This is a genomic window from Larsenimonas rhizosphaerae, assembly GCF_026240105.1.
GTDB lineage: Bacteria > Pseudomonadota > Gammaproteobacteria > Pseudomonadales > Halomonadaceae > Larsenimonas > Larsenimonas rhizosphaerae.
In genome coordinates, this window is sequence record NZ_JAPIVE010000001.1 from 57,672 (window position 1) to 173,014 (window position 115,343).

Sequence of the window (115,343 nt, forward strand, 5' to 3'; positions counted from 1 at the left end):
CTGCCATGGTGACCTCGGTGGCGTCCTGGCCTGCATCTTCCAGAGCGCATCGCCAGCCATACGGCGTGCCGGCTTCATCGGCCAGCAGAAAGGCCGTGCCGCACTGTGCACCGTCAGCGCCGTGCTGTCGCGCACGGCGAACATCCAGCGCGCTCATCAGGCCGCCGGCAGCAATCAGAGGTTGGGTGATGTGCGGACGGCAGGCCCGCAACAGGGCGTTCAGGGGCTGACCCTGGCCATGAGGGTTATGGCTGCCGCAGTGGCCTCCGGCTTCCTCGCCCTGCAGGACAATGGCATCGACGCCGCTGTGTGCCAGGCCATTGGCTTCAAACACGCTGGTGGCCGTGCCGACAAGCGCGATGTTTCGAGCCCGACACGCCTTTATATGACGCTGATCGAGAATGCCGAAGGTAAAGGAGAATATGGCCGGCTGTACGGCCAGCATGGCCTCGAACTGGTCTTCAAACGCAGGCAGGTCGTCGAGCTGCTCCGGCATGGGTACGCCGGCGGCAGCGTAGCACGGTTTAAGCGCCAGGCGAGCCCTGTCCATGTCGCAGCCATGTTGCGCGTCCCGTGGGGGAATGAACAAATTCAGTGCGAACGGCGCCGAGGTGCAGGCGCGAACGTGCTGTGTCTGTTCGATAATGTCGGCAGGGGTCATGTAGCCTGCGGCAAGACTGCCGACGGCCCCCTGGCGGGCAATGGCCGCCACCAGTTCCGGAGTGGTTATCCCTTCGGACATGGGCGCCTGAATGATGGCGTGTCTGAATTCGAGATCGGCTATGAAAAGCGGTGCGGCCATGCAGACCTCCCTGACAGCGTGAAGACGCCCTGTGAGGGGCCGTGCCCCGAACAGTTCATAGCAGTGTAGAAAACAGGTGGGAAGTTGCCAGCCCATCAAGCATGGGCTGGCAACAGGCAGGGTCAGATGAACAGGGTCAGAATCAGCGCCATGATGATACCTACAACGCCAATGATGGTTTCCATCACTGTCCAGCTCTTCAGGGTCTGTGCTTCTGTCAGCCCGAAATAGCGGTTGACCAGCCAGAACCCCGAGTCGTTGACATGACTCAGTACCGTTGCACCGGAGGCGATGGCAATGACGATCAGCCCCAGAATCGGCCCGCTCAGATCAAGCTGGGTAATGACCGGTGCCATCAAACCGGCAGCGGTAATCATGGCCACCGTGGCGGAGCCCTGAATGACGCGTACCCCGGTGGCGATGATAAAGGCCAGCAGTACCGGTGGCAGGGAGCTGTCTGCCATGTAATGGCCGATGACGTCACCCACGCCTGAATCGATCAGGGTCTGTTTGAACACGCCACCGGCGCCGGTGACCAGAATGATGATCCCGGCAGGTTCGAGTGACTTGGTAGCTACCCCCATGACTTCTTCGCGGGACAGGCCGCGTTTGGTGCCCAGCAGGGTAAAGGCCAGCAGGGTCGTGATCAGAAGCGCCACGATCGGGCTGCCGAAAAAGCCCAGTACCTGATAGACCATGCTGCTTTCATCCAGCATGACGCCGCTGACGGTATTGGCCAGGATCAATACCAGTGGCAGCATGATGATCGAGGCAATCATCCTGAAGCCGGGCAGGTCATCATAGTTTTCACGCACCTCGCCGGCTTCCTGTTGCATGTAGTCCGGCACGGTAGCGTGGATACGCTTGCCGATATAGGTACCGAATACCGGGCCGGCCAGAATCATGGCCGGCAGGCCGCAGATGGCACCGAACAGGATAACGTAACCCAGATCGGCATTGATCAGGTTGGCAACGGCAATCGGGCCGGGCGTCGGCGGCATGAAGGAGTGCGTGACGGCCAGGCCGGCCAGCAGCGGAATTCCGTAATGCAGGAGCGATCGACCGGTACGTTTGCCCAGGGCATAGATCAGCGGCACCAGAATTATGAAGCCGACGTCCAGAAAGACCGGAATGGCGATCATGAAACCGGCGATGGCCATGGCCCACTGGGAGCGGCCTTCACCAAAGCGCTTTAACAGCGTATTGGCGAGCCGGTCTACACCGCCGGATACCTCGAGCATCTTGCCGAACATGGCGCCAAGGCCAACGACCGTGGCCACGAACCCCAGCGTGCCGCCCATTCCCTTCTTGACGGTTTCGACGATATCGGTCAGTGGCATACCGGTTGCAACTCCCACCAGCAGGCTGACCAGCAGCAAGGCAACAAACGCATGAAGTCGCAGCTTCATTACAAAAAACAACAGCAGAACAATGCCGCCCAAGGCGGCGGCAATCAGAACACTGGCATGAGACATGATGCGGGTCCCTGTGAGATGGCGCGGCGGATACCGACGATAGTGGTGCTACACGTGCGGCCTAAAACATGCGATGTTATCGGTAACATTGCTACATAAACAACAGGAGTTAGACCATGGTTCAATCCCTTTCGGCACTGGTGTCCCGCCGTATTCTGGTCATGGGGGTCTCTGGGTCGGGCAAGTCAATGATCGGAGCGCGCCTGGCAAAAACACTGGGATGTGACTTCCATGACGGGGATGATTTTCATCCGCAGGCCAACATCGACAAGATGAGCCGCGGCGAAGCACTCAATGATGATGATCGTGCCGGGTGGCTCGACCGCCTCAGTGAGCTGCTGGCAGAGTACCGGGATCGCGATGACAGCGTGGTGATTGCCTGCTCGGCGCTCAAGGGGCGTTATCGGCAGCATTTGCGCGAGGGAGGTGATGACAAGTTGATTGCGCTGTACCTGGACGGCAGTTATGCCCTTATTCATGCGAGAATGAGCAGACGGTCCGATCACTTCTTTTCATCGAACATGCTGGCCAGCCAGTTCCAGACGCTTGAGCCGCCCATCGGCGGTGAGGCCTTCAATATCGACATCAGTCTTTCGCCGGAGGGCGTCATGGATCAATGCCTGCGGGTCGTCGATAACTCACGCCAGCCCGGGCGCTGAGTCATCAGCGCCTGGTACGTGTCGTACTGGCTCGCCAGGCGATCTCGAAGCCGACATCCAGGCTGGATGACAGGGAGGAATCACCCTCGAGCCTGGCCAGCAGACGGCGCGCCGCTTCCTGGCCAATGGTGCGGCGTGGTGTCATGACCGTGGTCAGTGCCGGCTCGGTCGAGGCGGTGATATCCATGCCATTGAAGCCTGCCAGCGCCAGATCATCCGGCAGCAGGATGCCGCGTCGCTGACATTCGAACAGCGCGCCGGCGGCCAGATCGTCATTGCACATGAACAGGGCATCCAGGGATGGCCAGCGTGTCATCATGTCGTTGAGCAGTGCACCGCCAAACCGAAAGCTGGAGGGGCGGGTGGTGGTCATGCAGATATCATCACGCCGCCCTGCCTCGCGCAGGGCACGTTGCCAGCCCTGGTGACGCTGCCGGGCGCGGTAGTCCATCCGGGCCCCGCCAAAACCGATCTGCTGAAACCCTGCCTCGATCAGTGCCTGTGTCATGCTGTAGCCGGCCTTTTCATGGTCGAGCCCGACCGACATGTCAATCGGGGTGTCTGAAAGCCCCATGATTTCCACGACCGGTAACCCGGAACGCGACAACAGGGAAAGTGTACGGTCAGTGTGTTGACCACTGGGAAGAATGAAGCCCTCCACGCCATACCCCAGATAGGTACTGACCAGATGTTCTTCTTCCTGCAGGGAATAGCCCGAGTGCCCCAGCAGTACCTGATAGCCGGTGTCCTGAACAATGTCATCGACGCCACGCAGCACGTCTGAAAAGACGCCGTTGGACAGGGACGGTACCAGAAGCGCTATCGCGTGGGTCCGGGCGCTGGCCAGGCTTCCGGCCTGTCGATTGGGGATGTAGCCCAGGGCGTCAACCGCATCGAGAATGCGCTGGCGCAGCGGGTCCGCGACCTTGTCCGGCTGGCGCAGGGCTCGTGATACGGTGATCTTGCTGACGCCGACATGTTCGGCTACATCGCCCAACGTAATGCGGCCCGAACCCGGGCGGTTGCGCCGGCTCATGGCCGCACGTCCCTGGCATGAAATGGCTTGCCGGCATCCGGCATCGACATGGCAATCATCCTGAGCATGAAGTTGAGAGGAAGCGGTGTGGTACATCGCAAGGTGTCATGGATGGTGATGCTCATCCAGCTGCCAGCCATAACACCATCATCGGCGGCGCAAGCAGAGACAGCAGGAAGCCGCTGACCAGCGCCAGCGGAACACAGGTTATGCCACCACTGCGGCTCAGCATCGGCAACGTGACATCCATGGCCGTTGCACCGCAGTAGCCTACCGCCAGTTCCGGCGTACGTCGGGCAATCAAGGGTACCAGCAGCAGGGCAATCAGTTCGCGACCCAGGTCGTTCAGCAGGGCCACGCCGCCCCACAGCGAGCCGAGCTGATCCGTCATCAGGATGCCGGACAGGGAGTACCAGCCAAAGCCCGAGGCCAGCGCCAGCCCCTGGGTTACTGGCAGGCCAAGCACCAATGCCGCGACGATTCCGGCCAGTTGTGATGTCACCAGCACGGTTACTGCAATCAGTACACCGCGTCGATTGAGAATCAGCTCCCGGAGGGACAGCCCTGCCTGTTTCAGCTGTGCTCCGATCAGGGCCAGCAGCACGTAGAGTGCCACTTCTGCCCACTGGCTGCCGTGCGTTGCCAGACTCGGCAACAGACGACCCAGCAGGCACCCCAGCCCAACCAGCCCGATCAGAAGCGCGCCATCAATCAACGAAGAGGCAATGGATACGGGGGGAGGGGGTGCAACATCGGCAGCCGGGCGGTTTATGGCGCGGGCGCGGTAGCACCGCGCCAGTCCCCACAGTCCGATACCGTTCAATAAACTCAACAGCCCGAGCAGCACCAGCGCATGGCCGGCCATCCGGGTCAGGTTGCGGCCCAGATCATCCAGCCCGGCAAGCCCAAGCCCCATCAACGCCAGCAGCAGGTAAATGGTGGGCGTTACCAGGCGGTCTACGCGCCGTTTGGCCTGCTGTCCTTGCCACGGCAGCAGGTAGCCGGCGAGCAGCGGCACAATCATCCACCAGAGTCCGGCCATGGTGTCTACATCCTTTCACGTCAAGGCGCCTGTTTGGCTCAAGGGGCGCATTGTAGGCAAAACCGCTTACGGTGTCCCGGGTCCGGATGTCAGGTGAGTCAGGCGCAGTCGCGCCTTCACTGTATCGTCTTTCAGGTAATCGAGACTCAGGATCAGGCCAGGCGTATCAGTGCTGAGCGCTGCGTTGATCACGCTGTCCGAATGACCCTCCCGCCAGGCGTGAATATGGCGCGCGGCCAGTGAGCCTGCCGGCGTGGTGACCGGTGCCGCTGACGTAACGCGGTAGAGGTAGTGGCGTGCCTTGCCCTTTTCATTCATGTAGTCGAACCGGCAGGGCGGTTGATCGTTGGTGCGACAGCGCGCTGCATCAAGTGACAGACCCAGCTGTACCAGCGCCGTCTGGCGGTCCGGCAGAGTGGCAAGATCCTGCCTGTCCAGGCGGTAATCGTGGCTGATGCCCAGCAGGTGGTATCCACCTCGATAGGCGATGGCTTCAAGCGGTGCGCCGGCTACGAAGCGTCCGGTTTCCTCGCCGGTCGCAATGCTGATCCTGGCCTTCATGTGACTTTGCCAGTCATCGCCATGCGCCTTGAGGGTGTGCGACACGGTAGCGTCAGGCCAGCCCTTCACACTCAGGTGATAGGTGGCCTCGAAGGGGGTGATGGCCGGGCTGCGGGTCGATGATGTGCTTGCATGTGCAGGCAGGGCTGTGGTCAGCATCAGCAGCCACGCCAGATGAAGTTGACGGATCAATAGCCTGCCTCCCTGCTGACGGCCTCTGAAAAATCCTTCCTGGCAATGGCCTGCAGGTACGACACCAGCTGGTCGATGGCGCCCTTGATCGGCGTTGGCCCGGAAATGTGTGGGGTAATCAGCACGTTGTCATACCCCCGGATGGGGTGATCCGCGTTCAGCGGTTCCTCGGGGAAGACATCCAGCACGGCGCCTCGCAGATGTCCCTCATCCAGTCGTGCCATCAGGTCCTCCAGCACGAGGGTGGTGCCACGACCGATGTTGATCACCACAGCGCCTTTCGGCAGACAGCCCAGTAACTGATGGTTGAGGTAGCCCCGGGTGAGAGGCGTATCGGGCAGCAGGTTGATGACCACACGGCTTTTGGACAGTAACGGGGCCAGCGCCTGCTCACCTGCGTGGGTCGTGACATGATCCAGATGTTTTTCATGACGACTCCAGCCATGAACCGGAAAGCCATCGGCAGCGATGGCCTGGGCGACATAACGGCCGATGGTGCCCAGACCGAGTACGCAGACAGGCCAGTCCTGCCTGTCTTCAAGCCCCCGAGGCTGCCAGACGCCCTTGCGCTGATCCCGGTGGTAATGATCCATGTTTCTGTAGAAATGCAGCAGCCCGTAGCGCACGTACTCGGTCATGAAGGGTTCCATGCCTGCGCCCCTCAGCTTGAAGACCGGTACGTCCGGCAGGGCAGCGCTGTTCAGGAGCGCATCCACGCCGGCGCCCAGGTTCAGGATGGCCTGCAGCCGCTGGTCCTGTGCGGCCAGCAGCGCGGTGGGCGGCTGCCAGACAATCAGTATCTCGGCCGGAACAGAGCCGACCTCGTCCGTCGTGTCGACCTGCGCGTCCGGAAAGGCATCCTGCAAGGCGCTCTGCCAGCAGGCAGCCTTCTGAAGGTCATGAATCAGGATGTGCACAAACGCCTCCATGAAATAGTGACAGTACAGCAGGCCATGCCCGCCCTGCAGGCACGTTAGCGCGAGCAATGGGGCCAGAGCCAGGGGAAAGTGCTGTTTTGGCAAGTGCTTATATTTTCTTTGACCCTGCATGAGTCTGAGGTGCAGACTCATGAACAGGTCGGCGAGAGATCGATCACGTGATGACCCCGCGCGCCAGAATGCATCGTCTAGAGTTTGCAGGGCTGAAGCAGACTCTGCTAGTGATTATAAAAACGTTGGGCGAGCAAGCGATGACGACACCAAAGAAGATTCCCTCGGTAACCCTGCCCTTCAGCCGTCAGGAGTATGCACAACGGCTTCGCAAGGTACGCGCTTCCATGGCTCGACGAGGCCTGGATGTGCTGATTATCTATGACCCGTCCAACATGGGGTGGCTGACCGGCTATGACGGCTGGTCGTTTTACGTGCATCAATGTGTACTGGTCGGTCTGGAGGGTGAGCCTGTCTGGTATGGCCGGCGCCAGGACAGTAATGGAGCAGTGCGAACCTGCTACATGAATCCCGATACGCATGTGCTGTACTACCCCGACTATTACGTCCAGAACCCGGACATGCATCCCATGGAGTTTCTGGCGCAGTCGGTGTTGCCCGAGTGGGGGTGGGACCGCTGTGTGATCGGCGTGGAAATGGATAACTACTATTTTTCCGCCAAGGCCTTTACGAGCCTGCAAAGGCATTTGCCACATGCACGGTTTGACGATGCCACCGCCCTGGTCAACTGGTGCCGGGCCATCAAGTCACCGACCGAAATTGACTACATGCGCTGCGCTGCACGCATTGTCGAGCACATGCATGCCTGCATTCTTGACATGATCGAGCCGGGGCTCCCCAAGAATCGGCTGGTGGCGGAAATCTATCGAGCCGGTATCGAAGGCGTCGATGGCCATGGTGGTGATTATCCGGCCATCGTGCCGCTGTTGCCGACCGGTCCGGACGCTGCCGCACCTCATTTGACCTGGGACGATACTCCGTTCAAGAAAGGTGAGGGCACCTTCTTCGAGATTGCCGGGTGCTACAAGCGCTACCATGCGCCACTGTCGCGTACCATTTTCCTTGGAAGGCCGACCCGGGACTTTATTCGAGGGGAGGCAGCGTTGCTGGAAGGCATCGATAACGGACTGGCCATCGCGCGGCCTGGCAATAGATGCAGTGACGTGGCAAAGGCGCTCGGCGCGGCGATGGACAAGTACGGGTTCGACCGGGGAGGCGCACGCTGTGGCTACCCCATCGGGATCAGTTATCCACCGGACTGGGGCGAGCGGACCATGAGCCTGCGCCCCATTGACAATACCGTGCTCGAACCTGGCATGACCTTTCACTTCATGCCAGGCATGTGGATGGCTGACTGGGGGCTGGAAATTACCGAGACGATTCTGATTACCGAACATGGGGCAGAGCCCTTGTGTTCCTTTCCGCGTCAGCTGTTTGTCAAATAATATCCGGGCCTGCTGACATCATCGTGTGCGGCGGCCCCCTGCTGGAGAACAATAATGCGCGAGAGTCCCATCTCTTCCACGGTTGATTTCGATGCCGACGGCGTACAGCACGGGTATTTGAAACTGCCGGTATCTCACGATGAGTCTGCCTGGGGCGCGATCATGATACCGATTACCGTGGTCAGGAACGGCGACGGACCGACCGCCCTGTTGACCGGAGGAAACCACGGTGACGAGTACGAGGGCATTACGGCCCTGTTGAAGTTGTCAAGCCGGCTGAAGGCCGCAGATATTCAGGGGCGGGTCATCATCGTACCGATGATGAATCCCCCAGCCGCCGAGGCCGGCCGCCGGACATCGCCCATGGACAAGGGCAACCTGAATCGCTCTTTCCCCGGCGACCCGGATGGCAGTCCGACCCGGCAGATTGCGGATTATTTTACCCGGTATCTGGTACCAATGTGTGATTACGCCCTCGATCTGCATTCCGGTGGACGGACGCTGGATATACTGCCCTTCGCGGCGGCGCACCGGCTGGATGATCTGGCACTGGAGCGCAAGAGCATGGAAGGCGCAATGGCCTTCGGCGCCCAGACGGCCATCATGATGTTTGAGCTTGATGCCTCGGCGCTTTATGACACGGTGGTAGAGCGTCAGGGCAAGGTGCTGGTGACGACCGAGCTGGGTGGTGGGGGGACATCGACACCCGGCAGTATCGAGTTGACCGAGCGCGGGGTGCGTAACTTCCTGATCTTTTCCGGGGTCATGGAGGGAGAGCTGACCCGCTCGGCCCATCAGCGTTATGTCGAAATGCCGGATGCCAGCTGCTACGTGCAAAGCGAGCATGCTGGTCTGCTCGAGATGACCTGTGCCCTGGGTGGCCTGGTTCGGCAGGGTGAGGTGGTGGCGCGTATCTACGACATTACCCGAACCGGTACCGACCCGGTGGAGTATCATGCCGGGCGCGATGGCATCGTGCTGGCACGCCGCTTCCCTGCCCGGGTAAACATGGGAGATACGCTGGTGGTCATCGGTGAGGAGGTAGCCACCCTTGAGCGCTAAGGGGAGCAGTGTGCGGCTGGATCGCTATGACGTGCAGATCCTGTCGATTCTGGCCCGGGAAGGGCGCATTACCAAGTCCAGGCTGGCCGAGGCAATCAATCTGTCGGTCAGTCCCTGCTGGGAGCGGGTCAGGCGGCTTGAGCAGGCTGGCATCATCACGGGATATGGTGCGTTCATCAATGCGGCTGTTCTGATGCCGCGCACTCCGGTATGGGTTCAGATCGAGCTTGAGCAGCACGATCTGGCGCATGCCGACCGTTTCGAGCAGCTGATCATGGCCACCCCGGAGGTCACGGAGTGCGTGGGCGTGGGGGGCGGCGTCGATTACCTGCTCAAGGTCGAGGCTGAAAGCATCGATCAGTATCAGCGGATGATCGACAACTGGCTGGTCGGCGACAGCGGTATCAAGCGCTACCATTCCTATATCGTGACCAAGTCGATCAAGCAGGTCGCGTCCCCCCTGGCTTTTGATACCGACGTACGCTGAAGGGGCGTGTGATTGTCCTGCCCATTGGCGGCGTTAAATTGAGCCTCGCATCCGACTCTGTTAGACTGACATCCCATCCTGGCCCGCGTATTTTTTCACTCTTTTCGGGCCTCCAGTTCCACGCTTCTGACAGGTTTTTCATGACACGATATATCTTCGTGACGGGCGGTGTTGTGTCCTCGCTCGGCAAAGGCATTGCTTCTGCTTCACTGGCTGCCATTCTGGAGTCCCGTGGTCTCAAGGTGACCATTCTTAAACTGGATCCTTACATCAACGTGGATCCCGGCACCATGAGTCCTTTTCAGCACGGAGAAGTGTTCGTCACGGAGGATGGGGCCGAGACGGATCTGGATCTGGGGCACTACGAGCGCTTCATTCGCTCGAAAATGACCCAGGCCAACAACTTCACTACCGGCCGTGTGTACGAGCACGTGCTGAAGAAGGAGCGTCGGGGAGATTACCTGGGTGGTACGGTGCAGGTCATTCCGCACATCACCGACGAAATCAAGCGCCGGGTCAAGGTCGGTGGCGAAGGCTATGACGTGGCACTGGTGGAAATCGGCGGCACCGTGGGTGACATCGAATCCCTGCCATTTCTTGAATCCATTCGCCAGCTGCGTTCCGAACTGGGCGGCCACCGCGCCATGTTCATGCACCTGACCCTGGTGCCCTATCTCAAGACGGCCGGCGAGACCAAGACCAAGCCGACCCAGCACAGCGTCAAGGAGCTTCGCTCGATCGGTATTCAGCCGGATGTACTGCTGTGCCGGAGCGAAGTGGAGCTGGAAGAGGGCGAGCGTCGCAAGATCGCCCTGTTTACCAACGTTGAAGAGCGTGCCGTTATCCCGATGCTGGATGCCGATACGATCTACCGCATTCCGCTGATGCTGCACGAGCACGGTCTGGACCAATTCGTCTGCGATCGCCTGCGTCTGGAGCCGGGCCCGGTCAACCTGGATGAATGGGTGCGGGTGCTGGACGCCAAGCTTAATCCGCTCAAGTCGATCAATATCGCCATGGTCGGCAAGTACATGGAATTGCTGGATGCCTACAAGTCGCTGAACGAGGCCCTGATTCACGCGGGTATTCAGACGCGGGTCAAGGTCAACATCGATTACATCGACTCCGAGGAAATCGAGCGCGACGGCCCCGGACGCCTTGAAGGCAAGGACGCGATTCTGGTGCCTGGCGGTTTCGGTTCCCGTGGTGTGGAGGGCAAGATTGCCACGGCCCGCTTTGCCCGCGAACGAAAGATCCCCTACCTCGGTATCTGTCTCGGAATGCAGGTGGCCATCATCGAGTTTGCTCGTCACGTGGTGGGCTGGGAAGATGCCACATCGACCGAGTTCAGCTTCGAGACCAAACACCCGGTCGTGGGTCTGATCACCGAGTGGATTACGCCGGAAGGCAATATTGAAACCCGTGATGCCTCTTCCGATCTGGGTGGCACCATGCGTCTGGGTGGCCAGAGCTGCAGCCTGACGCCCGGCAGTCGTGCCCGTGAGGTATATGGTGCTGACACCATTATCGAGCGTCATCGTCACCGCTACGAGGTCAACAACCAGTTCGTGAGCGAGCTTGAGCAGGCCGGCCTGATCTTCTCGGGCAAGAGCGTCGATAACTCCCTGGTTGAAATGATCGAGCTGGCTGATCACCCCTGGTACGTGGCCTGTCAGTTCCACCCGGAATTCACGTCCACACCGCGTGACGGTCACCCGTTGTTCACCGGCTTCGTCAATGCCGCGCTGGATCACAAGGCAGAGCGTGCCCGCCAGCAGCAGAGCGATCGGGAAGATCGCGACTGATGAACGAGTTCATGCCGACCTTCGGGTCGGCATTTTCTTGTCTGAACACTACAATGACGCAGCTCGCCACTGGAATAACGGCGGCCAGGCTGGCATGTTAGGCCAGCGACTTTAGTGAAATGACGCGATCATGGTGTTGTTCGCGGCGTTTTCGATCTAGAACTCAGGGATACCTGATCCCGAAAAGGAAGTTTCGACATGGCCAAGATTGCTGATATCCATTCGCTGGAAGTGCTGGATTCCCGCGGCAACCCGACTGTTTATGCGGAAGTGGTGCTTGAGGACGGATCGCGCGGCAACGCCTGTGCTCCATCCGGTGCCTCTACAGGTTCCCGTGAAGCACTGGAGCTTCGTGATGGTGACAAGTCACGCTATCTGGGCAAGGGTGTGCTGAAGGCTGTCGAGGCTGTCAACGGCAGGATCCGCGATGCGCTTCTGGGGATGGACAGCACCAATCAGCGTGAGCTGGACAACAAGATGCTGGCGCTGGACGGAACCGACAACAAGTCCGAGCTGGGGGCCAATGCCATTCTGGCCGTATCACTGGCTGCCGCAAAGGCCGCTGCCGTCAGCAAGGGCCAGCCGTTGTATGCTCACATCGCTGAACTTTACGGCCAGCCGGGCCAGTTCAGCATGCCGTTGCCGATGATGAACATCATCAACGGTGGCGAGCACGCCGACAACAACGTGGACATTCAGGAGTTCATGATTCAGCCGGTGGGCGCAAAATCGTTCAGTGAAGGGCTGCGCATGGGCGCCGAGATCTTCCACGCGCTCAAGAAGGTGCTGTCCGGCAAGGGGCTGGCAACCACAGTGGGCGACGAGGGTGGCTTTGCGCCGAACCTCGAATCCAATGCCGATGCGCTGGCTTCCATCAAGCAGGCAGTCAGTGACGCCGGCTACACCCTGGGCACCGACGTGACGCTGGCACTCGACTGCGCTGCCTCCGAGTTCTACAAGGATGGCAAGTACGTGCTGGGCGGTGAGAACAAGTCCTTTGACGCTGCCGGGTTCGTCGATTATCTGGCCGGCCTCAGCAACGATTACCCGATCGTATCCATCGAGGATGGTCTGGACGAATCTGACTGGGATGGCTGGAAAGTGCTGACCGAGAAGCTCGGCGACAAGTTGCAGCTGGTCGGTGATGACCTGTTCGTGACCAATACCCGTATTCTCAAGGAAGGCATCGACAGGAAGATCGGTAACTCGATTCTGATCAAGTTCAACCAGATCGGCTCACTGTCCGAAACGCTGGATGCCATTCGCATGGCGCAGGATGCCGGCTTCACGGCCGTTATCTCACACCGCAGTGGTGAAACCGAAGACTCCACCATCGCGGATCTGGCAGTAGGCACCTGTGCCGGTCAGATCAAGACCGGTTCGCTGTCGCGCAGCGACCGAGTGGCGAAATACAACCGTCTGCTGATCATTGAAAACGAACTGAAGGGCAAGGCTCCGTACCGTGGTCTCAGTGAGGTCAAGGGGCAGTAAGCGCTGAATCATTCGCGCTGCATGCCTCCGGGGCCGCCGTTTTTGCATGTCGGCCCCGAACTGTCTGCCATCTGATCGGCAGGCACTAAAAAGGCGCCTCATGGGCGCCTTTTTTTCATCCGTGCAGTAGCTGGTGTCTAGCGCTCCAGCTTGTCTGCCTTGCCTTCCTTGCCGTTCATCTCGTCAGCATCGTCAAGCGCATCCTTGCGTTCGCTGATGTTGGGCCAGACTTCGGCCAGCTCGGCATTGATTTCGATGAATTTCTCCTGGCCCTCGGGCAACTCGTCTTCCGAGAAGATGGCCTCGGCCGGACATTCCGGTTCGCACAGGGCACAGTCAATGCATTCGTCGGGATGAATGACGAGAAAGTTGGGGCCTTCATAGAAGCAGTCTACCGGGCAGACTTCCACGCAATCGGTGTACTTGCACTGAATGCAGTTTTCGGTGACGACGAACGTCATTGTGTTACTCCTCGGTCACGGATGGGCAGGGGCATCAAGGCCCGTTGCCTCAATTTATCGGTATTTTAGAGGGCGTGTGGCGCGGGCGGCAAGCACCGGGCCACACGCCGGGTATTGATAATGATGAACAGCCTGTACGGATCGGCAGGTGTAGACCGAACTTAAAGCTGCTGGCGCCAGGCATAGATCAGGGCCAGAGCGTCTCGGGGCGACAGTGTATCAGGATCGGTCTGACCAAGCGCCTCGATCACGGGATGAGGCAGTGCATCGAAGATATCGCCCTGATGGGGCATACCGGCGGGCTGCGTATCCTGCGTTGAGGCTCTGGCGGGTTGTTCGAGGCTGTCCAGCTTCTGTCGGGCCCGTTCGATCACCGGGCGTGGGACGCCGGCCAGCTGCGCTACCTGCAGGCCGTAGCTTTGACTGGCCGGACCGGGTTCCACCTTGTGCATAAAGACAATACTGTCCCCATGCTCTACGGCCGTAAGGTGTACGTTGCCAATGCCGTTGTGTTGATCTGCCAGCGCCGTCATCTCGAAATAATGGGTCGCAAAGAGGGTATAGGCGCGGGTGCGGGCCAGATGTTCTGCACTGGCCCAGGCTAGTGACAGGCCATCGAAGGTGCTGGTGCCGCGGCCGATCTCATCCATCAGCACCAGGCTTTCCTCAGTGGCGTTGTGCAGGATATTGGCGGTTTCGGTCATCTCGACCATGAAGGTTGACCTGCCACCGGCCAGATCATCCGAAGAACCGATACGGGTGAAAATACGATCCACCGGGCCAATGCTGGCACGATCTGCCGGGACGGGGCTGCCGGTATGGGCCAGCAGGGCAATCAGGGCGTTCTGTCGCATGAAGGTGGATTTACCACCCATGTTCGGGCCGGTAATCACCAGCATGCGGGCGTCGTCATTCAATGTCAGGTCATTGGGAACGAACGGGTGTGTGGACACGTGTTCGACGACCGGATGGCGGCCACCTTCTATCTCAAGCCCAGGGGTGCTGACCAGATTCGGGCGTGTAAGTGCCAGGGTGCGTGCCCGTTCGGCGAAGCAGGCCAGCACGTCCAGCATGGCGAGTGCCTGGGCGGTGGATTGCAGCGCGACCAGCTCATCGTTGAGCTGATCAATGAGCTGCTCGTAGAGCCATTTCTCACGTGCCAAGGCCCTGGTGCGGGCAGACAGGGCCTTGTCTTCGAATTGCTTGAGCTCCGGCAGGATGAAGCGTTCGGCATTTTTAAGCGTTTGTCGCCGGATGTATTCGGCCGGAGCCTGGGCTGCCTGAGCTCGGGAGATTTCGATGAAGTAGCCGTGCACCCGGTTATAACCGACCTTCAGGCTCGATAGCCCCGTGCGTTCCTTTTCCCGGCGCTCGAGCTCGACCAGGTATTCGCCGGCGTGTTCATGCAACCCACGGAGTTCATCCAGTTCGCTGTCAAAGCCGTCGGCGATTACACCGCCATCACGAACCACTACCGGCGGGTTATCGATGATGGCCCGGCTCAGGGTATCGTCAAGCGTCGGATAGGGAACGATATGAGTTTTGAGGCCGTCGAGGGCGGTACCGTCAGGCAGTGGCGCCAGCAGCGCCTGCACAGCGGGAAGCGCCGACAGGGCATCGCGCAGGCGGGCCAGATCGCGGGGGCGTGCGCTGCGCAGTGCAACGCGGGCCAGAATGCGCTCGATATCGCCGATCGGTGAGAGGTGGTCACGGAAGGTCTCGAACCGATACTCTTCCTGCAGCACGTCAACAGCATCCTGCCTTGCAATGATGCGTGACTGATCGCGCAGCGGACGATTCAGCCAGCGCCTCAGCAACCGTGCGCCCATGGCCGTTTGAGTCGTGTCCCAGATGCTGGCCAGGGTATTGTCGCCGGTGCCGGCCAGGTTGATGTCAATTTCAAGGTTCCGACGGCTGGCGGCATCGATCACGATGGCTTCATCACGCAGCTCGACGGACAGTGAGGTGATATGGGGCAGCTGGCTGCGCTGCGTGTCACGCACATAGTCAAGCAGCACCCCGGCTGCAGTAATGGCCCGATGCATATGAGCACACCCGAAGCCATTCAGGTCCTGCACGCCGAACTGGTCGCACAGCAGCCGCTGAGCGGTTTCGAGATCAAACTGCCAGGCATGCTGGCGGCGAAGCCCCGGATGGTCAGCCAGGGCGCCGGGCAGTGGCAACTCGTCGGCCACCATCAGTTCAGCCGGGGCCAGCCGATGCACTTCAGCCAGCAGGTCGTCGTCGCTGTCGGCTTCAAGCACTGCAAATCGGCCACTGGAAAGCTCCAGCCAGCTGATGCCCCAGCCACCGTGATGTGCATGCAGGGCCACCAGTAGATTGTCATGCTGAGCGTCCAGCAGGGCTTCGTCATACAGAGTGCCGGGCGTGACGATACGCACGACCTTGCGCTCAACCGGCCCCTTGCTGGTGGCCGGGTCGCCGATCTGCTCGCAGATCGCCACGGACTGTCCTGCCTTGACCAGTCTTGCCAGATAGCCCTCGGCACTGTGGTAGGGAACGCCGGCCATCGGGATCGGGCTGCCGGCCGATTGCCCGCGTGCCGTCAGGGTGATATCAAGCAGGGCCGCGGCGCGTTTGGCATCATCAAAGAAGAGCTCGTAGAAATCGCCCATGCGATAGAACAGCAATACGTCGGGGTGCTCCCGCTTGATACGTAAATACTGCACCATCATGGGGGTGTGCGGTGTGGCGGCGTCTTGAGTCACAATCCTGCTCTTTATCCGGGGGCATCGATATAATGGGGCGAAGGGTAGCATGCCCGCCGACACGGATGTAGTTGTTACCGGGCTGCCTGCCCTGTGCAGACAGGAGTATGTATGATGGATGAGCAATGTAGTTCACTGGCCCTGCGACTGGGAGAGGCGTGTCAGGCGACAGGGCACTGCGTGACGACGGCGGAGTCCTGTACCGGCGGCGGTATAGCGGCGGCCATTACCGAGATTGCCGGAAGTTCCGGCTGGTTTGAAACAGGGCTGGTGACGTATGCCAATCACAGCAAGACAGCCTTGCTGGGTGTGTCCGAAGCCCTTCTGAGCGCGCATGGCGCTGTCAGCGAGCCGGTGGTGCATGCGATGGTGCAGGGTGCATGTCGACTCAGCGGCGCGTCATTGGGTGTGTCGGTCAGCGGTGTGGCCGGGCCGGGCGGCGGTAGTCCTGACAAGCCCGTGGGTACGGTCTGGATTGCCTGGGGAACCGCCAGTGACAGTCGTGCACGCTGCTTTCTTTTCGAGGGAGATCGACACCAGGTGCGTCTTCAGGCTGTGCGTGCAGCACTCGAAGGGCTGATCGAAGAGGTCATGGCGCCGAATGACGGCCTGATGGGCGTTAAAAAATAACTGTATATGTGTACATGGTTTTGGCGATTCGGTACACTCTCGCTATTCTATTCGACAGCTGGCCTTTTGATATCGGGTACGTGTGATGTCGCAGCAGGGGCTGTTGTCTGATTCTTACGATGGAAGGAGGCCTTCATGGCAAAGGACGATAATCGCGGCAAGGCGTTGAGTGCAGCGCTGTCCCAGATCGAGCGACAGTTCGGCAAGGGAGCAGTCATGCGTCTGGGGGATACCCCGCGCGTCACCATGCCGTCGGTATCTACAGGGTCGCTGGGGCTGGATATTGCTCTGGGGATCGGCGGTCTGCCGTTCGGTCGTATTGTCGAGATCTTTGGTCCGGAATCCTCGGGCAAGACCACGATCACGCTGTCGGTCATTGCTCAGGCTCAGAAACAGGGCAAGGTATGCGCCTTCATCGATGCCGAGCATGCCCTGGACCCGAGCTACGCTGAAAAGCTTGGCGTTAACCTTGATGATCTGCTGGTATCCCAGCCCGACACTGGCGAGCAGGCACTTGAAATCTGCGACATGCTGGTACGCTCCGGCGGCGTGGACGTCATTGTCGTCGACTCCGTGGCCGCACTGACACCGCGTGCCGAGATCGAAGGCGAAATGGGGGATTCCCATGTGGGCCTTCAGGCGCGTCTGATGTCTCAGGCGCTTCGCAAGGTGACCGGCCATATCAAGAACGCCAACTGCATGGTCATGTTCGTCAACCAGATCCGCATGAAAATCGGGGTCATGTTCGGTAATCCCGAAACGACCACCGGCGGTAACGCGCTGAAGTTCTACTCGAGCGTACGTCTGGATATTCGTCGTACCGGTTCCGTCAAGCAGGGTGATGAGGTCACGGGCAACGAAACCCGCGTCAAGGTCGTCAAGAACAAGGTGGCGCCGCCGTTCCGCCAGGCCGAGTTCCAGATTCTTTACGGCAAGGGGATCTATCACGCCGGTGAGGTCGTTGATCTGGGTGTGCAGTGTGGTCTGGTCGACAAGGCCGGCGCCTGGTACAGCTACAAGGGCACCAAGATCGGGCAGGGCAAGGCCAATGCTGCTCAGCATCTGCAGGACAACCCCGAGATAATGGACGAAATCGAAACGCAGATTCGGGCGCAGCTTCTGAATATCTCTACCGCCGAGCCTGAAAAGGATGAAGGTGCGATCGAGGCTGATGCCGATACGGATGAGCTGATCTGATCGTATGCTACTTGAAGGGGCCCCGCTATTGCGGGGCCTTTTGCGTTGGGAGAAATGAAAATGACATCACCATGGCAGGACACGCCGAAGGAGCCCGGTCGCTCCGCACGTGACGACATCATCGCGCTGTTGGCGCGGCGAGAATACAGCGCCAGTGAGCTTGATGAGCGGCTGCGACGCAAGGGGCATGAGGAAGATGCCATCGACACGGCGCTGACAGCGCTTCAGGAAGAAGGTCTGCAGTCGGATGCCCGCTTTACCGAGCACTTTGTCAGAAGCCATGTGGCGCGAGGGCAGGGTGAAATCAAGATAGCATCAGCGCTTTATCAGCGAGGTATTGATGCAGCCATGGCGCGTCAGGCGCTGGCAGACAGTGGGACTGACTGGTTTTCCCTGGCCTGTGAGGTGCTGGCACGACGGTTTTCGGACCCTGGTAGTACGCCGGCCGAACAGGCGAAGCGCCTGAGATATCTGGCCTCGCGAGGGTTCAACGGCGAACAGTCCCGCCATGCGCTGGCCTGCGCCTTTGATCCTTCACGGGACTGATCCTGTTGCAGGTACGACTTGAAGAGGCCGGAAGGGAATGGATTGCCTCTTTAGTCGTTGCGTGAAGGCGTTATACTAGTTCGTTATACCATGTGGCGCGGGAAAACGATCGTGACCTCCCGGCCCGACAACGTCGACGAATGAGTGCATAACGCCTGCACCTTGTACGGGAGCATTATGAAAAGCGCAGCATTACGACAAGCGTTTCTGAACTTCTTTGAACGCGAAGGCCATACCCAGGTCCCCTCGGGGTCGCTGGTGCCTCAAAACGATACTTCCGTACTGTTTACCGTTGCCGGCATGGCGCCGTTCAAGGATGTCTTCCTCGGCCGCGAGCAACGCCCCTATACGCGTGCGACCACGGCTCAGCGCTGTGTCCGCGCAGGTGGCAAGCATAATGACCTGGATAACGTCGGCTATACGGCGCGCCACCATACCTTCTTTGAAATGATGGGCAACTTCAGCTTTGGCGATTACTTCAAGCGTGATGCCATCAAGTTTGCCTGGCGCTTTCTGACCGAAGAGCTTGGGCTTGCCAAGGAACGGCTGTGGGTTACCGTGCACGTCAGTGATGATGAGGCCGAGCGCATCTGGATTGACGAGATGGGCATCGACCCGGCACGTTTTTCCCGGCTGGATGAAGACAATTTCTGGCAAATGGGTGATGTGGGTCCCTGTGGTCCCAGCTCCGAGATCTTCTTTGATCACGGTCCGGATGTCGCGGGTGGCCCTCCCGGCAGCCCGGATGAAGACGGTGACCGCTACATCGAGATCTGGAATCTGGTCTTCATGCAGTACGACCGCGATAGCGAGGGTACGCTGCATCCGCTGCCCAAGCCCTCCATCGATACCGGCATGGGGCTGGAACGGATGGCGGCCGTCATGCAGGGCGTACACTCCAACTACGAGATCGATCTGTTTCAGAGCCTGCTGCAGGCTGCTGCCCGTGCTACCGGCCAGAGCGACATCAATCAGCCTTCGCTGCGCGTGATTGCCGACCACATCCGTTCCTGCTCGTTTCTGATTGCCGATGGTGTACTGCCTTCCAATGAAGGGCGTGGCTATGTGCTGCGGCGCATCATCCGCCGTGCTGTACGTCACGGGCACAAGCTGGGCCAGGAAAATACCTTCTTCCATACCCTGGTTTCTGCCCTGGATGAGGAAATGGGGGAAGCACATCCGGTACTTCGCGCCGCACGCGACCAGGTCGAGCAGGTGCTTTTGAAGGAAGAAGAGCAGTTTGCCCGGACACTTGATCATGGCATGAAGCTGCTTGATGACGCTCTGGCTTCCCTTGAGGGAGATACCCTGGATGGTGCCACTATCTTCAAACTGTATGACACGTACGGGTTCCCGTTTGACCTGACTGCCGATGTGGCTCGTGAGCGCGGCGTCACACTTGATGAGCTCGGCTTTCAGCGCGAGCTTCAGGCGCAGCGGGATCGGGCGCGTGCTGCCAGCCAGTTCAATGGGGATTATTCGGCAGATGTGGAGCTGGAGGGTGAAACCGATTTTACCGGGTACGAGCGCACCGACGAAGAGCAGGCTCGCATTGCCGGGCTGATCAACGCCGACGGTGCTACTTGCGAACACCTGGAACATGGTCAGTCCGCAGTCGTTGTACTGGAGCGCACGCCGTTTTACGCTGAATCCGGTGGTCAGGTAGGTGACACCGGGACCCTGACACTGGGCGACAGTTTGTTTCACGTGACAGATACCCGTCGTCAGGGCGCACATAACCTTCATTACGGGTATCTGGAAAGCGGTCGTCTGTCGTTGGGGGATACCGTTTCTGCCCAGGTGGACAGCACACGCCGCGAAGACATTCAGCGTAACCATTCGGCGACTCACCTGCTTCACGAAGCCTTGCGTCAGGTGCTGGGCGAGCACGTTCAGCAGAAGGGGTCGCTGGTCAACGATGAACGGCTGCGGTTCGATTTCAGCCACTTCGAAGCCGTTACGCCGGAGCAGCTGGCCCGGGTTGAAGCCATCGTCAACGAGCAGGTGCTGGCCAATACGCCGGTTCAGACCGAGCTGATGACGCTGGATGAGGCGCGCAACAAGGGCGCACGTGCCCTGTTTGAAGCCCGCTACGGCGAGGATGTGCGCGTGTTGACCATGGGCACGCAAGCGTTTTCGATCGAGCTGTGTGGTGGCATTCATGTCAGGCATACCGGCGATATCGGGACCTTCCATATTGCTTCCGAAAGTGGCGTGGCATCCGGTGTTCGGCGAATTGAAGCGCTGACCGGCCGAGGCGCACTGCGCTTCTATCGCGAGCAGGGGGCCACTCTCGAGCGCATGGCCGCAACCCTCAAGGCGCGCCCGGATCAGCTTGAAGCACGTCTTGATGCGATGCTTGGCCATCAGCGTGAGCTTGAAAAGGTGCTTGAATCACTCAAGGCACGTCTGGCCAGCAGTGCCGGCAATGACCTGCTGTCGCAGGCCCGCGATATCAACGGCGTCAGTGTGATTGCCTACCAGGTCGATGGTGTCAGTGGCAAGGACCTGCGTACCCTGCTGGATCAGCTCAAGAGCCGCCTTGAAAACGGGGTGATCGTGCTGGGCACTGCCGAAGGCGACAAGGTCAGTCTGATTGCCGGGGTAACAAAATCCCTGACAGGGCGCGTCAAGGCCGGTGAGCTGGTCAATCACGTGGCGGAGCAGGTAGGTGGACGTGGGGGCGGTCGCCCGGATATGGCGCAGGCTGGCGGGCAGGACCCGGCGGCATTGCCCGGCGCACTTGAAAGTGTATATGACTGGGTTGCGAGCAGGCTTGAGTGATTTTTTTATCAGACAGGTTGTCAATGAGCACCTAAAATCCATAACATAGGTTAAATAGGACGCACATGGCCTTATACGTACAAAAATTTGGCGGGACCTCGGTCGGGTCTGTAGAGCGCATCAAGGCGGTCGCGGAAAAGGTCAAGACCTTCCGTAACCAAGGGCACCAGGTAGTGGTCGTGGTGTCCGCGATGAGTGGTGAAACGAACCGGTTGATCCAGCTGGCCAGTGAAATCAATGACGATCCGACGCCACGCGAAATGGATATGCTGGTGTCGACCGGTGAGCAGGTCACCATTTCCCTTCTGGCGATGGCGCTTCAGAAAACCGGGGTGCCGGCGACGTCCTATACCGGGGCCCAGGTCGGGATCCTCACTGACAGTGCCCACACCAAGGCGCGTATTCAGCGGATCGAAACCGATGAACTGCGCCAGGATCTTGATAATGGCAAGGTGGTCGTGGTGGCCGGCTTTCAGGGGGTCGATGACGACGGCAACATTACGACGCTGGGCCGTGGCGGTTCTGATACGACCGGTGTTGCACTGGCGGCAGCGCTCAATGCCGACGAGTGTCAGATCTATACGGATGTAGATGGCGTCTACACCACCGACCCACGTGTCTGTTCAAGGGCGCGTCGTCTGGACAGCATTACCGTTGAGGAAATGCTGGAGATGGCAAGCTCGGGATCAAAGGTACTGCAGATTCGTGCTGTCGAGTTCGCCGGGAAATACAAGGTGCCGCTTCGCGTCCTGTCTTCGTTTGCCGAAGGGCAGGGGACCTTGATTGTTGCTGATGACCAGGAGGATGAAAGGAACATGGAAGAGCCGCTCATTTCAGGAATTGCCTTCAATACCAATGAAGCCAAGCTGACCGTCTTGAACACGCCGGACGTCCCGGGCGTGGCATCAAAGATTCTGGGCCCGATTGCTGATGCCAACATCGAAGTCGACATGATTGTCCAGAACGTGGCGCCTGCCGGGGACTACACCGACTTCACCTTCACTGTCTCCAAGGCAGATTACCGTCAGACCAAGCGCATTCTTGAAGAAAGCATTGTGCCGTCACTGGGCGGAGGAGAAGTGCGTGGTGACGACCAGATTGCCAAGGTATCTCTGGTGGGGGTGGGGATGCGCTCCCATGCGGGCGTGGCCTCCAGAATGTTCCGCGTTCTGGCCGATGAAGGAATCAATATCCGGATGGTTTCCACCTCCGAAATCAAGATTTCCGTTGTAATTGATGAAAAGTTCATGGAGCTTGCGGTTCGTGCGCTTCATACTGCCTTTGGTCTTGACCGCGAAGATGTCAACGAAGAGACCTGATCCACCCCGTTTGGCCATATTGGCACGCCAATATGGCCAAACGGCAGAATCTTTCAGCATGGTTGGTCACTATCAACTAGTTTGACGGTATGCAGGTTGGACAGGAGTCCAACTTTACGCATAATGCTGCACTCTGCTGATTACTGGAAGCTGTAACCGAAAAAGGAGTTTCATACCATGCTGATATTAACCCGGAGGGTCGGTGAGACGCTCATGATCGGGGATGAAATCACTGTCACTGTACTTGGCGTCAAGGGAAATCAGGTACGCCTGGGAGTCAATGCGCCAAAGGACGTCTCTGTCCATCGTGAAGAGATATATCAGCGCATTCAACGAGAGAAGACAGACGTGGATGAGCAGGACGCCTGACGTGGTAGTGTTTCAGGCCACATGTTATGCCGGTTTCAGCATCCTGTAGTAAATGCCCCCTGATTTTTTTAAATCGATTTTGGAACAGGGGTGGACAAAGTCTTTTAAAATCGGTAATATGCGCGCCGTACCGATGAGGAGAGGTGGCCGAGTGGCTGAAGGCGCTCCCCTGCTAAGGGAGTATAGGGTTTATAGCCCTATCGAGGGTTCGAATCCCTCCCTCTCCGCCAATCGGTACAAGCAGTAGGTTGATGATGCGCCCGTAGCTCAGCTGGATAGAGTATCTGACTACGAATCAGAGGGTCGGAGGTTCGAATCCTCCCGGGCGCGCCAATCAATGTATCTGCGGATGAGCAAATGGGCATATTTAGTGTTTTCTCATCGTTTAGCGCCCGTAGCTCAGCTGGATAGAGTATCTGACTACGAATCAGAGGGTCGGAGGTTCGAATCCTCCCGGGCGCGCCAGATTTGATAAAAAAGGGTCTTCCATCGGAAGACCCTTTTTTTATGCTCGTTATTTATATCAGCCCGGCTATCGACCGGGCCGTTTCTTCAGGCGCTGTCGGCCAGCCTGGCGGTAAACTCGTCAAGCGTACGTTCACGCTTCAATGCCTGGAACCACTGCTCTCCATCATGGCTGCCCAGCCGCATCATGTTGAGCCACTGCTTGAGTAGTGACAGGGTGACCTTGTCGGGCAGGGCGCCATCCACCCGGCTGGCATAGTTCAGCAACACGCCGGCCTTTTCAGCCCAGGTGGTAGGTGGCAGTCGCGTGCCGGTGTGCTGCCAGTGCTTGATGCGCCGGGCCAGTGCCGGGTCTGCCAGCAGGCCACGTCCGATCATGGCGTCCTGGCATCCGGACAGGGTCGTTGCGCGCCAGTAATCCTCCAGGGTTTGAATATCTCCATTGACGACGACCGGTATGCTGATGCGATCGCGAATGCGTCTGACCCACTCCCAGTGGGCCGGGCGACGGTATCCCTCGGCCTTGGTGCGTGCATGTACCGTCAGGCGACTGGCGCCGCCTCGTTCGGTTGCCAGTGCACATGCCAGAGCCAGCTGCTTGTTATCGAATCCAAGCCGGATCTTGGCGGTTACCGGTATCTCGAAGGGCCTCAGCGCACGCTGCATGTCATCAATCAGGCGTTCCATGTGTTCCGGTCGGCGCAGCAGCGATGCTCCGCCGTCATGCCGGTTGACCAGTTTGGCTGGACAGCCGAAGTTGATATCGATGCTGCGTGCTCCCAGACGGGCCGCCTGTACGGCGTTGGCTGTCATCATGGCCGGATCAGAGCCGAGGAGTTGCAGATGTACTGGAGTGGTGCCCACGGTTTGGCACCCCTGGGCAAGCTCGGGGCAGATACGGTGAAAGACGCGGGGAGGATATATGGTATTGGTGACGCGCACGAATTCGGTCACGATCCAGTCCAGTCCGCCCTGTTCACACAGCAGGGCGCGGGTCAGCCCGTCGATGACACCTTCCATCGGGGCAAGGCCCAGTGCGCCGTGAGGGCGCGCTACGGGCTGCAGAACGGCATTGGCAGACATGGCCTGGATCTCGTGTGGAGCGTGGGCGAGCGATCATACGTTGCTCGCCCCGCGAAGCACAATCCAGGCTAACCGAGAAAAAGCGCGCCCGAGGCAAGGCCCAGGCATACCACCAGCGCTGGATGAATCCGAGTAGCGTTCAATAGTACCGCCGCCACGGCGCCAATCAGCAGGGTCGGCAGCCAGCCGCTGTTGATCAGGCTTTCGTCCAGAAATGTCCAGGTCAGGTAGCCCATCAGCACCATGATTACCGGGCGAACCCAGCTGCTCATTGACTTGACCTTGATCGAGTTGCGGTAACGGTACAGGACGCCCAGTGCCGCAAGCATCAGCAGCAGTGACGGGCCGACGGTCGCCAGCACCGCAATGACGGCCCCCGGGCCTCCGGCCACGTGATAACCGATATAGCCAGCCATCTTGGTGGCAATCGGGCTGGGCAGGGCATTGCCGATCGCCAGTACTTCAGCGAACTGCTGGGAGCTCATCCAGCCGTAATGTCCCACTATCTCGTTTTCGACCAGCGGGATAATGGCCGGCCCGCCCCCATAGCCCACGATGTTCGGGATGAAAAACGCCAGAAACAAATGCCAGTACAGCATGTCAGGACCTCGTGGACTGTTTGGGTTCAGGGCGCAACAGCGCCGCGATCAGCAGAGCGCCGATGATCAGGCCAGGGTGAACGCCCAGTCCGTACATCAGCCCGGCCGATACCACAGCCAGTACCACGGTGGCGATCGCGCCCAGTGAACTCCGTGCCTTGGCCCAGAAATCCCAGGTCAGTCGGGCCATCATGACCATCACTACCGGGATGACGCCCTGGCTCATGCCATTGATCCAGCGTTCATCCCGGTAGCGCATGAACAACCCCAGCAGGGCAATCATGGCGATGATGCAGGGCAGGGTGACAGCCAGAACCGCGCCGATGCATCCGGCCATTCCGCCGACACGATAGCCGATATAACCGGCCATTTTGGTGGCAATGGGGCCTGGCAGGGTATTGCCGATGGCCAGCACATCGGAAAAGTCGTCTTCGCTCATCCACTCGTAGCGTTTGACAACCTCGGCATGCACCAGTGGAATCATGGACGGGCCACCACCGAATCCGAGTAGACCGATGCGTGTGAAGGCCAGTATCAACTGGCCCTGAAGAGGCAGGTTCATGTCAAAGCACCGCAATGGCTGAATCGGTTCGGGGTTCCGTGCCGCCGCACAGTACGCCGGTGGCGGGGTCTCGCAGGATGATCTGGCCACGACCAAAGCCGGTGCGGTCAAAGGCGCTCTCGACCTTGTGTCCACGGCTGCGTAGCTCTTTCATAAGGTGCAGCGGGTAACCGGCTTCGATGGCAATACGCTTGCCCCCCATCCATTGCCAGCGTGGGGCATCCAGCGCCGCCTGAGGGTCAAGGCCGAAATCCAGCAGGTTCATCACCACCTGCATATGTCCCTGGGGTTGCATGAAACCGCCCATCACGCCAAAGGGGCCCAGTGCCTGGCCGTCGCGGGTCAGAAAGCCTGGAATGATGGTATGAAATGAGCGTTTGCCGGGAGAAAGCGCATTGACGTGGGTTGAGTCGAGGGAAAAGCCCTGGCCGCGATTTTGCAGCGCAATGCCTGTGTTCGGCACGACAACGCCCGAGCCGAAGCCATGAAAGTTGCTTTGGATGAACGATACCATATTGCCCTCGGCATCGGCGGTAGCCAGATAGACCGTACCGCCCTGGGGGGGCGTGCCAGGCGTGGGATCGCAGGCCGTATCCGTGATGGTATCGCGTCGGCTGGCTGCGTAGGGCTCACTCAGCAGCGTTGCCGTATCGGTGGTCATGTGTGCCGGGTCGGCAATGAAGGCGTGGCCATCGGTATATGCCAGTTTCATGGCCTCGCACTGGCGGTGCAGGACGGTAATGTCGTCCCGGGCATGCAGGTCGTCATAGCCGCCGACAATATTGAGCGCCATCAGGGCTACCAGGCCCTGGCCATTGGGAGGAATTTCCCACACATCCACGCCGCGATAACGGGTGGAGATCGGATCGACCCATTCACACTGGTGGGCGGCAAGGTCTTCCGCACGCAGGTAGCCCCCGGTCGTTCTGGAGAAGGCATCGATCCGTTCGGCCAGCGCGCCCCGATAAAAGCTTTCACAGCTGGTATCGGCCAGTTCGGCCAGAGTATCGGCGTGGGCATCACTTTTAAACATTTCGCCGGCACGTGGCGCGCGTCCCTTCGGCGCAAAGGTTTCGAACCAGCCCTGTGTCGCGGGCTCGGTGAACGCCTTCGTGAAGGTGGCGTGAGCCTGCTCCCACAACTGGCTGATGACGGGCGTTACGGGAAAGCCTTCTCGTGCCAGAGTGATGGCCGGTGTCAGCAGATCAGCAAACGGCAGCTTGCCGAATCGGCGTGACAGTTCGGCCCATGCAGAAGGGGTGCCCGGTACGGTCACTGGCAGCCAGCCGTACATGGGCATGGTGTCATGGCCTCCGGCCTTGACCGCATCGATGGTCAGCGCCTTCGGAGCAGCGCCGCTGGCATTGAGGCCGTGCAGCGTGCCCTTGCCGTTATCATCCTTGATCCATACCAGCGCAAAGGCATCGCTGCCAATGCCGTTACAGGTCGGTTCCACGACGGTCAGGGCGGCGGCGGTGGCAATAGCAGCGTCAATGGCATTGCCGCCTCGGGCCAGCATGTCGCGGCCGGCCTGTGCTGCCAGTGGCTGGCTGGCAGCAACCATACCGCCGCGGGCATACGTGGCACTACGCTCGGAAGGGTAGGGGTTCTGTGATGAAAACGGGAACATGGTGTCTCCAGCGGTTGTTCGTTATTGTAGGGCCGAGAAGAAATCGATTTTCATCATAAAATCGATTTTTTGCACTATGCGCTGCCCTGTCAGGGCTGTCAACGCGATGGATATACTGAAAAGGAGGCGCTCGGTGGGCATGTCATCGGAGCAGTTGCTGGAGCAGTTACGGCGCGATGTCGTGACCGGTATCTTTGTTGCCGGAGAAAAACTGCCTATAGATGTCCTTCGTCAGCGCTATGGTGCAGGGCTGAGTCCGCTGCGCGAAGTGCTGAATCGACTGGCTGCGACGGGGTTGATAGAGCAGCTGCCACAGCGCGGTTTTCGGGTGCCCGCGCTGACTCGGGCAGATCTTGAGGACGTGGCATCTCTGCGTATCGAGCTTGAAACACGAGCACTGCGCGACGCGTTGATACATGGCGATGATCACTGGCTGGACGAGGTGATGGCATGCCTGTATCGACTGAAGCGTACTCCGCTGCGGCCTGATGCTGACGTCGAGCAGTGGGAAATGTGCCATCGAGCCTTTCATCTGGCACTGATCGGGGCCTGTCCGTCGCCCTGGCGGCGCCGCTTTGTCGGTGTCCTGTACGATCAGTTTGATCGTTATCGTCGTGCAGCGCCCGAGCGCCCGGATCTGCGTGATACCCTGGATGCCCACCATGAGCAGCTGGCCACGCTGGCGGAGCGCCGCCAGGTCGAGGAAGCCGTGGCCCTGTTGGAGCGCCACATTCAATTATCCTTCGAGGTGGCTCTGGACTGTCTGCCTCACTCGGCGTGAGTGGAAGTGATCAGTGTGGCTTCGCCTGCCAGGCGCGCCTTGAGGGGGGCAATATCACACGGTGTATCGTTCGGCCACTGCAGGGCAAGGCGGACGCCCTGAGCAGTATATTCGGCATCGGTGATCTTACCGGCCTGCTGTTCTATCCAGAAGCGGGCTTCCTGTTCGCCCGCAAAGCTGACATCCAGCCACAGGGCATGGCGTGGCACATGCGTAATCGTTGGCAGCTGTTCAAGGGCCAGCGTCACTGATTTGGTGTAGGCCCGGGCCAGCCCGCCGGTGCCCAGCTTGATTCCCCCGAAATAGCGAATGGCAACACAGCCGATGTGGCCCAGCCCGCTGCCTTCCAGCGCCTGATACATGGGCCGACCCGCCGTGCCGCCGGGCTCGCCATCATCGGAAAAGCCGATATCACGCTGCTCACCGGGTGGCCCGGCAATGAAGGCCAGACAGTGGTGACGAGCATCCGGAAAGTGCGCGCGCGCACGCTGGAGAAGGGCCTGCGCATCCGCGGGTGCTGGCGTGTGAGCCGCCCAGGTAATGAAGCGGCTTTTCTGTACTTCGAACTCGACGACCCAGGGCGCATCAGGCTCATTGGCGGGAATTTCGTAGGCCATCAGGCAACCTGATCGTTTTGCGGGCGAGCCACGCCCATGACCAGCCCGAGTACCTGAATGTCATCGTTTTTAAGGTAGATCGGTGCCATGGCATCATTGGCAGGCTGCAAGCGCACGCCACTCCTGTCGATGTAGAGTTTTTTAAGGGTCACTTCCTGATTATTGATCAGCACCACGGCTGTCTCGCCGTTTTCGGCCGACTCGTGCCGTTCGATAATGATGATGTCGCCATCAAAGATATTGCAGTCGATCATCGAGTTGCCACGCACCTTGAGCGCATAGGTGTTGCGGCGAACCATTCGGGACGGAATGCGCACGGTATCATCCGTGCCGCAGGCTTCGATGGGCAGGCCGGCCGATACCAGCCCGAGCAGTGGAACATCAACCAGTTCATCCGGGTCGATTTCCTCCCAGGCCAGGGCATCCAGCGGCAGATTGGGCAGGCGGTGCAGAAAACGCGGTTCAGCAGTCGACATGACGGGGAAACTCCAGCAGGCGATCCGTTGAGGTTCGAGCATCATAGCAGGGCGTCCGCCGATTAATCACCCTTCCATGATGGAGCGCCGGTGGCTCGTCTGCGCCTTTCGTAGTAAAGTTGCACCCCCTGATAATTGATGATCGTCGGCGTTTCATGGCGCCGGCTCCCCAACGTAAAGGACGTCGTGTGAGTGCCCAGCTTCAGGCATGCCGGCTCGGGTGTGAACGCGATGACCGGTGGCTTTTCAGAGATCTATCCCTGACGCTTGCCCCCGGCGACCTGTGTCGGATCGAAGGCCCCAATGGCAGTGGCAAGACCAGCCTGATAAAGCTCCTGACCGGTCAGCTTCCGCCCGATGAGGGCGAGGTGCGCTGGCTGGGCCAGCCCTTGCCGGCAGCGCGGCCGGTGCTGGAGCGTTCGCTTCTGTATGTCGGCCATCTGGCTGGTGTGAAGGGGGCCCTGACGCCGCTTGAAAATCTTGCCTGGTATCAGGCACTTCATACCACGCCGGATGCCGGTGCAGAGGCGGCGCGCTGGCATGCTCTGGCCGAGGTTGGTCTTGCCGGATTCGAGGATGTGCCGGTGCAGCAGCTCTCCGCCGGGCAGCAGCGGCGGGCCGGGCTGGCGCGTCTTCATGTCGTGGATCGGCCGCTCTGGATACTGGATGAACCGTTTACCGCGATCGACCGTGCCGGAGTGGATGTGCTGGAACAATTGGTTCACTTGCGTTGTCAGAACGGCGGCACCGTTATCGTGATTACGCATCATGCATTCAGTGCCATTCCCCTGACGCATCATGTTCGGCTGGATGGCCGAGGAGGCCATGATGTCCTCTGATTCCGGCCCGCAGTGGCGTCGCGCCTTCTGCGCCGTGCTGGTGCGTGATATGCGCCTGCGCCTGCGTCATGGGAGTGACTGGGGCAGTCCGCTGGTGTTTTTTGCCCTGATTACCACGTTGTTCCCGTTGGCGACCACGCCTGACCCGGTGACTCTGGCGCGGGTAGCGCCGGGGGTGGTGTGGGTGGCGGCACTGCTGGCCGTGCTGCTCTCGCTGGAGGCCCTGTTTAGGGAAGACCGGGATGACGGCACGCTGGAGCAGATGATGTTTTCACCGGTGCCGACCTGGTGGCTGGTCCTGGCCAAGCTCTGCGCGCACTGGTTGATGACCGGGCTACCGCTGGCTCTGGTGGCCCCGGTGCCGGGGATCATGCTGGCCCTGCCGGCCCAGGGGTTCTGGGCCCTGTCCCTGAGTCTGGCCCTCGGGAGTGCCACACTGATTCTGATCGGTGCCATCGGGGCGGCTCTGACAGTCAGCGTGCGACGCGGTGGCCTGCTGTTGTCCCTGATGGTCCTGCCGCTTTATATACCGGTACTGATTTTCGGTGCCGGCGTGGTGCGTCTGGCCGGCGAAGGGGCGGCCGTTGCGCCGTATCTTGCGATCCTTGGTGCCCTGCTGGCCGGTGCACTGGCGCTGGCGCCCTGGGCCTGTGCAGCCGCGCTGCGCCTGGGTCAGGACAGCTGATTTTTTCAATTTCCCTGTGAGCAATGACGTCATGTGGCAATGGATACATAAATGGGGCTCACCCAGGGTCTTCTACCGATTCAGCCTGCGGGTAACGCCCTGGCTCTGGTGCGCGGCAGCGCTGCTGCTGGGCATCGGGGCTGTCTGGGGGCTTGCCTTTGCTCCCCCTGATTACCAGCAGCACGACAGCTTCCGGATCATTTACGTGCATGTGCCGAGCGCCATGCTGGCAGAATCCTGCTTTGCCCTGCTGGCTATGTGTGGCGCGATCTTTCTGGTCTGGAAAATCAAGCTGGCCGATATGGTGGCCCGGGTGGCTGCCCCCTTCGGTGCCAGCATGACCTTCGGGGCGCTGGTATCCGGTGCCGTGTGGGGCATTCCAACCTGGGGAACCTGGTGGGTATGGGACGCACGTCTGACGTCGATGCTGATTCTGCTGTTTCTCTACATGGGCGTAATGGCCCTGCGTTACGCCTTTGATCGTCCGGACAGTGGCGGGCGCGCAGCAGCGGTGCTGGCGCTGGTCGGGGTGGTCAATCTGCCGATCATCAAGTATTCGGTCGACTGGTGGAACACGTTGCATCAGAAATCGTCCTTCAGCCTGACTCAGGCGCCGTCCATGCCGGCCAGCATGTGGGTACCGCTGTTATTGATGATGCTGGGCAGCTATCTGCTGTTTGCCGCGCTGGTACTGACCCGAACGCGGCATGAAATCCTGCGGCGCGAGTCGCGCTCACGCTGGGTTCGGGCGCTGATTGCGCCGGATGCCGGCTCCTCCGACACGGGAGTGTAATGGTGGCCTTTGATTCCCTGAACGCGTTCATGTCAATGAACGGCTATGGCCTGTACGTCTGGACGGCCTGGGGCGTGATTACCGGCCTGTGTGTGGCACAGGTAATCATGGCCCGACTGGAACACCGTCGTATCGTGCAACGGATCCGGCGGCAGATCCGGCGGGAGCAACAGCTGTGAATGCGGTCAGAAAGCGTCGCTTGTTCATTGTGCTGTCGCTGGTGGCACTGGCAGGTCTGGCGATCGGCTTGATGTTGTATGCCCTGGGGCAAAACATCAATTTGTTTTACAGCCCGGCCGACATTGCTGCCGGCAAGGCGCCGGTCGAGCGTCAGATTCGCGCGGGCGGCATTGTTCGTAAAGGCAGTCTCGCCCGTGATCAGCACAGCCTCAAGGTCCGCTTCACGGTGACCGACTTCAAGGCCGATGTGCCGGTACAGTATGACGGTATCCTGCCCGATCTGTTCAGGGAGGGGCAGGGCATCGTGGTGGTCGGTCGCCTGAATGGACAGGGAGTGATCGAGGCCGGTCAGGTGCTGGCCAAGCACGATGAAAACTATATGCCGAAAGAGGTGGCAGACGTTCTGAAGAAGGAGGGAATGTCACCGGCAGATTACCGACAGGCCGAAGCCTCGGGAGAGTTGTCCTACGAGGGCGCCTCCGATCCTTCGGCACCTTCGCGCTGATCATCTGGATGTTGCAGGAATACTCATGGTGACGGATGTACTGCCCGAACTCGGGTTTTATGCGCTGATTCTGGCGCTGGGCATGGCGGTGCTTCAAACCGTGGTGCCGTTATGGGGTGCCTGGCAGCGCCGTCCACTCTGGATGGCCTTTGCCCAGCCAATGGCCTGGGGGCAGTGTACCTTCCTGGTGCTGTCGCTGGCCTGTCTGGCGACCGGGTTTTACGTCAATGATTTCAGTGTCGATTACATCGCCGCCAACTCGAACTCGGCCCTGCCCTGGTATTATCGGCTGAGCGCGGTATGGGGCAGTCATGAGGGATCGATGCTGCTGTGGTCATTGCTGCTGTCGTTCTGGGGGCTGGCGGTCAGCCTGTTTTCAAGGCGACTGCCCAGGGATCTTCTGGCCCGGGTGCTGGGCATCATGGGCGCCATCGGCAGCGGGTTTCTGCTGTTTATCCTGGTGACTTCCAACCCCTTCACCCGCACGCTGCCGGTCGTGCCTGCCGAAGGTGCTGATCTGAATCCGTTGCTGCAGGACCCGGGGCTGATCGTTCATCCGCCCATGCTCTATATGGGCTATGTCGGGTTTTCAGTGGCCTTTGCCTTTGCCATGGCTGCCCTGCTGGGCGGGCGACTGGACGCGGCCTGGACGCGTTGGGCGCGCCCATGGACGACGGTGGCCTGGTCGTTCCTGACGCTGGGAATTGCGCTGGGCAGCTGGTGGGCCTATTACGAGCTGGGCTGGGGCGGCTGGTGGTTCTGGGACCCGGTTGAGAATGCCTCACTGATGCCCTGGCTTGTGGGGACGGCGCTGATGCATTCGCTGGCAGCCACCGAAAAGCGGGGCACGTTTAAAAGCTGGACAGTGCTGCTGGCCATTTTCAGCTTCTCCCTGTCACTGCTGGGGACATTTCTGGTCCGCTCCGGGGTGCTGACCTCGGTGCATTCCTTTGCCAATGATCCTGACCGGGGCGTTTTCATCCTGGTGCTGCTTGGACTGACGGTGGGTCTTGCGCTGCTTGTCTTTGCGCTGCGTGCTCCGCAGGTCAAAAGCCGTATTACCTTCGGCTGGCTGTCACGGGATACCTTCCTGTTGATCAACAATATCGTGCTGCTGGTCATGGCCGTGACAGTGCTGCTGGGCACGCTGTACCCCCTGCTGTTGTCCTCACTGGGTCTGGGCAAGATTTCGGTCGGCCCGCCGTACTTCAATGCCCTGTTCGTACCGCTGGCTACGCTGCTGTGTATCGCCATGGGGCTGGGGCCGCTGTCGCGCTGGAAGCAGATGTCACGCCGCACGCTGGTAAAGCGAAGTGCTTTCAGTGCGCTGGCCGCGCTGGTGCTGTCGGTGGCGTTGCCCCTGTGGCTTGATCGCCACTGGACGCCGCTGGTGTCGCTTGGGTTGCTGCTGGCGCTGTGGGTGGCCCTTGCCTCACTGCGGGAGGTGGCAGGCAGCCTGTTGCGTTTTGGACTGCGCGGACCGCGCAAGCTCTCTCGCAGCCACTACGGCATGGTACTGGGGCACCTGGGGCTGGCCGTCACGATTACCGGGATCACGCTGGTATCAAGTTACCATGTGTCCGATAACGTTCGGCTCAATGTCGGCCAGCAGGTCATGGTCGGAGGCTATCGTTTTACCATGACCAGTCTGGGCGATCGTGAAGGGCCAAACTATACCGCTACCCGGGCAACCCTTCAGGTCACGCGGGATAACCGCCTGATCAACATCATGCATCCCGAGAAACGCTTTTATCATGCCCGCCGTCAGGCGCTGACCGAAACGGCGCTGGACGCGGGGCTGTTTCGTGACGTGTATGTTGCCATGGGTGAGCAACTGGATAACGGGGACTGGGCGCTTCGGATTCAGATCAAACCCTTCGTACGCTGGATCTGGCTTGGCGGCGTGATCATGGCGCTGGGGGGAGGGCTGGCCGTGTGGGACCGTCGCTATCGCCGTCAACTTCGCAAGGAGCAACTGTAAATGCAACGCCGATGGCTTTTATTCATTCCGCTGGTGCTGTTCATCGCGCTGGGCGTGTTTCTGTGGAAGGGACTGGATCTGAATCCCTTTGCCCGCGACTCGGCACTGATCGACCAGGGCATGCCCGAGTTTTCCCTGACGGCGCTCGATGATCCGACCGTGAACGTGGATCGCAGTGCCCTGCTGGGCCACGTGACGCTGGTAAATGTCTGGGGCTCATGGTGCCCGACCTGCAAGGATGAAATGCCGCAACTGCTGGCGCTGCACCACAAGGGTGTTCGTATCATGGGGGTTGATTACAAGGACACACGAGTCAAGGCACGGGACTTTCTCAATCAGTTCGGTAACCCGTTTGATGTCAGCGTGTTTGATCCGGATGGCACCCTGGGCTTTGACCTGGGCGTCTATGGAGCCCCGGAATCCTTCATCGTGGATGCCCGCGGGGTTATTCGCTACCACCATACGGGCTATATCAGGCCCGAGGATATTCAGGACACCATTTTGCCGGAGATCAAAAAGTGGTCATCTTCCTGAGGCTTGCCGCAGTATGGCTGGCACTGGTGGCCGGTCAGGCAATGGCCGCCGATGCCCCTGAACAGTTTGATACACCGGCCCTGGCGGCGCGTTATGACGCGCTCAACGATGTACTGCGTTGTCCGAAGTGTGAGAATCAGGCCATCGGTGATTCCCACTCCATGATTGCTGCCGACATGCGCGCAAGCGTGGCGCGCCTGTTGCGTGAGGGGCGATCCGATGAAGCCATTCGTCATTATATGGTCGAGCGCTTCGGCGACTACGTTCTTTATGATCCCCGGCTGACCCTGCGCACCTGGCTGTTGTGGGGCGGGCCGCTGCTGGTGCTGGCCATCGGGCTGGCCATCATGGTTGGCGTGGTGCGCGCCAGAACACGGTCACGGGACACTGTCTCGGCGCTGGCTCCGGAAGAACAGGCCAGACTGGATGATCTGCTGGGCGATCCCCCGCGTACTACCAACCATTCGACAGACCGCAGGGACCCATCATGATGGATTTATGGATAGGCCTGGTCGCGTTGAGTGTGCTGGCTTCCCTGTTCATGCTGTTGCCGCTGTGGCGATCCCGGCAGACAGCCGATGCCCTGGCACAGGCTGACAGGGATGATGATTACGTACGTGAAAACACACGCATCTACCGGCAGCGACTGGCGGCGCTGACAGGCGAGTATGCCGATGGCATGCTGGACCAGCCCACTTTCGAGGCGGAACGGGCCGAGCTGTCACGCCAGTTGCTGGGCGATGTCGAGGGGCATCGTCGCGCGCCGCTCGGGAGCGCCCGGCAGGGTCTGTGGGCAATACCGGTCGTGGCCGTTCTGGTGATCGGCGGCGGGCTGTGGAGCTATCAGCGCTATGGCAACAGTGATGACCTTGCCCTGTATGAAACGGCGCAGCACCTCAAGGCCGATCCTGCTGCCGATGCAGCCGACTACATAGCCGCCTTTGAAGCTCATGCGCGTCAGCAGCCGGATAACCCTGATGTCTGGCAAACCCTTTTTCCCCTGTACCGGGATCAGGGCCGGTTTCTGCAGGCGGCCCACAGCCTTGACGAGCTGATGCGATTGAAGGGGCGTCAGCCGGAGCTGCTGGCGCTGGCAGCCCAGATGCAGTACTTCGCTGATGACCAGACCCTGACCGATCACAGCAGGGCACTACTGGATGATGCGCTGGCGGCCGATGCCGGCAATGCGACTGCCCACAGCCTGCTGGGGCTGGCGGCCTTTCGTCAGGGCCAGTATGCCGACGCCGTGGAGCACTGGCAGATTGCTGCTGCCGGATTCCGGAACGAAAGCAGCGTTCGCGCCATGCAGGAAGGAATTCGCATTGCACGTCAGAAGGGCGGATTGAGTGCGGCGCCGAAGGCTGATGCGTCGGACAGCGTCTCGCCAGACGATGCGGTGGCCGCGCAGGTGCAGGTCAGTGCATCGCTGGGGGCTCGTGTGCCGAAGGATCTGGGCCGCAAGGCCATGGTCTTTATCGTGGCGCGGGACACCGCTCGTCCGGATGCTCCTCCCCTGGCGGTGGTGCGTCGGCCGGTCTCGGCGCTGCCGGTTACACTGACGCTGGATGACAGCAAGGCCATGGCGCCCTCGTTTACGCTATCGAGTGCAGACCGGGTCAGTATCAGTGCGCGTATTTCACGGACAGGCACGGCGCGCCCGGCTCCGGGTGACTGGGTCAGTCACGCGCAGACGGTGGCGGTGCGGGGCAGTGGCCCCGTGACACTCGTGATTGATCATGCCAGACCCTGATGTTCAGGGCCTGGCTCACTGGCAGTAATGCAGGCCAACCACCTTTTACCCACGACCAACGGCGGGATGAATGCGGCTCAAGTCGATCAAGCTGGCAGGGTTCAAATCCTTTGTAGACCCGGTCACAGTGCCTTTTGAAAGCAATATGACGTCGATTGTCGGGCCCAACGGCTGCGGCAAGTCCAACGTGATAGATGCCGTGCGCTGGGTCATGGGCGAGTCTTCGGCCAAGATGCTGCGCGGCGAATCAATGGCCGACGTGATCTTCAATGGCTCGACCGGTCGCAAGCCGGTCGGGCAGGCCACGATCGAACTGCTGTTTGATAACCAGGATGGCAGCCTGGGGGGGCAGTATGCCGAATACCGGGAAATAGCCGTCAAGCGGTTGGTCACTCGGGACGGGCAGTCGCTTTATTACTTCAATGGCCAGAAGTGTCGTCGTCGTGACATTGCCGATCTGTTCATGGGAACGGGGCTGGGGCCGCGCTCCTACGCCATTATCGGGCAGGGGATGATCTCGCGGCTGATTGAAGCACGGCCGGATGAGTTGCGTGCCACCATCGAGGAGGCTGCCGGCATTTCACGCTACAAGGAGCGCCGGCGCGAGACTGAAAACCGCATGCGCCGTACCCAGGAAAACCTGGAGCGCCTGGATGACCTGCGTGAAGAACTCGACAAGCAGCTTGAACGGCTCAAGCGGCAGGCCGACGCTGCCCGTCGCTATCAGGAGCTCAAGGGGAGGGAGCATCGTCTCAGGGGCGAGCTGGCGCTGATGCGTGGGCGAGCGCTGCGCGACCAGCAGCAGCAGCAGGCCCACCGGGTGCGTGAGCTCGAAATCGAGGTTGAAAAAAATGTCTTCGGTGTTCGGGAAAGCGAAAGCGGCCTTGAGCAGGCGCGCAGTGCCCACGATGACATGGCCGACACGCTGGAGCAGCATCAGGCGGCCTTTTATGAAACCGGAGCCGCCATCGCCCGCATCGAGCAATCCATCGAACATGCCAGAAGCCGTGAGCAGCAGCTTGCCGCTGACCTTGACAATGCGCGCCGCGAGCTTGGTGAGCTGGAGCAGCTCGGCAGTGATGATGTTCGACGGCTGGAGGATATCGATACCCGGCTGGAGGCGCTGGCCCCCGAGCAGGAGACCGCCCAGGAGCAGCTTGAGCTGCTGACCGACCAGCTCGAACAGGCCCGCATGATGCAGGAGCAGGCGCAGGAAGACTGGGATCATTTCAGTGAAGAGGATCAGGCCGCGTCACGTCAGGCTGAGCGCCTGCAGCAGGAGATTCGTCAGCATGAAAGTCGGTTGCGCGAACTGGAGCAGCAGCGACATCGTCGTCAGGCCCAGTGGCAGGAATTACCGGAAGACGCCGCCCTGCGCGAAGAGTACCACCTCAGCCAGACGGATCGGGAAGGGCTGGATGAGCAGCTCGCCGATGCGGACATGCAGCGGGAGACGCTTCAGGCCCGGCGCAGCGATGCGGCGCAGACCCTGACCGATGCCGGGACACGCCGGGATGCACTGGTACGGGAACAGACTACCCTGCAGGGCGAGCTGGCTTCTCTTGAGGCTCTGATTGAGGCGGCCCTGGGGCAGGATGATGATAGCCTGGACGAGTACCTGACACGGCTGGACTGGCGCAGCACGCCCCGACTGGGCGAGCAGCTGGAGGTGGATGGCGACTGGGCGACTGCCGCGGAATGGGTCCTGTCTCCCTGGTTGACGGCACGCGTGGGCACTGCGCTGCCGCCGGAGGTGTCACAGCATCAGCTGCCTCAGGGCGAGCTGGCGTTGCTGGAACAGGCCCGGATCGCTCCGGAACCCGGCACACTTGGGGCTCATGTCGGGCAGGCCGGTGCACTGGGAGCCTGGCTCAATACCATTGTATGTGCTGACACCGATGAGCAGGCCTGGGCACAGCGGGCGCAGCTTGAACCGCATCAAAGCGTGATTTCCCCTGAAGGATTATGGCTCGGGCCCCACTGGGTACGCCGACGTGGCGAGCGCGAGGGCGTGGATAACCTGCTGGCACGCCGCCAGCGTCGGGACAGCATTACCGCTACCCTTGGCGAGCTGGACATGCAGATCGAGGCGCTCGACGAGGCGCTGGTCGTGGCGCGTCAGGCTCGTGACAGCAGTGATGAAGCCATCGAGCAGCTGCGACTTGATGAGCGCCGCCTGAATGAGGCTCGCCAGCAGGCCGCACTGAAGGAAAGCAACCTGTCGACCCGGCTGGAGCATGCACAGGGTCGGCGCAACGAGCTTTCCGAGGAGCTGTCATCTCTGGCCGAACAGGATGAGGATATCCGTCTGACACTTGAGGCTGCCCGGGAGCAGTGGCAGGTCGCCATGGAAACGGTAGAGGCCAACAGCGCTCGCCGCGAGCAGCTCGCGCAACGCCGCAATGATGCCCGTATGACGCTGGGGCAGTACCAGGCCCGGGAGGCGCCGCTTCGAGAGCAGTACAGTGCGCTGGAGCTGGAGCGTCAGCGACTGGTTACCGAGCGGCAGGGGCTGAACAATCAGCGTGAGCGCAGCGATGAGCAGCGCGAGAGACTGCAGGAAAAATGTGAGCTGCTGGCCGAACAACTCGAGGAACTCCGGGCACCGGGAGAGGAAACGCGCGAGACACTGGAAATGCTGCTGGACCAGCGGGGGCGCCAGGAGCAGACGCTGAATGAGCATCGCGACCGGTCCCAGCACCTGGCTGAACGCATGCGTACCCTCGAACAGCAGCGTCAGGCCCATGAACATCGGCTGAGTGAACTGCGCGAGGCGCTTGAAAAGGGACGCATGGACGTCCAGGCGCTGTCGATGAAGGCCGATACGCAGGACGAGTTGCTGCGCGACATGGAGCATGATGCCGCGCTGCTGGCCGAGCAATTGCCGGACAGCGCCAGCATCGATGACTGGCACAGTGAGCTTGAGCGCACCGGTGAGCGTATCAAGCGGCTGGGTGCCATCAATCTCGCGGCCATCGAGGAGTATGACCAGCAGGCCGAGCGGCGGGATTATCTGGAAGCCCAGCATGGTGAGCTGACGGAAGCCCTTGAAACGCTCGAGAAGGCAATCCGCAAGATCGACCAGGAAACCCGTGTGCGGTTCCGACAGACCTTTGATGACATCAATGCCGGATTCGAGGCGCTGTTTCCGCGGGTATTCGGTGGCGGCGCGGCCTGGCTTACCCTGACCGGCGATGACCTGCTGGAGACTGGTGTCGCCATCATGGCACGCCCGCCGGGCAAGAAGAACAGCACCATTCACCTGCTGTCCGGCGGAGAAAAGGCGCTGACGGCCCTGTCGCTGGTCTTTGCGATCTTCAAGCTCAATCCTGCACCCTTCTGCATGCTGGATGAGGTCGATGCTCCGCTGGATGATGCCAATGTGGGCCGCTACGCGCGGCTGGTAAAGGAAATGTCGGACACCGTTCAGTTCATCTACATTACCCATAACAAGATTGCGATGGAGGCGGCCGATCAGCTGATGGGCGTTACCATGCAGGAACCTGGCGTCTCCCGACTGGTCGCAGTAGGGGTGGAACAGGCTGCCGAGCTGGCCCAAGCCTGATAACATGCACGCAGTGACCGTTTTGTGGTATTAAAGTGACGATAAATGACGTTCAGGCGTCAACAGCATAATAACAGGGCGCAGACCCGGCTGAAGGCATACGGGACAGGCCATACGAGAGCCTTTCGATACTGGTGACTGTTGCGTACAAGGGTATGTGCGCGGCTACAACTACAGGCAAGATACCCATGGAATTAAGAGAGTGGTTGATAATTCTCGGTCTGGTGCTGGTCGCCATCATCATCATTGATGGCGTAAGGCGGCTAAAGCATCAACGAGGTATCCCACGGCTTGATCTGTCCAGGGATCTGGACGTCAACGACGAGCGTGAAGAAGACCTCCGTGAAGCGCAGACCAACTGGGAACTGCCAAACGGTGGCGCCCGGTATGCCTCCGACGGCGGCCCGGTGGCTGCGCGTCGTCATGATGCGCAGGACGAGGAAGTGCCGGTTGCCGAGGAGGCCGGAGTAGATGAGGCTTCGATGCATGCCGACGCATTTGACGAAGATCCACTCGGTGATAACGTGACGCGCCATCCGATGGTCGAGCGGGCAATGCGCCATGCGATCCCCGCGGATGCACTGGCCCGCGACGCGCTTGCCAATGCCGATGAGCTGATCGTGATCAGCGTGTTTTCCCGGGATGACGCCGGTTTTGAAGGCACGACACTACTGCAGTTGCTGCTGGCCTGTGGTCTGCGTTATAGCCCCGACATGCATGTCTTCCACCGTTTTGAAACCGAAAGCGATGACAGTGCCCTGCAGTTCTCGATGGTCAACTCGGTCAAGCCGGGTATATTCGACCTTGAGGCCATGGATGACTTTGCCACGCCTGGCGTGACCTTCTTGATGCCGCTTCCCGGCGCGGACGATACGGCCGCCGCCTTTGAAGCCATGCTTGAAACGGCGATGGTGATCGTTCGCAACCTGGGCGGCGAGCTCAAGGACGAGAACCAGAGCGTAATGACGGCCCAGACCATCGAATTTGCACGTCAGCGCGTGCATGAATTCGAGCGCCGCTGGCGTCTGCATCGGCAGCAGGCCACCTGAACTGCATACGCGGTTGGTATCAAAGGAGGAGCCTGGTGCTCCTCCTTTTATTTCGTGTCCCTTTTGACCCCTGAGTAAGAGTGCCCTGCCATGAGTGCCCGTTCATGCACCCCCGCGCAACGTGTCGACACCCTTCGTCGTGAGCTTGAAAACGCCAGTTATCAGTATTACGTCGAGGACGCTCCGAGCCTGCCTGATGTGGAATACGACCGCCTGATGCGTGAGCTTCAGGCACTGGAGGCGGACCATCCCGAACTTGTGACCAGTGATTCTCCGACCCAGCGTGTAGGGGCCAGGCCTGATGCGGGGTTTCCCGAGGTCGAGCATGCGGTGCCGATGCTTTCGCTGGGTAATGCCTTTGATGATGCCGAACTGCATGCCTTTGGCTCGCGTGTCGGCAAGGCGCTTTCCGAACCGGCCTCGACCCTTGAATTCTGCTGTGAGCCCAAACTCGACGGTCTGGCGGTGTCGCTGGTGTATGAGCAGGGCAAGCTGGTCAGCGGAGCCACGCGGGGAGACGGCCGGGTAGGCGAAGGCATTATCAGTAACCTGCGCACCCTGCGTTCGATTCCGTTGCGTCTGCGGGGTGACGACTGGCCGGCATTGCTGGAGGTGCGCGGTGAAGTGTATATGCGCCACTCGGGATTCGAGGAGCTGAACGAACAGGCACGGGCACAGGGCGACAAGGTATTTGCCAACCCGCGCAACGCCGCTGCCGGAAGCCTGCGTCAGCTGGACCCGGCCATTACCTCTCAGCGTCCGCTGGAGTTTTGTGCCTACCAGGTAGCCCGTATTGACGAGTCGCGTGAACAGCCTGCTCATTCAGTCAATATGGCGCTCTTGCGTGACTGGGGATTCATGACCAGCCCGGAGCTTCAGGTCGTGACCGGTATCGAGGACGTCATCGCCTTTTGTCGCCAGCTGGGCGAGAAGCGTGATGATCTGGATTACGACATTGACGGTGCCGTCATCAAGTTGAACAGCCTGGCCGCGCAGCGGGCATTGGGCTTTCGTTCCCGTGAGCCACGCTGGGCGATTGCGTTCAAGTACCCCGCGCAGGAGCAGCTTACGCGGGTCCGTGATGTGGAGTTTCAGGTCGGGCGAACCGGCAAACTGACGCCGGTGGCCAAGCTTGAACCGGTGCAGGTGGCGGGCGTTACGGTTTCGAATGCAACGCTTCATAACATGGATGAAGTTACCCGGCTGGGGCTTCATATCGGGGATACGGTGACGGTCTACCGGGCAGGGGATGTGATTCCCAAGGTTGTGGACGTTCTCGTGGAACGTCGCCCCGATGATGCCCGCCCGGTTACGTTGCCGACGCACTGCCCGGTATGTGGCTCGGCCGTCGAGCGGCTGGACGGCGAGGTGGACGCGCGCTGTTCCGGCGGGTTGTACTGTGGTGCCCAGCGCCGTGAAGCCCTCAAGCACTTTGTCAGTCGCCGGGCCATGGATATTGACGGGCTGGGCATCAAGCTGATTGATCAGCTGCTGGCGCGCGAGCTGGTCAAGACGCCGGCGGACCTGTTCCGTCTGACAGCAGAGACCCTGGAAGGCCTTGATCGAATGGGCGCCAAATCCGCGCAGAATCTGATCACGTCACTGGCGCATGCCCGGGAGACGACACTGGCCCGCTTCATCTTCGCGCTAGGTATCCGCGAGGTTGGCGAAACCACCGCCACGGTACTGGCGACACACTTTGGTCGGCTGGAACCGATCATGGCCGCCACCGAGCAGGAGCTGATGGCGATCAACGATATCGGTCCGATCGTGGCGGCGCATATCCAGATCTTCTTTCAGCAACCGCACAATGTCGCCATTGTTGAGGATCTGATCGCTCAGGGCGTGCAGTGGCCGGTGGTCGATGTGACGCATGCCGCTCAGCCGCTGGCCGGGCAGACCTGGGTGCTGACCGGCACACTGGACACGCTGACCCGGGACGGCGCGAAGGAAGCGCTGCAGGCGCTGGGGGCGAAGGTCAGCGGCAGTGTTTCCGGCAAGACCCATACGGTAGTTGCCGGCCCCGGCGCGGGGAGCAAGCTCGACAAGGCAACCGCACTGGGCGTTACTGTCTGGAGCGAACAGCAGTTGCTGGATCTATTTGACCATCACGGAGTACGCCCATGAGTACCACAACGCTTGATGGAGGCCGGTTCATTCAGGTCCCTGCTTCCATGCTGCCGGTTGATACCCTTAATGCCCTGCTGGATGTGTTTGTCACTCGTGAGGGCTACGACACCAGTGATACCAGCGATGCCGGCACCCGCGGCTGGACCGCTCAATTGCAGGCTCGTCTTGAGCGTGGCGAGTTGATGATAGTGCATGACCTTGAGACCGAATCCACCGAGGTCATGACGCGGGAGCAGTGGGAAGCCTTTGGTCGTCAGGCCTTTGATGACGAGGAGGACTGACTGACCCGAGCAGGGCCTGTTCATGAAAAAAGCGCCCCGTGGGGCGCTTTTTCGTGCGTGCTCAGGTCGTTCAGGTAAAGAACATCGGCACGACCAGGCTCGAGATCAGCAGGATCAGCGCACCACCCAGACGAGACGAGATCTGGGCAAACGGCATCAGCTGCATGCGCTTGGCGGCAGAAAGTACGGCAACATCCCCGGTACCGCCCATGTTGGCCATGCACAGACCGGCCGTGATGGCTGCTTCGATCGGATAAAAGCCGACCAGTTTGCCCAGCAGGCCTGCTCCGAAGGCGGCGCCGGCCACGACGGCAAATACGATCATGACATAGGTGATCGAGATGGCGTCAATTACCTGGCCCAGATCGGTGTAGGCAATGCCGATGCCGAACAGCAGGGCAAAGGTCCAGTTTTTGGCGACAAAGCGAAACCAGTGTGCCGCTGCATCGTTGATGAACTCCGGTACCAGGTTCGTGATTTTCATGGCGGCTACCAGCACAATCATCAGCGCGTAGGGGTGGAGCGGAATGAACTCGCCCAGAATCTGACCGGCAGTAAAGAAGCTCAGGGCGATGACCAGGCCAATGCCGAGTTTGGAAATGTCCACGGGTGTGGTCTTTTCCTCGATTTCAACGCCCGGCATCATCTGGCCATTGCCTGACAGGCTTGGCATGCGGTTTGCCAGCCCGTTGAGCAGTCCGGCAATGATGATGGCAAAGACGTTACCCAGCGCCAGCGCCGGCACCAGAATAGAGATGTAATAGCTGGCCGGCTGACCCAGCAGCTGCTCGTAGATCTGGCTCATCGGCACGGCACCGGCACCCATGCCGCCGCCCATGATCGGCAGGGTAATGACGACAACGGCGTCCTGCGGCGAAAAGCCCATGACCATGCCGACTGCGATGGCAAACAGGCAGGCAAACAGCACTGCCGCCAGCAAGGGCAGGGCAAAGCGCGTACCGACCTTGACCAGGATCTTGGAATCCATGCCGAGGATACTGCCGGTAATCAGTGCGGCGATATAGAAGTTCAGGAAACCGCCGCCCTTCATGAAGGACGTCACGCCGGTGGTTACCGTTTCCGGCAGCACGTTGAAGTACACCATGGTTGCGGCACCGAAAATGGCCAGAATGGCCCCGCCGCCCAGGTAGGTTTTGACAATCGGCATGTGATCGCCGATGAAGCCCAGCAGCTCGCCGATCACCATCATCACAAGCAGGGCACCGATCATGCCCGTTGGTAATACGCCCATGTACATGGCGATGGCCATGACCACGGCCACTACGGCAAAGACCGGCAGGGGAATATTGAAAATACGCAGACTCGAGGCAGGGACAGTCGCTGAGGCTGTCGCGCTGCTGGTAGAATCACTCATGATGTGGCTCCACGGGTTGGCCCGTAAACGTGCGGAAGAAATATCCGGCAACGTATGTGGTTATCGAATGGCCGCCGGGCGGCAGCTGGTTCAGGGGCACGAGGATACGGGTTTGCACCGTGTCGCCAATCTTTGCGTAGTTTAAAAATCGTTTCGTAACTTAAAAAAGCATACCCGCTGCGCGCTGCACATTTGCCGGTTTCAAAACATGCCACCAAGGTCGATCAGCCCGTCATGATGTTAATCCATTGGTTGAATACCCTGCGCCGGCGCCGCTGGCGCCTGAGCGGACTGATTGCACTGGTCTCCATCGTGCTGATCGGCGTGACCCTGGCCGGGGCCTTCTGGTTGTTCAATGGACAGCTTGTCGAGAGCCTGGAACAGGCGCAGGGAGATCGCGTCGGTAATCTGGCGCTGACCATTGCCGAGCGCCCCGATGTCATCAGTGCCCTGTCCGACGGGGAGCCTCAGCCACTGGCCCGCGACACACCGCTGTCTCCCTTTCAGCAACGGATTACCACACTGCGCCAGGCGCTGGGCGTGGACTTCATTGTGGTAATGAGCCAGCAGGCCATGCGCCTGACGCACCCGCGACGCGAGCGGATCGGTCATCACTTCATTGGCGGTGATGAAGTGCGCGCGCTGAGTCTGGGGGAGCACTATGTTTCCCGGGCAGAGGGAAGTCTGGGCATCAGCCTGCGGGGCTTTGCACCGGTCATCGGCCCCGACGGCCGACAGCTCGGAGCCGTCTCGGTGGGGGTTACCATGAGTCGGCTGACGCCGCTTCTGGATCGTAATCGCTGGCGGCTGGGGTTTACCCTCGCGCTGATCGGGGCGGTGGGTGCCTATGGTGCCCTGTGGCTGGCCCGTACGGTCAAGCGGCGCCTGCTCGACATGGAGCCCGATGATATCGCCCATGTGGTTCAGCAGCGTCAGGCCATGCTGGATGCCATGCAGGATGGTGTGCTGGCTGTTGATGCCGAAGGGCGAGTGACCCTGCTGAACCCGGCCGGCCGGCGCTTGCTGTCGCGGCTGTCCCGACCGTTGCCGAGTGAAGGCGTGCTACTGGATACCCACTGGCCTGAACTGGCCTGTTCGGGGGGCATGACCACCGATCAGGGCCGGGAGCACCAGACCCTGCAGCTTGATGCCATGACGCTGCTGATCAGTTACCGGCCCATATTGTGGCGAGGGCATCAGGAAGGGGCGCTGATGACCTTCCGGGACAAGAACGATGTGCATGTGCTGGCCGAGGAGCTGACCGGCGTGCGTCGTTATGCCGAAGCGCTGCGCGCGTCCACGCATGAGTTCAAGAACAAGATCCACGTGATTCATGGTCTGGCTCATCTGGGGGATCTTCCGGCACTGCGTGAGTACCTGAAGGCGCTGGCGGATCATCGGATATCGCAGTCATCGCAGCTGACCGGGGACGTGCAGGAGCCGGCACTGGCCGGCTTTTTACTTGGCAAGCAGAGCGAGGCGCGTGAACGGGGCGTGCAGTTTGATATTCGCATCGAGCAGCCGATTGATATACAGCGAAGTCCCCGGGTCATACACGATCTGGTCACGATTCTGGGCAATATCATTGATAACGCCTTTGAAGCGCTTGATACCGTCACCGATCGTTCGCCCATGATGGTATTGACCATGGACCGCGAGGGGGACAGCCTGTCGGCGCATTTGCAGGACAATGGCCCAGGCATTGCGCCATCGATGCAGTCGAATATTTTCGCCCGCGGCGTGTCCACACGGGGCGCGAATCGTGGGCTGGGGCTGTCGCTGGTGCAGGAGCGTCTGGAGACCGCCGGAGGGGATCTGGCGCTGTACTCCACGCCCGGCGAAGGCACCCTGATAGAAATCACCTACCCCTACTGGAGTGATGATGATGCCGAAAAGCACTGATACCCGGGTGCTGGTGGTAGAAGACGACCCCATGGTCATGAAGCTGAACGTGGAGTACCTGGCCAGGATCGAACACATGCAGCTGGTGGCCCGGTGCAGTGACCTCACCACGGCACGAGTGGTGCTGGACCGTGAGCCGGTGGATCTGGTTCTGCTGGATGTGTATCTCGGTGCTCGCAACGGGCTGGAGCTGGTGCGTGAACTGCAGGGACAGGCCGTGGTGCCTGAAATCATACTGATTACGGCGGCGTCCGAGCGCGACACCATCCGTGAGGCCCGCAGGCTCGGGGTGACGGATTATCTGATCAAGCCCTTCGAGTTCCTGCGCTTTCGCGACGCGGTGCTTTCAGCACGGCGCCAGCGTGATGTGCTTGATCAGCCGGGCAACGATATTAACCAGCAGCTTCTGGATACCCTGTTTCGGGCGCCACGCTCGGATATGCGCCGTCCTTCCGGGTTGCCCAAGGGGTTGACCCTGCCGAGTCTGGTTCAGGTGATCGACGCGATTTTATCCGTGTCGGAAGAGCACTTTTCCACCGAGGATATTGCCGGGTTAACCGGAATGTCACGTGTCTCGGTACGCAAGTACCTCAAGTACCTTGCCACTCGGGAAGTGCTTGAAGAGACCTTCGCCTACGGTCAGATCGGCCGACCTTCCTTTACTTACATGTGCCTCGACAATGAGCGGTTGGAACAGCTTCGACGCTCGGAATGAGACGGTTGTCAGCAGTGCGCCACTTGCAGGCCGCTACCTGAAAAAACAGCCATAACGTTTTTATTATGGTGTTCATAACATGAATGGCGGTTTGATAAATACCTACTTATTTCATTTAAAACAGGCAGTTGATACTTTTCAACATGCATAGATAAAGCGTTATAAAATATATAGGGTAAGCATTATAGTTGTTGTTTTTAAAGAATTTTTTCGCTTTTTCTTGACCTGGTTTCCACTTTTTTAAACACTCTTGTTCCCGATTGAATTAAACCGGTCGGCATGTATCGCCCGGTCATCCTGTTAATCATTGTGCAAGTATTATTCTCGTGGAACGAGGGAGATTGTTGAATGCTGACTATTCGAGTTGTGCGTGAGTCTCGTGCGCCCTCGGCAGGGCCCGGTGCGCCGGGTGAACGCCGTGTCGCACTGGACCCGACCACAGCAGGCAAGCTTGCCCGGGCCGTGTCGGCCGATGCTGATCAAAGCATTGTCATGGTGGATGCCGGTGCCGGCAGGTTTTCTCACTTTGCTGATGCTGCCTATGACGATGTCTCCGGTGTGCAGGTGCTCGAGGCGGGCCAGCATGCGGAAGATGCCGGTCTGGTGCTGTGCGTACGCCCCCCGGAGCCTGAATTGATCGACAGTCTGGCCGAAGGCACGGTGCTGGTCGGGCTGCTGTCTCCGTTCCAGAGTCGCGAGTTGCTGGAGCGCTGCAAGGCGCGACGCATCACGGCGTTGGCGATGGAGCTGGTGCCGCGTATCTCCCGGGCCCAGAGCATGGATGCGCTGTCCTCCCAGGCTGCGGCTGCCGGCTACCACGCGGCGCTGACCGCTGCTCACGAGGCCAGTGTGTTCTTCCCCATGCTGACTACCGCTGCCGGTACCATTCGCCCGGCGCGAGTGATTGTAGTCGGGGCGGGTGTCGCTGGCCTTCAGGCCATTGCCACCGCACGGCGGCTTGGTGCGCAGGTCTGGGCCTATGATATCCGCGCTGCCGCGCGTGAGCAGGTCGAGTCGCTGGGCGCGCGCATGATCGACACCGGCGTCGACGCTTCCGGTGAAGGCGGCTATGCCCGTGAACTGACCGACGACGAGCGTGCCGCTCAGGCCGAAGCGCTGGCCAAGCATCTCTCCACGGCCCATGCCGTCATTACCACGGCAGCCATTCCTGGCCGTCCTTCACCGAAGATCATTACCGAGGACATGGTCGAGCGCATGCAGCCTGGCAGTGTGATCGTTGATCTGGCTGCCGAAGGCGGTGGTAACTGTGAGCTGACTCGCCCCGGCGAGACGGTAGAGCACAACGACGTCAAGATTGTCGGCCTGCTCGATATACCGTCACAGCTGCCGGTCAATACCAGCGAGATGTACGGCAAGAACCTGTTCAATCTGCTGACACCGTTTATCAGGGACGGTGAGCTGGTACTTGATTTTGACGATGCTGTCATCGGGCCGATGTGCGTGACCCGTGACGGCGACATCGTGCACGAGGGTGTGCGCAAGGCTCTGGAGGACAAGGCATGATTGAAGGTGTAGCGGCACTTTATATTCTGATGCTGGCAGCATTTGTCGGTTTCGAGGTGATTTCCCGGGTTCCGGTCATCCTGCATACCCCGCTGATGTCGGGCTCCAACTTCATTCACGGCATCGTGCTGGTCGGCGCGATGATCGCTCTCGGTCAGGCTGAAACCGGCCTTGAGATGACAATCGGCTTCATTGCCGTGCTGCTGGCGGCCGGTAATGCCGTCGGGGGCTACGTAGTGACCGAGCGAATGCTCGAGATGTTCAAGTCAAGCGGCAAAGGCAAGGAGCAGGGCAAATGAGCGGTATTGTTGAGCTGGTTTATTTTGCAACCGCTGTCACGTTCATCCTCGGACTCAAGCGGATGTCGCATCCGACCACGGCGCGCAGTGGCATTCACTGGGCTGGCGTGGCCATGGTGGTGGCTACGGTCGCGACCTTCTTTCACCCGGAAATCGACGGTCGATATATCCTGATGCTGCTGGCCATTGCCATCGGTGGTGGCGTGGCATGGATGGGTGGGCGCAAGGTCGAAATGACCGACATGCCGCAGATGATTGCCATCTACAACGGCATGGGAGGCGGCGCGGCAGCAGCCATCGCCGCCGTGGAGCTGATTCGTGTTGCCAATGACCCGGCCCTGGCACAGGGTCACGGCCCGATGGCTCTGTGGCTGGGTGTCCTGGGGGCTCTGATCGGGAGTGTGGCCTTCAGTGGTTCGGTAGTGGCGTGGGCCAAGCTTGATGGTCGCATGAAAAAGGCCATGTACTTCCCCAATCAGCAGTGGATCAACCTGGCGGTTATCGTGCTGGCCGTCATTCTGGGGGTCGTGATCGCCACCACCACGCCTTCCGGCGTCACACTGCTGCTGTTCTTCGTTCTGGCCCTGGCCTTTGGTGCGATGATGGCACTGCCGATCGGTGGTGCAGACATGCCGGTCATCATCTCCCTGTTCAACGCCTTCACGGGCCTTGCCGTGGCGATGGAAGGGTTCGTGCTGGATAACGCGGCAATGATCATCGCCGGCACCGTGGTTGGCGCCGCTGGTACGCTGCTGACTCAGCTGATGGCCAAGGCCATGAACCGCAAGATCTCCAACGTTCTGTTCAAGCAGTTTGGTGGCAGCCAAGGCAAGGAACAGACCGAGATCGAAGGCAGCATGAAGGGCGTTGACCCTTCTGACGCCGGTATCCAGATGGCTTATGCCGATCGGGTCATCATTGTGCCGGGTTACGGCATGGCCGTGGCGCAGGCGCAGCACAAGATCTGGGAAATGGTTGAGCTGTTGACCGAGCGTGGCACGGACGTGAAGTTTGCCATCCACCCGGTTGCCGGTCGTATGCCGGGTCACATGAACGTGTTGCTGGCGGAAGCAGGCGTTCCCTACGACATGATTCTGGATCTGGAAGAAATCAACAACGATTTCGATACGACAGACGTCACGCTGGTGATTGGTGCCAATGACGTCGTGAACCCGGTGGCCAAAAGCGATCCGGACAGCCCGTTGTACGGCATGCCGGTTCTGAACGCCGACCAGTCGAAGAATGTTCTGGTGATCAAACGCGGGCAGGGTGCCGGGTTCTCCGGGGTGGAAAACCATCTGTTCTATCTCGACCATACTCGTATGGTGTACGGCGATGGCCAGAAGGTCGTGGGCGAGATGATTGCTTCAATCAAAACGCTGTAAGTTCAAGAGGATGCTTGAACCGGTTCATCCGGATACAGAAAGGGCGCGCCGAGAGGCGCGCCCTTTCTGCAAGTGAACGATTGCCTCAGTGGCCGCGAATCAGATCCCGGATGATGCGTCGACCCGGATGCAGGTGATCCATCAGATGGCGTGGCAGGGGCGCGGGTTCATCGCAGATTCGTGAAGCCAGTATCTCTGCTGCCAGAGGCGCACTGCACAGCCCGCGCGAACCGTGGCCGGTCGAGATCCAGAGCCCTGGCCAGCACGCTCCGGGCACATCACTGTGGAAGCGACGTGCATCCTTGCCAAGGCCCTGGTAATCGGTCCGCCAGCGTTCAGCGCGGGGCGCCGGCCCGATAAACGGGCTCTTGTCCGGCGTGGCGCAGCGCAGGGCAGAGCGGCCCTTGAGGTTCGGAGCATCGGCCAGCAGGTGCGGGGTGTAGTCCGGCAGGGCCTCGGCCAGTACGGTCAGGTTGTACTCGTGATCCTCCCGGCTTACCTCCGTATCGGTGTGGCCGGGGTGGAAGCTGGCCCCGAAGCTCTGTAGGCCCAGGTGTGGAGGTGGTGCATAGCCGCGCCCGCATACCACGCACTCCGGTCCCGGCGTGGCCTCCAGGGCGGGTGCCTGACTGACCTGTCCCTTGATGGGTTGCAGTGGCAGGTGGGCGGCCTCGGGCCAGTGACGAGTGGCTTCGGCGCAGGCCAGAATGACCTGATCGGCGCGTAGGGTAGCCCCGGTATCGAGCATCAGATGCCAATTGTCATCCTGGTAATCAAGTGAGGACAGGGCTGCTGTTGTCAGTGTTATCCCCGGCCACTGACGGGCCAGATGACACAGGCCCCTGGGGGATGCCCAGCCCGCCGTCGGGAAGTAGATGCCACCGCTGGCCACGGGGGTACCGGCAAGTCTGCCTGCTTCTTCGCAGGATACTTCCCTCAGTAAAGTGTCGGGCAGGCCGAAGCGTGCCAGCATGGTGCGCTGACGGGTCAGCCCCTTTTCATCGAGCGCCAGGCTGAGTACGCCACAGGGCGCCCAGTGAGCCATTGACGGGTCGAGCCGGGCCAGCCAGCGCAGGCTGTACTGCAGGCCGGCCAGATAGAAGTGGCTTTGGTCGTTGGGAGAGGCCGCGGGTTTGATATAGAGCGCGCCCTGATCATTACCGGACCCGCCCTGGCCGGGGGCTGGGTCAATCAGCAGCACGCGTCGACCTCGCCTGGCGAGCGCTTCTGCGCAACTGATCCCGGCAAGTCCTGCGCCGATCACGGCGATGGTATCGCCTTGTGGCGGTGTCGGGGGGATGAACCAGGGCGTGGCTGCTCGTGGCGCAGTGGGTGTCGATTCGACCAGTTCGCCGACCAGCATTTCCCGCTTGCGACCGTAACCAGCCACCTTTTTAATCGCAAAACCGGCAGCCTTCAGGCCACGCTTGACGAAACCGGCGCAGGTAAAGGTGGCAAAGGTAGCCCGGGGGCGACTGACGCGAGCCATGGCCTCGAACAGGGCCGGCTGCCACATGTCAGGGTTTCTGGAGGGTGCAAACCCGTCCAGAAACCAGGCGTCCACCGCGCCGTCAAGTGCAGTGATCATCTCTACCGCTTCACCAAGATGCAGGTCCAGCGTAATGCGCTCGCTCAACACCAGCCGATGAATGCCTGCCACCGGTGTCGGCCATTGGCGCTGAATGGCCTCGGCCCAGGGGGCCAGCATGGGCCAGGCGCTCTGGGCACGTTTGAGATCGTCTGGTGTAAAGGGGTGCTTTTCCACCGACACCAGATGCAGGCGCGCCGTCGGCTGTGCGTACTGCTCAAAACAGGCACAGGCGCACAGCATGTTCAGCCCGCTGCCGAAGCCGGTTTCACCGATCACGAATGGACGGGATTCATCCCAGTCGGCCAGACGTTCAGGCAGGTGATTGTGGTGTATGAAGACATGGCGGGTTTCTTCCAGGCCATCTTCGCGTGAAAAATAGACATCGCCGTAATCGTCGGCTTCCGGCGCGTCATCACGCCAGCTCAGTCGGGCCGGCGTCAGGCCGGCCGTAGGCAGGGTATCGGTCACGGGCGTGTTCCGCACTGGTTAAAAAATGAACAACATGCCACAGGGACCGCAGATGACGGGGATGTGAATGTCATCCGCGGACTCTTCACATGGTTATCCACAGAAGCCGTGGATAACCCGAGGGCGGGTCAGGGCAGGGTCTGGCGGAAGGGTTTGACGCTGACCGACGCGTAGACACCGGCTGCAACATAGGGGTCTTCATTGGCCCATTGCGTCGCGGCATCAAGGGAGGCAAATTCGGCCACGATGACACTGCCGGTAAAGCCGGCCTCGCCCGGGTCGCTCGCATCAATGGCCGGGCAGGGCCCTGCCAGTACCAGCCGACCTGCTGCCTTCAGGGTCTCAAGGCGTTCGAGGTGTTCCGGGCGGGCCTCCCTGCGCAGGGGCAGGCTGCCTTCATTGTCCTGGCTGATGATGACGTACAACATGGCTGGTTACTCTCCTGAATCCGTAGTGTTGTGTTGCGGGTCTTTCATGTGGCGGGCGAGGTACACGCCCTGAATCAGAATAAACAGGATGGTCAGTCCCATCATGCCGAACAGCTTGAAATCAACCCAGGTTTCTTCGCTGTAGGTCTTGAAAACAAAGATATTCACGGCGCCCAGTACCATGAAAAAGGCCACCCAGGCCAGATTGAGGCGCATCCAGACCGGCGCCGGCAGGGACAGGTTCTTTTCCATCATTCGCTGAATCAGCGGTTTGCCACCAATCAGCGGTGACAGCAAAAAGGCGACACCGAACAGCCAGTTGACGATGGTCGGCTTCCATTTGATGAAGTCACCATTTTGAAAGATCACGGTCGCGCCGCCCAGCACTACCACCAGTGCCAGTGTTACCAGGTGCACCTTTTCAATCTTGCGAAAGCGCCACCAGGTAAACAGTACCTGCGCAATCGTGGCCGGAATCAGTACGGCCGTGGCCAGCACGATGTCCTTGGTGAGCTGGTAAACCAGAAAGAAAATCGCAATGGGGAAAAAATCAATCAGCATCTTCATGAGCGTGTGCGATCTCCTGTCGGCGAGGGCACGGGGATGGGTCGGCGCGAGCACGCGCCCTGCATGAACGGCAAAGCTTAACACGGGGCGAACCCGGTTGCGCCAGCTCCACTGCGGCAAGGCCGGGCGAGCTGTTATCATGCGATCTTTTCCATCCCCTGGAGTTGTCATGTCTTCTGAACGGTTCACGTTGCCGACCCGCCTTGATGCTGCCAGCGGCATTGACCTTCACATGCATTCGACCGCTTCCGATGGCGCGTTTTCACCCACCGATCTGGTGCATCTGGCGGCAGCGCGCGGGGTGAAGTTCATGGCGCTGACCGATCATGACACCCTGGCGGGCGTGGATGAGGCCTGCGCTGCCGGTCGAGCTGCCGGCGTGGCGGTACTGCCGGGCGTCGAGGTATCCAGCCAGTGGCAGGGGGTCGGTATTCATATCGTGGCGCTACTGCCACAGGCACCGGGCGATATCCTGCTGGAGGGGCTGGCGCGTCAGGCCGAGGCGCGTCTGGCACGCAACGAGGAAGTGGCACGGCGACTTGAAAAGGCGGGATTCAGCGATGCCTGGCGCAAGGCACAGCAGCAGGCTGGTGAGCGTACTGCGCTGGGGCGTCCGGATTTTGCCCGAGCCATGGTGGAGGAGGGACTGGTGCCGGACATGAAAACGGCCTTCAGGAAATACCTGGGTGCCGGCAAGGTTGGCGATGTCAAACAGCCCTGGCCCGGGCTGTCGGCGGCCATCGACTGGATTGTGGCTGGAGGCGGCATTGCGCTGGTGGCTCATCCGCTGCGTTACCGGCTGACACGCAAGAAGTTGACGGCGCTACTGGACGATGCCGGGGCAGCCGGGGCGGCGGGTGCCGAACTGGTCAGCGGATTTCAAAATGAGGATCAGGGACGCGATCTGGCCCAGATTCTGACGCGCCGCAGCATGATGGGCTCACTGGGCAGTGACTTTCACTTTCAGGGCGGGCCGGTGGCGCCCGGGCGTTTTGGTGCGATCCCACGAACAGCCCTGCCGCCGGTCTGGACGCATCCACGGCTGTCCGAGTGGTGCCGACAGAACGGTCTTTCCGACGCTGATCCGCTATAGTGGAGAGTGTCATTACATGAGTTACGCGCCATGGCGCAGGGAGTTTTCATGAGCCAGTTCTTGAGTCTGCATCCGGATAATCCCCAGCCCCGCCTGATTCAGCAGGCCATTGATATTGTTCGCAAGGGCGGTGTGATTGCCTATCCCACCGATTCGGGCTATGCGCTGGGATGTTCGCTGGGCGAGAAGAAAGCGATCGAAAAGATCAAATGGCTGCGTCAGCTGGATGATCGTCACAATTTTACGCTGGTTTGCTCTGACCTGTCAGAGATTGGTACCTACGCCAAGGTAGACAACAGTGTGTTCAGGCTGCTCAAGGCGCATACGCCCGGGGCCTATACCTTCATCCTCGATGCGACCAACGATGTGCCGCGACTGCTGCTTCACCCCAAGCGTCGCTCCATTGGTGTCCGCGTTCCGGAACATATCATTACCCATGCCCTGCTGCAGGCCCTTGGGGGCCCGCTCATGAGCGTGACGCTGATTCCCGTGGGCGAGACCCTGCCAATGACGGACGCCGAGGATATCCGTGAGCAGTTCGGAGCCCATCTTGATGCGATCATCGATGGTGGTGCCTGCCATCTGGAGCCAACCAGTGTGATTGATCTGCGCGATCTGCCGCCGGTGATCGTGCGAGAAGGGCGCGGTGATATCACTCCCTTTATATGACATGCACGTTTCGGCCAGGTTTATACTTTTCTATTAGTTAAGATTAATAAAGTATTTATTTGTCCTGGTCGACGTTATCCTCCTTGAGACGGGGATCTTCGGTCTCCTCATCAAGCCAGGTGCCGCAGTCCTTGCAGTAGTGGGCATCCTTGTCATGCCCTTCACGGCCGCAGCCCGGGCAGGCTTCTTCGGATTCCTGCTCGGTGCGCATGGCGCGGATGACTTCGGCGGAAAATACTCCGGTAGGCACGGCCAGGATCGAATATCCCAGAATCATCATGATCGATGAAATGAACTGACCCACCGGTGTGATGGGGGCAATGTCGCCATAGCCGACCGTTGTCAGGGTAACGATGGCCCAGTAAAGCGCCTTGGGGATGCTGGTAAAACCTGCTTCGGGCGGCTCGATCAAATAAATAAGTGAACCGAACACTGTAATAATTGATAACACTGCCGTAAGGAAAAGCAGAATCTTGCGACGGCTGCGGTTAAGGGCCTGTACCAGCATGCGACCTTCACCGACGAATTCCATCAGGCGCAGTACACGAAACAGGCGCAATACCCGCATGATGCGTATGACCAGCATGGTCTGGGCGCCCGGAATCACGAGGCTCAGCCAGCTTGGCATGATGGTGACGAGATCGATGATGCCGTAGAAACTGCGCATGTAGCGCCACGGGCGGTCCAGACACCAGATGCGCAGCGCGTATTCCACGGTAAAGATCAGGGTAAATACCCATTCGGCGATACTGAACCATTCGCCATATTGGGCATTGAGGTGGGGCACGCTATCAAGAAAGACAATCGACACGCTTAAAATGATGACGCTGATCAACACGATATCGAAGACTTTTCCCGACCGGGTGTCGGATTCAAAAATGATCTGAAACGTCCTGAGACGCAGGCCTTTTTCGCCCGGGCTGAAGGGGGATGAATGGGACACGCGTTTCTCCCTGATAATCGAATCGGTACACCAGGGGGGCCGGGGCAGGGCCGTTGGCGGGTCGTTTTGAACCCTGCCCTGGCGATGGGCAGTATAGAACAACTCACTCCTTGCAGGCAGGGAACATAACGCAATGGCTGATATGTGCACCCCCGAAAGTAATGGTGAAGAAAAAAGCCGGGAGATCGAGATCCTGGATCAGGCCATTGGTACGCTGGATGCATGGGTCAGAAACAGGGTGGGTACCAACGACCTGACGCTGGATGGCCAGCGTGCCGAGAGCGAGCGCGTTGCGCGTCTGGCTGTACTGTGCAATGCGCTTTATCCTCAGGTCACGCCCTCGCCAATGCCTTTTGGGGCCCTGTCCGGAGGGTGTTTCAGTGAGCACACCCTGCTGTTGGGTGGAGTGCTGGATGGCACCACGGATGGCATCTGGGAGTGGCGGCTGGATACCGATCAGCTGTGCCTTTCCTCACGCTGGTTCAGCATGCTGGGGCTCAAGGAAGAACACGGGCCCCTGCCTTCATCGGTATGGCTTGATCGAGTTCATCCTGATGACCAGGCCATGCTCCGCGAAGCGGTCGAGCGTTATCTGAACAGCATTGACAGCAGTCTGGCCGTGGAATACAGGATCAAGGACGCCTTTGGTACCTGGCGCATGATGGCCTGCCGAGGAGTAAGCGATGGGCAGACCTCGGGGCGTGGGCGCTGGCTGGTGGGTACACAGACCGATATCACCGACCAGCGGTTTTGTGATCGAGCGACGGGACTGGGCAATGCGGAGCTGCTTAACCAGCATCTGGACGATATCTGTCGCAGCAACAGCGAACAGCCGCTTTATCTGATCAAGCTGGCGCTGAGCAATGCCGAGGACGTGCTGGATGCCTTTCCGCCGCACCATATCGAGGGCGGGCTGAGGCGTCTCAGTCGGGTAATGCGCTGCAGGCTGCCGCCGGATACATCGCTGGTGGCGCTGCCGAACTATCAGTTCGGTCTGGTGGTCGAGGCAGATAGCCGCGCCACGCTGTCGGATATCATGGACCGGCTTGAAGCCGTGTTGTCCGAGCCGGTGATCTTTGATGAAACCGGTGTCTGGCTTTCCCATGCCATGGGCATCGTGGAATTTCATCCGGGGCAGGTCACCAATGTACCGCAGCTGCTGATGCAGGCACGGCTGGCCCTTCAGCACGCCGTCCGTACTGGGGTGGGCTCTCGATGCTTTTATACGGATGCATTGGCGGAGCTGACCCGCCATGCCGGCGCGGGCGAGCAGATGATTCGCGAAGCGCTGGCGCACAATGGGGTGCGTTGCTTTCTGCAGCCCATTGTCAGCTTGAGCGAAGGCGGGCGAATCGTTGGCTTTGAAGCCCTGATGCGGCTTCAGACCGAGTTCGGCATTATCGGGCCGGAGTATTTTATCGAGGTGGCCGAGCGCACCGCGCTGATTCATCCCCTGAGTCGCCACCTGCTAGAGCAGGCCATCGATGTGCTTGCAGACCCTCGTTTCAATACCGTGTATGGGTCGGAATTTACCGTCAATGTGAACCTGTCGAGCAAGCAGCTGCTGGACGCTACGCTGGTGGAGTGGCTGATGTCAGCCCTTGCCAGGCGACATGTTGCGCCGACCCGTCTGCAGGTCGAGGTGACCGAATCTTCCGTGCTGGCAGAGCCTCAGACAGCACGATTGACCCTTGAGGCATTGCGGGCGCGGGGCATCAGCATTGCGCTGGATGATTTCGGGACCGGCTATTCCTCGCTGGCACAGCTCTGTGACTTGCCCCTGGATACCGTCAAGCTCGATCGATGTCTGGTGATGCATATCGAATCCGATGCCCGCAAGAGGCATGTACTGGTGTCCATGATCGAGCTGTGCAAGCGTCTTGGGTACCGGGTCGTGGTTGAAGGCGTTGAAGACTTCCCGGTACTTCGCACGGTGCGTGCCCTCGGCGGCGACAGTATTCAGGGATTTATTTATGCTCGCCCCCTGCCGGTTGGCCGTGTGATCGAAGAACTTTCCCTGTTCCCGGTCATGAAGGCCTGAGAGGGCGCTTGTCTACCCCATGTATAACCGCTCGATCAGTGCAAGGGCCGGCCCTGAGGCGGTAGTGGAAAGCCACTGTCCTTCGGTCAGTGCCAGAGTCAGCGATTCGGCTGGGACGGCAATGGCAGGATCGCTGTCATCCGCCAGTGCCCTGGCTGCCTGACAGGCGGCGTCATAGTGGCGTTGCTCCCCGCTGTCAGCATAGGCATCCAGACCGGCAATCACGGCATCAAGTCGTGCATGAGCCGTGGCGTCCGGTTCTGCCTGTGGCCATTGCCGTTTGGCCAGGCGGGCAGCTCTGGCAGCCTTGCTGGCATTTGCCGGTCGGCAGGCGAGGGTGTCTGTCAGGGTTCTGGCCAGCCCGAGCAGCGCCTGCTCTCCCTGACGTGCGCTATGGCCTGTCTTGAGCTCAAGTTCGATTTCACAGATATCGGTGGCATTGCCGCCGGCCTGTATCGTTCCCTGATCAAAGGCAAGTTCGATATCGATATCGTCGAATGTGACGTGCCAGGTCGTCCGGTGAAAGTCCGTGGTAAAGGCCGGTTCAAGCCGGTCGAGCAGGTCCGGTGTCAGCCCGCTCAGGCCGACGTCACTTAGTGCGTCGGTATCAGGCTGTTCCTCATCCAGCGCCCACTCCCATTCGCCACGTCGGCTCAGCCCTCCGTGTTCCTCTCCGGCCGTTTTCAGCGTCTGCACTACGCCGCATTCCGTGCGACGCAGTCTAAGCGCCATGCGTGCCTGCTGAAGGGCCTGCTCCGGCGTATCGTAATACGTGTTGCGCAGCCACTGCCGGCGAGGCGCAATACCGGTGAGGCGAGGGTGCTGCAGTAGCTGCTCAAGGCCTTCCGGAGTGCATTGAAGCTTGAGTTCCGTTTCTGTCGCCATGATGCCGTCCTGATCATTTGGAGAATGAATGTTAATTTTCGATGACGAGTGGGGGCGCAGTTTATATACTGACCACGCCATTCCCAACGTGATGTTGATTACCCATGGTAAGTCATAACCCATTTTCGGCGCTGTTCGGGCGGTCGCCCTTTCAGCCGCTGCTTGAGCATATCGTCAAGACAACAGAAAGCGCTGACCTGCTGATCACGTTTTTCAATGCCACATTGAAAGACGACTGGGAGCAGGCAGCGGTGGTGCGCAATCAGATCAGCGAGTGCGAGCACCAGGCTGATGACCTCAAGACACGGTTGCGTCTTAATCTGCCCAATACGCTGTTTCTGCCCGTATCACGGTCGGATCTGCTGGAGCTGATCAGTGTCCAGGACAAGATCGCCAACAAGATCAAGGATATAGCCGGGATCATGCTGGGTCGCAGGATGCACGTGCCGGCGGAACTTGAAAAGCCGATGCACGATTACATCAAGACCGCCGTGGACACCGTGCATCAGGCGCGCAAGGCGCTGCATGAGCTTGATGATGTGATCGAATCCGGTTTTGGAAGCAACGTGTATGGTGTCATGGAAGGCTTTATCACGGAGCTTCACGAGCTGGAACATCAGGCCGATGATCAACAGGTGGCGATTCGTCGCGCCCTGTTTGCGCTGGAAAGTACCCTGCCGCCGGTTGAAGTCATCTTCCTGTATCAAATCATTGACTGGATTGGTGAAGTATCCGATTGCGCCGAGCGTGTCGGTGCTCGTCTACAAATTCTGCTCGCTCGTTAATATCAATCGCCCGATCAGGGCGGTAGACGAGTTGTCACGCACTCAAGTGAAGTTGTCTGAACGCTTATGACCATTATTGCCCAATACGGCGAACTTTTTATAGTTCTTGCCTGTGTGTTCGGTTTTTTCATGGCCTGGGGGGTTGGTGCCAACGATGTTGCCAACGCCATGGGCACCTCCGTCGGTTCCAAGGCCATCACGGTCAAGCAGGCGATCCTGATCGCGATCGTGTTCGAGTTTCTGGGGGCCTGGCTTGCGGGGGGGGAAGTAACCGCCACCATCCGAAAGGGGATCATTGATCCTGCCCTGCTGCAGCAGACGCCTCAGTATCTTGCCTATGGCATGCTGGCTTCCCTGTTGTCGGCCGGCATCTGGTTGATGATTGCCTCCGCCAAGGGCTGGCCCGTGTCGACGACGCACTCGATTGTCGGGGCAATCGTGGGGTTCGGCCTTGTCGGGCTCGGCCCTGAAAGCATCGAGTGGGGCACGCTGGGTCAGATCGTATCCAGCTGGCTGACGTCGCCGCTGCTGGCCGGTCTGCTGGCTTACCTGCTGTTCCGTTCGGTTCAGCGGCTGATCTTTGAAAACAGTGATCCCTTTGCAGCGGCCAAGCGGTACGTGCCTGGCTACATGTTCCTTGTCGGGTTCATTATTTCGATGGTAACCCTGCTCAAGGGACTCAAGCACATTGGCCTGCATCTGTCCTTTCTGGACAGTGCCGGCCTCTCCATAGGTGTCGGCGCGATCATCATGCTGTTCGGCATCCTGCTCGAGCGTCGCATCGGCCGTGAAAGCCGCGCAGGTGACAACTTCAGTTTTGCCAGTGTCGAGCGCATCTTCGGCGTGTTGATGATGTTCACGGCCTGTGCCATGGCCTTTGCCCACGGATCCAACGACGTTGCCAACGCGGTAGGCCCGCTGGCAGCAGTGGTCGGCATTGTTCAGACGCAGGGGCATCTGGGGCAGGCATCTACCATGCCCTGGTGGATCCTGTTGCTGGGTGGTGCAGGGATCGTGGCAGGTCTGGTCACGCTGGGGCACAAGGTAATTGCGACAGTGGGTACCGGTATTACCGAGCTGACGCCCAGCCGCGGTTTTGCGGCTACGCTCGCTGCTGCCAGTACGGTCGTGATTGCCTCGGGCATCGGTCTGCCGATCTCGACCACGCATACGCTGGTGGGCGCGGTTCTGGGTGTGGGGCTTGCGCGGGGGATGCATGCGCTCAACCTGCGTGTTCTGGGAACCATCGTCGTGTCCTGGCTTGTGACCCTGCCTGCCGGCGCGTTCCTGTCGATTATCTTCTTCTTCATGTTCAAGGGCATGTTCGGCTGAGTACCAGGTCGTTCACTGCCAGGGGCGCGACCTTCAGGTCGCGCTTTTTTTATGCCCGCTCAACGAGGCCGGATGTCGGCATCTGTCGCGGTTGATATAGTGAAGCCTGAATTTCCGATTTTCCTCAGACAGGAGTGGCCTCGTTGGATACGTCGTTTCCCTTTGCGGAATGGTTTCGCAGCAGTTCTCCCTACATCAATGCTCATCGCGGGCGAACCTTCGTCATTCTGGTGGAAGGGCAGGCGCTTGAAGCACGACGACGCGAGTCACTGATTCAGGACGTTACCCTGCTGCATATTCTGGGAGTACGGGTGGTACTTGTTTTCGGCATCCGCCCGCAGGTCGACCAGGCCCTTGCCCGGGCAGGGCATCAGCCACCGGTGAGTGATATCCCGCGTGTAGTGGACGACGCTACCATGCACATCATTGAGCGTGAGGCGATGCACATGCGGCTGGGACTTGAAGCCCAGCTGTCCCTGGGATTGCCCAATACGCCCATGTATGGGGCCGACATTACGGCCGTCAGTGGCAACATTGTCATGGCCCGCCCCTTCGGTATTCGTGACGGCATCGATTATCTCCACGAGGGAGAAGTGCGGCGGGTGCGCGCCGAGGCGATTACCTCGCTGCTGGATCAACGACATATCGTGGTGTTGCCCCCGATCGGCTACTCCAGCACCGGCGAAGTGTTTGATGTCAGTGCCTCTGCCATTGCCCTGCACGCTGCTACGGCGCTGAAGGCCGACAAGCTGATTCTGATCGGTGACAGTAGCGGATTTACTGACCCCTCATCCGGGCTTCTGCGCCAGCTCACGCCGGCCGATGCCGAGCGTTTCATGGCTCAGTCCGATGCATTGCCCGGTGAGTTGCGCCGGCATCTGGGGGTGGCTTGTGAGGCAGCCCGCCAGGGGGTGGCGCGTACCCACCTGATTTCCTGGCGTGATCATGATGCCCTGCTGGGAGAGCTGTTCACCCGGGATGGTGTTGGCACCATGATTACTCGAGATCGTTACGAGCAGCTTCGTGACGCCGAGCTGCGGGATGTCGGGGGATTGTTGGCTCTGCTCAAGCCGCTGGAAGAGCAGGGCGTGCTGGTGGCGCGCTCCCGTGAACGCCTTGAGCATGACATGGGTGACTATCTTGTCATCGAGCGTGACGGCATGATCATCGGTTGTGCGGCGTTGCACGTGGATCACGGGACGGACATGGCCGAGCTTGCCTGTGTCGTGGTTCACGGCAGTTACCGAGGCGGCGAGCGTGGAGATGTTCTATTGCAGGCGATCGAGCAGCGCGCCCGCCGGCAGGGCATCAGGGAGCTTTATGCCCTGACTACACATACGGCCCACTGGTTTTTTGAGCGAGGCTTCGAAACGGTGCCGGTAGAGCGACTGCCCGAGGCCCGCAGACAGCGTTATAACCCGACCCGAAACTCACGGGTGCTGATCAAGCCCCTGTAGGTGCGCCATAATGCCCTTTCCGAGCCGCCTTCCGGGCGGCTTTTTTGCGCGCGTTGGAAAATAACGACACCCGCAGCACATGGTGTGATCAAAAGGAGACAGTGTAAGTTTATGATTTTAAATAACTTGTTGTTATTGAAGGCTTCATGTGTCTGCGTTTGGAGACATCTTGATTGACGGTGCAGTTAAAATCATTCCGTTTTTCCCGGGTGCGTTGAATGTATTCTGGTTAATTTTTTTCAAGTTATTGATATTAAGTATTATTTTTTATAATGGCATGCATTTCGCTACTAATGTGCAGTGCAGCAGGAAAGCGAACATCGTTTTCTGCCTGAGGCAAGTGGCATGATCTACGTATGCTTCGGGCGCACCCCATTGTGCTTAGGTTGCGATAAGACAAGACACCGCGAAAGCATGGATAAGGTGTCATGAGCTTCACGCTCGCGGCAAGGATGCCGACTCTCCCATGGATGGGAGAGACCCATTTAATATATCGAGCCGTTGCGGGCTGGATATCACGTTTAAAGTCGGTGCCGTACTGGCACAGGGGGCACTCCTGAATCAGTGTCGTCGAGGACTTTAATGGCCTTCGGGCCACTGGAATGTGCCGGGATCAGTGCAGGTCAGGCAAGCCCCCGACCATATTCCCTTTTACCCTTCAGTTCCCTGCGTACCTTGAGCCGACACATCATGTGTCGGCTTTTTTATGTCGGTGTGCTTATATCTTCAGTGGCCATAGTGAAAGGGGTGTGTTTGTTTCGTTACCCACTGCATTTATCATGTTAGGATCTGTAAAGGGTTTTACCCGTTAATCCGTGTGAGTTTTAGACACTATGGCTAACAAGGCCTCTCGCCACTGGCGCCCGCGATCCCTTCCTCAATTGGTGCTGCTTGCCTTTTTAATGGTCATGCTGCCCATGGGCGTGCTTATCTTTCAGGCAGGCCAGACGCTCTCCGAGCTCTCCGAGCTGGCTGATGTCAGTGCGCGCCAGGCGGTTGATCAGACCCGACGTGCCCGCACCCTGACAACCCTGTCGGTTGAAATGGAGCGGAGTGCACGCCAGTACGCCGTACTGGAGGACCCGGGCCTGATGAACATTTATCGTGAGCGCGCCGCCCGTTACAAGGAGCTGCTGGACCAGCAGGCCAGCCTGCTCGACAATGACCCCGTCATCGATGTGCTCAATCAGCAGCTGGATGCGCTGCGAAATATTCCGGATGCATCGCTTGCCGATATCAAGAACCGACTGGATGACTTCCAGCCCTTTGCCAGAGACACCGACAAACTGCTCGATCAGACCCGGGACGTGGTCGATGCCCGTATTGACAGCATTCGTGCCCGTGCCCGTGAGGTCAAGAACACGCTGTGGCTGCAGGCAAGCATTCTGGTGCCGGTCAGTCTGGCGCTGATCCTGTTTTTCACCTGGCTGATTATTCGACCGATAAAACAGCTTGAAAAACGTATTCTTGGCATTGGCAGCGGCGACCGGCAGAAGGAGCCGCCGCGGTTGCAGGGGCCATCCGAGCTGATCAATCTGGGCGAGCGCCTGAACTGGCTGTCCAATCGGCTTGAAGAGCTTGAAGCCCAGAAACAGCAGTTTCTCCGGCACATGTCTCATGAGCTTAAAACGCCGCTGGCCAGTATCCGGGAGGGAGCAGGGCTTCTTGCCGATGGCATCGTCGGCGAATTAAGCCCGCGTCAGAAGGAAATCGTGCTGCTGCTGGATGACAGCAGCCAGGAGCTGCAGACGTTGATCGAGCAACTTCTGGATTACAACCTGCTGCAGCATAATCGCAAATTGCAGGTCAAACGCTTTGACGTGGCTGCCATGGTGCAGGACGTACTGAACAAGCACCACCTGGGGCTTGATAACAAGCAGATGGTGGTGAGCTGGTCGAAATATCGGCTGGCCTGGCAAGCGGATCGCACCCGCACCATGCGCATCGTGGACAATCTGGTCTCCAATGCCGTGGCCTATGGGGAAGATGGCGGTAAACTCTGGGTTCGTGCCTTTGTGCACGATGAGATGCTGTATATCGAGGTGGCCAACACCGGCGAGCCGATCGCCGAAAAGGACAGGGACCACCTGTTCGAGCCCTTCTATCAGGGATCGTCGAAGCGCAAGGGGCCACTCAAGGGCTCGGGCATCGGGTTGTCGGTCGCGGCTGAAAGTGCCGCCGCTCAGGACGGCAGCCTGGCGCTTGTGGAAGATGATGATGGAGAGGCGACTGTCTGTTTTCGACTGATCCTTCCCTGGCTGGACGATAACGGTAGTGGGCATACTGATCAGGCCGAGCTTGAGCGTGCCTGATGAATAAAGGAAATGATGGGCCATGAAACTTGAACATATTATATGCGGCCTTGCTGTCAGCCTGATGTTGTCCGGCTGTCAGATGATCACTGGCCATAATCAGAATCTGACAGGCACCGGTGCCAGCAACTGCTTCTTTTCCGGGCCCCCTGTACTGATTGAAGGGGAGTGCCTGCTGCCGAACTGGATCGCGTTTGGCATCAGGGCTCAGCACGGCAATGATGAGTGGCGCCGTGACATCCTGAAACAAACCGGGGACGATACTCCACAAGACCGCCTCGCGCGGGCTGTGGTACTGTCCTGGGGCACCCGGGCGGAGTGGAAGCAGGCAACTGCGCTGTATCGAACCGAGCTCGACAAGGCACCGGTGCCACTTCAGCCCCTGCTGCATTACTGGCTTGATGAACTTGAATACCGCAAGACACTGGTGTCGAGTGCCACCCCCACCAGGGATCCGCGGATACAGCAACTGGCGGACAAGAATGCCGAACTGACCCGCAAGCTGGACGCCCTGACCGCGATTGAAGAAAGCATGAATGCACGCCGCCGTTCACCCTGAGCGGTGGTGAATGCAAGGAGCATGAGCCGTGAGTGCAGGAAAGGCACACCTATTACTGGTCGATGACGATGCCAGCCTGTTAAGGCTACTGAGCATGAGGCTCGAGAGCCGAGGATATAGGGTTACCACGGTTGAAAGTGGTCGCGAAGCCCTGGCGCACATCCAGTCCGAACGGCCTGATCTGGTACTGTCGGACCTTCGCATGGATGAAATGGACGGCATGGAGCTCTTCCGTGAGGTACAGTCGCGCCATCCAGGCCTGCCCGTCATTATCCTGACCGCACACGGGTCCATTCCCGATGCTGTCAGTGCCACGCAGCAGGGCGTTTTCAGCTTTCTGACCAAGCCGATCGACAAGGACGAGCTGTTTGCTGCCGTGGATGATGCGCTGCGTCAGACGCCGGCATCTGCCGGCAATGACGATGCCTGGCGTGATGAGATTGTCACCCGCAGTGCTGTAATGGAACAGGTGCTTGATCAGGCCCGGATGGTTGCCGTCAGCGATGTCAGCGTGCTGATTACCGGCCCCTCCGGCAGCGGCAAGGAACTGATGGCCAATGCCATTCACCGTGCCAGCAGCCGAGGCAATCGTCCCTTCATTGCCATCAACTGCGGCGCCTTGCCGGAACAGCTGCTGGAAAGCGAGCTGTTTGGCCACGCCAGGGGCGCCTTTACCGGCGCGATGCACGCGCACGAAGGTCTGTTTCAGGCGGCAGATGGTGGAACCCTGTTTCTGGATGAAATCGGTGATATGCCACTGGCGCTACAGGTCAAGCTGCTGCGGGTGCTGCAGGAGCGCCACGTTCGCCCGCTGGGCAGTACCCGCTCGATCCCGGTCGATGTGCGTATCCTGTCGGCCACGCATCGGGACGTGAACAAGGCCATGGAAAGCGGTGATTTCCGTGAAGACCTTTATTACCGGCTCAATGTTGTCAACCTGCGGTTGCCGTCGCTCAGCGAACGAGCCGAGGATATTCCGCTGCTGGCCAAGCATCTGGTGCATCAGGTCAGCGCTCGTAACCAGTCCAGTGTGAAGGGGTTCTCGCCCGAGGCGCTGTCGCTGCTGGTCGGCTATGGCTGGCCGGGCAACGTGAGGCAGCTGGTCAACGTGGTAGAGCAGTGCGTGGCGCTGTCCACGTCACCGATCATCTCCCAGGGGCTGGTGTCGCAGGCTTTGGCGTCGGATGAATCCGTGCTGCCCTCGTTCAACGATGCCCGCGCCGGGTTCGAGCGCAGTTATCTGATCAAGGTGCTGAAGATGACCGATGGTAACGTGACCCAGGCAGCCCGTATTGCCGGGCGCAACCGGACCGATTTTTACAAGCTGCTGGCGCGCCATGATCTTGAAGTCGCCCGGTTCAAGGCTTCCTGACCCGACGCCTACTGCACCGAGCGCCATGCCCCGTGGCGTTCGGTGCTTGTCGCACTAGCGCTTGTAGCGTCGCTTTACCTCGGCGCGCAGGCGTCCCTCTCCCAGTCTCACCGTAATCATTTCCCCGGGCGTTGTTTCCTGTGCCTGACGGATGATGTGGCCCTGCTCGTTTTCGGTAATGGCATACCCGCGGGACAGGGTTGCCAGTGGGCTGACGGCGTTCAGTTGCCGTGCGGCGACATCCAGCCGGGTCGTTTCCTGCTGCAGGGTGCGGTTCATCGCTTCGTGCAGTGCTCCGCTCAGCCGTTGGGTCAGGGCGCGCGCCTGCTCGAGCTGACGGGATGGTGGCTGACGCGTCAGACGGGTATCAAGCGTGTCGAGGGTGCGTCTGGCGTCGCGTTGCTGCTGATGTATTGCGCGCTGCATGCGCGCTTCCAGCTGTGAAAGCTGACGCCTGTCCTGTGCGAGCCGATCGCCGGGGTGGCGCAGCCCCAGACGCGCCCGATCAAGGCGCTGGCCATATTCGTTGAGAGTGTGCTCCATGGCCCGTACCAGCCGCCTTGCCAGCGCAGCCAGCTGCTGTCTGATCGCAGCCGCGTCCGGTGTCAATTGCTCCGCGGCGGCCGAGGGCGTCGGCGCACGGGCATCCGCGGCGAAGTCGGCAAGGGTGGTATCCACTTCATGGCCGACGGCGCTCATGACCGGCACCGGGCTCGCATGAATGGCACGGGCAAGCTGCTCATCATTGAAGGCCCACAGGTCTTCCAGACTGCCACCACCCCGCGTCAGCAGCAACGCGTCACAACGCCCGTCACGGGCCGCCAGTGACAGCGCCCGGATCATGGCGGGCGCGGCGTCCTGGCCCTGTACCGGCACCGGAAATACCGATACCGGCGTAAACGGCCAGCGCGCGCGCAGTACGGCCAGCACATCCTGTAGCGCTGCGCCGGTGGCCGAGGTAATGATGCCCAGGTGGGCCGGGGGGCAGGGCAAGGGGCGTGCATTATCAAACACACCTTCATCGCGCAGCTTCTGCTTGAGGGCTTCCAGTGCAGCCAGCAGTGCCCCTTCGCCGGCGCGCTGCACCGCTTCCACAATCAGCTGGTAATCCCCCCGGGGTTCGAACAGGGAGACGCGCGCCTGTACCCGTACGGCATCGCCGTGGGTCATCGGAGCGCGAACAAATGCCGCTCGATTGCGAAAGAGGGCACACCGCACCTGAGTGTGGTCATCCTTCAGGGTAAAATAGACATGACCGGAGGCTGGGCGGGACACATTGGACAGCTCGCCTTCGACCCAGACCAGATCAAAGTGGCGGTCCAGCAACTGGCGGGCCTGGCGATTGAGATCGCGTACGCTCAGGGCGGGCGTGACGGGGTCGGTGGCTAGCGGCATGAATATAATCGGTTCGCGTCATCCGGAAGGGGGTACGATTGTGCGCGGCCAGCCGAGGGTTTACAATGCGCGATTAACTTTCCCCGCCGCATCTCTAACCTGACCATTGGGCGTGTCCGACATGTTACGTATAGCGCAAGAAGCTCTTACGTTCGACGACGTATTACTCGTTCCCGGCTATTCCAGCGTTCTCCCCAAGGACGTTAGCCTGAAATCCCGCCTGACGCGTACGATCGAACTGAACATCCCCCTGCTGTCCTCCGCGATGGATACCGTGACCGAAGCCCGCCTGGCGATTGCCATGGCCCAGGAAGGCGGCATCGGTATTATCCACAAGAGCATGTCGATTGCTCTGCAGGCTGCGGAAGTCAAGAAGGTCAAGAAACACGAAAGTGTCATCGTCAAGGATCCGGTAACGGTCAGCCCGAAGGCCCGCCTGCAGGATCTGCTTGCTCTGGCCGAGGAACACGGCTATTCCGGTTTTCCCGTGGTTGAAGGCGAAAGCCTTGTCGGTATCGTGACCGGCCGCGACATGCGCTTCCAGCCCAACAAGGGCGACCAGGTCGAGAACATCATGACCCCGCGCGAGAAGCTGGTGACGGTTCAGGAAGGCACTTCCCTGGATGTCATCAAGCAGAAGCTGCAGGAACATCGGATCGAGAAGATCCTGATCGTCAATGAAAGCTTCCACCTGCGTGGTCTGGTCACCGTACGTGACATTGAAAAGGCCCGTACCTATCCGAACGCCGCCAAGGACAGCGACGGCCGTCTGCTGGTCGGCGCTGCTGTCGGTACCGGCCCGGAAACCCCGGACCGCGTTGCTGCTCTGGCTGACGCCGGCGTGGATGTGATCGTGGTAGATACCGCGCACGGTCACTCCCAGGGCGTGCTTGATCGGGTCAAGTGGGTCAAGGAAAACTTCCCGCAGGTCCAGGTGATTGGCGGTAACATCGCCACTGCCGCTGCTGCTCGTGATCTGGCTGAAGCCGGTGCGGATGGCGTGAAGGTCGGCATTGGCCCCGGTTCCATCTGCACCACCCGCATCGTGGCCGGCGTGGGCGTACCGCAGATTTCAGCGGTTTCCGACGTCTGTGAAGCGCTTGAGCCCTACGGTGTGCCGGTGATTGCCGATGGCGGCATTCGCTTTTCCGGTGACATTGCCAAGGCGATCGTGGCCGGTGCCAACTGCGTCATGATTGGCGGCCTGCTGGCCGGTACCGAAGAAGCGCCGGGCGAAGTCGAGCTCTTCCAGGGCCGTACCTACAAGGCCTATCGCGGCATGGGCTCCATGGGCGCCATGTCCCAGACCCAGGGTTCCAGCGACCGCTACTTCCAGAGCAAGGAAGAAGGTGTCGAGAAGCTCGTGCCGGAAGGCATTGAAGGCCGTGTCCCCTACAAGGGCATGATGAGCGCCATCGTGCACCAGTTGATGGGCGGCCTGCGTGCTTCCATGGGCTACACCGGCAGTGCGGATATGGACACCATGCGTACCGTGCCCCAGTTCGTGAAGATCACCGGTGCCGGTTTCGCTGAATCCCATGTACACGACGTACAAATTACCAAGGAAGCGCCTAACTACCGCGGTCGTTAAGGCAGGTATTTCCTGAATCGAGAGGGAAGGTGTCCACTGAAAGCCCGCTTTCAGGACATGCTTCCCTCTTGTGTTTCCGAACACGGCGGACGCCCCAGGCGGCCCCACAACGCAGTGGCCTACACATATGACAGACATTCACTCCCACAAGATCCTGATTCTTGATTTCGGTTCCCAGTACACCCAGCTGATCGCACGCCGTGTGCGCGAGCTGGGCGTGTACTCCGAAATTCGCGCCTTCGACATTACCGAAGACGAGATTCGCGCCTACAACCCCAACGGCATCATCCTCTCCGGCGGGCCGGAATCCGTTTCCGAGCTGGGTTCCCCCCGCGCCCCCGAGTGCGTGTTCGAACTCGGCCTGCCGGTCTTCGGCATCTGCTACGGCATGCAGACCATGGCCGAACAGCTTGGTGGTGCCACCGAAGGTTCCAACAAGCGTGAATTCGGCTACGCGCAGATCAATGTCAGCGCGGAAGACGACCTGCTGGGCGGTATCAAGGATCATGTGGGCAGTGATGGCGGCGCCTTGCTGGATGTATGGATGAGCCATGGCGACAAGGTCTCCCGCGCGCCGGATAGCTTTACCGTCACGGCCTCCACCTCGAGCTGCCCGATTGCTGCCATGAGCTGGCCTGAAAAGCAGTTCTACGGCGTTCAGTTCCATCCGGAAGTGACCCATACCCTGCAGGGCCAGCGCATTCTGGAGCGTTTCGTGCTGGAGATCTGCAAGGCAGAACGGCTCTGGACCCCGGCCCAGATCATTGAAGACCTTACCGTACGGGTGAAGGAGCAGGTCGGTGACCGGCACGTGCTGCTGGGCCTCTCCGGTGGCGTGGATTCCTCGGTGGTCGCGGCGCTCTTGCACCAGGCGATTGGTGACCAGCTGACCTGCGTGTTCGTCGATAACGGCCTGCTGCGCAAGCAGGAAGGCGACCAGGTGATGGAAACCTTCGCTAGCCACATGGGGGTGAAGGTCATCCGCGTGGACGCGGAAGACGAATTCCTCGGCAAACTGGTCGGCGTCAATGACCCGGAAGCCAAGCGCAAGATCATCGGCAACACCTTCATCGACGTGTTCGACCGGGAAGCGGCGAAGATCGACGGCGTTGATTTCCTCGCCCAGGGAACCATCTACCCGGACGTGATCGAATCCGCGGCCAGCAAGACCGGCAAGGCCCACGTGATCAAGTCGCATCACAACGTCGGCGGCCTGCCCGAGACCATGAAGCTCAAGCTGGTCGAACCGCTGCGCGAACTGTTCAAGGACGAAGTACGCAAGCTCGGCCTCGAACTCGGCCTGCCCTATGACATGGTGTACCGTCACCCGTTCCCCGGGCCGGGCCTGGGCGTGCGCATCCTCGGTGAGGTCAAAAAGGAATACGCCGACATCCTGCGCGAAGCCGACGCTATCTTCATCGAAGAGCTGCACAACTTCGACTGGTACCACAAGACCAGCCAGGCGTTTGCCGTGTTCCTGCCGGTGAAATCCGTCGGTGTGGTCGGCGACGGCCGCCGCTACGAATGGGTTATCGCCATTCGTGCGGTTGAAACCATCGACTTCATGACGGCCCGTTGGGCACACCTGCCGTATGAGCTGCTCGAGAAGGTCTCCAACCGCATCATCAACGAGATCAGTGGTGTCTCGCGGGTGACTTATGATGTCAGCAGCAAGCCGCCCGCGACGATTGAGTGGGAGTGAAGCGTCTTTATAGATAACTTATTTTTTTAATAAGCAGTACACAAAGCCCGCAGAGATGCGGGCTTTGTGTTGTAATAGTGAAAATTTTAGTGGATTAATAAATTATGAGTATTATTCATCTTTCTGATGTTCACTTTGGCAACCCGGAAGCAACTTTTAATCCTAGGGAAGTTGCCCATAGTCTATCTGATTTTATAAATAATAGAGATGATGATTTAAAATTAGTAGTAAGTGGTGATATTACTTTTAGAGGCCGCTGTGAGGGGTATGAACAAGCCAAAGAATTTTTTAAAGTGTTATTTGAAAACAGCTGTTTACAACGAGGGAATATAATTGCTTGTCCAGGCAATCATGATATTTCATCAAATGGCTTTCGTGATTTTGATGCTTTTATGTATTCGATAAGACGTGATGAAAATCTTTGCTTCTCAACGCCAGGTCTAAAAGTTGTTGAGTTCGATAGCGTTGTTTTTTTTGTTATTAATACAGTCTATCATCTTAATCATCGTTATGGTTTGGTAGATAATAATATCTTAAGGAAGGATGTAAAGGGCTGTTTTGATGGAAAGGTCAAAATATTGGTATTGCATCATAATATATTAAACCAATTTCATGACGATACGTCTACGATACGAAACTCGTATGACTTAGTTCAGTGGATTGTTTCTAATGGTATTTCAACTGTTATTCATGGGCATCAGCATGCAGATCAAGAATTCACTATTGGAAATAACGGAGCGCAAGTTTTTTCTGTCAGAAGTGGTAATTATCTCCAAGCTGGTCATATGAATGCGTTTAATTACTACTCTCTGTATGAAGATAATACATTACGGAGAAAAGCATTTGTCTTTGAAACTTTGAAAGGTTCGGTAGGTATTAAGGAGTTAGTTTAATGAAAGGTTTTTTCGTAGTTTTTGAAGGAATCGATGGTTCAGGTACTTCAACGCAATCAAAGCTGTTATATGACTACCTTACAAGCAAGGGTATTCGCTGCCATTTAACAGCTGAACCATCTGCTGGGCCTATAGGAACCTTGATAAGGCATGGGATGAGTGGCAGGACAGCTTTTTCAAAAGGTAAAAATCCTTTCTTAGAGCAATCAGATTTGTTTGATGAGCAAATGGCGTATTTGTTTGCAGCGGATAGGCATGACCACCTATATAACTCCTTAGATGGTGTGGTTGGGTTAGTTGAGGATGGAGTAGTTGTGATTAGTTCTAGATACTTTTTCTCTTCATTTGCATATCACTGCTCTTCTAAAGAAGAATATGAGTTTGTAAAAGAACTTAATTCGAGATTTCCAAATCCAGACTTGGTTGTTTATATGGACAATGAGGTGAATGTCTCAGTTGAGCGGATGAGCTCTCGTGCTGTGGTTGATGAATACGAGAATAAAGAAAAGCTGGAAAAAGTAAGAAATAATTATTTAAATATTTTTGATAATTATGATGGGGAACTCCTTAAGGTTGATGCTAACAGCCCGGTAAGTGATATTCATTGCGATATTGTGAATAAAGTTTTGGGAGCTTTGTAACATATGAAATATCAAAAAATAGTAAGCCTTGAAGAAGTGGCTAAAAAAGCGTTGAAGGATGTGCCTCCTGGAGAAAGTATAAATAATTATATAGTTGCTTGCCGTATAGATATTTCGGATCTGCTTTCAAAGCCATTACTCGATGTTCAAGAGCAAGCCAGAAACTGGGGTGCTAAAGAGTGCCCCGATCATCTTTACTTTAATCATGGGCAATATGCTAAAGAGGGAGTAGATTATATTGCAGAAGAGTTGAAAAGGAAGCCTACAAGTAATAGGGCACTCTATTCCTTGATAAATCAAAATGATATTGAAGGTTCTGGAGACAACCCGATACCATCATTTATGGTGTTTCAAGCAGTGTTGAGAGATTCATGCTTGTACTGTACTGTATATTTCAGGGCTTTAGAGATAAGTAGTTTTTTTAGGATTAATCTTGAGGAAATTAGGCAGAATATAAAAAAAATATACTCTCACACTTTAGTTTTTAATAGTGTTAAGATTCTTATATTGGGCTGTAGGGCTCACCATACTGTGGGTTTTATTCCTTTGGTTAGGCCTAAACTGGATCAGTTAGACACGCTGGATATATTGTCATTACTTGAAAATTCTCGTAAAGAGCTAGGGATGATGATTCGGGAAAAATCTAATGCTCACTCGGTTGTTGAGTCAAAGTCCCTAGAAGAATTACTCGCATGCATTCATAAGAGAGATATTGCTTTAAAAAAAAGAGAATATATTATTAGTCTCCTTTCAGAGTCTATAGCTTTAAGCAAAGAAGTGGCGAAGATGCGGGAGCGTCAGTCCCATGATCAAGAGCTTGAAAGGCTCTCTTCTGTTCTTTCTAAAAAGCTGAGCCAGTTAGCAGAGGAGCTTGAATTTTGACTATTACTTTAAAAGAGGTCTGTGAATTTCAAGAGGCTTTTGATAAGAGTGTCTCAATAGGAAGTCGACCATTTTATTATAAAATCGGCGAAGATAATATTCAAGAGCTCGAGCATCTTATAGTTTGTATGTTAGGTGAGTTAGGGGAGTTTAGTAACATTGTAAAGAAAGTTGTCAGGGGTGATTTTTCTATTGATACAGTCAAAGGGGAGTTGGATGAAGAGCTTGTGGATGTATTTATTTATTTAATAAAGATTGCCAATCAATTTGATGTTGATCTAGAAAGTGGGTTTTTAAATAAACTTGAAAAGAATAAACTTCGATTTGGAGGTTTGAGTTGAAAATTTATTCTGGAGAAAGTGTCGAAAAATTATACAAAATGGCTTTAGAGGATTCCTTTAAGTCTCAGGTAATATCATCATCAAGGATTGGTGATGTTTTTGATCTGGGTCCAGTTTGTTTTGAGCTAGATTCTAATGTTATTAATTTTCCACTGCTTCAGGGACGTGGTCTGAACCCGTTTTTTTTGTTTGCAGAGGCTGCTTGGGTTATAGATGGCCGTGATGAGTTGGATATTCTGAGGTATTATTTAGATGGATACGGAGCATATTCTGATGATGGTATGAAGTTAAACGGGGCCTATGGTTATAGAATCAAACATAGCTTTGGTTTTGATCAGCTTGTTTCGGCTATTGAGGAATTGAAAAAGACACCAGATTCTAGGAGAGTCGTTGTTTCTCTTTATTCTCCTGTGGACCTTAAAGCTGCCTCCTCAAGCAAAGACATTCCTTGTAACTTATCGGTATTGCTAAAACTTCGTAATGGCAAGCTAGACATGACAGTTTTTAATAGATCTAATGACATTTATAAAGGGGTGCCTTACAACCTTTTTATTTTTCAGTTTATTCAGTTCTACGTTGCTGAAGCACTTAATGTTCCTCTTGGTGTTCAGCGTCATGTATCAGACTCTCTCCATCTTTATAAAACGGACATGGAGTCAGTTAAGAGAATTATAGATTATGGTTTTTATGAAAATGTTGATGATTTGAAATGCAGGTCGGGGTTTTCAGTTTATCAGGATCTGGTTGAGGGATGTAGTGCTATTAATAATAGAAGTTATGACGATGTGACCAGTCCATCGCTTAAAAGTATGTTTAAAGCATTCCAGTCTTTTAAGCAAGGCGATAGAAATGATTTGTTGTCACTATCTAAGTCAGATGATATTATCGGCTTATCTGTAAGCGATTGGTTAATGGTGCATTACTCTTAGTGGTCTTTTTTAAAAAATCTCTTGGAGGCTTTGTGGAAAAAGCTGATATATATAAAATGCTGGATCGCGAGTCTGACGAATTAGCTAGTTGGGTTGTTAGTTCGGGGGAGGCTCGTAGTAGAAAAGAATTGCAAAGCCTTAAGACTGTAGTTGGAAGTAGTCAATCACCGTATAAACATGTTTTTTCTAATATTCCTGAGCGGGATTTTGGGAAGTCTATCTTGATTTCAATGCTGTACTCTTCTGCCGATCCACTAACGGCGCAAACATCTTTTTTTAAGGAGTTTTATAAATTTTTGGAAAGTGTTTGCGATAAAGCTGGTTTGCCATACAAGGTTATTGTCCCGTTGGTAGATGTAGAAAATGAACTTTTAGCTGCTTATGGTGAAGTGCTAAATAGTTAGCTTGCTAAATGATTTGCAAGGAGCGGTTGCATTTCCTTGTTTTGGCTGGAAACGGTCATACTGTGTGTGATATGACGATATTCGTCTTACAGTTGGCCGCTCAAAGCGAAGTCACTATAGTGCTTCTCAAACAAAGCGCCTATTCGTTCAGTGCAACCCCCAAGTTACCGTTGGTCCGGGCTTCGCAGCCTTTCATCATTTCATTATCCTGCGGTACCTGCAGTGGCCAGCCTGCAGCGCTCCAAGGCGCGGTAGGCATTGAAGTCGGCCAGCAATCAACCCTCAGCAGTAGCGCCAGCGCGATTAATGCACCTAACAGAAGATGATGGTGAAGGCGTGCCTTGACCCTAAGAAACGGTCGACTAGGACGCCACGCTAGTTAAACTCCAGGTCACCATCGTATTCAATGCGCCTGGGTTCACTTGTCACGGGGTCAATGAACTCTAGGCCCTTGGAGAGCAACTGCAAGGGGCGCGTGTAGTCATCCGGCGAGAGCGGCTGCAGTACCGGATAGTAGCGGTCATTCAGGATCGGCCAGCCGAGTGACTGCATGTGCACGCGCAGCTGGTGGCGGCGCCCGCTGACGGGATGCAGTTCGAACAGTGCCTGCGTGTCGGTTTGCTGCACGCAGCGAATCACCGAGTGGCTGTTGGCGTCACCTTCACTGACCCGCATGCGAAAGCGCTGCTCGTTTTTCTCGATGCGATTTTTCACGTCCCACTCTCGACCCACCCATGACTCATGGCCTTCTACCTCGGCGATGGCCTGATAGGTCTTGTGAATACGTCGTGACTTGAAGAGCTGATGATACAGCCCGCGGGTCTCGGGATTCAGCGAACAAAGCACCAGCCCTGCCGTCACTCGATCCAGACGATGCACTGCCTGAAGCGCCTCGATTCCCGTACTGTTGCGCAGACGCTGTTGCAGGCACTCGGTTACGTAGCGCCCGCCGGGCATGACGGGCAGAAAGTGCGGTTTGTAGGCCACCAGAATGTGCTCATCGCGATAGACAATCTGCTCTGCGAAGGGAATGCTCGGCTCGCTGGCCACTTCGCGGTAATAGAACACGCGAAGTTGTGGCTTGAAGGGCGATGCCGGTGTAATCAAGGCGCCGTCATCGAGATGTACCTTGCCGGTGGCCATGCGCTCTCGCCACGTCGCCTCACCGATGGCTGGAAACCTGAGCAGCAGATACTCAAGCACCGTCGACACACCGGGATTGATCTGAGGCAGGCTCAGCCTTGAAGCGCGATTGGAAATGGACATGTCATGCATCACAGGTTTGAAAGGGGCTGGGTGAAACGTGGTGAGAAAACCTCACCCTTCAGGCGGTCACGCTAGTGTAACCGAGAGAGGCATGCGTGTCGGGCGAGATATGCTGGCGCCGGGTAAGTGGGGCAATGCGCAAGAGGTGAGGTGAGTGGGCCGTATCTGCGCCAGCTTGCTGAGGGTGACGGATAGGCATAAGGAAAGCAGGCGCCTGACATCCTGTGTCAGACGCCCCGAGACGTTACGCGGTTGCCATGCTCAGGCGGGGCACCGGCCTGTCATTGATCGGAAGATGAATCAATGCCGAAATGAACGCCAGCGTGATCGCTGACCACCAGATCGGATCATAGGACCCGTAGTAGTCGTAGATGAAGCCACCGGCCCATGCGCCCAGAAAGCTGCCCAGCTGGTGGGAGAAAAACACCAGCCCGTAGAGTGTCGATAGATAACGAGCGCCAAAGATCTGACGAACCAGCCCGGATGTAATGGGCACGGTGCCCAGCCAGCAGAACCCGATGGCCGCGCCAAAGATGACCGCCGTCATGTCGGTGGTGGGCAGTACCACAAACGCACTGATCACGGCCGTACGTACCAGGTACAGCGCAGACATCACATAACGTTTGCTATAGCGGTCTGCCATGGCGCCCCAGAAGTACGAACCACCGATGTTGAATATGCCCACGTAGGCCAGCGCCATGGCCGCCGTTGAGGCCGAGATGTGCTTGTCCGCCAGATAACTGGGAAGATGAGTGGCGATGAACATCACATGAAAACCACACACAAAGAAGCCGATATGAATCAACCAGTAGCCCCTGTGTGAGAAGGCTTCCTTCAGGGCGCCTTTCAGGGTCTGCAGGTCTTCCTGTAGGGGATGTGCGCTGTGCGTGTCCTGTTTTGCCGTCTTGATGAAAAATGCAAACAGCACCATGAAACTGCACATGACAGCGAATATCTGCATGGCACCCTGCCAGTCGGAAATACTCAGCAGCGTCTGTGCCCCCGGAATCATTGCAAACATGCCAAAGGAGCCTGCTGCCGTGGTCAGGCCAAAGGCCTTGGCCGCGTGTTGTGCAGGCACTACTTTCGCAACGGCACCCAGAACGATCACGTAGCTGGTGGCACTCAACCCAAAGCCGACAAGCACACCCAGTGACAGGAACATCATGGTGGGTTCGGTGGTAATTGAGGTCAGGTACAGACCCAAGGCGTACGCGATGGCGCCTGCAACGATGATGCGCTTTGGCCCCCAGCGGTCAGCGGCCATGCCGACAAACGGCTGGAATGCCCCGAACAACAGGTTCTGCAATGCGATGGCAAAGCTGAAGAACTCACGCCCCGTATGGAAGTAGTCGGAAATGGGCGTCATGAAAATGCCAAAGGACTGTCTGATCCCCAGGCTGGTAATCAGAATCCCTATACCGAGCCAGACCAGGAGTGGAAACCGGAAAATAGTCATAAGTTGCTCTTGTTATATGTTCAGTGATGGGAGTGCCTTTCGTTTACGCCTATTGTTTTTGTTCACCACTTTTAATGGCGTGCGCTGCCACTTTTTCCGTTGACCCTGGTAAATCATGGAAAAACCAATAACAGCCGCAAAATGGATAACAACGTCAGCAACCCGGGCGGGAAGTGCGCTGAAAAAGGTGCGTATATGCGCTTAACGACGAGCTTCACGCGAAGCGTAAAGAGTATCGGGGAGTGACTCAAATGATAAAAAGTGAAGTGATCCATGCAGATTGTACATACACCACATCGGCCTTGCGGCGGGCCCCTGGCCCTTTAAAAAAGGGCCTTTGAATCAGCAGGATAGCCAGAACGAAGGTTACGGTTTCATGCCGGTGGGCAAGGGATCAGGCAGCACCATGCTATCAGCATCTGCATCCAGCCCCATTTCCACGACACGGCTGGCGATAAGCCTGCCACACTCTTCCTTGACGATATTTCTCAACCACTCCTGTGAAGGCGAGTGTTCACAGCGAGGGTGCCAGATCATGGAATAATCAAACGGTGTGAAATGAAAGGGCAGGGGTTTCGCCACCAGGTCATGACGCTCTGACACCAGATAGGCCAGATCCGCAGGCACCGTGATGATCAGTGGCATCGTATCAACAATCGCCAGTGCCGCTTCCAGATGATAGGCCCGCAGCACCATGCGCCGTCTGGGCCTGTCTTCCAGCGCCTGTTCGATGAGGGATTTAACCCCATCACTGATGGCGATCATGGCATGCGGGAAATTCAGATAATCGTCCAGACACATGTCCTTGTCCGCCAACGGGTGTTGTCTGGATACCAGACACGACACGCCAACACGGCCCAGGGTTTCGTATTGCAATGGTTCAATGGAATGAATCGGGCGGCAAATGGCCAGATCAGCCCGGCCATAGGTCAGTTGTTCTTTTAAATGCTCATCCTGCAAGGGCAGAAACTCCAGCGCGACGTTGGGCGCCTCCTGATATATACGGGGCAAGGCAAAGGGCAGGATGGTTTGCATTGCATAATCGGTCGTGACGATCGTGAAATTCTGGTCACAGGACCCGGGATCAAACTCGATGGGAGACAATAGCTGCCTGAGCGACCCAAGAGGCTCGTCCAGCGCCATATTCATTAACAAGGCCTTCTCGGTGGGAACCAGATACTGCCCCTGGCGTGTAAACAGCGGGTCCGACAGCAGGCAGCGTAATCGCCCCAGAATCCGGCTCATGGCGGACTGGCTCAGGTTCAACCGAGCGGCAGCCCGACTGACACTGCGCTCCTCCACCAGAACCTGCAATGCGACCAACAGGTTCAGGTCCCGTCGATAAATCTCTTCTACTTTCATGCTCAGCCTTGATAGTTATAAGAATATTGGCTTTTAAACGGGTGATTTGAGGAAGTTGTCCTGCGGGCTGGAAGCACATGGGCATGGCTAACCCCTCATGCTGGCCACTTCTCTGGTATTAAACATTTCCCATCCGGCCCATGCACGTGCTCGGGAAGCTGATGGGGTGGATGTGTCGCAAACGGTGATGGCCATGACGCACGTGGTGGCGGAAGGGTCTGGTTCAAGCGGGGTGGGGGCTGGGCCAATAAAACCAGTATTTGATGGGTGAGCATTTCAGCATTGCAGATGCCTATCTGTTTACTGTACTTGGCTGGTGTCGGTTCTTTGATATAGAGCTTGATGAGTGGCCAGCATTATCGGCCTATATGGCAAGGATCAGCGAGCGGCCTTCGGTGCAGGCCGCGTTGAAGGCGGAGCAGAATAGAAGCTAATGCATATCGTCGTACGCCTGAGCTGAGTTCAAACCGGCGCCTCTCTCACCAGCACCAATCTTTCCTCTTCTTCCAGCCCTGCATCCAGTGCCCTCAACTTCCCGAGTCCAATGGGGCGCTGGCCGTTGTTTTGTCTTTTCCCTGCCGCGTCCCAGGCGATCTGGCCGGGGCCGTTGTAGATCACGGAAATCGCGCCGCTCCTGGGGCGTGCGAGCACCAGCAGGTGCTCGGGCGGGTGGCGAAGCGCAACCGTTTTGCCCTGCGTCAATTTAATCTCGACCTGGCGCCCGTCCGGGGCAATGGCGTCATGGCCGAGCGTGGAAGCCGGGTTCAGCGTCAAGTTAAACATGTACGCCGCGACTACTTCGCCAACGCTTCCGACCAGGTGGCCATCGAGGGTGAATTTTCGCCCCGGAAACAGGGCTTCCAGGCCATCCGCGGCGCTGTAGAGCTGGTCGAGCAATGCGCCGACCTCTGCCCAGTCGATGTGATCCATGACTCTGCCTTTTGCCGTGTTGAATGTCGTGCTGTCCCTGGCGCGTGCTCGAGTGCGTACAAGTACCGGTAGCAGGCCCGCGCATTCGAAAAAAGGCGTGCTGATTGTGAATGACATACGCCCGGAGTTAATCGGATTTAACTATATTAATTTTTGTTAAGCTAATGTAGGTTATAACCCGATTACCCTGGGCAGGCGGGAAGGGCAGCACAGGGTTGTCATGCACCGTATCTGACAGGAAAATCCAGGGGACTGACACCATGGCATACACCAATAACACCCACTCCTATACGTTTACGGAGGGCGGGGAGGCCACCTTTGCACTGGCCGATGATGTAACAACGCTTTCACTTGCGACGCAGTTTGCCGATGACCGGGTCAATTCCGGCGATACGCTTGATCTGAACGTCCAGGGGGCGGCGCTGGAGTCGCTCGAACTTACAGGCAACGGCCGCGTTGAATGGGCCAACGGTGCCGATGGCACTGCCGCGGTTACCCAGGTTGATGCTACCGGGCTGTCCGGCGGTCTCGATTACACCGCATCAGGCGCGGTGCAGGAAACCGTGACGCTGGGGGGTGAGGGCAACGGGGTGGATGTGATCCACGTGGCCGGCGATGCGTCCCGCTATGGCACGGCCGGCGATGGCATCGATACCATTTCAGGCTTTGATGTCGCGAAGGATACCCTGCTTGTTGATAACGAGGTGATGGAGTCCTTTGGCACGCTGGATTTCGATTATGCCCTCGTGGCCGATGATGCGGCTTCCCTGCAGGAAGCCCTGACCATGGCCGGCGAACAGGACAGCGATGACGCCGTCATGCCGGTCATCTATGACGGCCAGACCTGGCTGTACCGCGACAGCGGGCCGGCAGGGCTGGATGAAAACGATTTTGCCCTGCTGCTTGCCGATGTGGCCGGTGGCATCAATGCGTTTACCGATCATCGTGACCAGATACCGCATCGTGCACCAGCGCCGACCGGCCCTTATGAAGAGGTCATCGTCGATGGCACGGTCAGCGGCACGGATAATGCGGCCGACAGTTTCGTTTTTGGCAGTGATGGCGCGTGGCAGTACAGCACCATTACCAATTTCGAGCTGGGCATTGACCGCATCGACGTCACCGGCCTGAACGGCCCGGACGGTCAGCCGATCGATTATGAAGATATCAGCATGCGTCCGGATGAGACGCTGATGCTCAATACCGATGACGGCCTGTATTCGGTCTCCCTGGTGGGCGTACCCAAGTATGATCCAGGCTCACCGACAGGTGAAATTGCCTATGCCATGGGGCCGGAAGAGTTTCTGTTTGCCTGAAGCCCAATGGCGTGTGATTGACAAGGCCCATCCTGGATGGGCCTTTTTCATGCCTGCCGGGGCACCTTGCGCAGGGCGGGCAGTTCACTTCCGGGGCGCCTCGACGACGTCACCGATCAATACCATGACCTCACCGAGTGCCCGGGTATTCAGCCGGCCCATGGCTGCCTGCAGGTGCAGGTGGTCCATTACCAGCTGGCGGAACGCCTCCATGAAGTGAATGCGCTGCTGAAAGACCTCGGCGCGGGCATCAAGCACATCCACCAGATCCCTCAATCCCAGCGCGGCACCCTTGTCGGCGGCGTCCAGATACAGCGTGCTGGAATAAATGGCGCGCCTGAGCGCCTTCAGGCGCGAGATATCGCTGCTGATGCGGCGATGCCGGGTAGTCAGTTGTTCCAGCGCCCGGCGGCGAGCGTCCTGGGCCTCAAACCGGCTGGCCCGGGCGAGCAGCTCCCCCTGGCGCGTATCGGCCAGAGTGTAGCCGCCCTGAAAGAGATTCATCTGCGCCTGAAGGGCTACGCGGCGGTCGGTCCGGTCCTGGTAGGGGTCGTCGCTGTTCTGATCGGACCAGGACAGTGACAGCGATACCTCCGGGGCATACCCGGCCTGGCGTACATCATGTTCGGCGGCGGCGATCCTGCCCTGAAGCTGGGCCAGCTGCACTTCCGGGTTGTCAGCGATCAACGGGGTGAGGGTCGCGAGTGCCGGGGCATCGGCAAATTCCACGTCGGTCAGAGCGTTCAGTGAAAACCGGGTGAAGTCCGGGATGGTACCGGTCAGCCGGGTCAGGGTGGAGAGGGCATCGTCGTAGTCATTGCGGGCTGCGACACGGTCTGCCTCGGACTGATCTCGCCGTGCACGGGCTGCGAGCAGGTCAATGCGGTCCCCGATGCCCAGCTCATAGGCGCGCTGCGCCTGCGTGACCTGCAGGGTCAGGGCGGTGCGCTTGCCATCCAGCAGGGCAATGTGGCGCGAGGCAAACAGGGCATTCATGTATGCCTCGGCGGTCTCTAGGGCGAGGTCGCGCTCTGCTACCGCCACCTGCAGTACGGCAGCGTCGCGCTGAGCATCGGCCTTTTGAACCTGACGAAACTGCTCAAGGGAGAAAAGCGTCTGGCTCAGCGTAAGCTGGCGGCGCGTGTCGGCAGAATAGCCTCGGCAACGCATCTCCAGATCCTCGCCCCCGATCAGGGCGCCGGTCCGGGGGTTGTTGCTGCAGGAGACGGATCCACCCTCGGAATAGTAATTGTCGCTGTCGGTGTAGCTGCGGGCATAGGTCACATCCAGCCGGGGAAGTAGCGCCGCCCAGGCCTTGGGCACCTCCTTGCCCTGCGCTCTTGCGCGAAGGCGCTGGCTTTCAAGGCCGGCGTCGTAAGCGAGTGCCCGGGCAAGAAGGGCCGGCAGTGAGGGCACCGTGGCCTCGTCAGCCATCTTCAGGGTCTGAACGGGCGGCTGGCCTGGGGCGGGCTGTCGTGTGGGCGGTGCCTGTGGCGAGTGCTCAGGTAAGGTCGTATCCAGCGCGGCCATGAAGGTATCTGCCACGGCGGGGGGCAGCAGGCCTGGCAGAAGGGGCAACAGCAGCATCAGCGAAAACGAGCAGCGGCGCAGGGGCATCATGATCAGGTCAGTCCTGCCGCACGGCGCGGTGCAGCATGTCGGTGACCGGTTGGCTCAGGTACTCGAACAGGGTCTTCCGGCCCGTTTTGATCATGACTTCGGCCGGCATGCCGGACAGCAGCTGCATGTTGTCGGTCATCTGGCCCTTGCCTGCCGACGAGACCCGAATGCGGGCCCGGTAATAATGGGCACCGGTTGCTTCATCCCTGAAGCTGTCGGCTGAAACGTGATCCACCCGGCCATCAATGATGGGAGCGCGGTGCTGGTTGAAGGCACTGAACCGAATGTCGGCATGCTGGCCGGCGTACACGTTGTCGATGTCCTGCACCGGCACCCGGGCATCAATGAAAAAGCCGTCGGTGTCCGGCACGATGCTCATGAGGGGCTGGCCGGGGGTAATGACCGCGCCCAGGGTGCGCACGTCAAGGCCCACCACCGTGCCCGATACCGGTGCTCGAATGTCGGTACGGCGCACCTGATCATCCAGGGCGATCATGCGCTGGCGGGCATCGCTGCCCCGGGACTGGGCCTCGCGGAGCTGCTCGCTGACGTTCTGCTGATAGTCCTGGCGTCGGGTTTCGATGCGTGCCCGGTTTTCGCTGATGCGCGAGCCAAGCTGGGCCATTTCGGCGCGGGCCTGGGCACTGTTTGATTGAAGTTCCAGAATCTGCCGATCCAGCTCGCGAATGCGCTGATTATTCCCGAGCCCTTCCTTGAACAGGGAGCGGTAGTCGTCCGCCTCGGCGCTCAGCGAGCGGGACCGGCGCTGGTTGATGGCCGTCATCTGTTTCAGTCCCGTGATCTGCTCCCGGTACTGCTGAATCTGTTCGTTGAGTGCACCGATTTCGCCTTGCAGCGAGTGCCGCCGGGAATCAAACAGGCGTTGCTGCACCGAAAGCCCCTGTTCAAGGCGGGCATGGCCTGCTGCCTCGTTCACCAGGTCAGGAGGGAATTCAAGCCGGTCGGCTCCGTTCTGCTCGGCCAGCAGGCGAGTTTCCTGGGCGCGGGCCATGAAGAAGGTGGTGCGCTCAATGGCCAGCCGGCTGGTGGATTGGGTGTTATCCAGAACAATCAGCGTATCGCCGCGGGTAACGTGATCCCCATCATCGACCCGGATGTCGGAGACAATGCCCCCCTCAAGGTGCTGGATGGTCTTCTTGAACGAGTCCACCGAGACCGTGCCACTGGCGATCACGGCCACGGACAGGTTGGCCAGTACCGCCCAGGTGCCGAAGACACCAAAGGCCACTAGGATGATAATCAGCCCGGCCAGGCACACGCGGCGACTGCTGGTGGGCAGCGTATCTCGGGAGGTATCCGGCGTACCGGCAACATGCGTCATGACTGGCTGCCCCGCGCGGTGGGGTGAGCATGCATGGCGGATGCCTGCACCCTGGTAGGCGCTGCTTCGGGGGCGGGTTGCCGCTGGCGCTTGAAGTGGCCGATGACCTCGTCACGCGGGCCGAACATCCCCATTCTGCCGTCCTTGAGCACCAGCAGCTTGTCGACATGGGCGAGCAGGTGATGGCGATGGGAGATGACCAGCAGTGTGATCTGCTCTGCCCTGAGCCGTTCCAGGGTGGCGGCCAGCGCCTTCTCGCCACTGTCATCCAGGTTGGAGTTCGGTTCATCCAGAACCACCAGAACCGGCTTGCCGTACAGGGCGCGCGCCAGCCCGATCCGCTGACGCTGCCCGCCGGAAAGCACTCCGCGGCTGGAGGAAATCCAGGTGTCGTAGCCGTCGGGCTGTTGCAGGATCATTTCGTGTACGCCAGCCCACCTTGCCGCCTCGACCACGGCAGCAGGGTCAACATCGCCAAAGCGGGCGATGTTGTCGCTGATGGTGCCATCAAACAGCTCGATATCCTGAGGCAGGTAACCGATGCTGGGCCCGAGGGCTTCCCGGTCCCATTGGGTGATATCGGCACCATCAAGGCGCACCTTGCCGGTCTGCGTCGGCCACAGGCCGAGTGCTACCCGTGCCAGGGTTGATTTGCCCGAGGCGCTGGGGCCGATGATACCGATGTGCTCGCCCCGTGCCACTGACAGGGTGATGCCGCGCAGGGTGGTCTTGCGGGCGCCGGGAGGTGCGGCGGAGATGTTTTCAAGATGCAGGTTGCCTGTCGGGGTGGGCAGAGCCATGCGGGGCTGCTCGGCGGAGGTCTCCCTGAACAGGGTCTGTAACCGTTCATGGGCCGAGCGGGCACCAATGAATCCCTTCCAGGCTGCCATCATCTGATCGATCGGTGCCAGGGCGCGCCCCATCAGAATCGAACCGGCAATCATCATTCCCGGGCTCAGCTCGCCTTCAATGGCCAGCAGGGCGCCAAGCCCCAGAATCATCGACTGGCACAGCAGGCGCATGACCTTCGAGGCATTGATCAATGCCCCGGCGCGGTCACTGGCGCGAGACTGTTTCAGCAGGTACTGGTGATGATGTCTGGCCCAGCGCGCCCGAAGGCCGGGCAGAATGCCCATGGCATGGACCACTTCGGCGTTGGCCAGGTTGGCGGTGGCGAGTTGCTGTGAGGTGAGCTGATCGCTGCCGGCGCGGGTGAGCAGGGTGCGGGTGGCCCATTCGTTGGCAAGCGCCAGGCCCAGCAGTACCAGCCCGGCTGCGATGGCAAATACCCCGAGCCAGGCATGGAACAGGAACAGCACCCCGATATAGATCGGGATCCAGGGCGCATCAAAAAAGGCAAAGGGGGCATTGCCGGTCAGAAACTGGCGCAGGGTGGTGAGGTCGGTCAGGGGTTGAGCGGTCTGTCCGGCAGGTGACGAGAGGCTTTTGTGAAACATGGCGCTGTAGAGCCGTTCACTGAGCAGGGTATCAAGCCGATTGCCCACCCGAACCATCAGCCTGGAGCGCACCAGTTCCAGTCCGCCCATCACCAGGAAAAAGAAGACCACGATCAGCGTCAGCATCAGGAGCGTATCGATGCTTCGGGTGCTGATGACCCGGTCATATATCTGCAGCATGTAAAGGGGCGGTACCAGCATCAGCACGTTGATGAACATGCTGAAGATCCCCACGGCGATAAACGACCCTCGACAGGCGCTGATCGCCTGTTGAAGTTCCGTTGGCGTATGTATCCCGGCCATGAACGCGTGTGCTCCGCCCGACAGATTCCACTGAACAACGGGGTTCAGCCTTGAACATGAAGTCAGGGATCGGCGAGCGATGGAAGCGCAGCAGCAACACATGGGTCACGGCATCAGCGTGGCCGATCCAAAGTTTGATGAAGTATGACTTATATAAAGGGGCCGGGGCCAGCGGTTTGAGTACGTGCGCGGAGCCATGTCTATACGGTATCCGGCCCGGTGGGCCAGACCAACAGCATGACGCTGGACGTCGAGAACCTGTTCGATCAGCGTTATTACAATCTGCTACGGCTTTTACGCCGGTTTCCTCCACGCCACCCCGTGCAGTGCCTCGATGACGCTTCGCACTATGTTCCAGGTGGGCGTAGAAGTAGACACACAAAAGGCCACCTCCGGGTGGCTATTTGTGTGGGATAAAGGGGAAGGCTTGATGACGGCCTGGTCAATTGGCAGAGGCCGTTGGGCGCAGGGTGATTTCGGTGGTATCGACGCTGGCCGGAGCATCAATGAGCTGGCGGATGGCCCGGGCAATATCGACCGGCTGCAGTGCGATGGCGCGGTAATCGTTGATGGCAGCTGCGGTCTCGTCGTGGGTAATGGTTGAGGCCAGATCGCTCTCCACGACACCTGGATTGACACAGGTGACGCGAACATTGGAGGTTTCCTGTCGCAGTCCGTCCGAAATCGCTCGGACTGCGAATTTGGTGGCGCAGTAAACGGCTGCTGTGGGAGTGACTGCCAGCGCGCCGATGGAGCCGATATTGATGATCTGTCCTTCCCGTTGGGATTCCATGACGGGCAGTACTGCGCCGATGCCCCATAAAACACCCATGATGTTCACATCGACCATGCATGCCCACTCGTCCAGCTTTCCTGCCGAGAGCGGAGACAGCGGCATGACGCCAGCATTATTGATCAGTACATCGATGCGACCCCATAGGTCCATCGCACGTTGTGCAAACTCGACCATCGCCTGTCTGTTGGTCACATCCAGAGGTCGTACCTCGACGATACCGCCCGCCTCACGAATCTCACCTGCGATCTGCTCCAGCCTGTCGGTGCGACGGGCACCCAGTAGAACGTATGCCCCGGCCGCTGCCAGCTCGCGGGCGATGCCTTCCCCGATGCCACTGCTGGCGCCGGTGATTAAAACGATTTTGCCGATAATGCTCATGGTACTCTCCGTGATGACGGCGTGTGATATGCCATGCCGGTGCATCACAGGGTAAGGTGCTGGCCTGTCAATTAGAATGTGCTGATGGCTATACGCAATGGTTAGTGAGGCTTGCCAATCGATATGGATCTCAACCTGTTGACGATATTTGTTGCCGTGGCCCGGGCAGGCAACTTTCGCGCCGCGGCCGATGGATTGGGGGTGACGCGTTCTGCGGTCAGTCAGTCTATTGGACGACTTGAGCATGCGTTGGGTAGACCACTTTTCAATCGTACGACGCGGAGTGTACGGCTGACCGAAGAGGGAGAGCAGTTGCTGGGCGCACTCTCTGACCCGCTGACCGAGATCACTGCGGTGCTGGAGGCGACGCGGGATACGCCGGCGTCGCCCAGCGGGCTTTTAAGGGTGACGACCACATCGATCGCGGAGCGGTTCTTGTCGGGCCCGCTGATCACGGCCTTTATTGAGAAACATCCGGATATTACGCTGGATGTCACCGTGACGGATGAGGTATTCGATATTGTCGCAGCCGGTTTCGATGCCGGTATCAGGCTGGGAGAGGTTATCGAGCAGGACATGATCGCCATCCCCCTGACGGGCGAACAGCGTCAGGTGGCTGTTGCTTCACCTGGCTACCTTGCGGGCCATGATATGCCGCAACACCCCCGGGAACTGACGGGGCATCGCTGCATTGGCTGGCGCGCCTCACCCGAAACGGCTCCTTATCGGTGGGAGTTTGAGCGTGATCAGCGCGCGCTTGCGGTGGCAGTCGAGCCACAAATGACCACCAATGACATGCAGTTAATGATCCGTGTGGCGCTTGCTGACGGTGGCATCACGTTTGGCATGGAAGAGACGTTTTTGCCTTATATCGAACGCGGCGAGCTGGTCACGATGCTCGATGACTGGTTGCCGCCGTTTGCCGGATTCTTTCTCTACTATCCAGGCCGACATACGGTGACACCAAAACTCCGCGCCCTGATTGATCACGTGCGTCACTATCGATAGATACGCCTCCTGCATTCTGCTCATGCTTTAATATGCGGCAAACATGATTCAACGTGGCTGGACAGTGGCCGGTTCGGCTCGGATCATGCGTTGCACTCTGGCTCTATCACTGGGTGTGTTATTGGGTCGGCCCTGATCGCGGAGTATCATGAGCCGCACATTGCGCTCGTCTTCAGTGAGCGCGTTCATGCCTGCAGGGGAGTCAGCTTGCCATGACCCGCGTTGCCATGTTCGTCGATACCCAGAACGTGTATTACACCGCCCGTGAGGCCTACGGCAAACATGTCAATTATCGCAGGTTGTGGGCACGGGCCACGGCCGGTCGGGAGGTGCTGGCGGCGCGGTGTTACGCCATTGACAAGGGCGATACCCGGCAGCGCGAGTTTCAGGCCATCCTGCGCTCGATCGGGTTTGATGTCCGGCTCAAGCCGTTCATTCAGCGCGCAGATGGCTCGACCAAGGGCGACTGGGATGTCGGCATTACGCTCGACGCCATCGAGTTCGCCGCGCAGGCCGATGTGATCGTGCTGGTCTCCGGCGATGGCGATTTTGACCTGCTGGCGCAACGGCTTCGTGATGTCCACGGCAAGTGCGTCGAGGTGTATGGCGTGCCCCGGTTTACGGCGGACTCGCTCATTGAGTCCGCCACCCGGTTCATTCCCATCGATCACTCCTTGCTGCTTGGCTGATGCGCCCCATGCCCTGAAAGCGCCGGATTTATCCTTTCAGGGCGAGGCTATTGAACTATCGATGCACGATATCAAGCTGCGTAAAGGCGCCTCGTGCATGGTCTTCGCGAAACATGGCATGGTCCTGGCGTACGCGGTCGGCGGCCTCAAGGGCGAATTCCACCATGTCGGCAATGAACAGTGCCCGGGGCCCGATGGCGTTGATGATGGCGGGTTCAACGTCGTAGTCGATCCTGCCGGATTCGTCCGAGAGGGCATGTACCTGAGCCAGCACGCGGCCGCAGATGCGGGCGTATTTCTTCCAGTCGCGCTTCGAGAGGTCATCCAGGTCGATATCGTCGCGAAACGGGGCGCGCTCGCGGGACATGTAGCTCAGGCCATCGAATTCGACATGGCCGTAAAATACATCCCCGCGCACCAGGTGCACCTGCTGGGCATGGCTGATGCGCTCGGCTTTGGAGTCCATCTCGTAGGCGGAGGGCGGCACCAGCCCGGAAAGGGCTGAACGCCTGGCCTGCTTGTATTCGATAATGACGTCATCGGTGCCGTCACGCTCGGGGCCTTCGATCAGCACGTAATAGCGGTTAAGCCCCAGCGAGGCGGTCCCCTGGCCGCGGCGTATGGCAACATCCTTCACCCGCATGCCCTCGGTGCGTGTCGGTATCTCGATGCCATTATCCTTGATCAGCCGGTCGGTAATGGCCTGGAAGTCGTCACGCCGTGATGAGATCGGCACCAGTTTATCGGTGGAGCGAAAGCCGCTTTTGTCCTCGGTGAGATAATCATCCATCAGCCAGTCGGCCCGCGCTTCATGGGCATCCTTGAACAGCCCGCGAATCAACTTCGGGGCGTTGTCGAACCGCATTTCCTCATCCTGTTCGGTGCCTTCGCGTGCCAGCCGCTCCATGGCTTCGATATAGCCCTTGATGAACTGGCGCACCACCTTGATCTGGTGCGTGCGTTCAAGCTTTCCCTCCGTCTCGGCGGCGATCATGAAACCGGTCGCGCCGCGCTTCAGGTCCCAGGTGAAGGGGGCGTAGTAGGCTTCATCGAAATCATTGACCGAGAAAATGGGCACGTTGTTCATGTTGGGCATGACCCCGAAGTTCTCCGGGTGTACATCGCCCAGCGCCAGCACCGTGGGCATCCAGGCGTCATCGCCGGCCATGTCCCGGTAGAACAAAAGTGCCGTGCCGCGGAAGAACGAAAACAGGGAGTCGGAGAGCTTGTCGAACTTGACCACGGCCTCCTCTGAGGCAGAGGCAATGCGGGTCTGGTGGTCTTCGCGCAGCGTCTGGCGCAGGTGCAGCCGCCGTTGATGGCCGGTCAGGCTGCGGGGGCGCAGCACGAATTCGCCGGCCGCCACGGCGCTGGCCAGCCGTCGGAAGGTCTCGATGCGTGTCGCCACCACCGGCTTGGCCTCCTGGTGTGTTGCACGTACCAGCGCGGCGGCCAGTTCGTCCCTGCTCATCGATGAGCGCCCTTCAATGTTGTGGTGCCGGGCCTGTTCATACAGGGCCTTGCGGGTTTGCTGGGTGGGGTGGGTCATGAGCGCTCCTGTGGCCCGGGCCGCGATGGGCGGCGCCGTTCGGCATGAATGGGCGGTGACGAACATGCTGTCATGGCTCTGTTCAGCCTGGCTGAGGTGGGGCCGTGCTGCATGGGTTTCTTCATGCCGTGCCGGTGGCGGGGCATCATGTTATGGCGCGGGGATCAGCCGCGCCCTTACAATGCACGCTGGCGCTATAGCGCGGCTGCCGCCGGCAGTCGCATGTTCATCGTGCAGGTGGGTAACCCTCATGCATGGCTCACGGAACGGTAATGCAGGCATGACGATGAAACAGTCCTGGCAGGGATGGCGGGTGATGGTAGCGGTCGTGTTGTCGATCGGTCTGGGGCTGGGAGTGGCTCAGGCGGAGGAGACAAAAAATCAGGAAGGGCTCTGGTACAGCACCGAGTCGATGAATACCGGGCTGCCGGGGGAAATGGATGAGGCCATGCTGCGTACGCCCCGCGAAGCGATGCGCAGTTTTACCGAACTGACCGACAAGGGCGATTTCGAGGGTGCCGCGCACATACTCAATCTGACCGATCTGAGTCCGACGGAGCAGCGTGAGCGCGGTGCCATGCTGGCCCGCAAGCTGTCCGAGGTCTTTCGGCGTGGCAAGTGGCTCAATATCTCGAGCCTGTCAGGCCGGCGTGATGCCGTGATCGAGGATGCCTCCGGCAAGGATTCCCGGGCCGGGGAGCCGCGCCGGGATATCGAGCTGGTCTCGATGGAGGTCGGCAGCGATGCCTATGACATTCGGCTCGGGCGTTACCGGATCAGCGATCACGAGCCGGTCTGGATGATTACCCCGGAGAGCGTGCGGGCCATTCCTGCCCTGTATGATCGGTACGGCCCCTCCCGGTTCGAGCATTACATCCCTGACCGCTTCAAGACTCCCATGGGCCTCCTGAAACTGTGGGAGTGGTTCGCCATTCCGCTGGTACTGCTGATGCTGTGGCTGATCGGCAAGGCCGTTCATGCGCTGATCGGGTTCATGGCCCGATGGCTGCCTTCCGGTTCGCCCAGTATTTTTGTCATTCAGATTCAGGGCCCGGTAGCCATGATCGTGGTGGCCCTCGTCACCCAGATGCTGATCGAGTATGTGGTGTCCTTCTCGGCGATCTTTGCCACCACGCTGCGAGTTGCGCTGATTACGGTGATGGCCTGGAGCGCGGGGGCCATCGCGCTGACGCTGGTGGATACCTTCATGCTGCACCTGACCCGGCACATGGTCGGGCAGATCGATGATGCCAAGCCCCGGGATGACCGCAAGCTGCTGACCACGCTGTACGCCCTGCGGCGGGTGATCATTCTTGTTCTGGTGATTTCGGTCACGATCTATGTACTGAGTCAGGTGAAGCTGTTCGAGACCCTCGGGATGTCGATTCTGGCGTCAGCCAGTGTACTGGCGGTGCTGGTGGGGGTTGCCGGTCAGGCCGTGCTCGGTAACATCCTGTCCTCGTTTCAGCTATCGCTGGCAAAGCCGGTACGCATTGGTGATCTGGTGATGTTTGAAGGGCAGTGGTGTTACGTGGAAGGCATTTTCTATACCTATATTCGTCTGCGGGTATGGAATGAGCGGCGGCTGATCGTGCCGGTAACCTACTTTGCGTCCAAGGCCTTCGAGAATCTGTCGGCCGGCAATACCCGGGAATATCGAAGCATGGAGCTGAACGTGCACCTGAATGCCGATATTGCCGTATTGCGCGAGAAGTTCCTGGAGTTTGCTCAGGAAGAAGACGATGTGATCGAGCATCACAAGCTGCTGTGCAGTGTGACCGCACAGACCATCTCGGCGCAGACCCTGACCTGCTTTCTGATGGCATCCGACCCCATTTCCGGGTGGCGTGCCGAGGCAAATATCCGGGAGCGAATGCTGGCATTCATCCGGGATCATCATCCCGACTGGTGGCCGCGCAATGTCATGGTGATCAGCCAGCAGGACATTACGCGGGGTGATGCTGACGCGCCCTGACAGGGCGAGGGCCGCAGTGCGGGGCTCAGGCCTCGCATCGCGGCCGGACGGTCATGCCGTTGTCCCGCCATTGTGCCCGTGCAGTCAGTGCCGGTGGGTGGGGAAGGCGGGGGCATCCTCGACCACAAGGCTCACATCCTCCGGCAGCATCAGCCCGGCCATGACCTGCGCGTTCGCCGCCTGGCGTAGTGCATCCAGATAATCATCCCGGTTTTTATAGCGAGTATCGAGGGGGCGGCGGCTGTCGGTTTCGACAGGGGCGGCCGGAAAGGGCAGGTAGCTGCCGTTCAGGCTGCACAAATCCCCGGCCGCCACGCCTTCGTCACGCAGGTTCCAGCCCCAGTAGGTGCCGACAGGCACTGCCACGTAGGGTGACTGCACGCCGCCCTGCGGCAGGCCATCGGCATCTACATTGGGCACCCTCACCGGGTAGGCCGCACCGGCAGCCGGTGGTGTGGTGCGGTAATCCATCACGTGCAGGGCGTTGACGGGGGGTGTCGGCACGGTGCCCTGCACGCGAGGAAGGTGCAGCACGGCGGGGTCAATCAGCGTGCCGGGTTCAAGTCCAGGATAGGCGCTCGCAGGCGGGGCCGTATCTTCTGTTACCCAGGCCTGCATGGCGGAAGCCAGTGCGCGCATGGTGGGGGCCGGGCTCAGCGGGTTGGTCGGGTAGGTGCAGGGCGCCTTGTCCTGGGGGGTGGTGCCCCAGGTATTGAAGTGCGGCATGCCGGCGAGAAAATACAGCCGCACATTGTCCGGCATCGTCAGCGGAGCACCCCACGGGGAGGTGGATACCAGTGATGCCCGGCCCTGCCAGAATTCGGTGGAGGTATCGGTATGCATCAGTTTCGGGCAGGTGTCGGTTGCCCTGCAGGCTGTCAGCAGGCTGCCGGTCCGGCCGGTCAGCGGGTCCGTGGTATCGGCATAGCTGAACGGGAACTGGTCGCCCGGAAAGTCATGATCCTCGTGCTGGCGGGAAAAGCGACCGGGCTGGGCGAACCGGTCGTTGGTAAAGGTCTTGCGCGAACCGGCGATGTGCGCCATGGCCCCATCGAACACCTGCCGGCCCTGTGCGTCGGCGTTGAACCCCTGATAAATGAAATCGCGCAGGAAGCGGCCTGACTGGGAAATACCCAGCCCGATGGTGTGGTCAATGTGATGAATGGGGGAGGAGGCATCATGGCCCGGGTTGCCGCGCAGAAACGAGACAAGGTCACTGGTTGCGACAAACGCAAGCCCGGCGGGCCGTGCTCCCGTGGCGGGATAGACGAATTCGTAAATGGCACCGGCGTCCTGGCCCGCTGGCCGCGTGATGTCGATGGTCTGCTCGTCCAGGTAGCGAAACGAAAGCCCGTCCGGTGTTTCACGCGGCGCCTCGGGCGTGGGGCGTACCGTCAGGGTGGCGTCTTTCGGGTCGAGACTGGCAGCCGGGTAGCTCAGCCGTTCTCGGTGGATGGTCTCGGTGTCATCGAAGATGAACTCGTCACGGGAGGGGCCGGTGACGCCGTCCAGTGCGGGAATGTCGAGTGCCAGCATGTCATCGTCCAGCCCGGCCTGCCAGCCGCTCCAGACCAGGGTGTGGCCCTGACGCATCTGAAAGCCGTCGCCTGGGTCATCCACGCTGAAGTGGTCATCATCGACACCGGCAAGGTTCAAAAGGGCCAGACTCAGGTTGCGCCCCCGGTTCGGTACGTCGTAAAACAGCACGCCCGAGCCCTGGCCGGTGGGTCTCAGGATGACGACCTCGGTACTGAATTCCACCTCGCCATCGGCATTGGTCGGTGCCCTGTCCAGCCCATCAATATGGGCTACGCGCTCATCGTCCGGTGCGACGGCAAAATGGGCAATACCTTCGATGCGCTCTATATGGCCGGCCTTGCCAAAGCGGCGCCCATCGTACATCGGTGTGGTGGATGAAATATCAAATGCCGTGACGCGTGCTTCAAGCGCGTCGGGGGCAAGCAGCAGGCACGAAGCGGCGGCAGTGGTTGCAAGCAGGTAACGAAGGTGAGTCATGAGCGGCATCCTGGGCTGGAATCGAGGCAGCGTACGCTGGTGCACTACTTCACTATAGCGTCTCCACCGATCTGTCCATGCGGCGTTCGAAGGGGGAATCCCTCGGCGCTTACTGCCACCCCATTTTCCAGACGTCATCGTCCTTCAGTGCCTGCCAGGGCAGAGTGAACTCCCGGCGGGTAAGCACGGCTTCCAGAATGACATCGACCACGTTGTCTTCCTCATCGCGCACCAGTCGGGTCACCATGAAGTGCTTTTCCTTGTGCTCCGGGCGGGTCGCGGTCCATTTGCTGTGGTAAAGCTTGTCAGGGTTGAGGGTGTGCATTGGAAAAGCCTGCTTGTCAGGAGTGTGAAGCCGCTACTGTAGCCTTGCCGCGCGAGGCGTGCACCCGCGCAGCAGCCAGGCCCTTCTTCAGCCCCTGGAGTGATGGGAGAAAAAGCGCAGCATTTCCCGGGAGGCGTCGGGGCCCTTGGGATCGGTATAGCTGCCTTTGTTACTGCCTCCTGACCAGGCATGACCGGCCCCCTGTATCTGCCACTGTTCCAGGCAGGGCGTGCCTGTCGCGTCATGATGAAGGGTCCGCGTATAGGCGTGGCCGTGTTTGACCTGGCCCTGTTCCACGGTAACGCGGGTCTGCTGATGGGTGATGGCGTACTGAGCAGCGATCCGGTCTGCATTGGCGGGATGCACGGTGGTATCCCGATCCCCGTGGAAGATGATGGCAGGTACTGCCGAGGCCCAGGACCTGGCGCGTGCACTGCCGCCGCCGGTTCCGCCCTGCATTAGTGCCATGGCATCAGGCAGGCCCCGGGCTACGCCATGAGGCAGGCCGGAATGCACGCCCACTGCGGCGAACAGCTCCGGATAGGTCATGGCCAGCGTAGTAGCCATGGCCCCCCCGGCCGAGAGGCCGGCCACGTAGACCCGGCGGGCATCCAGTTCATGAGTGGCGATGAGCTGGCGGATCATGCCGGCAAGGATCGCCGGCTCGCCGCCCTCGCGCTGCTGGTCTTCGGCCCTGAACCAGTTCCAGCACCTTGAGTGATTGGCGCTCATCGGCTGAGCCGGATACAGCACGCAGCAGGTCTGCGCCTCGGCCAGGTGGTTCATGGCGGTGCCGATGGCGAAGTCATCAGGCCCCTGGGTGCAGCCATGCAGCATGACCACCAGAGGCAGCGTCTGACCTTCACCTCCATCTGGAATATAAAGTTTGTACTCTCGCGTGCCGGCCGGGTGAGTAAAGTGCCCGGAGGTAAACGTGCCCGGCAGTACATCGGTGGGGGCCTGTTCGGCCTGCGTCGCTGAGGCCGTGGCGTCCCTGTAGGTGCGCCACGCTCGGGCAGCATGAGTGTCATCGCGGGTGAACTCCCTTTGGGGGCCTGATTCCTCCCCCACGACCTGCCAGTCACCGTCGAAGGTCTGGCCCTTCCATGCCTCGCCGGCTGCTCTCGTCGAGGCGGTTTCATCGTGGCTTGCGTCAGGCATCGCACCCTGGAGCAGGGACATGGCTTCCTTGAGTCGTCCGGCCCGGGTAAGCCGTGTGGCTTCTTCCATTCGCTGTGTCATCGCGGGGTTGATCATTTTACTACCTCTGTTCACAGACTCAGTGGATGCGGTCGGCAAGGGCGGACTTGACGGCGGCACTGGCATGCAGGGCACCCAGTACCACTACCGATTCTATGGTGGCGAGTGCCAGCTCCGGGGAGACATCACTGGCGATGCTGGCCATGCCCAGTACCTGAATCTGAAGGGTTTCACCCGCGGCCTGCAGGGCCTCGAGATCAGCGCGGCTGTAGTGCTCAAGCCCCAGGACGAAGGCCTTGCGGCTTACGGTGTCCCTGACGACCTCGGCATGAGTGGCCAGCTGGTTGCGGATGGCGGTGCGGATGAGATCGGTGCGGTTGGAATAAAACCCTTCCTGAACGAGCAGATCAATCTGGCCAAGATCCACCACCCCCAGATTGATGGTGATCTTCTCGCTTGATTCGCCGGTTCTGCGGCGCAGTTCATGGACGCTCATGTGAGTACCTGGGTGATGGGGTGGCCGGGAGCGCACGCCCATGGGTTGTTTAAACCATCCATATGGATGGTGTATGGATGTATAGTGCGCTCATTGGGGAGCAAGTCAATGCCTTCTGGTGGAAAGGTCGAGAAGGACGCCCGGAACGGGGTGGTGCTTTGCATTCCGGCCGGTCTGTAGCACGATGGCGCGACAACGGCTCGCTCGAGCCTGATGAAATGCATTGAGGATGTCTTCCGCATGACACGACCCGGATACCTTCAGAAGGTGCTGCGATGATGAGTACCCCCTTTGAACGACTGGCCTGCCCGATTGATGGTCGCAGGCTCACGCAGGAAGGCAGCAGCTGGCGCTGTGAACACGGGCACGGGTTCGATATTGCGCGCCAGGGGTATGTGAACCTGCTGCCGGTACAAAACAAGCGCTCGGCGGACCCGGGTGACAGCAAGCCCATGGTCGCGGCGCGTCAGCGGTTTCTGGCGGCGGGGCACTACGCCCCGATTGCCGCGGCGGTCAGCCGTCTGGTCATGGCATTGAATCCGGTGGAAGGGCCGCTAACCTGCCTGGATGCCGGGTGCGGTGAAGGCTACTACCTGCGTGAACTGGCCGCTCAGGCGCCGGCCGGGCAGGCGCTTTCCCTGTTGGGACTGGACATTTCCAAGTGGGCGGTCATGGCGGCTGCGAAGCAGGACAGTGGCGATACCATGGCCTGGGTGGTCGGCAGCAACGCCAATTTGCCGGTGCAGCCGGCCTCTGTTGACGTGGTGCTGTGCATGTTCGGATTTCCGATGATGGCGGAGTTTGAACGGGTACTGAAGCCCGGCGGCACGCTGATCAAGGTCGAGGCCGGTCCGGATCACCTGCGGGAGTTGCGGGAGGTCATCTACCCGACGCTCAAGCCTGACAGGCCGCCGCGGGATGAGGTGCCGCACGGGTTTGTACATCACGCCCTTGATACGGTGCGCTTTACCTGCGAGATCGACACCGCTCAGGGCATTGCCGATCTGCTGGCCATGACACCTCATCTGTACCGGGCGTCTGCAGAAGGGCGCGCACGGGCCGCGGCACTGGAGGCGCTGTCGGTCACGGTGGACGTCTCCCTTGTGCAGTATCGCCGCCAGGAGCGCTGACGAGACCAGCTATCAGACGGTGATTGCCATCCTTGCCACGGCATTTCTGATGGTGATGGCCGTGAGCTGGGCGGTGTTAGATACGGTATTTACAGCCGCCTGCCTGAGTGGTTCATTGCAATATCAATGCCCCTGCTGAGGGGCAGACGCTGCAGGACGTGGAGCAGTTTTCGACCATGTTCCTGAATCGATGATCGTGATGGGCCTCTGGATGCCGCTTCTGATATGGCGCCATGACTGAACGGGTATACGCCTAAAGAGTGATGGCCCGGTGCCAACGGTAGTTCTAGCTTTCAGTCATACGTCAACGAGGAGGTGAAGTCATGCAACGCACGCCGTTTGTCACCGACCAGCTGCTCAAGCGCTGTCGGAAGGAGCTGTCGCTTGAGCATCAGCGGTCCGGCCATCACTTTGACCACGTTGCGCTGGATGACCGCAAGGAACTGTCCATGCTGGTCGAAGATGCCATACGTCATGGGGAAAGCTATTCCACCATCGCCGAGCGACACAGCGAGATTGGTCTGACGGAAGGAGAGCTTCGTGAGCTGATTGGCCCTGAATCGGCAATTCGGGATCGTATCGAGCGATTTCACTACGCGTGACGTAACAGAGTGATGAGTGTTGTTTGATGTGCATGAACCTGTCTGAAAGTGACAGGGGTGGTAAATTCAAAAAGGCTGATTCCCGCATGGGGTCAGCCTTTGTCATATGTGCCTGATGGAACCGAAACGCATACCACCGGTATTGCCGGTGCCTGTGTTTCATTACCCGCGGCCTGTTCCCGCATCATTGATTCAAAGGAGCCTTCATGTCTTTTCCGCGCCGCCACTTTCTTGCTGCTTCTGCCGCGCTTGCTGCCTCTGCAGCCCTGCCTTCTGCCTGGGCCGCCACCTCCGAGCCCCAGCCGAGCCGCTATCCGGACAAGGCATGGAAGGTCATCGATAAACGCTTTGAAGCGTATTACCTCTTCAACGCGCCGTTGGAGCGCCAGTGGAGTGGCGGGCTGTGGCTGGAAGGTCCGGCATGGAACGCCGTGGGGCGTTACGCAGTGTTCAGTGATATCCCGCGTGCCCGTCAGATGCGCTGGGATGAGGTCACCGGGCAGGTCTCCGTCCTGCGCGAAGGGGTAGGCCATTCAAACGGGAATACCTTCGATCACCAGGGCCGGCTGGTGGCCTGCGAACACGCGCCTCCCCGGGTAGTGCGTTATGAGTGGGATGGCTCGGTGACGGTGCTGGCCTCAACGTTCAATGGCAAGCCGCTCAATGCACCCAATGATCTGGTAGCCCTGCCGGAAGGGGGAATCATCTTTACCGACCCGGGGTATGGCGCTCACGCTGACTATGAGGGCAAAAAGCGGCCACTGGAGCTGGCCCCGGCGGTATATTTCATCAATGACGGGATGGACGAGCCGCGGCTTTTGAACGATACGCTTAAAAAGCCCAACGGCGTGGCCCTGCTGGCTGATGGCAAGACCCTGTATGTCAGCGATACGGCGCCGTCTCATTTCAAGGACCATCCCGCGACCATCACCCGGTTTACCATTGAGCAGAACGGCCAGTCGCTGTCCGGTGGCAAGGTTCTGACGCAAAGTATCAAGGAGCAGTACGACGGCCTGGCTGCCGATGAGGATGGCAATATCTGGGCGGCCACCTCGGGAGGCGAGGGGTCGGATGGCGTTGCCGTGTTCGCCCCGGATGGCACGTTGATCGGCCGGGTCCTGCTGCCGGAGGTCTGTGGCAATGTCTGTTTTGTCGGGGAAAAGCGCAACCAGCTGCTGATGGCTGCCAGCCGGTCCATCTACACACTCCATACCGGTGCACGAGGCGCATGAGACAGGGCTGATCGATGTGTCACATGATGTTATGACACGACCTGCCCGAGGCCCGGCCGACGATGTATCGCGGCCGGGCTTCTCCGTGTCGGCCGGTGTCATGTTCATCTCCCCGCCATATTACTTTTTGTCTGCGCCATGGATGCGACCCGCCTCGGGCAACTACACTTCGCTATCGTTTTTCAAAGTGATATCCGACATGCCGCATCTTTTTACTGATCGTCCACGCACTTCGCGCCCCGGGCGCGGGGCTCATGACCTGAACAGGGACTACCGGTGGGAAGGCATCAATGCGGTGCTGTACGAGCTGGGCGGCGTCATGTTCATTGTGGGCAGCATCATGTTCTTTCCTCGCTTCGAGGCCTGGAAGGATATTGGTGCCTGGCTGTTTTTCGTGGGCTCGCTGGTGTACCTGGTCGTCCAGGCACACGATGTGATTGAGGTTCGTCGTTTCTGGAACCGCCGGCGGGTATCGCCTTCCCGGATACTGGAGTCGGCCGCGCTCGGTATCTATATCGTCGGGACGATACTGTACGCCATCGGCAGCCTGTTCTTTCTTTCCTGGTGGCACTGGGTTGTGCCTGGCGCCTGGCTTTTCGTGATCGGTTCCGTACTGTTTTTGATCGGGGCCAGCCTGAACGTCATGATGGTGATTCGGGCATCGGCGCTGTTGACCCTGCAATTGATGAACCTCACCGCCGTGACCTTCATTGTAGGGTCCGTGCTGTTTGTCGTGGGGTCGGTGCCGTACATCTGGAGTTATGAAAGTGCCAGTGATCGTGCGCAATTGCTGTCGTTTCTGGCCTGGCTTTTCTTGATCGGCAGTGCCTTTTTCATGCTGGGCGGGCTCTTTAATCACCAGCGTGCCCGCATTGTCATTCGCCATCGGTTTGACGCGAAGGCCAGGGACAAGGAGGCCGATGAGCGGCTGCTGGCCTTTGTCCGTGGGGAGCTGAATGATCCCGAGCATGTACTGGATGATGACTATACCTATGAGTCCAGCGCTACGGTCAGTTCTGATACGTCCCGCTCTTCATGAGCCTGTGTTGGAGTGCTGTACCGGAATAATGAATGGCCTCCCTCGGGAGGCCATTTTCATGATGAGACTGTTCCAGCCTGCGCGCGTTGCCGTGAGGCTACTCGGGACCGTCATCCAGGTTCCCCTGGTGGTCAGTGTCCAGAAAGCCGCCGGACTGGCGACGCCATAGCCGGGCATACAAACCGTCCTTCGCCAGCAGTTGCTGGTGAGAGCCCTGCTCGACAATATGGCCCCCTTCCATGACGACCAGCCGGTCCATCGCTGCGATGGTAGAGAGTCGGTGGGCAATGGCAATGACTGTCTTGCCTTCCATCAGATGATCCAGATTGTCCTGAATGGCGGCTTCAACGTCGGAGTCCAGTGCCGAGGTGGCTTCGTCCAGGATCAGGATCGGAGCATTCTTCAGGATGACGCGGGCGATGGCCAGGCGCTGGCGCTGGCCGCCGGACAGTTTCACCCCGCGCTCTCCGACATGGGCATCCATGCCTTCCCGGCCTTCGCTGTCCTTGAGTCCCGCGATGAAGTCTGCCACGTGGGCTTCGCCGGCGGCCTGCCACAGTTCCTGTTCACTGGCATCGGGACGACCATACGCCAAGTTGTCTCGAATCGAGCGGTGCAGCAGTGCCGTGTCCTGAGTCACCATGCCGATTCTGGCCCGCAGGCTTTCCTGGTTCACGGCGGCCACGTTCTGGCCATCAATGCGAATGCTGCCGCCTTCGACATCATAAAAACGCAGCAGAAGGTTCACGAGGGTCGACTTGCCGGCCCCGGATGGGCCGATCAGACCGATCCTTTCACCCGGGGCGATGGTCAGAGAAAGGTCATCGATGACGCCGTTGCCCTTGCCATAGTGAAACTGCAGATGGTCAAACACGATTTCACCCCGGGTGAGGGAGAGCGGCGGGGCATCCTGACTGTCTTCCACCTCGTGAGGCCGGGACAGCATGGTCATGCCGTCCTGAACGGTACCGATATTTTCAAACAGGCTGGAAACTTCCCACATGATCCATTGCGACATGCCCCACAGCCGCATTACCAGCCCCAGTGCCACGGCAATGGCTCCCACGGTAATCGCCTCCTGAAGCCACAGCCGGATGGCCAGCGCCCCGATGGCAAACAGCAGCAGGGCATTCAGGACATACAGCAGGCCGTACAGCCCGGTCACCAGCCGCATTTGCCGATGCACGGTGGTCATGAAGGCACTCATTCCCTCACGGGCAAAGTCGGCTTCACGGCGTGCATGGGAAAACAGCTTGAGGGTCTGAATGTTGCTGTAGCTGTCGACGATACGGCCGGTCATCTGTGAACGTGCATCGGCCTGCGATTCCGAAACACGGCTCATGATCGGTACAAAGATGCGCAGCAGGATGACGTAGCCGACCAGCCAGATCAGCAGGGGAACAGCCAGCCGCCAGTCGGCGCTGGCCACCAGCACCAGGGTGCCAATGAAATAGACGACCACGTAGTTGAGCACATCAAACAGCTTGATGACGCACTCGCGTACGGCGAGTGCTGTCTGCATGACGCGGGTCGCGATGCGTCCGGCAAATTCATCCTGATAAAACGGCATGGCCTGTCTGAGCAGGTAGCGATGCGCCAGCCAGCGAATACGCATGGGAAAGTTGCCCATCAATGTCTGATGGTTGAACAGGGAGTGCAAAACGACCAGCGCCGGCAGCACGATCAGTATCAGCGCTCCCATACCGGCCAGCGCCCAGCCCTGATCGGCCAGAAAGGTCTGACGGTCCTGAGTGCTGAGCCAGTCGACGATCTGTCCGACAAAACTGAACAGCCAGACCTCGATGGCGGCAATGGCCACCATCAATACGGTAGCGACGGCCAGATACGGCCAGGCTCCTTTGGTATAGTGCAGGCAAAAGGCCAGAAGGCTGGCCGGCGGGCGCCGAGGCTCGTCGGGCGGGAAGGGATCAAGGCGTTGTTCAAACCAGCGAAACATGGGAATCCTTTCAGCGGCCGGTGACGGCGTTGCATGGGTGAATGACAGGGCCTGCATCATGGCAGCCCGTTGGTGTCTGGCGAGTGTGGCGGCCCCCTGCGCAGGGGGAGGCCAGGGCAGGCCTCTTGTACATCCCGTACATGACGACCTCGAGCGTGCGCCTGACGCTGCAGACAGGCAGGTACCCGGTCAGTCCGTTCAATCAATCATTGGCTACTTCAAGGGCGGGGACCGGTTTTAAGTGGATGGCATCAGGCAGGTGATTTCGCCAGACCACCGGAACGCGCCGAGGTGTTCACAGGACGTTGAATGTCGGACTGGCGACATGTCCTGAACCATTCTAGCTTTGGACACGATACCCTGCCTGTTAGCAGGCATGAAATTACTCCGCTAAAGAGGGCGCCATGAGCGACGATTATACACCGCCAAAAGTCTGGACCTGGGAAAAGCAAAGTGGCGGCAAGTTTGCCGGTACCAATCGGCCTGTTGCCGGGCCCACGCATGACCGGGAGCTACCGGTCGGTCGGCACCCGTTTCAGTTGTACTCGCTGGCCACCCCCAACGGCGTCAAGGCCGGCGTAATGTTCGAGGAGCTGCTGGCACTGGGCTATGAAGGCGCGCAATACGATGCCTGGCTGGTCGACATTGGTGAGGGAGATCAGTTCGGCAGCGGGTTTGTGGACATCAATCCCAACTCCAAGATCCCGGCGCTGATGGATCACAGTGGTGAGGCGCCGGTCCGGATCTTCGAGTCCGGTTCAATCCTTCTTTATCTGGCTGAAAAGTTCGACGAGTTCCTGCCCGGAGATATTCAGCACCGCACCGAAACCATGAACTGGCTCTTCTGGCAGATGGGCAGTGCGCCCTATCTGGGCGGTGGATTTGGCCACTTCTATAACTACGCGCCGGTCAAGATCGAGTACGCGATTGATCGCTTTACGATGGAAACCAAGCGTCAGCTGGATGTACTGGACCGTCGTCTGGCCGAGCACCGTTATCTGGCTGGTGACATGTATACCATCGCCGATATCGCCGTCTGGGCCTGGTATGGTCAGCTGGCGCTGGGTCGGCTCTATGATGCGGCCGAATTCCTGCAGGTGCAGGACTATGAACACGTACAGCGCTGGGCCCGTGAGATTGATGAACGTCCAGCCGTCCAGCGCGGTCGCATGGTCAACCGAACCTTCGGCGAGCTCCATACGCAGCTGCACGAGCGTCATGAGGCCAGCGACTTCGAGACTCGAACCGAAGATAAAAGGGGCTGATACTCCGCAGCGTTCAAGCGCCCGGCCAGTGAGCCGGGCGTTTTTCGTCTCACCGCCGGGGTGCCGTTATACTGACAGCCCTTTTCTACTGGCCAGAGGACGGCACCACCGTGACACAGACGCAACACGCTTCACGCCATTTGATCATCGGGGGCGGCAGCATGGGACTGGCCGCTGCCGATGCCCTTGTGCGGGCAGGTGCCGAGTCGATCCAGGTTCTGGACGCGCACTGCCCGCCGCATTCCCACGGCGCCCATCACGGAGAGACTCGGCTGATTCGACTGGCTTACGGCGAGGGCAGTGGATACGTCGGACTGGCCGAGCAGGCCTGGGCCGGGTGGCAACAGCTGGAGCAGGAGACGGGGGCGTCGTTGCTGTTGCCCTGTGGCGTCATCAACATGGGGCCGTCTGATGTACCCTTCATTCAACAGGTTCAGGCCAGCGCCCGTGAGTACGGACTTCCTCTGACCGTCCTGGCCGGGGACACGGCCCGCCGTCGGTTCCCGGGCTGGCAGATAAATACCGACTGGACGGCCGCCGTGGAACACCGGGCCGGCGTGCTGTGGGTCGAGCGCATCGTGGCGGCCTGGCGCGCCCGCATCGAGCGTGCCCGTCACGTCACGTTGACGACGAATGCTTCCGTGATCGCTCTGGAGCCCCTGCAGGGTGGGGGAGCTACTGCGGTATGCGCCGATGGCCGCCGTTTTACGGCGGAACGAGTGCTTCTGGCGGCCGGTCAGCATATCGAGCCGCTGCTGACGCCATTAGGCATTCATGTTCCCCTGACCCGTGTACGCAAGACGTTTGCCTGGTTTGACGCTGATGCCCGGTATCAGCCGGACTGCTTTCCGGGTTTCAGTCTGACCGACCCGGAACGTGGTATTTATTATGGCTTTCCGGATCTGAACGGTGCCGGCTTCAAGATGGGCCGTCACGATCAGGGGCAGACGGTTCAACCCGGGGTGCCTCTGGCCCCGTTTGGTGACCATGACGAGGATATGGCCGAGCTTCAGCAGGTGATCGATCGTTATCTGCCTGGCGTTGGTGCGCTGCGCCATGGCGCGGTCTGTCAGTACATCCGCACGCCGGATGAGCATTTTCTGATTGACGAGGTGATGCCGGGGCTGGTGATGGCCGGCGGGTTTTCAGGCCATGGTTTCAAGTTTGCCTGCGCGTTGGGAGATACACTGGCGGACTGGCTGCACACGGGAACGCGGGCCGGATCACTTGCCGGGTTTACGCTGAGTCGTGCGGCGTGCCAGCCGAGGGCAGGGAGGGAATAACATGGATTTTCCGGTCGTTAACAGGATGCAGACATGAAAGTATTAACGAAGATGATGCGCCCTTATTTCGAGGCATCATTGATTCTGCGAGTAACGCTCGCGCTGGTACTGGGCCTGGCGGTCGGGTTTCTGGGCGGCGACACCGCTGCCGACTGGCTGGCTCCACTGGGCGATTTACTGCTGCGGTTGCTGCAGTTTCTGATCGTGCCCATCGTACTGTTCACGCTGGTCAGTGGCATCAACCAGATCGAGTCGGGCCGTGCAGGGCGTATGGGCGGCAAGGTCCTGCTTTACTATGTCATCAGTACTGCCCTGGCCATGATGGTCGGGTTGGCCGTGGCTTCCGTGCTTCAGCCCGGTGAGGGCATGGTGTTGGGTGATGGTGCTCAGGTCTCGGTGCCGGATAATCCCGGATTTTTCCATGTGTTGCTGTCGATTGTGCCTGCCAATATTGTCGAGGCGATGGCCGGGCCGAACCTGCTGGGTATCATCTTTACCGCAGTGGTCTTCGGGCTGGCGCTGCTTGAGCTACGCCGCAGCGAGACCCATGGCGCACTGGCAGAGCGGCTTTATCAGGGTGTCGAAGGGCTGAATGTACTGACCCTCAAGGTGATGGATGGGGTGCTGCATTATGTACCCATTGGCGTGTTTGCCATTGTCGCTGAAACCGTGGGAAAGCAGGGCGTATCCACGCTGCTGTCGCTGGGGGACATGATTCTGGTGCTTTACGTGGCGCTGGCTCTGCAACTGGTGGTCTACGGGATATTGATGGCTGGATTTGGAGTGCGCGTCGGTGCTTTCTTCAAAGCGGCTCGAACGCCCATGGCGACTGCCTTTGCCACGCAAAGCAGTTCCGGTACGTTGCCTCTGACGCTTGATGCGGCACGTCGGCTTTCGCTGCCACAAGGCCTTTACGGGTTCAGCCTGCCTCTGGGGGCTACCATCAACATGGATGGCGCAGCCATTCGCATTGCCGTGTCGGCCGTTTTTGCAGCCAATGTCATGGGGGTGCCGCTGAGTTTGTCCCAGATGGTTGATATTGTCCTGCTGGGTACGCTGATTTCCGTTGGCACGGCAGGGGTGCCGGGTGCCGGCATCGTCATGATTGCCACGGTCTTTACACAGGTAGGTCTGCCGATCGAAACCGTTGCCCTGCTGACGTCCATCGACGCGCTGGTGGGAATGGGCTGCACGGCCATCAACGTCACAGGTGATCTGGCAGGGACCGCACTGATTGCCACGACCGAGCAGCAGGACAACGCCGAGGTGACTGCTACATCCTGAGCTCTTGCTGTGCGTCAACGCACTCTGTCTCTGGTGAGATACGGCCCGCCGGAAGGTGGGCTTTTTAGTGTCTGCGCTGCGTTTCGGTCATTGTATTGATCATCAGGCCTGGGGGCATTATGACGGTCTATTCCCTGAATCAGATGGCATTGCACTCTGTAGATTAGTGATGACAGTAATATGTGATCCATCCCGTCGAAAGGAATCCGCATGGCAAATTTAACGATTGATGAACTCAAGGCCAAACTTGAACCGATGGGATTTACCATCGTTAAAATGGAAAACGAGGACCGCCTTTTTGATGGTGATGACGCGCTGTTCAAGCGGCTTGCCGGCGAGTCACAGTGTTATGGCGAGTACGGGGTCGGCCAGTCAACCCGATGGATGGCGAAGCATACCAATGCCCGGCTTGAGAGTGTGGAAAGCGATGAGCGTTGGGCGGTCTCCGTCAGGACTGATATTGCCGTGCCCGAACGAGCCACGGTTCGTTACTGTGACACCGGCCCGGTGGGCGACTGGGGACGCGCCCTGTCCTACAAGCACCGTGATCGCTTTGAGGACTACATCAATGGCTGGTGGCCCGAGGGGATTTCACCGGATCTGGTGCTGGTAGATGGTCGGTTTCGAGTAGCCTGCTTTTTGACGTCCCTGTTGAATGCCGCTCCGGGAACACGTTTACTGTTTGATGATTACTGCAATCGGCCGTATTACCACCTGGTGGAAGAATTTGTTACCCCAGCCGAAAGTTGCGGTCGCCAGATGTTGTTCGAGCGGCCGGAGGATACAGCTCTGGATCTTGAGAAACTTGTCTGGACGCGGGATCGCTTCATGTTTGTAATGGAATAGGCAGCGCATCGTTCAGGATGTGATGGCAGTGACGCGCGTATACAACAACGGCCCTCTGGGGCCGTTGTTGTATCTATCACCATGCCGCTCAGACGTCGGAGGAGGGCTTCCACAGGTTGATGTCGGCATCCACGGCGTAGCGGTCAATCTCGGCCAGTTCGTCTTCAGTGAATGACAGGTTGTCGATGGCGGCTGCGCTGTCGCGGACCTGGTCGGCACTTGATGCACCAATCAGTGCGGTAGTGATGCCTTCATTTCTGAGTACCCAGGCAATGGCCATCTGCGCCAGGCTCTGGCCCCGACGTGCGGCAATATCATTGAGCCGGTTCAGGTGCTCGATGGTTCGCTCGTCAAGCATATCCCTCGACAGCGACTTGCCTTCCGTCACTCTGGAGCCTTCCGGGATTCCCTGCAGATACTTGTCGGTCAGCATGCCCTGGGCCAGCGCCGTAAAGGCGATGGAGCCGATACCCAGCTCGTGCAGGGTGTCTTTCAGGCCATCCTGCTCGATCCAGCGATTGATCATGTTGTAGCTGGGCTGATGGATCAGACAGGGCGTGCCCAGTTCCTTCAGAATGGCTGCCGCTTCCCGGGTGCGTTTGGTACCGTAGGAAGAGATTCCCACGTAGAGGGCCTTGCCCTGACGCACGAGACTATCCAGCGCCCCCATGGTTTCTTCAAGCGGTGTTTCCGGATCAACACGGTGGGAGTAGAAAATGTCGACGTAATCGACGCCAAGGCGTTTGAGCGACTGATCACAGGACGCCATCAGGTACTTGCGGCTGCCCCAGTTGCCGTACGGACCGGGCCACATGTCGTAGCCTGCCTTGGATGAGATGACCAGCTCGTCCCTGAGTCCCTTGAAATCCGTCCGTAGAATCTCGCCAAAGGCTTCCTCGGCACTGCCGGCCGGCGGTCCGTAGTTATTGGCAAGGTCAAAGTGCGTAATGCCCAGATCAAAGGCCGTACGGCAGATTTCGCGCTTGATGGCATGCGGCTTGTCGTGGCCGAAGTTATGCCAGAGACCAAGGGAAATGGCCGGAAGCTTCAGGCCGGATCGGCCACATCGACGATAGGGCATCCGCTCGTAGCGGTCCTCAGCTGGAAGATACGTCATCCATGGCTCCTGGAGATAAGCGGGCGAAGAGTGCTGCGGAGGGATCATGCGGGGTAACGATAAAAGGCGGGCAGGGACAGCGTAACATCCGTATTACCACACTCGTCCTGAGCTTCTGGCCCTGCGATACGCAGTATACCTGCTTGAAGACCCTGCTATCATTGAGTTCAATTCAATGATGGGATGAGCGGTAGACACAATGCCTCACAGCGGATCGCCGGACATGGGTGACCTCAAGGCCTTTCTGGCCATTGTACGCCACGGCAACTTTACACGCGCCGGTATCGAACTGGGCGTCAGCACTTCCGCGTTGAGCCACCGATTGCGGCGGCTTGAGACGCGATTGGGGGTGCGCCTTCTGAATCGCACCAGTCGATCGGTGCTGCCTACTCAGGCAGGCCAGGCGCTGGCCTCTCGGCTCAATGAAGGATTTGACCTGATCAACAATGCACTGGGTGCACTGGATACCTGGCGCCACGATCCGGTCGGTCAGCTGCGGATCAACGTTCCCCGTGATGCAGCGCGGCTGCTGCTTGCACCCTCGACCGTTGCCTTTGTTGAGCGTTATTCACAGATCACTCTCGACATATGTGTTGATGATCGCCCGGTGGATATTGTCGCCGGCGGGTTTGATGCCGGTATCCGCTATCTGGATCATGTCCCCGGCGACATGGTGGCGCTGCCGCTGACTGATCCGCTGGACTGGGTTGTTGTAGGGTCGCCGGAGCTTCTGGATCTGATGGGCCGACCGGCCAGCCCGGAGGATCTGCTGCGCTATCCGTGTATTCAGATGCGGCTCGGTGACAACCGGCAGATGCCCTGGGAGCTTGGTAATGATGAAGCCCTGGTGCGGCTCGACGTGACGGGCCCTGTCAGTTCCAACGACACGGAATACAGTATTGCGTCGGCTATTGAAGGGGTGGGGCTGGCGTATTGCCTGGCGTGGCGTGTCGAGAAGGAAGTACAGAACGGCCAGCTTGAAATCGTACTGCCGGAATGGGCCTCTGTTGGTGCGCCCTTTGGCATGTACTACCCGGGAAGGCGACAGTCCCCACCGGGGCTGCGTCAGTTGATTGACCTGTTGCGAAGTCGCTTTTTATCCCGCTAGGGGGATACTGGATTGCCCTGGACTGCATGAATGTAAAAAGCGCCCGTCAGGGCGCTTTTTTTATCCGTCACATTCTGCAGGTACGTTACGGCACCATGTCCGGCATCATGCGGTAGTAGAGATTGAAGAGAATCCACAGGGTGCCGCCCACCATGATCAACAGGATCAGGAAGGTGAACAGGATCAGCTGCAGGTCTTCCCGCGTGTTTCTGGCCAGGGTGATGTGCAGGAAAAAGCGAAAATGCACGACGACCTGAATAATGGCGCACTCCCCGATGACGATCCAGGTCGCTATCGGTGGAAGATGGGTGAAGGCCACCAGTGCGAAGGGGATCAGCGTCAATATCAGTGCCAGCACCCCGCCGATCACATAGCTTCTGAATTCCCGTCGCTGTGCCTGCGCCCGGTCCTCCGGCGATGCCTCGTTGCCTGTTGTCTGCCGTGTTGTCATCCGCTCAGCCCTCCGAGATACACCACTGAAAAGATGCCGATCCAGACGATATCGAGGAAGTGCCATAAAATCGCCAGACGCATCAGGCCGGTCTTGACACTGGTATCAACCCCGTAGACAGCCATTTGCCCCAGAATGGCCAGCATCCACAGGCAGGCCGCGGTGACGTGGAGGCCGTGCAGGGGCACCAGCGAGAAAAAGGCTGATAAAAAGCCACTGCGGCTCGGCACGCCGCCCTTGCTGAACATGCTCTGAAAATCCATGAGTTCATGGGCAATGAACCCAAGCCCGAGCAGCAGGGTAATCAGCAGCCAGCCGATCAGGCGGAGTTTGCCCTGCTCGTACTTGAGCGCCAGAGACGCCATGCCGAAGGTAAAGCTGCTGGCCAGCAGCAGCATGGTTTCGATGAAAGGCCCCTTGAGTTCAAGCACATCCGATGGTCCGGGACCACCGGCGGTACCGCCCAGCATGGTGGCATAGGTGGCAAACAGCAGCCCGAACACAATCAGGTCGCTCATCATGAAGACCCAGAACCCGAAGGCCAGCTCTTCGTTGGCCGTATGGGCTTCCTTGTGAGGCTCCCCGAGGTTGAGGCCGGGATGGCGTATGTCGGACGCGGGAGTCTGACGGGTCATTGTACGGCTCCTTCCCGAGGGGATACCGGCAGGCCCTGATTGGCAGGTGCCTGCTCGTCGGCGCGAGTAATCGGTGTGGTTTCAAGCACGGCATTCATCCAGGCCCGGTGCTGACGCTCAACCACAGCCGCCGGAATGGTCCGCGTGGTCTGACGCACGAAACCGCGTCCGACAAGTGACATCAGTACGGCCACGGCCCCGAGGATGACCAGCCACCACATGTGCCAGGTCAGGCCAAAGGCCATCAGAAAACCGGCACCGCCCAATGCTGCCCCCATGGCCGTGTTGGCCGGCAGGACGATGTCTTCATAATATTCCGGCGTTTCATAGTGCTGTCCGCTGCCTTTCTGACGTGCGAAGGCATCATGGCTATTGATGCTGGGCAGCACCGGGAAATTGTATTCCGGTGGAGGAGAGGGCATGGCCCATTCAAGGCTTCGTCCATCCCAGGGGTCGCCGATTGGCACTGCAAGGGAAGCCCGCTGTTTGATGCTCTGCCACAGCTGCATGATCAGCCCGAAAAAGGCGAACAGGATCAGCACGGCACCCAGCAGCGCCGAGATGGTCCAGGGCAGGTAGGTCGGATTGAAAAACGACAGGGCACGACGCGGCATGCCCAGAAGCCCAAGTGCATACAGCGGAAAAAAGGCCAGCATGAAGCCAATGATCCAGCTCCAGGCGGCGCGGTAGCCCCAGCGAGGAGCCAGCTGAAAGCCAAAGGCCTTGGGAAACCAGTAGGTGTATCCGGCCAGCATGCCGAACAGCAGGCCCGGTATCAGCATGTTGTGAAAGTGGGCAACCAGAAACAGGGAGTTGTGGATCTGATAGTCGATGCTAGGCGTGGCCAGAATAATGCCCGACAGCCCGCCGATCGAAAACAGGATCAAAAAACCGCAGGCATAGAGCATCGGTACCGTCAGGCGCACACGCCCGCGGTACATGGTCAACATCCAGTCATAGATTTTCACCCCGGTAGGAATGCCGATCAGCATGGTGGCAATACCGAATACGGCATTGATATGCGCGCTCTGGCCCATGGTGAAAAAGTGATGCAGCCATACGGTAAAGGACAGCACGGCAATGGCCATGGTGGCGATGACCAGTGCCGTATAACCATACAGCCGCTTGCCTGAAAAGGTGGAAAATATTTCCGAATAGATACCGAAAGCCGGCAGGATCAGGATGTAGACCTCCGGGTGGCCAAAGGCCCAGAACAGGTTGATATAGTTCATCATGTTGCCGCCGAGATCCGCGGTGAACATATGAAAGTCAAGGTAGCGGTCCAGCGCCAGAAGCCCTGTGGCCACCGTCAGCGGCGGCATGCCGAAAATCATCAGAATCGAGGTGCAAAGCGCCGTCCAGCAGAACAGGGGCATGCGCATCAGCCCCATGCCTGGCGCGCGCTTTTTATAGAGGGTCACTGCAAAGTTGATGCCGGTCATGGTCGATGACAATGTCGACAGGGTAATGGCCCACAACCAGTAATCCACGCCGGGCCCCGGATTGGCGGCCAGTTCGGTGAAGGGCGGGTAGCCGGTCCAGCCGCCGGTTGAAAAGGGTGCCAGTACCAGGGAGATCATGGCCAGTGCCGCGCCGGCCGCGGTAAGCCCCAGGCTGATCGAGTTCATGACCGGAAAGGAAACGTCCCGGGCACCGATCTGCATCGGCATGACGTAGTTGATGATGCCGGTCAGGAAGGGCATTGCCATGAAAAAGATCATGATGGTGCCGTGGGTGGTAAACAGCTGGCCGTAATGCTCCGGCGACAGAAAGCCGCCGTCCAGCCCGACCGCCTGCTGGGCACGCATGAAAAAGGCCTCCACCAGTGCACGAGCCAGCATGGCCAGGGCGATCACGATGAACATGATGCCGATCTTCTTGTGATCGACACTGGTCAGCCAGTCACACCACAGGGTTTTCCACTTGCCGTACCAGGTGATCAGGCCCAGCACCGTGATGGCAGCCAGTATCACCATGAGGGCCGCGCCGGAGGCGATAAGGCCATTAACGATATTTTCACGCGTGGGGTGCTGCACCATGTCCCGGAAGGGCAGGGCATCCAGAGTCATGCGCCCGAGCAGGGGCGCGCCAAATAGGGTCACTGTGCCGGTGTCCTGTCGTGATGGGAGGTATCCTTCCCGGAAGTATCGGTGGCGGTGCTGCCGTTCCAGGCAATCGGCTGATGGCGGGCCACATCCTGAAACAGCGATGCGGGAAGCTGGCTGAAGGCCACCATGGGGGCCGGCGGCGGCAGGCCATCATTCAATATTCGAGCAACGTCCTTCCAGTTGTTCTGCTGCTTCAGTACACCCCAGGCATGGGCATTCAGCGGCTGGCCCTGGGTCGTGACCTGGTCGATGAAGGTCGCGAACTCACTGTCGCTGACCGCTCGGGTCGTGAATTGCTGCGCATAAAAGCCCTCGCCGTTGTACTGCATGTTGCGACCCATGAATTCACCGGTGTGGTCTGCCATCAGGTTGAGGCGGGTAACCATGCGGTTCATGACATCAATCTGGCCGCCCAGGGCCGGCACAATGAAGGACTGCATGACCGTGGCGGAGGTCAGGGTAAACGACACTGGCCGGTCGACCGGAATCACCAGTTGCCCGAGGGTGGCTATATGGTGGTCGGGATAAATGAACAGCCACTTCCAGTCCAGCCCGATGACTTGAATTCTGAGCGGCGGCTTGTCGGATGCAATCGGCTTGTACGGATCAAGGTTGATCGTGTTTTTCCAGAGTGCCACGGAAAGCAGGGCCACGATCACGACAGGTACGCCCCATATCAGTACGTCCACCCACAGTGAAAAGCTCCAGCGGGGCCGATAGGTCGCCTGGCTTTTGTAGCGATAACGCCAGACGAGCCACGGGGTCAGAATGAATACCGGGAGTACGACAATCATGACCAGTGCAATGACCAGCCAGAGATGCTGGCGCTGTGCATCGGCCACCGGCCCGTTCGGCCAGAGAAATCCCGGCGCCGAACTGCAGCCGGAAAGAGCAAGTAATGCAAGACACGAGACTATCGCGCCGAACCGTGACCGGCCGGCCGGGGAGGAGAAAACCTTCAGCACATTATGATCCCGTACATCAATGATCATGCCTGGCAGGGCAGGCAGGGAATATGGGACCTGAAGGCCATGCTCTTCAGGATGAGGCAAGTATTGTTGATCCTCGCTGTTTTTTCAAAGAAGGCCGTTGAATCTGCACATGTGACCCATGATCGAAGAGGCTGGACCAGCAGATGGGGGTATTCGAGCTACACCTGGCCGAATTTCGAGGGTTTTTTGATTGGGCTTTTGCATACCTCGTATTTATAAAAACTATCCTTGAGTGATTTTTGAGATATAAAATTTATCAAAAGAGCGTTTGAGCCCTGTCGGCATGCGGGTTGCCGCAGTTTTTCCCTCTCACGTGTGACCAGACTGTATTTTTGCTGCCCCCCGAATGGCCCGTTCGGGCCCACTTTTCTTTGTGTAAATTGATGCTATCGTTGCTGCAGGCCCTGTTCGAAGCGACCGGAATGCCGGTGCTCGAACAGTCACGGTCATATGCATGGATTACTACGCCCGGCAGCAGCGATGGAGCCGTGTCGGGTGAATAACAACATGGCAGGACGCCATGACCGTCACGAATGGAGAAACCTTGATGAGTGATCAAAAGCGCACCACAACAGATGCCGGTATTCCGGTATCCAGTCAGGAAAATTCGCTGTCGGTCGGCCCGGATGGCCCGATCGTACTTCACGATCATTATCTGATGGAGCAGATGGCGGCCTTCAACCGGGAAATGATCCCGGACCGTCAGCCGCACGCCAAGGGCAGCGGTGCCTTTGGTCATTTTGAAGTGACTGAAGATGTCAGCCAGTACACACGGGCGAA

Annotated in this window: 103 protein-coding genes and 3 tRNA genes (2 of these 106 cut by a window edge); 66 read left to right on the forward strand and 40 right to left on the reverse strand. The window is 59.0% G+C overall.

Annotated features, from left to right (window positions below; genetic code table 11):
• Both OQ287_RS00250 and OQ287_RS00255 read right to left on the reverse strand, forming a co-directional pair.
• Positions 1 to 802, reverse strand: the 5' portion of a protein-coding gene (locus tag OQ287_RS00250) for an NAD(P)H-dependent flavin oxidoreductase (protein ID WP_250935812.1). 212 nt of this gene lie to the left of the window's left edge; only the first 802 of its 1,014 coding nucleotides appear in the window; its start codon is at positions 800 to 802; the stop codon falls past the left edge of the window.
• Positions 803 to 924: 122 nt separating this feature from the next.
• A complete protein-coding gene (locus tag OQ287_RS00255; RefSeq protein WP_265895187.1) occupies positions 925 to 2,277 on the reverse strand; it encodes a GntP family permease in 1,353 nt (450 codons plus the stop codon).
• A gap of 116 nt (positions 2,278 to 2,393) precedes the next feature.
• On the opposite strand from OQ287_RS00255, the gene OQ287_RS00260 reads away from it, so the two are divergent.
• Positions 2,394 to 2,936: a gluconokinase gene (locus OQ287_RS00260; RefSeq protein WP_250935814.1), complete on the forward strand. Its 543-nt coding sequence runs from the start codon at positions 2,394 to 2,396 to the stop codon at positions 2,934 to 2,936.
• A 4-nt stretch (positions 2,937 to 2,940) separates the two neighbouring features.
• Here OQ287_RS00260 and OQ287_RS00265 read toward each other — a convergent pair whose 3' ends face one another.
• The 4 genes from OQ287_RS00265 to OQ287_RS00280 form a co-directional block, all read right to left on the reverse strand.
• Positions 2,941 to 3,972, reverse strand: a complete 1,032-nt coding sequence (locus OQ287_RS00265; protein ID WP_250935815.1) for a LacI family DNA-binding transcriptional regulator — start codon at positions 3,970 to 3,972, stop codon at positions 2,941 to 2,943.
• A 121-nt stretch (positions 3,973 to 4,093) separates the two neighbouring features.
• Positions 4,094 to 5,014 carry a lysine exporter LysO family protein gene (locus OQ287_RS00270; RefSeq protein WP_265895189.1) on the reverse strand — a complete coding sequence of 307 codons (921 nt, stop codon included), beginning with the start codon at positions 5,012 to 5,014 and terminating at the stop codon, positions 4,094 to 4,096.
• Positions 5,015 to 5,080: 66 nt separating this feature from the next.
• Positions 5,081 to 5,767 (reverse strand): hypothetical protein, encoded by a 687-nt coding sequence (locus OQ287_RS00275; protein WP_265895190.1) that lies wholly within the window; start codon positions 5,765 to 5,767, stop codon positions 5,081 to 5,083.
• Positions 5,764 to 6,789: a 2-hydroxyacid dehydrogenase gene (locus OQ287_RS00280; RefSeq protein ID WP_265895191.1), complete on the reverse strand. Its 1,026-nt coding sequence runs from the start codon at positions 6,787 to 6,789 to the stop codon at positions 5,764 to 5,766. Before OQ287_RS00280 ends, OQ287_RS00275 begins: the two co-directional genes overlap by 4 nt.
• Before the next feature lie 185 nt (positions 6,790 to 6,974).
• On the opposite strand from OQ287_RS00280, the gene doeA reads away from it, so the two are divergent.
• The 5 genes from doeA to eno all read left to right on the forward strand — a co-directional run bounded on the left by doeA (position 6,975) and on the right by eno (position 13,007).
• On the forward strand, positions 6,975 to 8,162 hold the full coding sequence (gene doeA / locus OQ287_RS00285) for an ectoine hydrolase DoeA (RefSeq protein WP_265895882.1): 1,188 nt from the start codon (positions 6,975 to 6,977) through the stop codon (positions 8,160 to 8,162).
• Positions 8,163 to 8,216: 54 nt separating this feature from the next.
• A complete protein-coding gene (gene doeB / locus OQ287_RS00290; protein ID WP_265895192.1) occupies positions 8,217 to 9,224 on the forward strand; it encodes a N(2)-acetyl-L-2,4-diaminobutanoate deacetylase DoeB in 1,008 nt (335 codons plus the stop codon).
• Positions 9,214 to 9,711: an Lrp/AsnC family transcriptional regulator gene (locus tag OQ287_RS00295; protein WP_250935820.1), complete on the forward strand. Its 498-nt coding sequence runs from the start codon at positions 9,214 to 9,216 to the stop codon at positions 9,709 to 9,711. Before doeB ends, OQ287_RS00295 begins: the two co-directional genes overlap by 11 nt.
• A gap of 140 nt (positions 9,712 to 9,851) precedes the next feature.
• Positions 9,852 to 11,516, forward strand: coding sequence for a CTP synthase (locus OQ287_RS00300; RefSeq protein WP_250935822.1), 1,665 nt, complete (start codon positions 9,852 to 9,854; stop codon positions 11,514 to 11,516).
• A gap of 198 nt (positions 11,517 to 11,714) precedes the next feature.
• Positions 11,715 to 13,007: a phosphopyruvate hydratase gene (gene eno / locus OQ287_RS00305; protein ID WP_265895193.1), complete on the forward strand. Its 1,293-nt coding sequence runs from the start codon at positions 11,715 to 11,717 to the stop codon at positions 13,005 to 13,007.
• A 137-nt stretch (positions 13,008 to 13,144) separates the two neighbouring features.
• Here eno and fdxA read toward each other — a convergent pair whose 3' ends face one another.
• Together fdxA and mutS are read right to left on the reverse strand one after the other, a co-directional pair.
• Entirely contained in the window at positions 13,145 to 13,468 is a 324-nt protein-coding gene (gene fdxA, locus OQ287_RS00310; RefSeq protein ID WP_250935826.1) for a ferredoxin FdxA, read from the reverse strand.
• A gap of 161 nt (positions 13,469 to 13,629) precedes the next feature.
• Positions 13,630 to 16,164, reverse strand: coding sequence for a DNA mismatch repair protein MutS (gene mutS / locus OQ287_RS00315; protein WP_265895883.1), 2,535 nt, complete (start codon positions 16,162 to 16,164; stop codon positions 13,630 to 13,632).
• Between the two features lie 144 nt (positions 16,165 to 16,308).
• Here mutS and OQ287_RS00320 point away from each other — a divergent pair, with 144 nt between their 5' ends.
• The 9 genes from OQ287_RS00320 to OQ287_RS00360 all read left to right on the forward strand — a co-directional run bounded on the left by OQ287_RS00320 (position 16,309) and on the right by OQ287_RS00360 (position 23,507).
• Entirely contained in the window at positions 16,309 to 16,827 is a 519-nt protein-coding gene (locus OQ287_RS00320) for a CinA family protein (RefSeq protein ID WP_250935828.1), read from the forward strand.
• Positions 16,828 to 16,962: 135 nt separating this feature from the next.
• Positions 16,963 to 18,024 (forward strand): recombinase RecA, encoded by a 1,062-nt coding sequence (gene recA / locus OQ287_RS00325; protein ID WP_250935830.1) that lies wholly within the window; start codon positions 16,963 to 16,965, stop codon positions 18,022 to 18,024.
• A gap of 60 nt (positions 18,025 to 18,084) precedes the next feature.
• Complete coding sequence (locus OQ287_RS00330; protein ID WP_250935832.1) at positions 18,085 to 18,570, forward strand: regulatory protein RecX; 486 nt, start codon at positions 18,085 to 18,087, stop codon at positions 18,568 to 18,570.
• A 177-nt stretch (positions 18,571 to 18,747) separates the two neighbouring features.
• Positions 18,748 to 21,354 carry an alanine--tRNA ligase gene (gene alaS, locus OQ287_RS00335; RefSeq protein ID WP_265895194.1) on the forward strand — a complete coding sequence of 869 codons (2,607 nt, stop codon included), beginning with the start codon at positions 18,748 to 18,750 and terminating at the stop codon, positions 21,352 to 21,354.
• Positions 21,355 to 21,419: 65 nt separating this feature from the next.
• A complete protein-coding gene (locus OQ287_RS00340; RefSeq protein WP_250935836.1) occupies positions 21,420 to 22,673 on the forward strand; it encodes an aspartate kinase in 1,254 nt (417 codons plus the stop codon).
• 177 nt (positions 22,674 to 22,850) lie between these two features.
• Complete coding sequence (csrA, locus tag OQ287_RS00345; RefSeq protein WP_250935839.1) at positions 22,851 to 23,042, forward strand: carbon storage regulator CsrA; 192 nt, start codon at positions 22,851 to 22,853, stop codon at positions 23,040 to 23,042.
• Between the two features lie 137 nt (positions 23,043 to 23,179).
• Positions 23,180 to 23,272, forward strand: a tRNA-Ser gene (locus OQ287_RS00350).
• Positions 23,273 to 23,298: 26 nt separating this feature from the next.
• Positions 23,299 to 23,375: transfer RNA gene (locus OQ287_RS00355), tRNA-Arg, on the forward strand.
• A 55-nt stretch (positions 23,376 to 23,430) separates the two neighbouring features.
• A tRNA-Arg gene (locus tag OQ287_RS00360) sits at positions 23,431 to 23,507 on the forward strand.
• A gap of 87 nt (positions 23,508 to 23,594) precedes the next feature.
• On the opposite strand, the gene OQ287_RS00365 is transcribed toward OQ287_RS00360, so the two are convergent.
• The 4 genes from OQ287_RS00365 to OQ287_RS00380 form a co-directional block, all read right to left on the reverse strand.
• Positions 23,595 to 24,590, reverse strand: coding sequence for a tRNA dihydrouridine synthase (locus OQ287_RS00365; protein ID WP_265895195.1), 996 nt, complete (start codon positions 24,588 to 24,590; stop codon positions 23,595 to 23,597).
• 68 nt (positions 24,591 to 24,658) lie between these two features.
• Positions 24,659 to 25,189 (reverse strand): chromate transporter, encoded by a 531-nt coding sequence (locus tag OQ287_RS00370; protein ID WP_250935841.1) that lies wholly within the window; start codon positions 25,187 to 25,189, stop codon positions 24,659 to 24,661.
• A 1-nt stretch (position 25,190) separates the two neighbouring features.
• Entirely contained in the window at positions 25,191 to 25,751 is a 561-nt protein-coding gene (locus tag OQ287_RS00375; protein ID WP_250935843.1) for a chromate transporter, read from the reverse strand.
• A 1-nt stretch (position 25,752) separates the two neighbouring features.
• Complete coding sequence (locus OQ287_RS00380) at positions 25,753 to 27,381, reverse strand: gamma-glutamyltransferase family protein (protein WP_265895196.1); 1,629 nt, start codon at positions 27,379 to 27,381, stop codon at positions 25,753 to 25,755.
• A gap of 139 nt (positions 27,382 to 27,520) precedes the next feature.
• On the opposite strand from OQ287_RS00380, the gene OQ287_RS00385 reads away from it, so the two are divergent.
• Positions 27,521 to 28,162 (forward strand): GntR family transcriptional regulator, encoded by a 642-nt coding sequence (locus OQ287_RS00385; protein WP_265895884.1) that lies wholly within the window; start codon positions 27,521 to 27,523, stop codon positions 28,160 to 28,162.
• Here OQ287_RS00385 and OQ287_RS00390 read toward each other — a convergent pair.
• A complete protein-coding gene (locus tag OQ287_RS00390; RefSeq protein WP_265895198.1) occupies positions 28,150 to 28,779 on the reverse strand; it encodes an IMPACT family protein in 630 nt (209 codons plus the stop codon). The genes OQ287_RS00385 and OQ287_RS00390 overlap by 13 nt on opposite strands.
• Positions 28,779 to 29,255 (reverse strand): LexA family protein, encoded by a 477-nt coding sequence (locus tag OQ287_RS00395; protein WP_250935846.1) that lies wholly within the window; start codon positions 29,253 to 29,255, stop codon positions 28,779 to 28,781. Before OQ287_RS00395 ends, OQ287_RS00390 begins: the two co-directional genes overlap by 1 nt.
• 188 nt (positions 29,256 to 29,443) lie before the next feature.
• Here OQ287_RS00395 and ccmA point away from each other — a divergent pair, with 188 nt between their 5' ends.
• The 13 genes from ccmA (at position 29,444) to OQ287_RS00460 (ending at position 43,547) form a co-directional block, all read left to right on the forward strand.
• On the forward strand, positions 29,444 to 30,094 hold the full coding sequence (gene ccmA / locus OQ287_RS00400) for a cytochrome c biogenesis heme-transporting ATPase CcmA (protein ID WP_250935847.1): 651 nt from the start codon (positions 29,444 to 29,446) through the stop codon (positions 30,092 to 30,094).
• The gene (ccmB, locus tag OQ287_RS00405; protein ID WP_250935848.1) at positions 30,084 to 30,779 is read left to right on the forward strand and encodes a heme exporter protein CcmB; all 696 of its coding nucleotides are present in this window, start codon (positions 30,084 to 30,086) and stop codon (positions 30,777 to 30,779) included. The genes ccmA and ccmB overlap by 11 nt, the downstream gene beginning before the upstream one ends.
• A gap of 31 nt (positions 30,780 to 30,810) precedes the next feature.
• Entirely contained in the window at positions 30,811 to 31,572 is a 762-nt protein-coding gene (locus OQ287_RS00410) for a heme ABC transporter permease (RefSeq protein WP_265895199.1), read from the forward strand.
• Between the two features lie 2 nt (positions 31,573 to 31,574).
• Positions 31,575 to 31,751, forward strand: a complete 177-nt coding sequence (gene ccmD, locus OQ287_RS00415; protein ID WP_250935850.1) for a heme exporter protein CcmD — start codon at positions 31,575 to 31,577, stop codon at positions 31,749 to 31,751.
• A complete protein-coding gene (gene ccmE, locus OQ287_RS00420) occupies positions 31,748 to 32,257 on the forward strand; it encodes a cytochrome c maturation protein CcmE (RefSeq protein WP_250935851.1) in 510 nt (169 codons plus the stop codon). The genes ccmD and ccmE overlap by 4 nt, the downstream gene beginning before the upstream one ends.
• 25 nt (positions 32,258 to 32,282) lie before the next feature.
• Complete coding sequence (locus OQ287_RS00425) at positions 32,283 to 34,238, forward strand: heme lyase CcmF/NrfE family subunit (RefSeq protein WP_265895200.1); 1,956 nt, start codon at positions 32,283 to 32,285, stop codon at positions 34,236 to 34,238.
• Complete coding sequence (locus OQ287_RS00430; RefSeq protein ID WP_250935854.1) at positions 34,239 to 34,772, forward strand: DsbE family thiol:disulfide interchange protein; 534 nt, start codon at positions 34,239 to 34,241, stop codon at positions 34,770 to 34,772.
• Positions 34,757 to 35,263 carry a cytochrome c-type biogenesis protein gene (locus OQ287_RS00435; RefSeq protein ID WP_265895201.1) on the forward strand — a complete coding sequence of 169 codons (507 nt, stop codon included), beginning with the start codon at positions 34,757 to 34,759 and terminating at the stop codon, positions 35,261 to 35,263. Before OQ287_RS00430 ends, OQ287_RS00435 begins: the two co-directional genes overlap by 16 nt.
• Positions 35,260 to 36,522, forward strand: coding sequence for a c-type cytochrome biogenesis protein CcmI (ccmI, locus tag OQ287_RS00440; RefSeq protein WP_265895202.1), 1,263 nt, complete (start codon positions 35,260 to 35,262; stop codon positions 36,520 to 36,522). The genes OQ287_RS00435 and ccmI overlap by 4 nt, the downstream gene beginning before the upstream one ends.
• A gap of 70 nt (positions 36,523 to 36,592) precedes the next feature.
• Entirely contained in the window at positions 36,593 to 40,087 is a 3,495-nt protein-coding gene (gene smc / locus OQ287_RS00445; protein WP_265895203.1) for a chromosome segregation protein SMC, read from the forward strand.
• A 188-nt stretch (positions 40,088 to 40,275) separates the two neighbouring features.
• A complete protein-coding gene (gene zipA, locus OQ287_RS00450; protein WP_250935862.1) occupies positions 40,276 to 41,136 on the forward strand; it encodes a cell division protein ZipA in 861 nt (286 codons plus the stop codon).
• A gap of 90 nt (positions 41,137 to 41,226) precedes the next feature.
• On the forward strand, positions 41,227 to 43,263 hold the full coding sequence (gene ligA / locus OQ287_RS00455; protein WP_265895204.1) for an NAD-dependent DNA ligase LigA: 2,037 nt from the start codon (positions 41,227 to 41,229) through the stop codon (positions 43,261 to 43,263).
• Complete coding sequence (locus tag OQ287_RS00460; protein WP_265895205.1) at positions 43,260 to 43,547, forward strand: YheU family protein; 288 nt, start codon at positions 43,260 to 43,262, stop codon at positions 43,545 to 43,547. The genes ligA and OQ287_RS00460 overlap by 4 nt, the downstream gene beginning before the upstream one ends.
• A 70-nt stretch (positions 43,548 to 43,617) precedes the next feature.
• Here the strand turns inward: OQ287_RS00460 and OQ287_RS00465 are convergent, their stop codons facing one another.
• A complete protein-coding gene (locus tag OQ287_RS00465) occupies positions 43,618 to 44,922 on the reverse strand; it encodes a 2-hydroxycarboxylate transporter family protein (RefSeq protein ID WP_265895206.1) in 1,305 nt (434 codons plus the stop codon).
• A gap of 234 nt (positions 44,923 to 45,156) precedes the next feature.
• On the opposite strand from OQ287_RS00465, the gene OQ287_RS00470 reads away from it, so the two are divergent.
• The 5 genes from OQ287_RS00470 to OQ287_RS00490 all read left to right on the forward strand — a co-directional run bounded on the left by OQ287_RS00470 (position 45,157) and on the right by OQ287_RS00490 (position 50,747).
• The gene (locus tag OQ287_RS00470) at positions 45,157 to 46,824 is read left to right on the forward strand and encodes an ATP-binding protein (protein WP_265895207.1); all 1,668 of its coding nucleotides are present in this window, start codon (positions 45,157 to 45,159) and stop codon (positions 46,822 to 46,824) included.
• Entirely contained in the window at positions 46,808 to 47,539 is a 732-nt protein-coding gene (locus OQ287_RS00475) for a response regulator (protein WP_265895208.1), read from the forward strand. The genes OQ287_RS00470 and OQ287_RS00475 overlap by 17 nt, the downstream gene beginning before the upstream one ends.
• A 348-nt stretch (positions 47,540 to 47,887) precedes the next feature.
• Positions 47,888 to 49,063, forward strand: a complete 1,176-nt coding sequence (locus OQ287_RS00480) for an NAD(P) transhydrogenase subunit alpha (RefSeq protein WP_250935875.1) — start codon at positions 47,888 to 47,890, stop codon at positions 49,061 to 49,063.
• Positions 49,060 to 49,362 (forward strand): NAD(P) transhydrogenase subunit alpha, encoded by a 303-nt coding sequence (locus OQ287_RS00485; RefSeq protein WP_250935877.1) that lies wholly within the window; start codon positions 49,060 to 49,062, stop codon positions 49,360 to 49,362. The genes OQ287_RS00480 and OQ287_RS00485 overlap by 4 nt, the downstream gene beginning before the upstream one ends.
• Positions 49,359 to 50,747: an NAD(P)(+) transhydrogenase (Re/Si-specific) subunit beta gene (locus OQ287_RS00490; protein WP_265895209.1), complete on the forward strand. Its 1,389-nt coding sequence runs from the start codon at positions 49,359 to 49,361 to the stop codon at positions 50,745 to 50,747. The genes OQ287_RS00485 and OQ287_RS00490 overlap by 4 nt, the downstream gene beginning before the upstream one ends.
• Positions 50,748 to 50,832: 85 nt before the next feature.
• On the opposite strand, the gene mnmC is transcribed toward OQ287_RS00490, so the two are convergent.
• The 3 genes from mnmC to OQ287_RS00505 all read right to left on the reverse strand — a co-directional run bounded on the left by mnmC (position 50,833) and on the right by OQ287_RS00505 (position 53,801).
• Positions 50,833 to 52,806 carry a bifunctional tRNA (5-methylaminomethyl-2-thiouridine)(34)-methyltransferase MnmD/FAD-dependent 5-carboxymethylaminomethyl-2-thiouridine(34) oxidoreductase MnmC gene (gene mnmC / locus OQ287_RS00495; protein WP_265895210.1) on the reverse strand — a complete coding sequence of 658 codons (1,974 nt, stop codon included), beginning with the start codon at positions 52,804 to 52,806 and terminating at the stop codon, positions 50,833 to 50,835.
• Between the two features lie 128 nt (positions 52,807 to 52,934).
• A complete protein-coding gene (locus OQ287_RS00500) occupies positions 52,935 to 53,234 on the reverse strand; it encodes a YciI family protein (protein WP_265895211.1) in 300 nt (99 codons plus the stop codon).
• Positions 53,235 to 53,240: 6 nt separating this feature from the next.
• Positions 53,241 to 53,801: a septation protein A gene (locus tag OQ287_RS00505; protein ID WP_265895885.1), complete on the reverse strand. Its 561-nt coding sequence runs from the start codon at positions 53,799 to 53,801 to the stop codon at positions 53,241 to 53,243.
• 169 nt (positions 53,802 to 53,970) lie between these two features.
• On the opposite strand from OQ287_RS00505, the gene OQ287_RS00510 reads away from it, so the two are divergent.
• Both OQ287_RS00510 and OQ287_RS00515 read left to right on the forward strand, forming a co-directional pair.
• The gene (locus OQ287_RS00510; RefSeq protein ID WP_265895212.1) at positions 53,971 to 54,894 is read left to right on the forward strand and encodes a PHP domain-containing protein; all 924 of its coding nucleotides are present in this window, start codon (positions 53,971 to 53,973) and stop codon (positions 54,892 to 54,894) included.
• A gap of 48 nt (positions 54,895 to 54,942) precedes the next feature.
• Positions 54,943 to 55,563: an L-threonylcarbamoyladenylate synthase gene (locus OQ287_RS00515; protein ID WP_250935884.1), complete on the forward strand. Its 621-nt coding sequence runs from the start codon at positions 54,943 to 54,945 to the stop codon at positions 55,561 to 55,563.
• A 55-nt stretch (positions 55,564 to 55,618) separates the two neighbouring features.
• Here OQ287_RS00515 and OQ287_RS00520 read toward each other — a convergent pair whose 3' ends face one another.
• Positions 55,619 to 56,506, reverse strand: a complete 888-nt coding sequence (locus OQ287_RS00520) for an ion transporter (RefSeq protein ID WP_265895213.1) — start codon at positions 56,504 to 56,506, stop codon at positions 55,619 to 55,621.
• A 133-nt stretch (positions 56,507 to 56,639) separates the two neighbouring features.
• On the opposite strand from OQ287_RS00520, the gene OQ287_RS00525 reads away from it, so the two are divergent.
• Positions 56,640 to 58,547 carry a GGDEF domain-containing phosphodiesterase gene (locus OQ287_RS00525; RefSeq protein ID WP_265895214.1) on the forward strand — a complete coding sequence of 636 codons (1,908 nt, stop codon included), beginning with the start codon at positions 56,640 to 56,642 and terminating at the stop codon, positions 58,545 to 58,547.
• Between the two features lie 12 nt (positions 58,548 to 58,559).
• Here the strand turns inward: OQ287_RS00525 and OQ287_RS00530 are convergent, their stop codons facing one another.
• Positions 58,560 to 59,432 (reverse strand): CYTH domain-containing protein, encoded by an 873-nt coding sequence (locus tag OQ287_RS00530; protein WP_265895215.1) that lies wholly within the window; start codon positions 59,430 to 59,432, stop codon positions 58,560 to 58,562.
• Between the two features lie 104 nt (positions 59,433 to 59,536).
• Between OQ287_RS00530 and OQ287_RS00535 the strand changes: the two genes are divergently transcribed.
• The 6 genes from OQ287_RS00535 to glrR all read left to right on the forward strand — a co-directional run bounded on the left by OQ287_RS00535 (position 59,537) and on the right by glrR (position 67,249).
• Entirely contained in the window at positions 59,537 to 60,217 is a 681-nt protein-coding gene (locus tag OQ287_RS00535; protein ID WP_250935888.1) for a TIGR00153 family protein, read from the forward strand.
• A gap of 66 nt (positions 60,218 to 60,283) precedes the next feature.
• Complete coding sequence (locus OQ287_RS00540) at positions 60,284 to 61,549, forward strand: inorganic phosphate transporter (RefSeq protein ID WP_250935889.1); 1,266 nt, start codon at positions 60,284 to 60,286, stop codon at positions 61,547 to 61,549.
• A gap of 143 nt (positions 61,550 to 61,692) precedes the next feature.
• Complete coding sequence (gene argA, locus OQ287_RS00545; protein WP_265895216.1) at positions 61,693 to 63,006, forward strand: amino-acid N-acetyltransferase; 1,314 nt, start codon at positions 61,693 to 61,695, stop codon at positions 63,004 to 63,006.
• An 833-nt stretch (positions 63,007 to 63,839) separates the two neighbouring features.
• Positions 63,840 to 65,318, forward strand: coding sequence for a sensor histidine kinase (locus OQ287_RS00550; protein ID WP_250935893.1), 1,479 nt, complete (start codon positions 63,840 to 63,842; stop codon positions 65,316 to 65,318).
• A 22-nt stretch (positions 65,319 to 65,340) separates the two neighbouring features.
• A complete protein-coding gene (locus tag OQ287_RS00555) occupies positions 65,341 to 65,877 on the forward strand; it encodes a hypothetical protein (protein ID WP_250935895.1) in 537 nt (178 codons plus the stop codon).
• A 28-nt stretch (positions 65,878 to 65,905) separates the two neighbouring features.
• Entirely contained in the window at positions 65,906 to 67,249 is a 1,344-nt protein-coding gene (glrR, locus tag OQ287_RS00560; protein ID WP_250935897.1) for a two-component system response regulator GlrR, read from the forward strand.
• A 54-nt stretch (positions 67,250 to 67,303) separates the two neighbouring features.
• Here the strand turns inward: glrR and xseA are convergent, their stop codons facing one another.
• Positions 67,304 to 68,644: an exodeoxyribonuclease VII large subunit gene (xseA, locus tag OQ287_RS00565; RefSeq protein ID WP_265895218.1), complete on the reverse strand. Its 1,341-nt coding sequence runs from the start codon at positions 68,642 to 68,644 to the stop codon at positions 67,304 to 67,306.
• Between the two features lie 121 nt (positions 68,645 to 68,765).
• Between xseA and guaB the strand changes: the two genes are divergently transcribed.
• From guaB to OQ287_RS00605, 8 genes are all read left to right on the forward strand, one after another.
• Positions 68,766 to 70,235: an IMP dehydrogenase gene (guaB, locus tag OQ287_RS00570; protein WP_250935901.1), complete on the forward strand. Its 1,470-nt coding sequence runs from the start codon at positions 68,766 to 68,768 to the stop codon at positions 70,233 to 70,235.
• 127 nt (positions 70,236 to 70,362) lie between these two features.
• Entirely contained in the window at positions 70,363 to 71,937 is a 1,575-nt protein-coding gene (gene guaA, locus OQ287_RS00575; protein ID WP_265895220.1) for a glutamine-hydrolyzing GMP synthase, read from the forward strand.
• A 104-nt stretch (positions 71,938 to 72,041) separates the two neighbouring features.
• Positions 72,042 to 72,830, forward strand: coding sequence for a metallophosphoesterase family protein (locus OQ287_RS00580; RefSeq protein WP_265895222.1), 789 nt, complete (start codon positions 72,042 to 72,044; stop codon positions 72,828 to 72,830).
• A complete protein-coding gene (gene tmk / locus OQ287_RS00585; RefSeq protein WP_265895223.1) occupies positions 72,830 to 73,471 on the forward strand; it encodes a dTMP kinase in 642 nt (213 codons plus the stop codon). Before OQ287_RS00580 ends, tmk begins: the two co-directional genes overlap by 1 nt.
• 3 nt (positions 73,472 to 73,474) lie before the next feature.
• A complete protein-coding gene (locus tag OQ287_RS00590; RefSeq protein WP_265895224.1) occupies positions 73,475 to 74,353 on the forward strand; it encodes a hypothetical protein in 879 nt (292 codons plus the stop codon).
• A complete protein-coding gene (locus tag OQ287_RS00595) occupies positions 74,350 to 74,694 on the forward strand; it encodes a MazG nucleotide pyrophosphohydrolase domain-containing protein (RefSeq protein WP_265895225.1) in 345 nt (114 codons plus the stop codon). The genes OQ287_RS00590 and OQ287_RS00595 overlap by 4 nt, the downstream gene beginning before the upstream one ends.
• Positions 74,691 to 75,623, forward strand: coding sequence for a thymidylate synthase (locus OQ287_RS00600; RefSeq protein ID WP_265895226.1), 933 nt, complete (start codon positions 74,691 to 74,693; stop codon positions 75,621 to 75,623). The genes OQ287_RS00595 and OQ287_RS00600 overlap by 4 nt, the downstream gene beginning before the upstream one ends.
• A 32-nt stretch (positions 75,624 to 75,655) precedes the next feature.
• Entirely contained in the window at positions 75,656 to 76,027 is a 372-nt protein-coding gene (locus OQ287_RS00605) for a hypothetical protein (protein ID WP_265895227.1), read from the forward strand.
• 375 nt (positions 76,028 to 76,402) lie between these two features.
• Here OQ287_RS00605 and OQ287_RS00610 read toward each other — a convergent pair whose 3' ends face one another.
• The 3 genes from OQ287_RS00610 to OQ287_RS00620 form a co-directional block, all read right to left on the reverse strand.
• Entirely contained in the window at positions 76,403 to 77,293 is an 891-nt protein-coding gene (locus OQ287_RS00610; protein WP_265895228.1) for a pseudouridine synthase, read from the reverse strand.
• 244 nt (positions 77,294 to 77,537) lie between these two features.
• Positions 77,538 to 78,752 (reverse strand): MFS transporter, encoded by a 1,215-nt coding sequence (locus tag OQ287_RS00615; RefSeq protein ID WP_265895230.1) that lies wholly within the window; start codon positions 78,750 to 78,752, stop codon positions 77,538 to 77,540.
• 366 nt (positions 78,753 to 79,118) lie between these two features.
• On the reverse strand, positions 79,119 to 80,114 hold the full coding sequence (locus OQ287_RS00620; protein ID WP_250935926.1) for a LysR family transcriptional regulator: 996 nt from the start codon (positions 80,112 to 80,114) through the stop codon (positions 79,119 to 79,121).
• Positions 80,115 to 80,377: 263 nt separating this feature from the next.
• Between OQ287_RS00620 and OQ287_RS15310 the strand changes: the two genes are divergently transcribed.
• Positions 80,378 to 80,548, forward strand: a complete 171-nt coding sequence (locus OQ287_RS15310; RefSeq protein ID WP_407658209.1) for a glutathione binding-like protein — start codon at positions 80,378 to 80,380, stop codon at positions 80,546 to 80,548.
• 28 nt (positions 80,549 to 80,576) lie between these two features.
• On the opposite strand, the gene OQ287_RS00625 is transcribed toward OQ287_RS15310, so the two are convergent.
• Positions 80,577 to 81,044 (reverse strand): DUF6998 domain-containing protein, encoded by a 468-nt coding sequence (locus tag OQ287_RS00625; RefSeq protein ID WP_265895231.1) that lies wholly within the window; start codon positions 81,042 to 81,044, stop codon positions 80,577 to 80,579.
• A 260-nt stretch (positions 81,045 to 81,304) separates the two neighbouring features.
• Here OQ287_RS00625 and OQ287_RS00630 point away from each other — a divergent pair, with 260 nt between their 5' ends.
• Positions 81,305 to 82,360: a hypothetical protein gene (locus tag OQ287_RS00630; RefSeq protein WP_265895232.1), complete on the forward strand. Its 1,056-nt coding sequence runs from the start codon at positions 81,305 to 81,307 to the stop codon at positions 82,358 to 82,360.
• A gap of 84 nt (positions 82,361 to 82,444) precedes the next feature.
• On the opposite strand, the gene OQ287_RS00635 is transcribed toward OQ287_RS00630, so the two are convergent.
• The 4 genes from OQ287_RS00635 to OQ287_RS00650 all read right to left on the reverse strand — a co-directional run bounded on the left by OQ287_RS00635 (position 82,445) and on the right by OQ287_RS00650 (position 88,256).
• The gene (locus OQ287_RS00635) at positions 82,445 to 83,980 is read right to left on the reverse strand and encodes a TolC family protein (protein WP_265895233.1); all 1,536 of its coding nucleotides are present in this window, start codon (positions 83,978 to 83,980) and stop codon (positions 82,445 to 82,447) included.
• Between the two features lie 7 nt (positions 83,981 to 83,987).
• The gene (locus OQ287_RS00640; RefSeq protein WP_265895234.1) at positions 83,988 to 85,322 is read right to left on the reverse strand and encodes an HlyD family type I secretion periplasmic adaptor subunit; all 1,335 of its coding nucleotides are present in this window, start codon (positions 85,320 to 85,322) and stop codon (positions 83,988 to 83,990) included.
• Positions 85,319 to 87,082, reverse strand: coding sequence for a type I secretion system permease/ATPase (locus OQ287_RS00645; RefSeq protein WP_265895235.1), 1,764 nt, complete (start codon positions 87,080 to 87,082; stop codon positions 85,319 to 85,321). Before OQ287_RS00645 ends, OQ287_RS00640 begins: the two co-directional genes overlap by 4 nt.
• Positions 87,083 to 87,524: 442 nt before the next feature.
• Positions 87,525 to 88,256: an SDR family oxidoreductase gene (locus tag OQ287_RS00650; protein ID WP_250935945.1), complete on the reverse strand. Its 732-nt coding sequence runs from the start codon at positions 88,254 to 88,256 to the stop codon at positions 87,525 to 87,527.
• A gap of 111 nt (positions 88,257 to 88,367) precedes the next feature.
• On the opposite strand from OQ287_RS00650, the gene OQ287_RS00655 reads away from it, so the two are divergent.
• Together OQ287_RS00655 and OQ287_RS00660 are read left to right on the forward strand one after the other, a co-directional pair.
• A complete protein-coding gene (locus tag OQ287_RS00655; protein WP_265895236.1) occupies positions 88,368 to 89,264 on the forward strand; it encodes a LysR family transcriptional regulator in 897 nt (298 codons plus the stop codon).
• 212 nt (positions 89,265 to 89,476) lie between these two features.
• A complete protein-coding gene (locus OQ287_RS00660; protein ID WP_265895237.1) occupies positions 89,477 to 89,953 on the forward strand; it encodes an NYN domain-containing protein in 477 nt (158 codons plus the stop codon).
• Positions 89,954 to 90,008: 55 nt separating this feature from the next.
• On the opposite strand, the gene OQ287_RS00665 is transcribed toward OQ287_RS00660, so the two are convergent.
• Positions 90,009 to 91,502, reverse strand: coding sequence for a DUF2252 domain-containing protein (locus OQ287_RS00665; RefSeq protein WP_265895238.1), 1,494 nt, complete (start codon positions 91,500 to 91,502; stop codon positions 90,009 to 90,011).
• Between the two features lie 280 nt (positions 91,503 to 91,782).
• Between OQ287_RS00665 and OQ287_RS00670 the strand changes: the two genes are divergently transcribed.
• Positions 91,783 to 93,477: a mechanosensitive ion channel family protein gene (locus OQ287_RS00670; protein WP_265895239.1), complete on the forward strand. Its 1,695-nt coding sequence runs from the start codon at positions 91,783 to 91,785 to the stop codon at positions 93,475 to 93,477.
• A gap of 84 nt (positions 93,478 to 93,561) precedes the next feature.
• On the opposite strand, the gene OQ287_RS00675 is transcribed toward OQ287_RS00670, so the two are convergent.
• From OQ287_RS00675 to OQ287_RS00690, 4 genes are all read right to left on the reverse strand, one after another.
• Positions 93,562 to 95,493 carry an alpha/beta hydrolase domain-containing protein gene (locus tag OQ287_RS00675; RefSeq protein WP_265895241.1) on the reverse strand — a complete coding sequence of 644 codons (1,932 nt, stop codon included), beginning with the start codon at positions 95,491 to 95,493 and terminating at the stop codon, positions 93,562 to 93,564.
• Between the two features lie 109 nt (positions 95,494 to 95,602).
• Positions 95,603 to 95,818 (reverse strand): TIGR02450 family Trp-rich protein, encoded by a 216-nt coding sequence (locus tag OQ287_RS00680; RefSeq protein WP_250935952.1) that lies wholly within the window; start codon positions 95,816 to 95,818, stop codon positions 95,603 to 95,605.
• 87 nt (positions 95,819 to 95,905) lie between these two features.
• Entirely contained in the window at positions 95,906 to 97,060 is a 1,155-nt protein-coding gene (locus OQ287_RS00685) for an extracellular catalytic domain type 1 short-chain-length polyhydroxyalkanoate depolymerase (RefSeq protein WP_322974079.1), read from the reverse strand.
• Positions 97,061 to 97,097: 37 nt separating this feature from the next.
• Complete coding sequence (locus OQ287_RS00690) at positions 97,098 to 97,514, reverse strand: CopG family transcriptional regulator (protein WP_265895244.1); 417 nt, start codon at positions 97,512 to 97,514, stop codon at positions 97,098 to 97,100.
• 275 nt (positions 97,515 to 97,789) lie between these two features.
• On the opposite strand from OQ287_RS00690, the gene OQ287_RS00695 reads away from it, so the two are divergent.
• The 4 genes from OQ287_RS00695 (at position 97,790) to OQ287_RS00710 (ending at position 101,517) form a co-directional block, all read left to right on the forward strand.
• Complete coding sequence (locus OQ287_RS00695) at positions 97,790 to 98,644, forward strand: putative RNA methyltransferase (RefSeq protein WP_265895246.1); 855 nt, start codon at positions 97,790 to 97,792, stop codon at positions 98,642 to 98,644.
• A gap of 323 nt (positions 98,645 to 98,967) precedes the next feature.
• Positions 98,968 to 99,246: a hypothetical protein gene (locus tag OQ287_RS00700; protein ID WP_250935957.1), complete on the forward strand. Its 279-nt coding sequence runs from the start codon at positions 98,968 to 98,970 to the stop codon at positions 99,244 to 99,246.
• Positions 99,247 to 99,452: 206 nt separating this feature from the next.
• Positions 99,453 to 100,478 (forward strand): SMP-30/gluconolactonase/LRE family protein, encoded by a 1,026-nt coding sequence (locus tag OQ287_RS00705; protein ID WP_250935959.1) that lies wholly within the window; start codon positions 99,453 to 99,455, stop codon positions 100,476 to 100,478.
• A 199-nt stretch (positions 100,479 to 100,677) separates the two neighbouring features.
• Positions 100,678 to 101,517 carry a YrhK family protein gene (locus OQ287_RS00710; protein WP_250935961.1) on the forward strand — a complete coding sequence of 280 codons (840 nt, stop codon included), beginning with the start codon at positions 100,678 to 100,680 and terminating at the stop codon, positions 101,515 to 101,517.
• A 97-nt stretch (positions 101,518 to 101,614) separates the two neighbouring features.
• Here OQ287_RS00710 and OQ287_RS00715 read toward each other — a convergent pair whose 3' ends face one another.
• On the reverse strand, positions 101,615 to 103,474 hold the full coding sequence (locus OQ287_RS00715; protein WP_250935963.1) for an ABC transporter ATP-binding protein: 1,860 nt from the start codon (positions 103,472 to 103,474) through the stop codon (positions 101,615 to 101,617).
• 404 nt (positions 103,475 to 103,878) lie between these two features.
• On the opposite strand from OQ287_RS00715, the gene yghU reads away from it, so the two are divergent.
• The 4 genes from yghU to OQ287_RS00735 all read left to right on the forward strand — a co-directional run bounded on the left by yghU (position 103,879) and on the right by OQ287_RS00735 (position 108,152).
• Entirely contained in the window at positions 103,879 to 104,739 is an 861-nt protein-coding gene (yghU, locus tag OQ287_RS00720) for a glutathione-dependent disulfide-bond oxidoreductase (RefSeq protein ID WP_265895248.1), read from the forward strand.
• Positions 104,740 to 104,849: 110 nt separating this feature from the next.
• Positions 104,850 to 106,022: an N-methyl-L-tryptophan oxidase gene (gene solA, locus OQ287_RS00725; RefSeq protein WP_265895249.1), complete on the forward strand. Its 1,173-nt coding sequence runs from the start codon at positions 104,850 to 104,852 to the stop codon at positions 106,020 to 106,022.
• Positions 106,023 to 106,055: 33 nt separating this feature from the next.
• The gene (locus OQ287_RS00730; RefSeq protein ID WP_265895250.1) at positions 106,056 to 107,306 is read left to right on the forward strand and encodes a dicarboxylate/amino acid:cation symporter; all 1,251 of its coding nucleotides are present in this window, start codon (positions 106,056 to 106,058) and stop codon (positions 107,304 to 107,306) included.
• Positions 107,307 to 107,516: 210 nt separating this feature from the next.
• Positions 107,517 to 108,152: a hypothetical protein gene (locus OQ287_RS00735; RefSeq protein ID WP_265895251.1), complete on the forward strand. Its 636-nt coding sequence runs from the start codon at positions 107,517 to 107,519 to the stop codon at positions 108,150 to 108,152.
• 88 nt (positions 108,153 to 108,240) lie between these two features.
• Here OQ287_RS00735 and mgrA read toward each other — a convergent pair whose 3' ends face one another.
• Positions 108,241 to 109,269 (reverse strand): L-glyceraldehyde 3-phosphate reductase, encoded by a 1,029-nt coding sequence (gene mgrA / locus OQ287_RS00740; RefSeq protein ID WP_265895252.1) that lies wholly within the window; start codon positions 109,267 to 109,269, stop codon positions 108,241 to 108,243.
• Positions 109,270 to 109,492: 223 nt separating this feature from the next.
• Here mgrA and OQ287_RS00745 point away from each other — a divergent pair, with 223 nt between their 5' ends.
• Positions 109,493 to 110,377, forward strand: a complete 885-nt coding sequence (locus OQ287_RS00745; protein ID WP_250935970.1) for a LysR family transcriptional regulator — start codon at positions 109,493 to 109,495, stop codon at positions 110,375 to 110,377.
• An 85-nt stretch (positions 110,378 to 110,462) separates the two neighbouring features.
• On the opposite strand, the gene cyoD is transcribed toward OQ287_RS00745, so the two are convergent.
• From cyoD to OQ287_RS00765, 4 genes are read right to left on the reverse strand one after another with little or no spacing between them, the layout of a single operon-like run.
• Positions 110,463 to 110,828, reverse strand: coding sequence for a cytochrome o ubiquinol oxidase subunit IV (gene cyoD, locus OQ287_RS00750; protein ID WP_265895253.1), 366 nt, complete (start codon positions 110,826 to 110,828; stop codon positions 110,463 to 110,465).
• Positions 110,825 to 111,463: a cytochrome c oxidase subunit 3 gene (locus tag OQ287_RS00755; RefSeq protein WP_265895254.1), complete on the reverse strand. Its 639-nt coding sequence runs from the start codon at positions 111,461 to 111,463 to the stop codon at positions 110,825 to 110,827. The genes cyoD and OQ287_RS00755 overlap by 4 nt, the downstream gene beginning before the upstream one ends.
• On the reverse strand, positions 111,460 to 113,565 hold the full coding sequence (locus OQ287_RS00760; protein WP_265895255.1) for a cbb3-type cytochrome c oxidase subunit I: 2,106 nt from the start codon (positions 113,563 to 113,565) through the stop codon (positions 111,460 to 111,462). The genes OQ287_RS00755 and OQ287_RS00760 overlap by 4 nt, the downstream gene beginning before the upstream one ends.
• Positions 113,562 to 114,623, reverse strand: coding sequence for a cytochrome c oxidase subunit II (locus tag OQ287_RS00765; RefSeq protein ID WP_265895256.1), 1,062 nt, complete (start codon positions 114,621 to 114,623; stop codon positions 113,562 to 113,564). Before OQ287_RS00765 ends, OQ287_RS00760 begins: the two co-directional genes overlap by 4 nt.
• A 487-nt stretch (positions 114,624 to 115,110) precedes the next feature.
• On the opposite strand from OQ287_RS00765, the gene OQ287_RS00770 reads away from it, so the two are divergent.
• A protein-coding gene (locus OQ287_RS00770; RefSeq protein ID WP_250935978.1) for a catalase crosses the window boundary here: on the forward strand, positions 115,111 to 115,343 show its beginning. The gene runs 1,222 nt beyond the window's last position; the window shows 233 of its 1,455 coding nt (coding positions 1–233); its start codon is at positions 115,111 to 115,113; its stop codon lies off the right edge, out of view.

Coding starts and splice junctions, on each gene's coding strand:
- OQ287_RS00695 (WP_265895246.1), top strand. CDS start 97,790: ATGATGAGTACCCCCTTTGAACGACTGGCCTGCCCGATTGATGGTCGC.
- tmk (WP_265895223.1), top strand. CDS start 72,830: ATGAAAGGTTTTTTCGTAGTTTTTGAAGGAATCGATGGTTCAGGTACT.
- OQ287_RS00735 (WP_265895251.1), top strand. CDS start 107,517: ATGGCAAATTTAACGATTGATGAACTCAAGGCCAAACTTGAACCGATG.
- zipA (WP_250935862.1), top strand. CDS start 40,276: ATGGAATTAAGAGAGTGGTTGATAATTCTCGGTCTGGTGCTGGTCGCC.
- OQ287_RS00510 (WP_265895212.1), top strand. CDS start 53,971: ATGTCTTCTGAACGGTTCACGTTGCCGACCCGCCTTGATGCTGCCAGC.
- OQ287_RS00610 (WP_265895228.1), bottom strand. CDS start 77,293: ATGTCCATTTCCAATCGCGCTTCAAGGCTGAGCCTGCCTCAGATCAAT.
- smc (WP_265895203.1), top strand. CDS start 36,593: ATGCGGCTCAAGTCGATCAAGCTGGCAGGGTTCAAATCCTTTGTAGAC.
- OQ287_RS00525 (WP_265895214.1), top strand. CDS start 56,640: ATGGCTGATATGTGCACCCCCGAAAGTAATGGTGAAGAAAAAAGCCGG.
- recA (WP_250935830.1), top strand. CDS start 16,963: ATGGCAAAGGACGATAATCGCGGCAAGGCGTTGAGTGCAGCGCTGTCC.
- guaA (WP_265895220.1), top strand. CDS start 70,363: ATGACAGACATTCACTCCCACAAGATCCTGATTCTTGATTTCGGTTCC.
- OQ287_RS00635 (WP_265895233.1), bottom strand. CDS start 83,980: ATGATGCCCCTGCGCCGCTGCTCGTTTTCGCTGATGCTGCTGTTGCCC.
- OQ287_RS00515 (WP_250935884.1), top strand. CDS start 54,943: ATGAGCCAGTTCTTGAGTCTGCATCCGGATAATCCCCAGCCCCGCCTG.
- OQ287_RS00380 (WP_265895196.1), bottom strand. CDS start 27,381: ATGTTCCCGTTTTCATCACAGAACCCCTACCCTTCCGAGCGTAGTGCC.
- OQ287_RS00690 (WP_265895244.1), bottom strand. CDS start 97,514: ATGAGCGTCCATGAACTGCGCCGCAGAACCGGCGAATCAAGCGAGAAG.
- OQ287_RS00260 (WP_250935814.1), top strand. CDS start 2,394: ATGGTTCAATCCCTTTCGGCACTGGTGTCCCGCCGTATTCTGGTCATG.
- OQ287_RS00270 (WP_265895189.1), bottom strand. CDS start 5,014: ATGGCCGGACTCTGGTGGATGATTGTGCCGCTGCTCGCCGGCTACCTG.
- OQ287_RS00550 (WP_250935893.1), top strand. CDS start 63,840: ATGGCTAACAAGGCCTCTCGCCACTGGCGCCCGCGATCCCTTCCTCAA.
- OQ287_RS00255 (WP_265895187.1), bottom strand. CDS start 2,277: ATGTCTCATGCCAGTGTTCTGATTGCCGCCGCCTTGGGCGGCATTGTT.
- yghU (WP_265895248.1), top strand. CDS start 103,879: ATGAGCGACGATTATACACCGCCAAAAGTCTGGACCTGGGAAAAGCAA.
- OQ287_RS00620 (WP_250935926.1), bottom strand. CDS start 80,114: ATGAAAGTAGAAGAGATTTATCGACGGGACCTGAACCTGTTGGTCGCA.
- OQ287_RS00650 (WP_250935945.1), bottom strand. CDS start 88,256: ATGAGCATTATCGGCAAAATCGTTTTAATCACCGGCGCCAGCAGTGGC.
- OQ287_RS00385 (WP_265895884.1), top strand. CDS start 27,521: ATGTCATCGGAGCAGTTGCTGGAGCAGTTACGGCGCGATGTCGTGACC.
- OQ287_RS00460 (WP_265895205.1), top strand. CDS start 43,260: ATGAGTACCACAACGCTTGATGGAGGCCGGTTCATTCAGGTCCCTGCT.
- OQ287_RS00715 (WP_250935963.1), bottom strand. CDS start 103,474: ATGTTTCGCTGGTTTGAACAACGCCTTGATCCCTTCCCGCCCGACGAG.
- doeB (WP_265895192.1), top strand. CDS start 8,217: ATGCGCGAGAGTCCCATCTCTTCCACGGTTGATTTCGATGCCGACGGC.
- OQ287_RS00665 (WP_265895238.1), bottom strand. CDS start 91,502: ATGACCCACCCCACCCAGCAAACCCGCAAGGCCCTGTATGAACAGGCC.
- OQ287_RS00675 (WP_265895241.1), bottom strand. CDS start 95,493: ATGACTCACCTTCGTTACCTGCTTGCAACCACTGCCGCCGCTTCGTGC.
- OQ287_RS00375 (WP_250935843.1), bottom strand. CDS start 25,751: ATGAACCTGCCTCTTCAGGGCCAGTTGATACTGGCCTTCACACGCATC.
- OQ287_RS00625 (WP_265895231.1), bottom strand. CDS start 81,044: ATGGATCACATCGACTGGGCAGAGGTCGGCGCATTGCTCGACCAGCTC.
- OQ287_RS00555 (WP_250935895.1), top strand. CDS start 65,341: ATGAAACTTGAACATATTATATGCGGCCTTGCTGTCAGCCTGATGTTG.
- OQ287_RS00365 (WP_265895195.1), bottom strand. CDS start 24,590: ATGTCTGCCAATGCCGTTCTGCAGCCCGTAGCGCGCCCTCACGGCGCA.
- mgrA (WP_265895252.1), bottom strand. CDS start 109,269: ATGACGTATCTTCCAGCTGAGGACCGCTACGAGCGGATGCCCTATCGT.
- OQ287_RS00425 (WP_265895200.1), top strand. CDS start 32,283: ATGGTGACGGATGTACTGCCCGAACTCGGGTTTTATGCGCTGATTCTG.
- OQ287_RS00700 (WP_250935957.1), top strand. CDS start 98,968: ATGCAACGCACGCCGTTTGTCACCGACCAGCTGCTCAAGCGCTGTCGG.
- OQ287_RS00660 (WP_265895237.1), top strand. CDS start 89,477: ATGACCCGCGTTGCCATGTTCGTCGATACCCAGAACGTGTATTACACC.
- OQ287_RS00535 (WP_250935888.1), top strand. CDS start 59,537: ATGGTAAGTCATAACCCATTTTCGGCGCTGTTCGGGCGGTCGCCCTTT.
- OQ287_RS00465 (WP_265895206.1), bottom strand. CDS start 44,922: ATGAGTGATTCTACCAGCAGCGCGACAGCCTCAGCGACTGTCCCTGCC.
- OQ287_RS00685 (WP_322974079.1), bottom strand. CDS start 97,060: ATGACACAGCGAATGGAAGAAGCCACACGGCTTACCCGGGCCGGACGA.
- OQ287_RS00320 (WP_250935828.1), top strand. CDS start 16,309: ATGATGGATGAGCAATGTAGTTCACTGGCCCTGCGACTGGGAGAGGCG.
- OQ287_RS00430 (WP_250935854.1), top strand. CDS start 34,239: ATGCAACGCCGATGGCTTTTATTCATTCCGCTGGTGCTGTTCATCGCG.
- OQ287_RS00730 (WP_265895250.1), top strand. CDS start 106,056: ATGAAAGTATTAACGAAGATGATGCGCCCTTATTTCGAGGCATCATTG.
- cyoD (WP_265895253.1), bottom strand. CDS start 110,828: ATGACAACACGGCAGACAACAGGCAACGAGGCATCGCCGGAGGACCGG.
- OQ287_RS00480 (WP_250935875.1), top strand. CDS start 47,888: ATGCTGACTATTCGAGTTGTGCGTGAGTCTCGTGCGCCCTCGGCAGGG.
- OQ287_RS00395 (WP_250935846.1), bottom strand. CDS start 29,255: ATGTCGACTGCTGAACCGCGTTTTCTGCACCGCCTGCCCAATCTGCCG.
- OQ287_RS00330 (WP_250935832.1), top strand. CDS start 18,085: ATGACATCACCATGGCAGGACACGCCGAAGGAGCCCGGTCGCTCCGCA.
- OQ287_RS00710 (WP_250935961.1), top strand. CDS start 100,678: ATGCCGCATCTTTTTACTGATCGTCCACGCACTTCGCGCCCCGGGCGC.
- OQ287_RS00370 (WP_250935841.1), bottom strand. CDS start 25,189: ATGCTGTACTGGCATTTGTTTCTGGCGTTTTTCATCCCGAACATCGTG.
- mutS (WP_265895883.1), bottom strand. CDS start 16,164: ATGATGGTGCAGTATTTACGTATCAAGCGGGAGCACCCCGACGTATTG.
- OQ287_RS00630 (WP_265895232.1), top strand. CDS start 81,305: ATGGCATACACCAATAACACCCACTCCTATACGTTTACGGAGGGCGGG.
- OQ287_RS00265 (WP_250935815.1), bottom strand. CDS start 3,972: ATGAGCCGGCGCAACCGCCCGGGTTCGGGCCGCATTACGTTGGGCGAT.
- OQ287_RS00410 (WP_265895199.1), top strand. CDS start 30,811: ATGTGGCAATGGATACATAAATGGGGCTCACCCAGGGTCTTCTACCGA.
- OQ287_RS00475 (WP_265895208.1), top strand. CDS start 46,808: ATGCCGAAAAGCACTGATACCCGGGTGCTGGTGGTAGAAGACGACCCC.
- OQ287_RS00580 (WP_265895222.1), top strand. CDS start 72,042: ATGAGTATTATTCATCTTTCTGATGTTCACTTTGGCAACCCGGAAGCA.
- OQ287_RS00485 (WP_250935877.1), top strand. CDS start 49,060: ATGATTGAAGGTGTAGCGGCACTTTATATTCTGATGCTGGCAGCATTT.
- OQ287_RS00745 (WP_250935970.1), top strand. CDS start 109,493: ATGGGTGACCTCAAGGCCTTTCTGGCCATTGTACGCCACGGCAACTTT.
- OQ287_RS00500 (WP_265895211.1), bottom strand. CDS start 53,234: ATGTTGTACGTCATCATCAGCCAGGACAATGAAGGCAGCCTGCCCCTG.
- OQ287_RS00705 (WP_250935959.1), top strand. CDS start 99,453: ATGTCTTTTCCGCGCCGCCACTTTCTTGCTGCTTCTGCCGCGCTTGCT.
- OQ287_RS00540 (WP_250935889.1), top strand. CDS start 60,284: ATGACCATTATTGCCCAATACGGCGAACTTTTTATAGTTCTTGCCTGT.
- OQ287_RS00490 (WP_265895209.1), top strand. CDS start 49,359: ATGAGCGGTATTGTTGAGCTGGTTTATTTTGCAACCGCTGTCACGTTC.
- OQ287_RS00390 (WP_265895198.1), bottom strand. CDS start 28,779: ATGGCCTACGAAATTCCCGCCAATGAGCCTGATGCGCCCTGGGTCGTC.
- OQ287_RS00645 (WP_265895235.1), bottom strand. CDS start 87,082: ATGGCCGGGATACATACGCCAACGGAACTTCAACAGGCGATCAGCGCC.
- alaS (WP_265895194.1), top strand. CDS start 18,748: ATGAAAAGCGCAGCATTACGACAAGCGTTTCTGAACTTCTTTGAACGC.
- csrA (WP_250935839.1), top strand. CDS start 22,851: ATGCTGATATTAACCCGGAGGGTCGGTGAGACGCTCATGATCGGGGAT.
- ccmI (WP_265895202.1), top strand. CDS start 35,260: ATGATGGATTTATGGATAGGCCTGGTCGCGTTGAGTGTGCTGGCTTCC.
- OQ287_RS00505 (WP_265895885.1), bottom strand. CDS start 53,801: ATGAAGATGCTGATTGATTTTTTCCCCATTGCGATTTTCTTTCTGGTT.
- OQ287_RS00640 (WP_265895234.1), bottom strand. CDS start 85,322: ATGACGCATGTTGCCGGTACGCCGGATACCTCCCGAGATACGCTGCCC.
- OQ287_RS00340 (WP_250935836.1), top strand. CDS start 21,420: ATGGCCTTATACGTACAAAAATTTGGCGGGACCTCGGTCGGGTCTGTA.
- fdxA (WP_250935826.1), bottom strand. CDS start 13,468: ATGACGTTCGTCGTCACCGAAAACTGCATTCAGTGCAAGTACACCGAT.
- OQ287_RS00530 (WP_265895215.1), bottom strand. CDS start 59,432: ATGGCGACAGAAACGGAACTCAAGCTTCAATGCACTCCGGAAGGCCTT.
- ccmB (WP_250935848.1), top strand. CDS start 30,084: ATGTCCTCTGATTCCGGCCCGCAGTGGCGTCGCGCCTTCTGCGCCGTG.
- OQ287_RS00615 (WP_265895230.1), bottom strand. CDS start 78,752: ATGACTATTTTCCGGTTTCCACTCCTGGTCTGGCTCGGTATAGGGATT.
- OQ287_RS00470 (WP_265895207.1), top strand. CDS start 45,157: ATGATGTTAATCCATTGGTTGAATACCCTGCGCCGGCGCCGCTGGCGC.
- guaB (WP_250935901.1), top strand. CDS start 68,766: ATGTTACGTATAGCGCAAGAAGCTCTTACGTTCGACGACGTATTACTC.
- OQ287_RS00670 (WP_265895239.1), top strand. CDS start 91,783: ATGACGATGAAACAGTCCTGGCAGGGATGGCGGGTGATGGTAGCGGTC.
- xseA (WP_265895218.1), bottom strand. CDS start 68,644: ATGCCGCTAGCCACCGACCCCGTCACGCCCGCCCTGAGCGTACGCGAT.
- OQ287_RS00300 (WP_250935822.1), top strand. CDS start 9,852: ATGACACGATATATCTTCGTGACGGGCGGTGTTGTGTCCTCGCTCGGC.
- ligA (WP_265895204.1), top strand. CDS start 41,227: ATGAGTGCCCGTTCATGCACCCCCGCGCAACGTGTCGACACCCTTCGT.
- eno (WP_265895193.1), top strand. CDS start 11,715: ATGGCCAAGATTGCTGATATCCATTCGCTGGAAGTGCTGGATTCCCGC.
- OQ287_RS00755 (WP_265895254.1), bottom strand. CDS start 111,463: ATGACCCGTCAGACTCCCGCGTCCGACATACGCCATCCCGGCCTCAAC.
- OQ287_RS00590 (WP_265895224.1), top strand. CDS start 73,475: ATGAAATATCAAAAAATAGTAAGCCTTGAAGAAGTGGCTAAAAAAGCG.
- OQ287_RS15310 (WP_407658209.1), top strand. CDS start 80,378: ATGGGTGAGCATTTCAGCATTGCAGATGCCTATCTGTTTACTGTACTT.
- OQ287_RS00680 (WP_250935952.1), bottom strand. CDS start 95,818: ATGCACACCCTCAACCCTGACAAGCTTTACCACAGCAAATGGACCGCG.